This window comes from Burkholderia sp. YHN3-13 (genome assembly GCF_055810675.1).
The window spans coordinates 1-109,556 of record NZ_JBVVNQ010000019.1; the positions used below are offsets into that span (position 1 = coordinate 1).

General features: G+C 68.0%; 106 protein-coding genes, 1 tRNA gene, 1 other RNA gene and 1 riboswitch (1 of these 109 running past the window's edge). Of the genes, 52 read left to right on the plus strand and 56 right to left on the minus strand.

All coding sequences use genetic code 11. The features are described 5' to 3' along the window. Nucleotides 1-224 precede the first annotated feature (224 nt). The 7 genes from AC0KUR_RS30535 to AC0KUR_RS30565 form a co-directional block, all read right to left on the minus strand. Nucleotides 225-593: a hypothetical protein gene (locus AC0KUR_RS30535; RefSeq protein WP_473376812.1), complete on the minus strand. Its 369-nt coding sequence runs from the start codon at nucleotides 591-593 to the stop codon at nucleotides 225-227. Nucleotides 594-860: 267 nt separating this feature from the next. After that, nucleotides 861-1,724, minus strand: coding sequence for a hypothetical protein (locus tag AC0KUR_RS30540; RefSeq protein ID WP_473376813.1), 864 nt, complete (start codon nucleotides 1,722-1,724; stop codon nucleotides 861-863). Nucleotides 1,725-1,745: 21 nt separating this feature from the next. Beyond that, nucleotides 1,746-3,206 carry an RES family NAD+ phosphorylase gene (locus AC0KUR_RS30545; RefSeq protein WP_473376814.1) on the minus strand — a complete coding sequence of 487 codons (1,461 nt, stop codon included), beginning with the start codon at nucleotides 3,204-3,206 and terminating at the stop codon, nucleotides 1,746-1,748. Between the two features lie 57 nt (nucleotides 3,207-3,263). Continuing rightward, the gene (locus AC0KUR_RS30550; protein ID WP_473376815.1) at nucleotides 3,264-3,446 is read right to left on the minus strand and encodes a hypothetical protein; all 183 of its coding nucleotides are present in this window, start codon (nucleotides 3,444-3,446) and stop codon (nucleotides 3,264-3,266) included. Nucleotides 3,447-3,469: 23 nt separating this feature from the next. After that, nucleotides 3,470-3,910 carry a nucleic acid-binding protein gene (locus AC0KUR_RS30555; RefSeq protein ID WP_256868945.1) on the minus strand — a complete coding sequence of 147 codons (441 nt, stop codon included), beginning with the start codon at nucleotides 3,908-3,910 and terminating at the stop codon, nucleotides 3,470-3,472. Between the two features lie 46 nt (nucleotides 3,911-3,956). After that, the gene (locus AC0KUR_RS30560; RefSeq protein WP_256868944.1) at nucleotides 3,957-4,709 is read right to left on the minus strand and encodes a hypothetical protein; all 753 of its coding nucleotides are present in this window, start codon (nucleotides 4,707-4,709) and stop codon (nucleotides 3,957-3,959) included. 254 nt (nucleotides 4,710-4,963) lie between these two features. Continuing rightward, nucleotides 4,964-6,334, minus strand: a complete 1,371-nt coding sequence (locus AC0KUR_RS30565; protein WP_473376816.1) for a right-handed parallel beta-helix repeat-containing protein — start codon at nucleotides 6,332-6,334, stop codon at nucleotides 4,964-4,966. A gap of 250 nt (nucleotides 6,335-6,584) precedes the next feature. Between AC0KUR_RS30565 and AC0KUR_RS30570 the strand changes: the two genes are divergently transcribed. Continuing rightward, on the plus strand, nucleotides 6,585-6,923 hold the full coding sequence (locus tag AC0KUR_RS30570) for a hypothetical protein (protein WP_175027593.1): 339 nt from the start codon (nucleotides 6,585-6,587) through the stop codon (nucleotides 6,921-6,923). 42 nt (nucleotides 6,924-6,965) lie between these two features. Here AC0KUR_RS30570 and AC0KUR_RS30575 read toward each other — a convergent pair whose 3' ends face one another. After that, the gene (locus AC0KUR_RS30575; RefSeq protein ID WP_049032606.1) at nucleotides 6,966-7,706 is read right to left on the minus strand and encodes an SDR family NAD(P)-dependent oxidoreductase; all 741 of its coding nucleotides are present in this window, start codon (nucleotides 7,704-7,706) and stop codon (nucleotides 6,966-6,968) included. Nucleotides 7,707-7,821: 115 nt separating this feature from the next. Between AC0KUR_RS30575 and AC0KUR_RS30580 the strand changes: the two genes are divergently transcribed. After that, nucleotides 7,822-8,445 (plus strand): TetR/AcrR family transcriptional regulator, encoded by a 624-nt coding sequence (locus AC0KUR_RS30580; RefSeq protein ID WP_473376817.1) that lies wholly within the window; start codon nucleotides 7,822-7,824, stop codon nucleotides 8,443-8,445. 40 nt (nucleotides 8,446-8,485) lie between these two features. Here the strand turns inward: AC0KUR_RS30580 and eco are convergent, their stop codons facing one another. Continuing rightward, nucleotides 8,486-8,986 carry a serine protease inhibitor ecotin gene (eco, locus tag AC0KUR_RS30585; RefSeq protein WP_034190702.1) on the minus strand — a complete coding sequence of 167 codons (501 nt, stop codon included), beginning with the start codon at nucleotides 8,984-8,986 and terminating at the stop codon, nucleotides 8,486-8,488. A gap of 143 nt (nucleotides 8,987-9,129) precedes the next feature. Between eco and AC0KUR_RS30590 the strand changes: the two genes are divergently transcribed. Then, on the plus strand, nucleotides 9,130-9,444 hold the full coding sequence (locus tag AC0KUR_RS30590; protein ID WP_034190701.1) for a hypothetical protein: 315 nt from the start codon (nucleotides 9,130-9,132) through the stop codon (nucleotides 9,442-9,444). Between the two features lie 196 nt (nucleotides 9,445-9,640). Here AC0KUR_RS30590 and AC0KUR_RS30595 read toward each other — a convergent pair whose 3' ends face one another. Continuing rightward, a complete protein-coding gene (locus AC0KUR_RS30595) occupies nucleotides 9,641-10,042 on the minus strand; it encodes a hypothetical protein (protein ID WP_473376818.1) in 402 nt (133 codons plus the stop codon). Between the two features lie 117 nt (nucleotides 10,043-10,159). Between AC0KUR_RS30595 and AC0KUR_RS30600 the strand changes: the two genes are divergently transcribed. Both AC0KUR_RS30600 and AC0KUR_RS30605 read left to right on the plus strand, forming a co-directional pair. Then, the gene (locus AC0KUR_RS30600) at nucleotides 10,160-10,540 is read left to right on the plus strand and encodes a DUF5594 family protein (protein WP_473376819.1); all 381 of its coding nucleotides are present in this window, start codon (nucleotides 10,160-10,162) and stop codon (nucleotides 10,538-10,540) included. A gap of 182 nt (nucleotides 10,541-10,722) precedes the next feature. Then, nucleotides 10,723-12,090, plus strand: a complete 1,368-nt coding sequence (locus AC0KUR_RS30605; protein ID WP_034190698.1) for an MFS transporter — start codon at nucleotides 10,723-10,725, stop codon at nucleotides 12,088-12,090. 19 nt (nucleotides 12,091-12,109) lie between these two features. Here the strand turns inward: AC0KUR_RS30605 and AC0KUR_RS30610 are convergent, their stop codons facing one another. The 3 genes from AC0KUR_RS30610 to AC0KUR_RS30620 form a co-directional block, all read right to left on the minus strand. After that, nucleotides 12,110-12,700: an AAA family ATPase gene (locus AC0KUR_RS30610; RefSeq protein ID WP_034190827.1), complete on the minus strand. Its 591-nt coding sequence runs from the start codon at nucleotides 12,698-12,700 to the stop codon at nucleotides 12,110-12,112. Continuing rightward, on the minus strand, nucleotides 12,693-14,114 hold the full coding sequence (gene otsA / locus AC0KUR_RS30615; RefSeq protein ID WP_034190697.1) for an alpha,alpha-trehalose-phosphate synthase (UDP-forming): 1,422 nt from the start codon (nucleotides 14,112-14,114) through the stop codon (nucleotides 12,693-12,695). Before otsA ends, AC0KUR_RS30610 begins: the two co-directional genes overlap by 8 nt. 137 nt (nucleotides 14,115-14,251) lie before the next feature. Then, nucleotides 14,252-14,449 (minus strand): hypothetical protein, encoded by a 198-nt coding sequence (locus AC0KUR_RS30620; RefSeq protein ID WP_080287933.1) that lies wholly within the window; start codon nucleotides 14,447-14,449, stop codon nucleotides 14,252-14,254. Between the two features lie 286 nt (nucleotides 14,450-14,735). Here AC0KUR_RS30620 and AC0KUR_RS30625 point away from each other — a divergent pair, with 286 nt between their 5' ends. Beyond that, entirely contained in the window at nucleotides 14,736-15,287 is a 552-nt protein-coding gene (locus AC0KUR_RS30625) for a hypothetical protein (protein WP_034190696.1), read from the plus strand. After that, nucleotides 15,284-15,778, plus strand: coding sequence for a hypothetical protein (locus AC0KUR_RS30630; RefSeq protein ID WP_069705592.1), 495 nt, complete (start codon nucleotides 15,284-15,286; stop codon nucleotides 15,776-15,778). Before AC0KUR_RS30625 ends, AC0KUR_RS30630 begins: the two co-directional genes overlap by 4 nt. 66 nt (nucleotides 15,779-15,844) lie before the next feature. Here the strand turns inward: AC0KUR_RS30630 and AC0KUR_RS30635 are convergent, their stop codons facing one another. Both AC0KUR_RS30635 and AC0KUR_RS30640 read right to left on the minus strand, forming a co-directional pair. Further along, nucleotides 15,845-17,182: an ABC transporter ATP-binding protein gene (locus AC0KUR_RS30635; RefSeq protein ID WP_069245685.1), complete on the minus strand. Its 1,338-nt coding sequence runs from the start codon at nucleotides 17,180-17,182 to the stop codon at nucleotides 15,845-15,847. A 22-nt stretch (nucleotides 17,183-17,204) separates the two neighbouring features. Then, nucleotides 17,205-18,962 (minus strand): ABC transporter permease, encoded by a 1,758-nt coding sequence (locus AC0KUR_RS30640; RefSeq protein WP_034186229.1) that lies wholly within the window; start codon nucleotides 18,960-18,962, stop codon nucleotides 17,205-17,207. 448 nt (nucleotides 18,963-19,410) lie between these two features. Here AC0KUR_RS30640 and AC0KUR_RS30645 point away from each other — a divergent pair, with 448 nt between their 5' ends. Next, nucleotides 19,411-19,677 carry a double-stranded DNA-specific endonuclease gene (locus tag AC0KUR_RS30645; RefSeq protein ID WP_027786765.1) on the plus strand — a complete coding sequence of 89 codons (267 nt, stop codon included), beginning with the start codon at nucleotides 19,411-19,413 and terminating at the stop codon, nucleotides 19,675-19,677. A gap of 42 nt (nucleotides 19,678-19,719) precedes the next feature. On the opposite strand, the gene AC0KUR_RS30650 is transcribed toward AC0KUR_RS30645, so the two are convergent. Then, nucleotides 19,720-21,036, minus strand: a complete 1,317-nt coding sequence (locus tag AC0KUR_RS30650) for an ATP-binding protein (RefSeq protein WP_049033472.1) — start codon at nucleotides 21,034-21,036, stop codon at nucleotides 19,720-19,722. Beyond that, nucleotides 21,020-21,745, minus strand: coding sequence for a response regulator (locus AC0KUR_RS30655; RefSeq protein WP_006493394.1), 726 nt, complete (start codon nucleotides 21,743-21,745; stop codon nucleotides 21,020-21,022). The genes AC0KUR_RS30650 and AC0KUR_RS30655 overlap by 17 nt, the downstream gene beginning before the upstream one ends. Before the next feature lie 224 nt (nucleotides 21,746-21,969). Here AC0KUR_RS30655 and AC0KUR_RS30660 point away from each other — a divergent pair, with 224 nt between their 5' ends. Continuing rightward, nucleotides 21,970-22,521, plus strand: coding sequence for a Spy/CpxP family protein refolding chaperone (locus tag AC0KUR_RS30660; protein ID WP_034186231.1), 552 nt, complete (start codon nucleotides 21,970-21,972; stop codon nucleotides 22,519-22,521). A gap of 70 nt (nucleotides 22,522-22,591) precedes the next feature. Here AC0KUR_RS30660 and AC0KUR_RS30665 read toward each other — a convergent pair whose 3' ends face one another. Then, a complete protein-coding gene (locus AC0KUR_RS30665) occupies nucleotides 22,592-23,290 on the minus strand; it encodes a pirin family protein (protein WP_034186232.1) in 699 nt (232 codons plus the stop codon). 362 nt (nucleotides 23,291-23,652) lie between these two features. Here AC0KUR_RS30665 and AC0KUR_RS30670 point away from each other — a divergent pair, with 362 nt between their 5' ends. From AC0KUR_RS30670 to AC0KUR_RS30685, 4 genes are all read left to right on the plus strand, one after another. Then, the gene (locus AC0KUR_RS30670; protein WP_034186329.1) at nucleotides 23,653-24,435 is read left to right on the plus strand and encodes an ABC transporter substrate-binding protein; all 783 of its coding nucleotides are present in this window, start codon (nucleotides 23,653-23,655) and stop codon (nucleotides 24,433-24,435) included. 217 nt (nucleotides 24,436-24,652) lie between these two features. Continuing rightward, on the plus strand, nucleotides 24,653-25,342 hold the full coding sequence (locus AC0KUR_RS30675) for an ABC transporter permease (protein WP_034186233.1): 690 nt from the start codon (nucleotides 24,653-24,655) through the stop codon (nucleotides 25,340-25,342). Next, nucleotides 25,339-26,052, plus strand: coding sequence for an ABC transporter permease (locus AC0KUR_RS30680; protein ID WP_034186234.1), 714 nt, complete (start codon nucleotides 25,339-25,341; stop codon nucleotides 26,050-26,052). Before AC0KUR_RS30675 ends, AC0KUR_RS30680 begins: the two co-directional genes overlap by 4 nt. Nucleotides 26,053-26,070: 18 nt before the next feature. Continuing rightward, on the plus strand, nucleotides 26,071-26,850 hold the full coding sequence (locus AC0KUR_RS30685) for an ABC transporter ATP-binding protein (protein WP_034186235.1): 780 nt from the start codon (nucleotides 26,071-26,073) through the stop codon (nucleotides 26,848-26,850). Nucleotides 26,851-26,904: 54 nt separating this feature from the next. Here the strand turns inward: AC0KUR_RS30685 and AC0KUR_RS30690 are convergent, their stop codons facing one another. Next, nucleotides 26,905-27,402 carry a GNAT family N-acetyltransferase gene (locus AC0KUR_RS30690; protein ID WP_226228041.1) on the minus strand — a complete coding sequence of 166 codons (498 nt, stop codon included), beginning with the start codon at nucleotides 27,400-27,402 and terminating at the stop codon, nucleotides 26,905-26,907. A 133-nt stretch (nucleotides 27,403-27,535) separates the two neighbouring features. Between AC0KUR_RS30690 and AC0KUR_RS30695 the strand changes: the two genes are divergently transcribed. Both AC0KUR_RS30695 and AC0KUR_RS30700 read left to right on the plus strand, forming a co-directional pair. Continuing rightward, nucleotides 27,536-28,462, plus strand: a complete 927-nt coding sequence (locus AC0KUR_RS30695) for a LysR family transcriptional regulator (RefSeq protein WP_049032450.1) — start codon at nucleotides 27,536-27,538, stop codon at nucleotides 28,460-28,462. 544 nt (nucleotides 28,463-29,006) lie between these two features. Continuing rightward, nucleotides 29,007-30,086 (plus strand): porin, encoded by a 1,080-nt coding sequence (locus AC0KUR_RS30700; protein WP_049032448.1) that lies wholly within the window; start codon nucleotides 29,007-29,009, stop codon nucleotides 30,084-30,086. A gap of 170 nt (nucleotides 30,087-30,256) precedes the next feature. Here the strand turns inward: AC0KUR_RS30700 and AC0KUR_RS30705 are convergent, their stop codons facing one another. Both AC0KUR_RS30705 and AC0KUR_RS30710 read right to left on the minus strand, forming a co-directional pair. Then, complete coding sequence (locus tag AC0KUR_RS30705) at nucleotides 30,257-30,595, minus strand: P-II family nitrogen regulator (RefSeq protein ID WP_006398637.1); 339 nt, start codon at nucleotides 30,593-30,595, stop codon at nucleotides 30,257-30,259. A gap of 83 nt (nucleotides 30,596-30,678) precedes the next feature. Beyond that, a complete protein-coding gene (locus tag AC0KUR_RS30710; protein WP_473376820.1) occupies nucleotides 30,679-32,409 on the minus strand; it encodes an NAD+ synthase in 1,731 nt (576 codons plus the stop codon). 100 nt (nucleotides 32,410-32,509) lie between these two features. Here AC0KUR_RS30710 and AC0KUR_RS30715 point away from each other — a divergent pair, with 100 nt between their 5' ends. After that, on the plus strand, nucleotides 32,510-33,688 hold the full coding sequence (locus tag AC0KUR_RS30715) for a GNAT family N-acetyltransferase (RefSeq protein ID WP_049030133.1): 1,179 nt from the start codon (nucleotides 32,510-32,512) through the stop codon (nucleotides 33,686-33,688). Nucleotides 33,689-33,759: 71 nt separating this feature from the next. On the opposite strand, the gene AC0KUR_RS30720 is transcribed toward AC0KUR_RS30715, so the two are convergent. Then, nucleotides 33,760-36,018, minus strand: coding sequence for a glycoside hydrolase family 3 C-terminal domain-containing protein (locus AC0KUR_RS30720; protein ID WP_473376821.1), 2,259 nt, complete (start codon nucleotides 36,016-36,018; stop codon nucleotides 33,760-33,762). Nucleotides 36,019-36,169: 151 nt separating this feature from the next. Between AC0KUR_RS30720 and AC0KUR_RS30725 the strand changes: the two genes are divergently transcribed. Both AC0KUR_RS30725 and AC0KUR_RS30730 read left to right on the plus strand, forming a co-directional pair. Next, nucleotides 36,170-37,204, plus strand: a complete 1,035-nt coding sequence (locus tag AC0KUR_RS30725) for a helix-turn-helix transcriptional regulator (RefSeq protein ID WP_473376822.1) — start codon at nucleotides 36,170-36,172, stop codon at nucleotides 37,202-37,204. A 49-nt stretch (nucleotides 37,205-37,253) separates the two neighbouring features. Beyond that, nucleotides 37,254-38,045 (plus strand): GIY-YIG nuclease family protein, encoded by a 792-nt coding sequence (locus AC0KUR_RS30730; protein WP_200088276.1) that lies wholly within the window; start codon nucleotides 37,254-37,256, stop codon nucleotides 38,043-38,045. 54 nt (nucleotides 38,046-38,099) lie between these two features. Here AC0KUR_RS30730 and ppa read toward each other — a convergent pair whose 3' ends face one another. Beyond that, nucleotides 38,100-38,627: an inorganic diphosphatase gene (gene ppa / locus AC0KUR_RS30735; RefSeq protein WP_011352863.1), complete on the minus strand. Its 528-nt coding sequence runs from the start codon at nucleotides 38,625-38,627 to the stop codon at nucleotides 38,100-38,102. 225 nt (nucleotides 38,628-38,852) lie between these two features. Here ppa and AC0KUR_RS30740 point away from each other — a divergent pair, with 225 nt between their 5' ends. The 5 genes from AC0KUR_RS30740 to AC0KUR_RS30760 all read left to right on the plus strand — a co-directional run bounded on the left by AC0KUR_RS30740 (nucleotide 38,853) and on the right by AC0KUR_RS30760 (nucleotide 44,399). Then, nucleotides 38,853-40,292 carry an aldehyde dehydrogenase family protein gene (locus AC0KUR_RS30740; protein WP_473376823.1) on the plus strand — a complete coding sequence of 480 codons (1,440 nt, stop codon included), beginning with the start codon at nucleotides 38,853-38,855 and terminating at the stop codon, nucleotides 40,290-40,292. 68 nt (nucleotides 40,293-40,360) lie between these two features. Continuing rightward, nucleotides 40,361-41,119, plus strand: a complete 759-nt coding sequence (locus AC0KUR_RS30745) for an SDR family oxidoreductase (protein WP_124609532.1) — start codon at nucleotides 40,361-40,363, stop codon at nucleotides 41,117-41,119. 98 nt (nucleotides 41,120-41,217) lie between these two features. Further along, entirely contained in the window at nucleotides 41,218-42,522 is a 1,305-nt protein-coding gene (locus tag AC0KUR_RS30750) for an MFS transporter (RefSeq protein ID WP_034186243.1), read from the plus strand. A 243-nt stretch (nucleotides 42,523-42,765) separates the two neighbouring features. After that, a complete protein-coding gene (locus AC0KUR_RS30755) occupies nucleotides 42,766-43,176 on the plus strand; it encodes a helix-turn-helix domain-containing protein (protein ID WP_473376824.1) in 411 nt (136 codons plus the stop codon). Further along, nucleotides 43,173-44,399 (plus strand): alpha/beta fold hydrolase, encoded by a 1,227-nt coding sequence (locus AC0KUR_RS30760; protein WP_473376825.1) that lies wholly within the window; start codon nucleotides 43,173-43,175, stop codon nucleotides 44,397-44,399. The genes AC0KUR_RS30755 and AC0KUR_RS30760 overlap by 4 nt, the downstream gene beginning before the upstream one ends. 65 nt (nucleotides 44,400-44,464) lie before the next feature. Here the strand turns inward: AC0KUR_RS30760 and AC0KUR_RS30765 are convergent, their stop codons facing one another. From AC0KUR_RS30765 to hemC, 3 genes are read right to left on the minus strand one after another with little or no spacing between them, the layout of a single operon-like run. Beyond that, on the minus strand, nucleotides 44,465-45,652 hold the full coding sequence (locus AC0KUR_RS30765) for a heme biosynthesis protein HemY (protein ID WP_034186245.1): 1,188 nt from the start codon (nucleotides 45,650-45,652) through the stop codon (nucleotides 44,465-44,467). 2 nt (nucleotides 45,653-45,654) lie between these two features. Then, nucleotides 45,655-47,625, minus strand: a complete 1,971-nt coding sequence (hemDX, locus tag AC0KUR_RS30770; protein WP_034186246.1) for a fused uroporphyrinogen-III synthase HemD/membrane protein HemX — start codon at nucleotides 47,623-47,625, stop codon at nucleotides 45,655-45,657. Then, a complete protein-coding gene (gene hemC / locus AC0KUR_RS30775; protein WP_175027686.1) occupies nucleotides 47,625-48,626 on the minus strand; it encodes a hydroxymethylbilane synthase in 1,002 nt (333 codons plus the stop codon). Before hemC ends, hemDX begins: the two co-directional genes overlap by 1 nt. 208 nt (nucleotides 48,627-48,834) lie before the next feature. Here hemC and ppc point away from each other — a divergent pair, with 208 nt between their 5' ends. Beyond that, nucleotides 48,835-51,849, plus strand: coding sequence for a phosphoenolpyruvate carboxylase (gene ppc / locus AC0KUR_RS30780; protein ID WP_034186248.1), 3,015 nt, complete (start codon nucleotides 48,835-48,837; stop codon nucleotides 51,847-51,849). A 103-nt stretch (nucleotides 51,850-51,952) separates the two neighbouring features. Here ppc and AC0KUR_RS30785 read toward each other — a convergent pair whose 3' ends face one another. Then, nucleotides 51,953-52,705: a class I SAM-dependent methyltransferase gene (locus AC0KUR_RS30785; RefSeq protein ID WP_034186249.1), complete on the minus strand. Its 753-nt coding sequence runs from the start codon at nucleotides 52,703-52,705 to the stop codon at nucleotides 51,953-51,955. 218 nt (nucleotides 52,706-52,923) lie between these two features. Here AC0KUR_RS30785 and AC0KUR_RS30790 point away from each other — a divergent pair, with 218 nt between their 5' ends. The 3 genes from AC0KUR_RS30790 (at nucleotide 52,924) to AC0KUR_RS30800 (ending at nucleotide 56,026) form a co-directional block, all read left to right on the plus strand. After that, nucleotides 52,924-53,733, plus strand: coding sequence for a helix-turn-helix transcriptional regulator (locus tag AC0KUR_RS30790; protein WP_473376826.1), 810 nt, complete (start codon nucleotides 52,924-52,926; stop codon nucleotides 53,731-53,733). Nucleotides 53,734-53,836: 103 nt separating this feature from the next. Beyond that, a complete protein-coding gene (argH, locus tag AC0KUR_RS30795; RefSeq protein ID WP_059560384.1) occupies nucleotides 53,837-55,246 on the plus strand; it encodes an argininosuccinate lyase in 1,410 nt (469 codons plus the stop codon). A 96-nt stretch (nucleotides 55,247-55,342) separates the two neighbouring features. Then, the gene (locus AC0KUR_RS30800) at nucleotides 55,343-56,026 is read left to right on the plus strand and encodes an HAD family hydrolase (RefSeq protein WP_049034415.1); all 684 of its coding nucleotides are present in this window, start codon (nucleotides 55,343-55,345) and stop codon (nucleotides 56,024-56,026) included. 87 nt (nucleotides 56,027-56,113) lie between these two features. Here the strand turns inward: AC0KUR_RS30800 and AC0KUR_RS30805 are convergent, their stop codons facing one another. The 5 genes from AC0KUR_RS30805 to apbC all read right to left on the minus strand — a co-directional run bounded on the left by AC0KUR_RS30805 (nucleotide 56,114) and on the right by apbC (nucleotide 61,747). Further along, a complete protein-coding gene (locus tag AC0KUR_RS30805) occupies nucleotides 56,114-56,944 on the minus strand; it encodes a lysozyme inhibitor LprI family protein (RefSeq protein WP_473376827.1) in 831 nt (276 codons plus the stop codon). Continuing rightward, the gene (locus AC0KUR_RS30810) at nucleotides 56,944-59,223 is read right to left on the minus strand and encodes an arginine/lysine/ornithine decarboxylase (protein ID WP_034186253.1); all 2,280 of its coding nucleotides are present in this window, start codon (nucleotides 59,221-59,223) and stop codon (nucleotides 56,944-56,946) included. The genes AC0KUR_RS30805 and AC0KUR_RS30810 overlap by 1 nt, the downstream gene beginning before the upstream one ends. A gap of 81 nt (nucleotides 59,224-59,304) precedes the next feature. Beyond that, nucleotides 59,305-59,874, minus strand: coding sequence for a dCTP deaminase (gene dcd / locus AC0KUR_RS30815; RefSeq protein ID WP_006398615.1), 570 nt, complete (start codon nucleotides 59,872-59,874; stop codon nucleotides 59,305-59,307). Between the two features lie 111 nt (nucleotides 59,875-59,985). Then, the gene (gene sodC / locus AC0KUR_RS30820; protein WP_034186254.1) at nucleotides 59,986-60,522 is read right to left on the minus strand and encodes a superoxide dismutase [Cu-Zn]; all 537 of its coding nucleotides are present in this window, start codon (nucleotides 60,520-60,522) and stop codon (nucleotides 59,986-59,988) included. Nucleotides 60,523-60,655: 133 nt separating this feature from the next. Then, nucleotides 60,656-61,747 (minus strand): iron-sulfur cluster carrier protein ApbC, encoded by a 1,092-nt coding sequence (gene apbC / locus AC0KUR_RS30825; RefSeq protein WP_034186255.1) that lies wholly within the window; start codon nucleotides 61,745-61,747, stop codon nucleotides 60,656-60,658. 351 nt (nucleotides 61,748-62,098) lie between these two features. Here apbC and AC0KUR_RS30830 point away from each other — a divergent pair, with 351 nt between their 5' ends. Both AC0KUR_RS30830 and metG read left to right on the plus strand, forming a co-directional pair. Continuing rightward, nucleotides 62,099-62,743: a YiaD family glycine zipper/OmpA-like lipoprotein gene (locus tag AC0KUR_RS30830; RefSeq protein ID WP_034186256.1), complete on the plus strand. Its 645-nt coding sequence runs from the start codon at nucleotides 62,099-62,101 to the stop codon at nucleotides 62,741-62,743. Nucleotides 62,744-63,119: 376 nt separating this feature from the next. Then, the gene (gene metG, locus AC0KUR_RS30835; RefSeq protein ID WP_034186257.1) at nucleotides 63,120-65,276 is read left to right on the plus strand and encodes a methionine--tRNA ligase; all 2,157 of its coding nucleotides are present in this window, start codon (nucleotides 63,120-63,122) and stop codon (nucleotides 65,274-65,276) included. A 60-nt stretch (nucleotides 65,277-65,336) separates the two neighbouring features. Here the strand turns inward: metG and AC0KUR_RS30840 are convergent, their stop codons facing one another. Together AC0KUR_RS30840 and AC0KUR_RS30845 are read right to left on the minus strand one after the other, a co-directional pair. Beyond that, nucleotides 65,337-69,410, minus strand: a complete 4,074-nt coding sequence (locus AC0KUR_RS30840; protein ID WP_473376828.1) for a translocation/assembly module TamB domain-containing protein — start codon at nucleotides 69,408-69,410, stop codon at nucleotides 65,337-65,339. A 28-nt stretch (nucleotides 69,411-69,438) separates the two neighbouring features. Then, nucleotides 69,439-71,253, minus strand: coding sequence for an autotransporter assembly complex protein TamA (locus tag AC0KUR_RS30845; protein ID WP_059560374.1), 1,815 nt, complete (start codon nucleotides 71,251-71,253; stop codon nucleotides 69,439-69,441). 248 nt (nucleotides 71,254-71,501) lie between these two features. Between AC0KUR_RS30845 and AC0KUR_RS30850 the strand changes: the two genes are divergently transcribed. The 4 genes from AC0KUR_RS30850 (at nucleotide 71,502) to panD (ending at nucleotide 74,098) form a co-directional block, all read left to right on the plus strand. Beyond that, the gene (locus AC0KUR_RS30850) at nucleotides 71,502-71,690 is read left to right on the plus strand and encodes a DUF3460 family protein (RefSeq protein ID WP_006478107.1); all 189 of its coding nucleotides are present in this window, start codon (nucleotides 71,502-71,504) and stop codon (nucleotides 71,688-71,690) included. Nucleotides 71,691-71,694: 4 nt separating this feature from the next. After that, nucleotides 71,695-72,567, plus strand: a complete 873-nt coding sequence (locus AC0KUR_RS30855; RefSeq protein WP_034186260.1) for a segregation and condensation protein A — start codon at nucleotides 71,695-71,697, stop codon at nucleotides 72,565-72,567. Nucleotides 72,568-72,827: 260 nt separating this feature from the next. Next, complete coding sequence (gene panC / locus AC0KUR_RS30860) at nucleotides 72,828-73,667, plus strand: pantoate--beta-alanine ligase (RefSeq protein ID WP_034186335.1); 840 nt, start codon at nucleotides 72,828-72,830, stop codon at nucleotides 73,665-73,667. A gap of 44 nt (nucleotides 73,668-73,711) precedes the next feature. Further along, nucleotides 73,712-74,098, plus strand: a complete 387-nt coding sequence (gene panD / locus AC0KUR_RS30865; RefSeq protein WP_031398432.1) for an aspartate 1-decarboxylase — start codon at nucleotides 73,712-73,714, stop codon at nucleotides 74,096-74,098. Nucleotides 74,099-74,190: 92 nt separating this feature from the next. Here the strand turns inward: panD and AC0KUR_RS30870 are convergent, their stop codons facing one another. The 4 genes from AC0KUR_RS30870 to AC0KUR_RS30885 form a co-directional block, all read right to left on the minus strand. Beyond that, nucleotides 74,191-74,859 (minus strand): ParA family protein, encoded by a 669-nt coding sequence (locus tag AC0KUR_RS30870; RefSeq protein ID WP_049028496.1) that lies wholly within the window; start codon nucleotides 74,857-74,859, stop codon nucleotides 74,191-74,193. A 137-nt stretch (nucleotides 74,860-74,996) separates the two neighbouring features. Beyond that, nucleotides 74,997-75,410, minus strand: a complete 414-nt coding sequence (locus tag AC0KUR_RS30875) for a DoxX family protein (RefSeq protein WP_049028495.1) — start codon at nucleotides 75,408-75,410, stop codon at nucleotides 74,997-74,999. A 150-nt stretch (nucleotides 75,411-75,560) separates the two neighbouring features. After that, entirely contained in the window at nucleotides 75,561-75,698 is a 138-nt protein-coding gene (locus AC0KUR_RS30880; RefSeq protein WP_167361873.1) for a hypothetical protein, read from the minus strand. A gap of 82 nt (nucleotides 75,699-75,780) precedes the next feature. Then, nucleotides 75,781-77,283 carry a cobyric acid synthase gene (locus AC0KUR_RS30885; protein WP_124670964.1) on the minus strand — a complete coding sequence of 501 codons (1,503 nt, stop codon included), beginning with the start codon at nucleotides 77,281-77,283 and terminating at the stop codon, nucleotides 75,781-75,783. Nucleotides 77,284-77,357: 74 nt separating this feature from the next. Here AC0KUR_RS30885 and cobU point away from each other — a divergent pair, with 74 nt between their 5' ends. Genes cobU through AC0KUR_RS30905 form a run of 4 tightly spaced genes read left to right on the plus strand, consistent with a single transcriptional unit; the run spans nucleotide 77,358 to nucleotide 80,776 of the window. Next, nucleotides 77,358-77,912 (plus strand): bifunctional adenosylcobinamide kinase/adenosylcobinamide-phosphate guanylyltransferase, encoded by a 555-nt coding sequence (gene cobU / locus AC0KUR_RS30890; RefSeq protein ID WP_034186263.1) that lies wholly within the window; start codon nucleotides 77,358-77,360, stop codon nucleotides 77,910-77,912. Then, complete coding sequence (cbiB, locus tag AC0KUR_RS30895; protein ID WP_473376829.1) at nucleotides 77,906-78,850, plus strand: adenosylcobinamide-phosphate synthase CbiB; 945 nt, start codon at nucleotides 77,906-77,908, stop codon at nucleotides 78,848-78,850. Before cobU ends, cbiB begins: the two co-directional genes overlap by 7 nt. Further along, nucleotides 78,843-79,862, plus strand: a complete 1,020-nt coding sequence (gene cobD / locus AC0KUR_RS30900; protein ID WP_473376830.1) for a threonine-phosphate decarboxylase CobD — start codon at nucleotides 78,843-78,845, stop codon at nucleotides 79,860-79,862. Before cbiB ends, cobD begins: the two co-directional genes overlap by 8 nt. Then, nucleotides 79,859-80,776 carry a cobalamin-binding protein gene (locus AC0KUR_RS30905; protein WP_175027676.1) on the plus strand — a complete coding sequence of 306 codons (918 nt, stop codon included), beginning with the start codon at nucleotides 79,859-79,861 and terminating at the stop codon, nucleotides 80,774-80,776. Before cobD ends, AC0KUR_RS30905 begins: the two co-directional genes overlap by 4 nt. A 27-nt stretch (nucleotides 80,777-80,803) precedes the next feature. On the opposite strand, the gene cobC is transcribed toward AC0KUR_RS30905, so the two are convergent. From cobC to AC0KUR_RS30930, 5 genes are all read right to left on the minus strand, one after another. Beyond that, nucleotides 80,804-81,388: an alpha-ribazole phosphatase gene (cobC, locus tag AC0KUR_RS30910; protein WP_069705613.1), complete on the minus strand. Its 585-nt coding sequence runs from the start codon at nucleotides 81,386-81,388 to the stop codon at nucleotides 80,804-80,806. Continuing rightward, the gene (locus AC0KUR_RS30915; RefSeq protein ID WP_034186268.1) at nucleotides 81,373-82,149 is read right to left on the minus strand and encodes an adenosylcobinamide-GDP ribazoletransferase; all 777 of its coding nucleotides are present in this window, start codon (nucleotides 82,147-82,149) and stop codon (nucleotides 81,373-81,375) included. The genes cobC and AC0KUR_RS30915 overlap by 16 nt, the downstream gene beginning before the upstream one ends. Next, nucleotides 82,139-83,194 carry a nicotinate-nucleotide--dimethylbenzimidazole phosphoribosyltransferase gene (cobT, locus tag AC0KUR_RS30920; RefSeq protein ID WP_473376831.1) on the minus strand — a complete coding sequence of 352 codons (1,056 nt, stop codon included), beginning with the start codon at nucleotides 83,192-83,194 and terminating at the stop codon, nucleotides 82,139-82,141. The genes AC0KUR_RS30915 and cobT overlap by 11 nt, the downstream gene beginning before the upstream one ends. A 61-nt stretch (nucleotides 83,195-83,255) precedes the next feature. Continuing rightward, on the minus strand, nucleotides 83,256-84,071 hold the full coding sequence (locus AC0KUR_RS30925; RefSeq protein WP_069705615.1) for an ABC transporter ATP-binding protein: 816 nt from the start codon (nucleotides 84,069-84,071) through the stop codon (nucleotides 83,256-83,258). Further along, a complete protein-coding gene (locus AC0KUR_RS30930) occupies nucleotides 84,068-85,066 on the minus strand; it encodes a FecCD family ABC transporter permease (protein WP_473376832.1) in 999 nt (332 codons plus the stop codon). Before AC0KUR_RS30930 ends, AC0KUR_RS30925 begins: the two co-directional genes overlap by 4 nt. 159 nt (nucleotides 85,067-85,225) lie before the next feature. Beyond that, a riboswitch (cobalamin riboswitch) is annotated at nucleotides 85,226-85,477 on the minus strand. 154 nt (nucleotides 85,478-85,631) lie between these two features. On the opposite strand from AC0KUR_RS30930, the gene AC0KUR_RS30935 reads away from it, so the two are divergent. The 5 genes from AC0KUR_RS30935 (at nucleotide 85,632) to AC0KUR_RS30955 (ending at nucleotide 88,010) form a co-directional block, all read left to right on the plus strand. Then, nucleotides 85,632-85,982, plus strand: a complete 351-nt coding sequence (locus AC0KUR_RS30935; protein WP_034186271.1) for an ATPase — start codon at nucleotides 85,632-85,634, stop codon at nucleotides 85,980-85,982. Next, nucleotides 85,979-86,293: a cell division protein ZapA gene (locus AC0KUR_RS30940; protein ID WP_011352906.1), complete on the plus strand. Its 315-nt coding sequence runs from the start codon at nucleotides 85,979-85,981 to the stop codon at nucleotides 86,291-86,293. The genes AC0KUR_RS30935 and AC0KUR_RS30940 overlap by 4 nt, the downstream gene beginning before the upstream one ends. Before the next feature lie 81 nt (nucleotides 86,294-86,374). Then, nucleotides 86,375-86,556: non-coding RNA, 6S RNA (ssrS, locus tag AC0KUR_RS30945), on the plus strand. A 70-nt stretch (nucleotides 86,557-86,626) separates the two neighbouring features. After that, nucleotides 86,627-87,088 carry an EVE domain-containing protein gene (locus tag AC0KUR_RS30950; protein WP_034178770.1) on the plus strand — a complete coding sequence of 154 codons (462 nt, stop codon included), beginning with the start codon at nucleotides 86,627-86,629 and terminating at the stop codon, nucleotides 87,086-87,088. Between the two features lie 181 nt (nucleotides 87,089-87,269). Further along, nucleotides 87,270-88,010 carry an SIMPL domain-containing protein gene (locus AC0KUR_RS30955; RefSeq protein WP_034186272.1) on the plus strand — a complete coding sequence of 247 codons (741 nt, stop codon included), beginning with the start codon at nucleotides 87,270-87,272 and terminating at the stop codon, nucleotides 88,008-88,010. A gap of 106 nt (nucleotides 88,011-88,116) precedes the next feature. Here the strand turns inward: AC0KUR_RS30955 and lgt are convergent, their stop codons facing one another. Beyond that, nucleotides 88,117-89,007: a prolipoprotein diacylglyceryl transferase gene (lgt, locus tag AC0KUR_RS30960; protein WP_034186273.1), complete on the minus strand. Its 891-nt coding sequence runs from the start codon at nucleotides 89,005-89,007 to the stop codon at nucleotides 88,117-88,119. A 98-nt stretch (nucleotides 89,008-89,105) separates the two neighbouring features. Beyond that, the gene (locus tag AC0KUR_RS30965) at nucleotides 89,106-90,020 is read right to left on the minus strand and encodes a LysR family transcriptional regulator (protein WP_034186274.1); all 915 of its coding nucleotides are present in this window, start codon (nucleotides 90,018-90,020) and stop codon (nucleotides 89,106-89,108) included. A 134-nt stretch (nucleotides 90,021-90,154) separates the two neighbouring features. On the opposite strand from AC0KUR_RS30965, the gene ilvD reads away from it, so the two are divergent. Both ilvD and AC0KUR_RS30975 read left to right on the plus strand, forming a co-directional pair. Continuing rightward, complete coding sequence (gene ilvD / locus AC0KUR_RS30970) at nucleotides 90,155-91,828, plus strand: dihydroxy-acid dehydratase (protein WP_473376833.1); 1,674 nt, start codon at nucleotides 90,155-90,157, stop codon at nucleotides 91,826-91,828. 126 nt (nucleotides 91,829-91,954) lie between these two features. Then, nucleotides 91,955-92,281, plus strand: a complete 327-nt coding sequence (locus AC0KUR_RS30975) for a c-type cytochrome (RefSeq protein WP_034186276.1) — start codon at nucleotides 91,955-91,957, stop codon at nucleotides 92,279-92,281. 139 nt (nucleotides 92,282-92,420) lie between these two features. Here the strand turns inward: AC0KUR_RS30975 and AC0KUR_RS30980 are convergent, their stop codons facing one another. Genes AC0KUR_RS30980 through AC0KUR_RS30990 form a run of 3 tightly spaced genes read right to left on the minus strand, consistent with a single transcriptional unit; the run spans nucleotide 92,421 to nucleotide 95,116 of the window. Beyond that, the gene (locus AC0KUR_RS30980) at nucleotides 92,421-93,128 is read right to left on the minus strand and encodes a DUF2486 family protein (RefSeq protein WP_034186277.1); all 708 of its coding nucleotides are present in this window, start codon (nucleotides 93,126-93,128) and stop codon (nucleotides 92,421-92,423) included. 25 nt (nucleotides 93,129-93,153) lie between these two features. Next, nucleotides 93,154-93,570 carry a DNA polymerase III subunit chi gene (locus AC0KUR_RS30985; protein ID WP_021160787.1) on the minus strand — a complete coding sequence of 139 codons (417 nt, stop codon included), beginning with the start codon at nucleotides 93,568-93,570 and terminating at the stop codon, nucleotides 93,154-93,156. A 34-nt stretch (nucleotides 93,571-93,604) separates the two neighbouring features. Then, nucleotides 93,605-95,116 (minus strand): leucyl aminopeptidase, encoded by a 1,512-nt coding sequence (locus AC0KUR_RS30990; RefSeq protein ID WP_034186278.1) that lies wholly within the window; start codon nucleotides 95,114-95,116, stop codon nucleotides 93,605-93,607. Nucleotides 95,117-95,238: 122 nt separating this feature from the next. On the opposite strand from AC0KUR_RS30990, the gene lptF reads away from it, so the two are divergent. From lptF to AC0KUR_RS31005, 3 genes are read left to right on the plus strand one after another with little or no spacing between them, the layout of a single operon-like run. Then, nucleotides 95,239-96,330 carry an LPS export ABC transporter permease LptF gene (gene lptF / locus AC0KUR_RS30995; RefSeq protein WP_034186279.1) on the plus strand — a complete coding sequence of 364 codons (1,092 nt, stop codon included), beginning with the start codon at nucleotides 95,239-95,241 and terminating at the stop codon, nucleotides 96,328-96,330. Between the two features lie 3 nt (nucleotides 96,331-96,333). Beyond that, nucleotides 96,334-97,482 (plus strand): LPS export ABC transporter permease LptG, encoded by a 1,149-nt coding sequence (lptG, locus tag AC0KUR_RS31000; RefSeq protein WP_034186280.1) that lies wholly within the window; start codon nucleotides 96,334-96,336, stop codon nucleotides 97,480-97,482. A 27-nt stretch (nucleotides 97,483-97,509) separates the two neighbouring features. Then, entirely contained in the window at nucleotides 97,510-97,893 is a 384-nt protein-coding gene (locus AC0KUR_RS31005; RefSeq protein WP_059560410.1) for a sirohydrochlorin chelatase, read from the plus strand. A 122-nt stretch (nucleotides 97,894-98,015) separates the two neighbouring features. Here AC0KUR_RS31005 and cobA read toward each other — a convergent pair whose 3' ends face one another. The 6 genes from cobA to AC0KUR_RS31035 all read right to left on the minus strand — a co-directional run bounded on the left by cobA (nucleotide 98,016) and on the right by AC0KUR_RS31035 (nucleotide 104,225). Next, nucleotides 98,016-98,765: a uroporphyrinogen-III C-methyltransferase gene (gene cobA / locus AC0KUR_RS31010; RefSeq protein WP_473376834.1), complete on the minus strand. Its 750-nt coding sequence runs from the start codon at nucleotides 98,763-98,765 to the stop codon at nucleotides 98,016-98,018. An 86-nt stretch (nucleotides 98,766-98,851) separates the two neighbouring features. Further along, on the minus strand, nucleotides 98,852-100,168 hold the full coding sequence (locus tag AC0KUR_RS31015; RefSeq protein ID WP_473376835.1) for a sulfate adenylyltransferase subunit 1: 1,317 nt from the start codon (nucleotides 100,166-100,168) through the stop codon (nucleotides 98,852-98,854). Nucleotides 100,169-100,190: 22 nt separating this feature from the next. Next, complete coding sequence (cysD, locus tag AC0KUR_RS31020; protein ID WP_034186283.1) at nucleotides 100,191-101,153, minus strand: sulfate adenylyltransferase subunit CysD; 963 nt, start codon at nucleotides 101,151-101,153, stop codon at nucleotides 100,191-100,193. Between the two features lie 75 nt (nucleotides 101,154-101,228). Further along, on the minus strand, nucleotides 101,229-101,972 hold the full coding sequence (locus tag AC0KUR_RS31025; protein ID WP_034186284.1) for a phosphoadenylyl-sulfate reductase: 744 nt from the start codon (nucleotides 101,970-101,972) through the stop codon (nucleotides 101,229-101,231). Next, nucleotides 101,969-102,520, minus strand: a complete 552-nt coding sequence (locus AC0KUR_RS31030; protein WP_175027670.1) for a DUF934 domain-containing protein — start codon at nucleotides 102,518-102,520, stop codon at nucleotides 101,969-101,971. The genes AC0KUR_RS31025 and AC0KUR_RS31030 overlap by 4 nt, the downstream gene beginning before the upstream one ends. A 25-nt stretch (nucleotides 102,521-102,545) precedes the next feature. Further along, complete coding sequence (locus AC0KUR_RS31035) at nucleotides 102,546-104,225, minus strand: nitrite/sulfite reductase (RefSeq protein ID WP_473376836.1); 1,680 nt, start codon at nucleotides 104,223-104,225, stop codon at nucleotides 102,546-102,548. 214 nt (nucleotides 104,226-104,439) lie between these two features. On the opposite strand from AC0KUR_RS31035, the gene AC0KUR_RS31040 reads away from it, so the two are divergent. The 4 genes from AC0KUR_RS31040 (at nucleotide 104,440) to AC0KUR_RS31055 (ending at nucleotide 107,100) form a co-directional block, all read left to right on the plus strand. Then, entirely contained in the window at nucleotides 104,440-105,381 is a 942-nt protein-coding gene (locus tag AC0KUR_RS31040; protein WP_034186287.1) for a CysB family HTH-type transcriptional regulator, read from the plus strand. 64 nt (nucleotides 105,382-105,445) lie between these two features. Beyond that, complete coding sequence (locus tag AC0KUR_RS31045) at nucleotides 105,446-106,603, plus strand: ABC transporter substrate-binding protein (protein WP_473376837.1); 1,158 nt, start codon at nucleotides 105,446-105,448, stop codon at nucleotides 106,601-106,603. Between the two features lie 93 nt (nucleotides 106,604-106,696). Beyond that, nucleotides 106,697-106,781: transfer RNA gene (locus AC0KUR_RS31050), tRNA-Leu, on the plus strand. A gap of 151 nt (nucleotides 106,782-106,932) precedes the next feature. Then, nucleotides 106,933-107,100, plus strand: coding sequence for a hypothetical protein (locus tag AC0KUR_RS31055; protein WP_167361874.1), 168 nt, complete (start codon nucleotides 106,933-106,935; stop codon nucleotides 107,098-107,100). A gap of 28 nt (nucleotides 107,101-107,128) precedes the next feature. Here AC0KUR_RS31055 and AC0KUR_RS31060 read toward each other — a convergent pair whose 3' ends face one another. Continuing rightward, nucleotides 107,129-108,031, minus strand: a complete 903-nt coding sequence (locus AC0KUR_RS31060; protein ID WP_049036359.1) for a LysR family transcriptional regulator — start codon at nucleotides 108,029-108,031, stop codon at nucleotides 107,129-107,131. Nucleotides 108,032-108,151: 120 nt separating this feature from the next. Here AC0KUR_RS31060 and AC0KUR_RS31065 point away from each other — a divergent pair, with 120 nt between their 5' ends. Then, nucleotides 108,152-108,889 carry an SDR family oxidoreductase gene (locus tag AC0KUR_RS31065; protein ID WP_175027668.1) on the plus strand — a complete coding sequence of 246 codons (738 nt, stop codon included), beginning with the start codon at nucleotides 108,152-108,154 and terminating at the stop codon, nucleotides 108,887-108,889. 101 nt (nucleotides 108,890-108,990) lie between these two features. On the opposite strand, the gene AC0KUR_RS31070 is transcribed toward AC0KUR_RS31065, so the two are convergent. Then, nucleotides 108,991-109,556: the 3' portion of an alpha/beta fold hydrolase gene (locus AC0KUR_RS31070; RefSeq protein ID WP_473376838.1), read on the minus strand. 325 nt of this gene lie beyond the right edge of the window; the window shows 566 of its 891 coding nt (coding positions 326-891); its start codon lies off the right edge, out of view — the gene reads right to left on this strand; its stop codon occupies nucleotides 108,991-108,993.

The window sequence follows — 109,556 nt, forward strand, 5'->3', positions numbered from 1 at the left end:
CCTCCGCATCCTGATCGTGATCACCTTCGCTATAATCCATTGACCGCGCAACACCACCTTCCAAACTGATCACGTTCGCCGAAACGGCTGATCACCATCACCGAAATCCGCAGTTACGCACCGTCACCTCGGCTGACGGCTTGCGAGTCGCCTTCCGGTTCTTTCGGAAATCGGCAAGGTTGAAGACCTGTGCACCGCCGGCGACCTTGGATGCATCCGTGATGTTAGCCATGGTTCACTGCCTGCCCTGCCTTGAATTGCGCGTATGAATCTGCAGTCTCTCGCATACGGTTCTCGAGTTCGACCAGATATTTCGCAATCACCTCGGCCGCGTTCAGTAGGCCCAGATGAGCAGACAACCCGAGCGGCTCAGCGTCCGACATTTCGGGTTCGGAGAGGCTGTTGTGAACGAGGCGGGAGATCGTCTGCAGTGCATCAGCGGCGCGCGCAACATCGCCGAGGTCTGAGAGCGAGATGAAGCCGCATTGGGCACGATCGGCACCGGCATACAGATCGCGCATCAGCGCGCCGCGGTATGCAGCGTCGGTGAAATCGGGCTTCGGAGAGGATACGGCAGAAGGTTTAGTCGGCATGATGGTCCTTGAGTGTTGGACCCGCCTTCCGTCGCCAAACGGGGTGGGCGGGCGAATGACAGGGTTGGCGAACCGGCACTCAAGGCATCCGGCATACCCTCGCGGGTATCCCCACCATCGCCCACCCATAGACTGGATGTGCGCGAAGTGTACAGACGAAAAAATACCGCCATGTGGCGGTCGTCATCCGCCTTGAGTGTCAGGTCGCCAAACCCGGCCGCTGTTGTCTCAGCAGCGACTTTAGAATAGTCACGTGTCTCGGAAGCGTCAAGCGGATTTTTCCCCCAACCGCAGTCGTCCCTGCTCCCCGGGCTGCGGCAAACGTCGCGAGCTAGGATCCAACTCGTCGGCCGTCGCTAGTGCCCACTTGCGCCACGACGCATAATCTTCGGCTGGCTGCTCGCCACCTGCATATCTATGATCGAGCGACTGCACGTATCGACGAATCAGGTCGGCGTCGTTCCAATCGCGCACCTCTTTCAGCAGATCGTCGATCCGTCGCTTTTCCACCTTCCGCTCAGTTTCCCGCGCTGCGGCCTCTTCCCGAATCAGCCGAATTGCTTCGTCGCGCCGTCGCTCTCGCCTGAGACGTTCAAGCGATTCAACATGACGAGCCTCGATCGCGGCCACAATGTCCGAGAGCCGGTCGAGAACATTGGAATCCTGATGGTCTTTGAACCGCCTCGCTTGGTCCGAGTACTCGTCGATGATGAGTTCTAGAAGACCGGAGCCGACGATTCCATGCCCCAGGAATCGATCTCTATCCACATCCGCCAGTTTCGTCGTGTCTGTACGAAATCCACGTTCGACGAGACGTACTCTAACTGTCGCCTCGTCACGCAGCAGGTCGATGTGATTGCAGCAATATCCCATCCGGGTCGTAAATCCGCGCGACGCCGCAGCGACGCAAACCGCATCTAGAATCTGCAGCCCTCTTCTCAGCGTCGATTTGCTACATCGCAGAACCTCGGAGTCGTAGGCTCGACGCTCAGCATCGCCGGGGCGAGGTGGGAAATACTCTTCCCATGCGATCCATCGATTCGCAGTTCGCTTGGCATCATGCATCTGAGCGATTCGGGCGACGATCGGATCAGTCAGCCCATGGGCGAAGTCCTTCTGCCGCGTCGACACGCACACCTCAATACAATTGACCTAGAACTCATCCGCCCTACGTTCATGTCGATGACGATGGACTGGATGGGACGTGGTATTCACCGCAACAGAATGAACGTAATGAACCGTGACTGTACGGACGTCGATTGCTAAGGTTGCCTTACGCAGATCCCGTCGACTCGACTGGTCCCACGCAAATTCGAAACTAGTATCGAGAAGATCATCACCCGGCGTATCTCGCTTGGCTTCCACTCGTCTCGGAATTTCTTCAAACACCGAGTAATCCTCCTCCCATCCCTCATCAGTTTCATGCGCAATAGAAGCTCTTACTTCCGCACCTTCCGGCAAGGTATAGCTCTGCACCTGCGCCGCATGATGAAATAAGACAACGTTACGTCCACTGTCTGATTGAACCGACGGGAACACAATTCCATCGAAACGTGGAGTGTTCTCCATTGCCAAAAAATCCGCCACGGCCTGTGTCGGAAGATAGTCGATCGATTCGTCACCAGGCATTACGGGACGCGACATCCGATCACCAAGTGTTCGTAAGAACGCAGCCCGTTCGACGCGTCTCAGATAGGTAGAATCAAAGATGCTCCCTGCCACATGGGCTTCGTTTAGTGCAGTAAGGTCAAGCAGGCGTAGTGGCCGAATTATCGAGAACTGTGCTACCACCACCCTACTTCCAACAGGCGCACGAACCTCCGCCAACGCAACCCCTGCATCGGTTGCTCCGTAGAAGACTGATACGCCTTGAGCGTTCATTCGGCCCGCTCTTGCATGTTTTGACGGCGGAGAGCCGAGATGAATATCTGGGAAACGAAGCGCATCCGGTAGTTCGCTGACACCCTGAAATACCCTTGCGCGATATAGCTGCTCCAGTGCTGTGCCTGGTCCGACGTCGATGACCAATTTGCGGCCATCCCGCGTCTTGAATTGATCTATGTAGCCAAAGACTTGTTCCAGGTGAACGGCAGCAGCCTGATTGAAGAACCGCGCTTCAGTCTTGAGTGAATTTTCGAAATTTGACCACTCTTCATCCCATTCTCGAGTGCTCGGAGCCTTCTCTTCATAGTACGCGCTAGATGCGAATTCACATTCCTCGCCCATTGCAGCCGAATCGAAATCTGCGTGGCGTTCTTGGAGAATCGCTTGGACGTCCTCTGCTGCGGCACTAGGAATTGACGCAGCATCTTCTATGGCATCAACAACAGGAGATCCATCGCGCTCCCATTCATAGAGCGACTCTTTATCGGACATCACCGTCCACTGCATCGATGTCGGCTGGTCAGATGTGCGTATGTAGTGCTCTTCGAACGCCATCTCGACCCACTCCGCAAGGTCGCCGATCGTCACTGTCGCTGACAACTCATCACAGTAGTCGCATACGGCCTGCACACCGACAGAAAACATTTCCTTCGATAGATATTCATCCCCCACACAGTTGATGCAGATGACCTTAGCGGCCAGTTCGTTCTGGTTGTCGGTATTGTCCATGCTCGCAACAAGCGAAAAAAAGCCCGCGCGTGGCGGGCTTCGGTATCGAAGGCGTGCCTACTGCAGTTTGTCGCCGCTGTCGAGCTTCGACTTATCCAAGGTAAACGGCTTGCTGCCATGCGCTTTGCGCTTCTTCACCTTGGAGCCGGTCTTCGCGGGTGCTGCAGCCGGTGCAGAAGCCTGAGCGAACGCGACCGAAACAAACATCGATGCAACGGGAGCAACTGCGAGTTTCTTCACGTCATTTTCCAATGGCAAGTTGTTCATTCAATACTGGGATCCTGAAGATCCAATGTGTTCTGCTTCGGCTTCAGCGGAACCTCGCTAGTTTTCACTGCCACAACGTTCAATCGCTGTGCTTCAGCGATCAAACCTGTATCTTCGGTATAAATGGCCGTCGCCTTCACTACCCTCGCAATCGCAAGAATCTGGCGGTCAATCTTTACCTTCTGCCACTGTGATTTGGACGCGCCCTTCTTTCCGCCCTTCGCACGCGTTGCGCTGTCGATCGCAGCCAGTTCTGTTGCCGCCACCTCGTCAAACGGCAAGATTCGAATAGCGCTTCGCTTCTTCAGCACATCGATTACCCCTGACGTGGCAATCCCTGTTCCGCATAAGAACTCTGCCCACGCAGGCGCCGGCACGCCGATGATCATTTTAGCTGCCACCGCGTCCTGGATTACGCCCGTGATGCGTTCAAACATCTCGTCGTTCTCATCCCCGGTGCACAACGAAATCAACACGTTTGCATCAAAGACTATCATCCACGCCCCGCATCTTTTTCCACGCGTCTATGGGGTCTTCCGTGCTGGCCCATCCGTTGTTGCGAACGGCCCGCAACTCGGCCAACACGTCGTCAAGGGGAACATCGTCGACAACATCAAACGATTGGATCACCAACGCCTCTAGCGTCCAGTCGCCGTTGGGCGATCGGTTCCATTTGCCGTTGCCAGACAAGCGCAGCGTTTCCGCCATGAAGTGCTTCGAGAGATCCTTGGCTTGAGCAATGCCGCGAATCTCGCAGTTGACGATCTTTCCTTCCGCATCTCGCACTGAAACCGGAATGGTGTCATCGCGGCCGCCGATTCTGATCACGACTCCGTCAACGCTCGTCGGTTGATAAATGGTGATCGGATCGACAACGGGCAACTTCCGGCCGGGAAACTCCAGGATCTTTGCCTTTCCGCTGCTTCGCGTAATGGTGCCCACCGCGTTGTCACTGCGGAGCATCTTGTCGATCGCTCGGAACGCCTTGTGCGCTTCCGGCTCTGGATCACCAGTGCGAACGCTCTGAATCCGCTGATAGACCTTCGGGAACGCAGGTTCCTCAACAGTCACTTGGACAATGGCGCTCCCGTGCCGCAGTTTTTCGAAGTGCACGGAATCATCGCTGCCATAAAGCTGCGAAAGTTGCGCGAGATACTGCGCCAGGCGTGCCATGGGCAGCGTCTCAGGCGTAAAGCTATCTATGCGAAAGTTGAGTCGTTCCTTGGCGTCCATCATTCGTGTCAAACCGCTAGCGGCGGTGCCGCAGCATATGCTAGGGATATTAGCAGCCACGCTGTTACGCTGCACACATCGAGGGTCAGATTTCGGGTTGCCGCACCAATTTCGATGCCGGCTAGCGTCGTCCCCATGGGGGACTTTTTGGGGGCATAAAAACCAAAAATTACCACTAATTCCTTGTTCGGCATACCGACATGAATTCTGTCGGGGGACCAACATTCCACCCGCCAACCTCACCCTGCCCAGCCCCCTCACATCAACCCCGTCCTCACCTGCGGCATCAAACTCGCATCCGCCCCCGTCACGGAAAACGCCCCTTTCGCCGCCGACACCCCCGCCGGCTGCGCCAGCAAGCTGCCATCGCCCAACCGATTCGCATCGACGACCATCTGGCTCGCCGCACACCCGCTCGCCAGCAGCGACACGGGCGAACCGGCGATCGACGAGAACGTGTTCCCCGTCACGCTGAACGAGCACACGTTCCCATACGCCCGGAAACCCGCATAACCGGAGCCGGACACGCTGTTGCCCGTCACCGCGACATTCGTCACCGTGCCCGTCGACGTGTCCAGTTCGAGCGCCGCCTGCTGCGTCGGCTGCAGCCCGTTGTTCGCGTTCGAGTTCTGGATGTTGGTCACGACGTTGCCGCTAATCATCACGTTCGACGCACCGAACGAGTTCCAGCTGTCCTCCTGCGCCACCAGGATGCCCGCCGCCTTCTGCACGCCGTCGACCGTGTTGTTCGAGATCGTCACGGCCTGGCCGCCGACCACCGCCATGCCGCGCCCCCACACGTTGCCGGACACCGCGTTATGGTCGATCAGCACATTGCTGCTGACGCGGCCGTCCCCCCGATAGCTGACGACCGCGATCATGTCGTCGCCGGTGGCCGTCACCGTATTGTTCTGCACGAGCACGTTGATCGATCCGTTGGTCGTATGGATCCCGTCCGCCAGTGTGGCGCTCACCGTGTTGCCGACAATCGCGACGTCGCTGCCGCCGAACACGAAGATCCCGGCGCTGGCGCCACCCTGGATCGTCACGCGCAGCACCTGGACGCCCGCACCGATCACGTCGACCTTGGTTGAGGCCGGCGTCGTGAGCCGCGTCGTGCCGGTACCGACCAGCGTCACGCCCACGAGCGTCGAACCGGTACCGCTCATCACGATCGTCTGGTCCGCGGGATTCGTGGCGGCCAGCGTCGCGCCGTATCCGGAAATCACCGCCTGCGGCACGCTGACCGTGAGCGAATGCCCGACGACGTAACGCCCCGGCGAGATGACGAGGCGCTGGCCGGCCTTCAGGCTGTCGAATGCCTTTTGCAGCGCGTCGGCCTGATCGCCGCCGTTGGCTGCCGGATAGACGGTCACATCCGCGACGAGCCCGGAATTGGCACCCTGCGTGGGCGCGCGCGCCGCGCCGGGCGTCGTGCCGGCCGCGGTGGACGCGGGCACCGGGCTGGCGGGATTCGCCGACGACGGCGAGCCGCCGGACGCCGCGCTGGCAGGCTCGGCAGGCGATGCCGGCGGAACGGGTGTGCCCGCAACGGTCTGCGCGGGCGGCGCCGCACTGTCGCCGCCACCGCCGCACGCGGCAACGACAAGGCAAAGCGCGGCGAGCATCGCGCAATCGACTATATGCATAGGATTTCTGACGGACCGGAGGTGGCGTCATCCTAAGGATGCGTCGCGCCTTTGTAAATGAGGCCTTCGTCCGCCCCGGCGCACTGTATGTCCGACGCACGAACCGTTGGCGCGCCTCTCCGATTCATCGCCGTGTCATGCGACATGTGATCGCACTTTGTCCGTGCACCACGGTGAGGCACCACGCATTGCGTAGAATCCCGAACCTTCGCTCGCACCGGACCCGATCATGATTCGAACCATCGCGGCACTGGCCGCCCTTTCGGCGCTGACCTGCACGGCGAACGCCACCGACACCGATATCGGCACGGCTCGCGCCACGCCGCGCTATGTCAGCCCGGGCATCGCCAACGTCACGACGGCGGCAGCACCACTTCGGGACAGCACATCGCCCGACGCACGCTGCCGCGAACTGGCCGCGCGCATCGACGCGGTCACGCACGCCCCCGACCGCGGCCACAAGGTCGTGCGCCGCGTCGGCCCGGACGGCAAGCCGCGCAACGAACTGCACGCCTACGACAAACGGGCCGACCTCGAAACCGAGCATCAACGGCTCGGCTGCCGATAACGAACGTCGCGCCGCCCGGCCGGATCCCGCCGGGCGCGGCCCTTACGCGTTCGCACCGCCGTCGATCGTCAGGCCCGTGCCGTTGATCGACCGCCCTTCCGGCCCGACGACGAAGGCCACGAGCGCGGCGACGTCATCGGCCTTGCCGTACTGCGGAATCGCCATGCGCGAACGCTGGGCACTGGCGTGTTCGCCGTCGGCCGGATTCATGTCGGTATCCGTCGAACCCGGATGCACGATATTGACCGTGATGCCGCGCGAGCCGAGGTCGCGTGCGAGCCCCTGCGTCCAGCCGATCAGCGCGGCCTTGCTCGCCGCATAGAGACTCATTCCCGCATCGGGCACGCGCGTCGCGAGGCAACTGCCGGTCGACACGATGCGCCCGCCCTCCCCGAGATGGCGCGCCGCCGCCTGCGACGCGACGATCACCGCGCGCACGTTCACGTTCAGCGTCGCGTCGATGTCGTCGAGCGTGAGGTCGTCCAGCGCGCCGGCCCGGAAAATCCCCGCGTTGTTGACGAGGATGTCGAGGCCGCCGAGCGCCTCCGCGGCACGGTCGACCGCGTCGCGCACGGCAACCGGATCGGCGCTGTCGGCCTGGATCGCGACGGCGCGGCGGCCCTGCGCCTCGATGCCCGCGACGACGGCCTGCGCCCGCTCGGCCGATTTCTCGTACGTGATCGCGACGTCCGCGCCCTCGTCCGCCAGCCGTTTCGCGATTGCCGCGCCGATGCCGCGGCTGCCGCCGGTGATGAGTGCACGCTTGCCCTGAAGTCGGTTCATGTCGGTTCCTTTCCTTATTTATGTAACGACCGACACAGAATGTAGCGAGTTGCGTCGCACAGTCAATTGATTTATTTTATCGATCGATACAGAAATCGACGCAGGGATGGACGCAATGGCTGAACGGGGCCGACCGAGAAGCTTCGACAAGGAAGCGGCGCTGGATCGCGCGATGGAGGTGTTCTGGCGCCTCGGCTACGAAGGTGCGTCGATGACGGACCTGACGGCCGCGATGGGCATCGCGTCGCCGAGCCTGTATGCGGCGTTCGGCAGCAAGGAAGCGTTGTTCCGGCAGGCGCTCGAGCACTACGTCGCGACGGAGGGACGGGAAATCTGGGGTGGCGTCGAACGGGCGGACAGCGCACACGACGCCGTGCGGAACTACCTGATGGATACGGCGCGCGTGTTCACGCGGCGCTCGAAGCCTCCCGGCTGCCTGATCGTGCTGTCGGCGCTGCATCCGGCCGAACGCTCCGACACGGTCCGGCAAACGCTGATCGGGATGCGCGAGGGCACGGTCGAGGCGCTGCGGGATCGTCTCCGGCACGGCGTCGCGACCGGCGAGATCTCGGCGCACGCGAACCTCGATGCAATCGCCCGTTACTACGTGACGGTTCAACAGGGCATGTCGATCCAGGCGTGCGACGGCGCGAGCCGCCGCGACCTGGAGGCCATCGCGCAGGCCGCGCTGGGCGCATGGCCCGCGCTCGTCGGTGCGGGCAGCACGGGCGGCGCATAGCGTCAGGACACTGCCGCACGCAACCGCGCCGGCGGGTGACTTACTGCTTCGTGGCCTGCTGCACGTCCTTCGACGCATGCCACACGCGATAGCGCACCTCGAAGCCGTCCGGCACGTAGACGACGAGCGGCAGGCGGCTGTTGTAGCGCAGCAGCTGTCCGTCGCCGCGCACCTGCACGAACCGTTGCTGCGGCGCCTGGCCCGGGCATGCCATCAGCGTCGATGCCGGCCCCTTCACGTCGGTGAGCTGGTAGTACGTGTAGCCCCAGCCCTTCACGTCCTCGGCGGTCAGCTCGCCGCCGAACCATTGCTGGTTGCAGTCGGTCTGCAGCGTCTTGCCGATCATCAGTTCGACGCGCGCATCGCCTTCGTTCTCGAGCGCGGGCAGCCCGATCACGACGCGCTGCTGGCCGGCCGCCGCCTGCGGAAACATCTTGATCGACTCGGCCGGCACGGCGGGCGCCGATGCGGGGCTCGCCACGCACGCGGCGGCAGTCGTTACGCAGATAGCGGCCAGGGCGGCCCGGATCGCGAATTTCATCGATGTGCTCCTGAAAAACAAAAGAGCCCCGGATCCTAACACTTTCGCATCAAGACCTTACTGAGCTGTAATTTGCGGACACAATTGCAAACAGCTGCCGGTTCCCGTGCGCGGTACTTATACGGCAACCAACGGAGAACATCATGCTGAAGCTCATTGCTGCCGCCGGCGTCGCGACCTTGCTGGCCGGCTGCGTCGTCGCCCCGGACGCCGGATACGGCTACGGACAGCCCTATTATTCCGATCCCGGCTACGCGTACGCGCCGTCGCCCGTGTACGGCACGGTCAACATCTGGGGCGGTGGCGGCGGGCGCGACTGGGATCGCGGCCGGCGCGACTACCACCGCTGGGACGGCGATCGCGGCAACCGCGGCAACGGCTGGGGACGCGGCGGACGCCGCGGCGACTGGAACGACGGCGGCGGGCGCGGTGACGGCGGTGGCGGCCATCGTCACTGACGCGCAATTGCAACCGTTTGTATCCGCGCACGGCCCGCCGGTGGCCGGTCGCGCGTCACGCAGGCAAACGGACGGTCGCACAAAAGCACAGGCCCTCGCATGAAGCGAGGGCCTTTTGTCGTCCGGTCCCGCGAATGAACCCCGGCGGGTGCCGGCCTGCCGGCGCCCTGCCCGTTCACGCGTCGCGTGCGCCCGCTTACCAGCCGGCCGGCTGCGCGTAGCCGCCCCGCACCGGCGCACCGCACACATACGCGCGCTGGTAACGGTCGTAGCAATAGTTCGTGCCGTCGTCCTGGTACTGCGCCTGCTGATAGGTCGGATACGCCGGCTGCTGGTATGCCGGCGCCTGATAGTACGTCGGCGGCTGATAGGCCGGTGCCTGGTACACGGGCGCCTGATACGCGACGGGCGGATTCATCGCGGACGTCACGATCGCGCCCAGCACCGCGCCGCCGATCAATGCGCCGATGACGGCGCCGCCGTCGCGGCCATGCGCGGACGCCGGGCCCGCGATGGCGAGCGAACCGGCGAGGACACACACTGCGGCAATCTTTTTCATGATGGACTCCCACGCGAAGTGGTACTGGATGCGATGCATTGTGGCGGCACGCTGCCGTAATAGATGCAGCAAGTGGTAACGCGCGATTACCGGCATCGGGCCCACCGGAACGCCGCGCCGCCGTGCTACGATTTTCGGCACACAGGAGACGCCTTCATGCAGCCCGAAACCGCCCGCCGTTTCGATACCGAATTCGCGCCGCGCATCGCGCAGGCAATCGCCGCCTTCTTCGCCGAGCACGTACTGACCGACGTCGTCCCGTACGGCGGCCACGGGCATCCGACGCGCGTGCAGATCCGCAGCACGCCGCACGAGCATGTGAGCGGCTTCGAGCATCCGCTGAATCTCGAGCTGACCTGGGACACCGACGAAATCGAGCGGCTGATGGAGCCGGACGGCCCGCAGCGCTTCGAGCACTACCTGGCCGCGCTGCCGAGAAAGCTGGGCGCGTGGCAAGGCGCGCGCGACATCGATCTCGCGTCGCGCACGCAAGCCGATCCGCTCGTGCGGCTCGGCGGCCTCGACTTCGAAGGCTGAGTGCCCGCGCCGGCCCGCGGCCAAGCATGCCGGCGTCGCGTCATGCGGCCCGGTGATACACTCGACCGGCCCCGTTCCGGTGCCGCCGCACCGAGCGGGCCGTTCATCGCCGCCACCCTCGCGCATGGTTGCGCACGCAACCGGCAACCGGGTGCGCGGACAACCAAGCTCTCGCTCCCGTCATGAACGCCGATACCGGCCTGCCGCTTCCGCAACGCTACTGGGCGATCGTCTGCGTCGCCCTGGGCATCACGCTCGCCGTGCTCGACGGCGCCATCGCGAACGTCGCGCTGCCGACGATCGCGCGCGACCTCCACGCGTCCGACGCCGCATCGATCTGGATCGTCAACGCGTATCAGCTCGCGGTCACGATCACGCTGCTGCCGCTCGCGTCGCTCGGCGAGCGCATCGGCTATCGCCGCATCTACATCGCCGGGCTCGCGCTGTTCACCGCGGCCTCGCTCGGCTGCGCGCTGGCCGGCTCGCTGCCGATGCTGGCCGTGATGCGCGTGATCCAGGGGTTCGGCGCGGCCGGCATCATGAGCGTCAATGCGGCGCTCGTGCGGATGATCTACCCGTCGTCGATGCTCGGGCGCGGGCTGTCGATCAATGCGATGGTCGTCGCGCTGTCGTCGGCGATCGGGCCGACGGTCGCCTCCGCGATCCTGTCGTTCGCATCGTGGCCGTGGCTGTTCGCGGTCAACGTGCCGATCGGCATCGCCGCGGTCCTCGGCAGCCTGCGCGCGCTGCCGGCCAACCCGCTGCACGACGCGCCTTACGATTTCCCGAGCGCGCTGATGAACGCGTGCGTGTTCGGCCTGCTGATCACGGCCGTCGACGGGCTCGGCCACGGCGAACGCCATGCGTACGTCGCGGCCGAGCTGGCGGTGGCGTTCGTCGTCGGCTACTTCTTCGTGAAGCGCCAGCTGTCGCAGCCGGCGCCGCTGCTGCCCGTCGACCTGATGCGCATCCCGATGTTCGCGCTGTCGATCTACACGTCGATGGCATCGTTCACGTCGCAGATGCTTGCCTTCGTCGCGCTGCCGTTCTGGCTGCAGAACTCGCTCGGCTTCTCGCAGGTCGAGACGGGCCTGTACATGACGCCGTGGCCGCTCGTGATCGTGTTCGCCGCGCCGCTAGCGGGCGTGCTGTCGGACCGCTATTCGGCCGGCATCCTCGGCGGGATCGGGCTCGCGTTGTTCGCGGCCGGGCTGCTGTCGCTCGCGACGATCGGCGCGCATCCGGGCACCGTCGACATCGTGTGGCGGATGGCGCTGTGCGGCGCGGGCTTCGGGCTGTTCCAGTCGCCGAACAACCGCGCGATGCTGTCGTCCGCGCCACGCGAGCGCAGCGGCGGCGCGGGCGGCATGCTGAGCACCGCGCGCCTGACTGGCCAGACGCTCGGCGCCGCGCTGGTCGCGCTGATTTTCGGGCTGTCGCCCGATCGCGGGCCGACGATCGCGCTCTATGTCGCCACGGCATTCGCGGCGGTGGCGGCCGTCGTGAGCATGCTGCGCATCACGTCGCCAAGGCCGGACACGGCGACCTGAGACTACCGCGCGACGGGCGTCACGCGCCGTCGAGCGCGTCCATCACGAAGCGCACGCGCGCCTTGACGCCGACGCGCGGCAACTCGATCAGCCGGTAGCCGTACGACGTGTAGCACTCGACCATCGCGTCGTAGGTCCGCTCGGCTTCCGCGAAATCCTGCCGGCGCTCGGTGTCCTGCGCATAGATGTCGGGCCACGGCGGCGCGATGAACACGCGCCGGTGGTAGCGAAAACGGCGGGCCGCCGCTTCCGCGTGCGCGGGGACCGGCAGGCCCGTCAGCCGCAGGTAGCCGACCACGTCCGGCACGCCGCGATCGAAGAACACGGGCCCGCGCGCCTGCCGCGCGAGGTGGTACGAACGCATCTCCCAGCTCAGCATCAGCTCGGCGAACGCCGCCGGGTCGCGCCACGGCAGCGCGAGGCCGTCGATCGCCATCTGGTCGCGGATCACGCCGCGCCCGGCTTCCTGCGAGCGCGCAAAGCCGGCGCGCTCCAGCGCATCGAGCAGCGTGCTCTTGCCCGAACCCGGGCCGCCCGTCACGACGAAGAAACGGCCGGCGGCGTCCGTCTCTTCGTCCTCGGCACCCGCGCCCGGGGCGAACTCACGCATGCGCGACGCGCCGGCCCGCACGCCGCGTGACCGACGCGGCCGCCGCGACGCTGCGCAAGTCGGCGACGAACGTGTCGCGCCAGACCGACAGGTCGTTTTCACGGAGCCGCGCGAGGTTTTCCTCGTGACGCGCCTGCCGTTCCGCGAGCGGCATCGACAGCGCACGTTCGAGCGCTTCCGCCATCTGCGACAGGTCGTACGGATTGACGAGCAGCGCACCGGTCAGCTCGGCCGCCGCACCGGCAAACTCCGACAGCACCAGCACGCCGGGATCGGCCGGATCCTGGGCTGCGACGTACTCCTTCGCGACGAGGTTCATCCCGTCGCGCAGCGGCGTCACGTAGCCGACCTGCGACATCCGGAAAAACGCCATCAACAGGTTGCGTTCGTACTTGCGGTTCAGGTACTGGATCGGCGTCCAGTCGAGTTGCGAGAAGCGGCCGTTGATGCGGCCGGCTTCGCCTTCGAGCGTTTCGCGAATGTCCTGGTAGGTCTGCACGTCCGAACGCGTCGGCGGCGCGATCTGCAACAGCGACACGCGCCCCTGCCAGCCCGGCGCGTTCGCGAGCATCCGCTCGAACGACTGGAAACGTTCCACGAGCCCCTTCGAGTAGTCGAGACGGTCGACGCTCATCACGAGCTTGCGGCCGTCGAGCGCCTCGCGCAGCATCTTCACCGGCTTGCGCGTGCCGTACTGGACGGCCGCCTGCGCGATCGCGTCGGGATGCACGCCGATCGGATAGGCGGCGACCTTCACGACACGGCCGTGCGCATGCAGCATCCCGTCGTCGCTGGCCGCGCCGATTCCGCGCCGTTCGATGTAGTCGGTGAACGCCTGCTTGTCGGCGTCGGTCTGGAAGCCCGCGACGTCGTACGCGCACATGAACTTCACGAGTTCCTCGTGCGGCGGCACGAGGCGCAGCATGTCGGGCGACGGAAACGGGATGTGCAGGAAGAAGCCGATCGGGTTCTTCACGCCGAGCTCGCGCAGGTAATGCGCGAACGGCAGCAGATGGTAGTCGTGCACCCAGATCAGGTCGTCGGGCCGCAGCAGCGCGGCGAGCTGCTTCGCGAGCATCGCGTTCACGCGCAGATAACCGGCGTACTCCTGACGATCGAAGCGCGCGAGATCGCCGCGGTAGTGGAACACCGGCCACAGCGTCGCGTTCGAGAAACCGCGGTAGTACTGGTCGTAGTCGCGCCGGGTCAGGCCGACCGTCGCGTACGTGACGTTGCCGTCCCGCTGGATCGCGGGTTCGGCGTCGGGCGCGCCGACGATCTCGCCGTTCCAGCCGAACCAGACGCCCCCGCTTTCCTTCAGCGCGTCCATCACGCCGACGGCCAGGCCGCCCGCGCTCGGGCGCGTGTCCTCGCCGGCGGCGACACGGTTCGATACCACGATCAATCTGCTCATGCGGTTTCCCTCCTCGATTCGATAAGCTCGCGCGCGGCGCGCGCCGAAGCGGGCGCGGCGGCCCGAAGGCGACCGCGCGGCGATTCAGTTCCGAGAAATGCAATGAAATACGGCGGTGTAATGCAACGCCGACGACATCAAGCGTCCTGCTCCTGACCGAGGTCGCGTTGATAGTCGAGCCCTTCCGGGCGAGCGCCGCCCTGGTTGTGATCGCCGTCGGACGGCGTCTCGTCGGGCGCGCCGGCGGGCGGCGCCGGTGGCGCGTCGGTCCGCGGACGCGGGCGGTCTGCTCCCGCGTCGGGCGGCCGGTGTGACAACCGTTTTGAACGGCGCATGGCTGGGTGTCTCATGTGCGGCGCGGCTCGAGGCCGTCGGAGAAACATTCCATAGCAAAACAGTCTAGGTCGGTTCGCGGCACGCCAAGGTAACAATTACCTTCAATTTGTAACGTTTCGACCCCTCGCCAATCATCTATCCGACAATAGCGCCGCGCGTGCGCGCGGCATGCCGGCCGGCGATTTGTCAAAGCTTTGCAATTTTCCTATGACAATTGCGAAACAATGATGCGGCATCAGGGCGTGCATGCGCCGCCGCTCACCCAGACAGGACTTGCACTCAGGGATGAACATTCGCTTCGAATCGCCGCGTCGGGCCATGCCGGCGCGCATCGTGCTGGCCGTCATCGCCACGGCCGCACTGCTGTCAGGCTGCAACTCGCTGTACAGCGAAGGCGCGACGGCCGGCGCCGGTATCGCGGGCGCCGCGATCGCGTCCAAGGTCACGAACAACGCCGCCGTCGCGACGGGTATCGGCCTCGGCGCCGTGGCCGGCGCGCGGGCCGGGGTCCAGTACTCGCAGCGCGTCGCCCACCGTTACACCCAGGAACAGATCGCGAAGGCGGCCGGCCCGCTCGATGTGGGCGGCGTCGCGCCGTGGTCGACGCACCATTCGTTCCCGATCGAGGACGACGAACAGGGCCGCGTGACGGTCAGCCGGATGATCAGCGTCGGCCCGCTCGACTGCAAGGAAATCGTGTTCGCGGTCGACACGCCGGCGAAGGCCGACAAGGCCGCGCAATCGGCGTTCTACGTCGCCACCATCTGCCGCGACGGCCCCGCATGGAAATGGGCGTCCGCCGAGCCGGCGACCGAGCGCTGGGGCGCGCTGCAATGAGCGTCGCCCTCCGTCTCGCGGCGATCGGCGTGCTGTGCGCGGCAACCGCCGCGCTGTCCGGCTGCGGCTCGGTCGGCGCGGCAAGCGGCGCACTCGCCGGTGCGGCGACGGGCCTCGTCACCGCGAATCCGGCGGTCGGCGTCGGCGTCGGGATCGCCGTGCAGGCCGCGACCGACGAGGCCGTCAACCGCACGATGAAGCAACTCCATCAGAACCAGCAGGACGCGATCGCGAAGACGGCCGGCGGCCTGGCCGTCGGCGAAGTGAAGCCGTGGAAGGTGAAGAACACGCTGCCGCTGGAAAACGGCGAAGGCGAAGTGCGCGTCACGCGCGCGTACGCGTCGGCGCTCGCGATCTGCAAGGAATTCGCGTTCTCGGTGAAGGACGGCGACAAGGCCGACTGGTATTTCGCGAATGCATGCCAGCAAGGCACGCACTGGAAGTGGGCGTCGGCGGAGCCGGCGGTCGACCGGTGGGGGAACCTGCAGTAACGGACGATGCGCGCCGCGTCACGCGCGGCGCCTGCGAATGCCGGGCCGACGGCCCGGCATCGTCGATCAGGACTCGACGTCCTCGAGACTGAAGATCTCGGTCTGGTCGTTGTACGAGAAGATCTCGCCGTAACGGCCCCAGTCGATCACCGCGTCGAGCGTTTCCTCGGCCGCGCCGTCCGACAGCGAATCCTCCAGCTCCTGCTCGAAGCGCACGCGCGGCGCGCGATGGCCCGGGCGCTCGTTCAGCACCTTCTTGATCCGGGCCGCCAGCGGCACGTGCTTCAGCAGGTGATCGGCAAACATCAGCTTGCGCTCCTGCGTGCCGAATTCCGCGAACACGCGCCCCGGCGGCGTCAGGAACACATCGCCTTCGCGCACGTCCGCGAAACCGAGGTACTGCAGCACTTCGGCGATCGGGAACAGGTCGTCGACTTCCAGATGCAGCGTACGCGCGATTTCCGGCATGTCCGCGCGGCCGTGGTACGGCGCCATCGCGAGCGTCTCGATCAGGCCGGCCATCAGGTTGGTCGACACCTGCGGCAGCCAGCTGCCGAGTTCGAGTCCCTTCTTCGTCGCCTCGCCGGTCTGGCGCGCCGTCATCTTCGCGTAGATGTCGTCGACGAGCTTGCGGAACGCCGGGTCGAGCCGGTTGCGCGGATGCTTGAACGGCACCTTGATCTCGGCGATCACGCGGCCCGGGTTCGACGACAGCACGAGGATCCGGTCGCACATGAACACGGCTTCCTCGATGTTGTGCGTGACGATCAGCACCGACTTGATCGGCATGCGGCCCTGCGTCCACAGATCGAGCAGGTCGGTACGCAGCGTTTCGGCCGTCAGCACGTCGAGCGCCGAGAACGGCTCGTCCATCAGCAGGATCGTCGGGTCGACCACGAGCGCGCGCGCAAAACCGACGCGCTGGCGCATGCCGCCCGACAGCTCGCGCGGGTACGCGTTCTCGAAGCCGTCCAGACCGATCAGGTCGATCGCGGCCAGCGCGCGCTCGCGCCGCTCGCGCGCGCCGACGCCGAGCGCCTCGAGGCCGGCTTCCACGTTCTGCAGCACGGTGAGCCACGGGAACAGCGCGAAGGTCTGGAACACCATCGCGACGCCTTCGGCCGGGCCGGTCAGCGGCTTGCCGAGGTAGGTCACCTCGCCGCCGGTCGGTTCGATCAGGCCGGCGATGATGCGCAGCAGCGTCGACTTGCCCGAGCCGGAACGGCCGAGCAGCCCGACGATCTCGCCTTCGCGCAGCGACAGGTTCGCATCGTCGAGCACGAGCAGTTCGCCCTGCGTCTTGTTGAAGCCGCGGCAAACGTGATCGACGCGCAGGATTTCCTCACCGAGGCGCGGCGGCTGGGACGTCTGGACGGGGGCGTTTACAGCATTCGGATTGTGCATCGCGTTTCGCTCTCAATCGATCTCAGTCGAGCCGCAGCTTCGCTTCGGCGAAAGCATACAGCGGCCGCCACAGCAGGCGGTTGAACAAGGTGACGAACAGGGACATCACGGCGATGCCCAGGATGATCTTCGGGAAATCGCCGGCGGCCGTGGTCTGCGCGATGTACGCGCCGAGGCCGTGCGCCTCGATCTTGGTGTTGCCCCACTGCACGGCTTCCGACACGATGCTCGCGTTCCATGCGCCGCCCGACGCGGTGATCGCGCCGGTCACGTAGTACGGGAAGATGCCGGGCAGGATCGCCTGCCGCCACCACTGCCAGCCGCGGATGCGGAAATTCGTCGCCGCTTCGCGATAGTCGTTCGGGTAGGACGTGGCACCGGCGATCACGTTGAACAGGATATACCACTGCGTGCCGAGCACGATCAGCGGCGACAGCCAGATGTCCGCGTTCAGGTGGAAGCGCGCGATCACGATCACGAACACCGGGAACAGCAGGTTGGCCGGGAACGCGGCGAGGAACTGCGCGAGCGGCTGCAGCTTCTCGGCCAGCTTCGGGCGCAGCCCGATCCATACGCCGATCGGCACCCAGATCACCGACGCGATCGAGATCAGCACGACCACGCGCAGCAGCGTGATGAGCCCGAGCGTGATCACGTGGCCGACCTCGGCCATCGTCACGCCGGTCGCGACGAAGCTCACGACGCGCCACACGATGTAGGCCGTGCCGACCAGCACGAGGATCGCCCACGCGATGTCGACGGTGCGCGACGCCTTCTTCTCGACGCGCGGCAGCGAAAACCGCATCGCGCCCGACAGCGGCAGGCGCAGCGGAATCCGTGCGGCCTTCGCGAAGAACCAGCCGGCCGGCACGAGCAGCTGATGAATCAGGCGCGTGCGGCGCACGAGGTCGAGCAGCCAGGATTGCGGCGCATCGCCCGACGCGGTGTTCTCCATCCGGAACTTGTCGGCCCACGCGATGAGCGGCCGGAACAGGAACTGGTCGTACGCGAGGATCACGACCGTCATCGTGAGGATCACCCAGCCGATCGCGCCGAAGTTCTTGTCCGAGATCGCCTGCGCGAGATACGCGCCGATGCCCGGCAGCGTGATCGTCTGGTTGCCGACCGTGATCGCCTCCGACGCGACGACGAAGAACCAGCCGCCCGACATCGACATCATCATGTTCCAGATCAGGCCCGGCATCGAGAACGGCACTTCGAGCTTCCAGAAGCGCTGCCACGACGTCAGGTGGAAACCGCGCGACACTTCGTCCAGATCGCGCGGCACCGTGCGCAGCGACTGGTAGAAGCTGAACGTCATGTTCCACGCCTGGCTCGTGAAGATCGCGAAGATCGCCGCGAGCTCGGCGCCGAGCACGCGGCTCGGGAACAGCGCGAGGAAGAACGTGACGGTAAACGAGATGAAGCCGAGCACCGGCACCGACTGCAGGATGTCGAGGATCGGGATCAGCACCATGCCCGCGCGACGGCTCTTGGCCGCGAGCGTGCCGTAGACGAGCGTGAACGCGAGCGACGCGACCATCGCCGCGAGCATCCGTAGCGTGGTGCGCAACGCGTATTCGGGCAGGTTCGACGGGTCGAGCGAGATCTTCTGCGTCTGCAGCGTGCCGATCGGCGCCATCGTTTCGTGGAAACCGACGACCGCCATCGCGATCAGGCAGATGATCAGCGGAAACGCGATGAAGTCCCAACGGTTCGGCAGAACGCGCCACGCGGACGCGTTGGCGGTCCGGTTCGGATTGAAGAATCCGACATTCATCAGGCGCCCTCCCCGGTAAGGCCGAACGAAGCCGGCAGTCGATGTTGATTCATGGCAAAGCGCACGGGCGCGGTAATTCTCGATTGACTGACGATCTCGCGCACGCGCGATGCGCCGTGCGTGCACGCTGCGCCCGCGCTCCCGGGGGCGAGTCGGCCCGCGACGGCACGACACTACACCAACCTGTATTTCAGGTTCAACCGTCCGGGGTCGGTGCACCGATCGTGCCCGACGCGCGGGCGGACGGCCGGTGCGCGGTACGGAGCAGCCCGGCCTGAGTCCTTCGGCCGGCAGCAGGCCCGAATTATGCCGTGATCCGGCCCGGCCGGGAACCCGCCAGCCCCACACGGGCGCAAACCGTGTCGGACATCAGGGGCCGAATACGGTGAAGCGGGTATGATCGGGGCTAGCCCCCTTGGGGATCGACCGACGAGCGGGAGGAAAGGGAATGGCAGGAAACTTGGTGATCGTCTGCCGCGATCAGGATGCCGACGCGTTCTACGAACTGATGCAGGAGTACGGGTCGTTCCAGACGCGGCTGTCGTCGACCGCATGGTACCTGAATATGAACGTCGTGCCGGAATCGCTGCAGGAGGAAATCCTGGAGCGCCTCGGCCGGTATACGACCGTCTACATCTTCGAGGCCACCAGCGTGACCTACAACACGATCGACAGCAACGCGGCCGAGACGCTCGGCACGCTGTTCGGCGAATGACGCCGCGCGGCGCCCGCCCGGCCGGGCAGGCGCCGCAGCCGCCTACGCGGCCTGTGCGTGGGGTTCGTCCTTCGGCACGGCCTCGAACGGGAACGTCATCGCGACGCGCAGACCGCCCTCGGGGCGGTTGCCGATGTCGCACGCCCCGCCCAGCCTGAGCACCAGCCGCTCGACGATCGCAAGCCCGAGCCCGCTGTGGCCGTTCCCGCCGCGCGCGGGGTCGAGCCGCACGAACGGCCGCGTCGCGGCCGCCAGATCGCGCGGCGCAATCCCGCCACCGCTGTCGCTGACCGACAACACATAGCCGGCCGGCGTGCGCGCCGTTTCGACAAGCACCGGCGGTGCGCCATACGCATGCGCGTTGTCCAGCAGGTTCGACAGGATCCGGTCGAGCGTGGCCGTCGGCAGCCGGAAACCCGGATCGGCATCGAGCCGGGTCTGGACCGTCGGCGCATTCGGCGCGACCGCGCGATAGCTGCGCGCGATCCGCTCGCATGCCTGGTCGACCGGCACCGGTTCGCTGCGGTCGGACCCGCCGTGCGCGAACACCAGGAACTGGTCGACGATGTGCGACATCGAGTCGACATCGCGCACGACGCCGTCGCGCAACCGCGCGTCGTCCATCATTTCCGCCCGCAGGCGCATTCGCGCCAGCGGCGTGCGCAGGTCGTGCGCGACGCCCGCCAGCATCACCGCGCGATCGTTCTCGGCCTGCGACACCTGCTCCACCATCTGGTTGAAGCCGTGCGTGAGCTGGCGCAGCTCGCGCGGGCCGCGCTCGCGCAGCGGCGGCACCGGCTGCCCGCGGCCGAAACGCCCGACCGCGCGCGCGAGCGAGCGCAGCGGCTGCTGCAGCTGCCAGGCCGCGAACAGCGCGGCGATCACGCCGGCCGAGAAGATCGTGCCGAGCCACAGCAGCATCCGGTCGAGCGAGCGCGGCGGCCGCAGCGGCTGCACGGGCACCACGATCCAGTTGCGATCGGCCGGCTCCTTCACCCACAGCACGGGCGGATGGCCCGGCGTGCCGATCTCGACCTGCGTGCCGGGCGGCATGCGCTCGCTCACGTCGTCGCGGAACCGCTTGAGCGGCGGCGGCAACGCCGAATCGCCGCCCTTCGGGACGTCGGCGCTGTCCGGCGGCACCAGCCGCACACGCGACGGCAGCGGCTGGTCGGGCGTGCGCTCGACGTGCTGGCGCACGGCGTCGACAAGGAACGCGGCTTCCTCGACCGCATAACGCGTCTGCATCTGGTTGCGCTCGAGCCGCATCGCGAAGAACCACGCGAAGTGCGACAGGAGCAGGACACCGATGACGAGCAGCGCCAGCCGCCCGAACAGTGAATCAATGGGTTTGCGCATGAGCCTCGCCGTCGGGCACGAACACGTAGCCGCGCCCGCGCACCGTCTGGATGAAGCGCGGCGTCGACGGATCCGTTTCGAGGATGCGGCGCAGGCGCCACACCTGGACGTCGATGCCGCGGTCGGTACCGTCGTACTCGGGCCCGTGCAGCAGCTCGAGCAGCCGCTCGCGCGTGAGCGTGCGCAGCGCATGGTTCACGAAGATCTTCAGCAGCGCGAATTCGCTGCTCGACAGCGTGGCCGGCTTGCCGTCGACCGACAGCGTGCGCGCCTGGAAGTCGAGCAGGAAACGGCCGAACGCGAACGGCTCGCGCTGTTCGGGCGCTGCCGCCGACGGCGTCGCGCGGCGGCGGCGCAGCACCGCCTGCACGCGCGCGAGCAGCTCGCGCGGGTTGAACGGCTTGCCGAGGTAGTCGTCCGCGCCGAGTTCGAGCCCGACGATGCGATCGACGTCGTCCGCCCGCGCGGTGAGCATGATCACGGGGATGTCGTCGCCGGCCGCGCGCAACTGGCGCAGCGCGGTCAGGCCGTCCACGCCCGGCATCATCAGGTCCAGCACGATCAGGTCGGGCCGCTCGCGCTCGAGGCGCTTCTCGAGCGTCGCCGCGTCGTGCAGCACGGACACTTCCATCCCCTGGCGCACGAGATAGTCGCGCAGCAGGTCTCGGAGTTCTTGGTCGTCGTCGACGATGAGGATCTGGGTAGTCATGGCTCGAAGTTTACCGCGCGAGGGCGGAGTCGAAGAACGAAACAAAGGGACGAAAGGGTTACTGCGGGTTACCGCGCAAGGGAACTGTAATGCACGGTAACCGGGCCGCCGCCCCACGTAACACCGGCCGGAGCCTGCATCGCTAACCTGCGTCTTACCGGATGCGGTACCCGGCTTTTCCGGCACCGCATCGCCGGACCCTTTGGATACAAGGAGTTTCTGAAATGTATAAGAAGACTTCCCGCGTGGCCATCGCGGCCGCCGCCGTGCTCGCTCTCGCCTTCGGCACCGCGCATGCCGCGCAGCCCAACGACATGCCGCCTCCGGGCGGCCCCGGCATGCACCAGATGCACGGCGGGCACGAAGGCGGCCCGTTCGGCGCGATCATGAAACTGCACGACCAGCTGAAGCTCAACGCGTCGCAGGAACAGCAATGGCAGGCGGCCGTCAACACGATGAAGCAGAACCATGACGCGATGCGCAAGAACCACGAGCAGGTGCGCGAGCAGTTCAAGGCACAGCAGAACCAGCCCATCCTCGACCTGAGCGCGATGCATTCGGCACGCCAGCAGGCCGAAGCGCAGAACGCGCAACTGCGCGAGCAGACGTCGGCTGCGTGGCTCACGTTCTACAACGGGCTGAACGACCAGCAGAAGACGACGGTCAGCACGGCGCTCAAGCAGCAGTACGCGAAGATGGAACAGCGCCACGAGAAGATGAAGGAGCGCTGGGAGCAGCATCGCGCCGCCAAGGGCGCATCGGCGCCGGCGCAGTAAGCCGGCGGGCCGCTTCCCGAAGCGGCGCCGAAGGGGACGCGGGCACCGGCCCGCGTCCCCTTTTTTCGTTTCAGGCGACGTCGAACAGCAGTACTTCGGCCGCCCGGCCGCGCGCGAACGCCACCGCGTCCACGCCGCCGATCCGCGCGCCGTCGCCGGCGGCCAGCGCGCGGCCGTTGACCTCGATGTCGCCGCGCGCCACGTGCACGTAGGTGCTGCGCCCCGCGCGGACCTCGAAGGTCACCCCCTCGTCGCCGTCGATCAGCCCCGCGAAGATGCGGGCATCCGCCCCCATCGACAGCGCGCCGTCGCCGCCGCCGGGCGCCGCGACGAGCCGCAGCCGGCCGCGTTTCTCGGCGGCGGCGAAATGCCGCTCCTCATAACCGGGCCGCCCGCCCCGCTCGGCCGGCTGCAGCCAGATCTGCAGCAGATGCAGCGGACGGTCGCGCGACGCGTTGGTTTCGCTGTGCACGAGCCCCGTCCCGGCACTCACCCGCTGGACGCCGCCGGCGCGGACGATCGCGCCGCAGCCGAGGCTGTCGCGGTGCGCGAGCGTGCCGTCCAGCACGTAGGTCACGATCTCCACGTCGCGACGCGGCTGCATCCCGAACCCGCGCGTCGGCGCGATCAGGTCCTCGCTCAGCACGTGCAGCGCGCCGACCGGCGGATGCGCGTTCGCGGCGCGGCCGGCCGACGAAAAGCTGTGACTCGATTCGAGCCAGCCTTGGCGCGTGTGGCAACGGTCTTCGGCGCGGCGGATCTGGAACATGGCGCGGGCACTCCGGGGGCAGATACTTGTTCGGGTTTACCGCCACTGTAGGGGGACACCGAACGCGCCACAATCCGCCGCCAATGCACAGCATTGTTGCGCTCGCGCAACCAATCGCCAAAATATTCGTTGTCAATACCACGATTGCCGCAACAGCCGATTCGAGGAATCGATCGATCGCGCCGGATTGCCGTTTTCGGGGAATCGCGTTCGGGTAAAATACCGCCCTTTTGGCGTTCGCCGTTCCGGCGGCGCCATCGCCAGAGCGCCGTCCGGCGAATTTTGGCCGTCTAGAATACGCCGCGGCGCCCGGTCCCGCCGGCCGCGAGCGCCCCCGGAAAGTCAGCAACAGAAGGATGGAAATGAAGAAGGCCGCCCTGTGCGCCGCCCTCGCCCTCGTGGCGGGCAGCGCCTTCGCGAAGGAGTGGAAGACCGTGCGGATCGGCGTCGATGCCAGCTACCCGCCGTTCGAGTCGACCGCGCCGAGCGGCGAGATCGTCGGTTTCGACGTCGATCTCACCAAGGAAATCTGCAAACGGATCAACGTGAAATGCGTGTGGGTGGCGCAGGATCTCGACGGGATCATCCCGGCGCTGAAGGCGAAGAAGTACGACGTCATCGTGTCGTCGCTGACCGTCACGGACAAGCGCCGCGAGCAGATCGACTTCTCCGACAAGGTGTATGACGCGCCGGCCCGGATGATCGCGAAGACCGGCTCGCCGCTGCTGCCGACGGTCGCGTCGCTGAAGGGCAAGCGTGTCGGCGTCGAGCAGGGTTCGACGCAGGAAACCTACGCGAAGACGTACTGGGAACCGCAGGGCGTGACGATCGTTCCTTACCAGAACCAGGACCAGGTCTACACCGATCTCGGCTCGGGCCGCCTCGACGCGACGCTGCAGGACGAGCTGCAGGCCGACTACGGCTTCCTGCGCACGCCGCGCGGCAAGGGCTTCGCGTTCGCCGGGCCGGAAGTGAAGGATCCGAAGACGATCGGCGACGGCACCGCGATCGGCCTGCGCAAGGACGATACGGACCTGAAGCTCAAGATCAACCGGGCGCTGGCCGACATGCACAAGGACGGCACGTACGACCGGCTGTCGCACAAGTACTTCTCGTTCAGCGTCTATTCGGCGCCGGCCCGCTAAGCGCCGACAAGAAGAAGCAACGGATGCGGGGGCGGCCCCGTGTCCACGCAGTAAAGGCAGTCAACCACGCGCCGCCCGCCCCCTTGCCCGCCGCTCGCGCGACGGGCTCGCCCGGCACCGTTGCCGGGGCGGACGGTCATGATACGCACGGGGCGTTCCGCGCAGCTTGGCGGGCGCGTCTTTCGCGGCGCACCGCGTGCGCCGTCAAGGACCACATATGTTTCTACAAGGTTACGGCCCGCTGATCCTCGCTGGCACCTGGCAAACCGTCAAACTGGCGGTGCTTTCGCTCGCGCTGTCGTTCCTGCTGGGGCTGCTCGGCGCAGGCGCGAAGCTGTCGCGCAACCGCGTGACGAACGGCATCGGCACCGTCTACACGACGCTGATCCGCGGCGTACCCGACCTCGTGCTGATGCTGCTGCTGTTCTACAGCCTGCAGATCTGGCTGAACATGGCGACCGACGCGCTCGGCTGGGACCAGATCGACATCGACCCGTTCCTCGCTGGCGTGCTCGTGCTCGGCTTCATCTACGGCGCGTACTTCACCGAGACCTTCCGCGGTGCGTTCCTGTCGGTGCCGCGCGGCCAGCTCGAGGCCGGCAGCGCATACGGGATGACGAACTGGCAGGTGTTCACGCGGATCATGTTCCCGCAGATGATGCGCTTCGCGCTGCCGGGCATCGGCAACAACTGGCAGGTGCTCGTGAAGTCGACCGCGCTGGTGTCGATCATCGGCCTCGCCGACGTCGTGAAGGCCTCGCAGGACGCCGGCAAGGGCACGCTGCGGTTCTTCTTCTTCACGCTGATCGCGGGCGCGGTCTACCTCGCCATCACGACGATCTCGAACTTCGTGCTGATGTGGCTCGAAAAGCGCTACTCGACCGGTGTCCGCAAGGCTGACCTATGATCGAACTCATCCAAGAATACTGGCGCAACTATCTCTACACCGACGGCTATCGCATCACCGGTGTCGCGATCACGCTGTGGCTGCTCGTCGTGTCGATCGGCCTCGGCTTCTGCCTGTCGATACCGCTCGCCGTGGCGCGCGTGTCGAAGAAGAAGTGGCTGTCGAGCGCCGTGTGGCTGTACACGTACGTGTTCCGCGGCACGCCGCTCTACGTGCAGCTGCTGCTCTGCTACACGGGCCTCTACAGCCTGCAGGCCGTGCGCGGCACGCCGGTGCTCGATGCATTCTTCCGCGACGGGATGCACTGCACGCTGCTCGCGTTCACGCTGAACACCTGCGCATACACCACCGAGATCTTCGCAGGCGCGATCAAGGCGACGTCGTATGGCGAGATCGAAGCCGCGCGCGCGTACGGGATGTCCCCGTTCACGATGTATCGCCGCGTGATCCTGCCGTCGGCGCTGCGCCGCGCGCTGCCGCTGTACAGCAACGAAGTGATCCTGATGCTGCATGCGACCACCGTCGCGTTCACCGCGACCGTGCCGGACATCCTCAAGATCGCGCGCGACGTCAACTCGGCGACCTACATGTCGTTCCATGCGTTCGGCATTGCCGCCCTGCTCTACCTCGCGATCTCGTTCACGCTCGTGTGGCTGTTCCGCCAGGCCGAGCGTCGCTGGCTCGCGTATCTGCGCCCGCAAGGCAAGTAAGTTTTCGCAGGACTATTGATGAACTCCCAGACTCAGAAGCTTTTCGTCGACGATCTGCACAAGCGCTACGGCGACAACGAAGTGCTCAAGGGCGTGTCGCTGAGGGCGAACTCGGGCGACGTGATCAGCGTGATCGGCTCGTCCGGCTCCGGCAAGAGCACGATGCTGCGCTGTATCAACTTCCTCGAGCAGCCGAATGCGGGCCGCATCTTCGTCGACGGCGAGGAAGTGCGCACCGCGCTCGACAAGACGGGCGCGCTGCGCGCGGCCGATACGAAACAGCTGCAGCGCGTGCGCACCAAGCTGTCGATGGTGTTCCAGCACTTCAATCTCTGGTCGCACATGAACGTGATCGAGAACGTGATGGAGGCGCCCGTGAACGTGCTCGGCATCCCGAAGAAGGAAGCCGAGGACCGCGCGCGCGAGTATCTCGAGAAAGTCGGCCTCGCGCCGCGCGTCGAGAAGCAGTACCCGTCGCATTTGTCCGGCGGCCAGCAGCAGCGCGTCGCGATCGCACGTGCGCTCGCGATGCATCCGGACGTGATGCTGTTCGACGAGCCGACGTCGGCGCTCGACCCGGAGCTGGTGGGCGAAGTGCTGAAGGTGATGCAGAAGCTGGCCGAGGAAGGCCGCACGATGATCGTCGTCACGCACGAGATGGGCTTCGCGCGCAACGTGTCGAATCACGTGATGTTCCTGCACCAGGGCCGCGTCGAGGAAGAAGGCGTGCCGGCCGAGGTGTTTGCCAATCCGAAGAGCGAACGCCTGCGCGGGTTCCTGTCGGGCAGCCTCAAGTAACACGCACGAAACGCACGACGGTCGAACGGGCGCCCCGCGGCGCCCGTTTTGCGTTTACGCGGCGCTCACCGGCGCGCCGTCGGCGAACGCGCGCAGCGCGTCGCCCGCCAGCCGGTATCGCACCCATTCGCTCTGCGGCGCCGCGCCGACGCTCTCGTAGAAGCGGATCGCCGGCTCGTTCCAGTCGAGCACGCTCCATTCGAACCGCCCGCAGCCCGACTCGACCGCGATCCGTGCAAGCGTCTTCAGCAGCCGCAGCCCGGCGCCCGCCCCGCGAAAACGCGGCGACACGTACAGATCCTCCAGATACAGGCCCTGCCGCGCGAGCCACGTCGAATACGAGAAGAAATACACGGCGAAGCCGGCCGGCTCGCCGTCGACCTCGCAGATCAGCGCGCGCGCGGGCGACCCATCGCCGAACAGGCTGCGTTCGAGGGACGCGGGCGTCGCGATCACTTCGTGCTCCGCCTTCTCGTAGACGGCCAGCTCGGTGATGAAGCGCAGGATCAACGGCACGTCGGCGACGCTGGCGCAACGGATATCGATTTGCACGGGTTGAGCCCTCCTCCGGCCCGGTTCTGAAACAGAAAGCAGCGCCGCGCACGCGCGCTGGCGCCGATCGAACCGTCATGCTACGTTCGCGCAACGACTGCAGGAAGTGCAGTTTCTTCATCCAGACCTGAACATGATGCATCCCGACCTGCGCCGTCTCGACCTGAACCTGCTGCTCGTGTTCGACGCGCTGTACCGCCACCGGTCGGTCGCGGCGGCCGCGCACGAGCTCGCGTTGAGCCCATCCGCGTTGAGCCACGCGCTCGCGCGGCTGCGCGACGCGATCGGCGATGCGCTGTTCGTGCGCCTCGGCAACGAGATGCAGCCGACCGTGCGCGCCGACGACATCGCCACGTGGGCCGGCGACGCGCTCGACACGATGTCGAAGGGTCTCGCCCGCGCACGCCGCTTCGATCCCGCGCAAAGCGACCGCACGTTCGTGTTCGCCGCGACCGACTACACGGCCTTCGCGGTGCTGCCGGCGTTCCTCGCGCGGATCCAGCACGTCGCGCCGCACCTGCGGATCCGCGTCGTGCATTCCGACCGGAAGATCTCCGTCGACGAGCTTGCGGCCGGCCGCATCGACTTCGCGCTCGGCTATCACGAGGAATCGGCGGCCGATGCGCCGGGCATCGAGGATTTCGACTGGTTCTCCGACGACTACGTCGTGATCGCCAGCGCCGCGCATCCGGCGATCCGCCGGCGGCTGACGCTCGACCGGTACCTGGCCGCCCGCCACGTGGTCGTCACGCCGTGGAACGAATCGCGCGGCGTCGTCGATTACGTGCTCGACCGGCTCGGCCTCGCGCGGCACGTCGCCGTGCAATTGCCGACCGTGCTGGCCGCGCCGTTCGTGATCGCGGAATCCGAATTGCTGATGACCGTGCCGAATCGCGCCGCGCAGGCGCTGCGGCACGCGGCGCCGATCCGCATCTTTCCCGCGCCGTTCGAGATCCCGCGCTACACGGTGAAGGTCTACTCGCACGCGAAGCATGCGCGCACCGATGCGCACCGCTGGATTCGCGCGCAGTTGCTCGACGCGCGGCCGGGCCCGCGCTAGGTTCCGCACGCCTTGTGCGACGGGCGTTTCAGGCGCCGGCCTGCGTTCGCCGAAACCACCCGAATCATTACGAAATACTTACCAATTTCGCGACTTTCGCGCTTACGCCCGCGCATTCTCAACGTCAATAGTGGCAATCCTTGACCCCTATCCAAAAAATTCGTGTCTCCCTTGCGGGACAAGGGTTTTCCGTTAATCGCCAACCCTCGGCGCACCTGTTGCCCACCGTGTTGCATGGCAATTTGGCGACAGCGGTTAGTCAAACAACGATTTCCATCGCCACAAAATTGTATTTTTGCTAAATTAGTAACCAAAGTAGCAAAACGAAGTTCGTGAAATGTAGTTTAGCTTCACGACACTACAAGGAGACCCCGCAGGCCGACCCGGCTGCGCGGGACCGCTCAACGGTTTTCCGTCCGCTTGCCCGCGTGCCGCGCTTACCGGCCCTGCACGAGGTCTCCCTGGTTATCCCGCTTTTGCCCGGCGCTCGCGCTCCGGGCATCTCGTGCAGTCTGGGTTGACTTTTTGACAGGGTATGGAGGAGATGATGAAGAAAGCTTTGGTCGCGGCCGCGCTGATGGCTGCTGGGGTGGTGACGGCGCACGCGCAGAGCAGCGTCACGCTGTATGGCCGCCTGGATGCGGGCATCGAGTACCTGAACGGCCTGCAAAACGGCCACCAAGTGCGCGCGGAAAGCGGCGACTGGGGCACGAGCCTGTGGGGCTTGAAGGGTAGCGAGGACATCGGTGGCGGCAACAAGGTCCTGTTCCACCTCGAAGGCGCGTTCAACACGATGACGGGCGGCTTCAGCGGCTCGATCTGGGATCGTTTCGCGACCGTCGGTATCTCGAACGACCGCTACGGTACGCTGCTGCTGGGTCGCGAGCTCGCGATCGCCAACGGCGTGTGGGACTTCGACCCGTTCGGCCAGTCGGCCTGGTCGACGGCCTCGCTGGTGCGCGGCCGCAACTGGAACAAGACCAGCAACAACGTGTCGTACCAGTCGCCGTCGCTTTACGGCCTCGACTTCTACGGCCAGTTCTCGTTCTCGAACTCGACCAGCTTCAACGGCAACACGACGGCCGGCCAACCGGGCCGTGCAATGGGCGGTCAGGTCACCTACACGAACTCGCTGTTCCAGTTGCGCGGCATCTACGACGAAACGCGCGACAGCAACGGCCGCTTCTCCGACGTGTTCAACTACTCGCGTGAATACTTCGCGGGCGTGAACGTGTTCCTCGGCCAGTTCAAGGTGCAGGCGGCCTACCAGGCATCGCGCGCGGACGGCAGCGGCGGCCCGGCAGTGAACGCCGGCGTGACGGGTACCCAGCAGGTCTGGGGCGGCGTGACGTGGCAGGCAACGCCGGCAGCGGCGCTGATCGCAGCCGTGTATCACGTGAACGCGAACCACGGCGGCGGCAACGCGAACATCTACACGGTCGGCGGCTCGTACAACATCTCGAAGCGCACGCTGTTCGACCTGCAGGTCGCAACCGTGCGCAACAGCAAGAACGCGAACTTCGGCCTGAACGCGAACGGTGCAGGCACGGCCGTGTCGACGGGCAACCCGAATCCGGGCGGCAGCCAGACCGGCGTCTACGCCGGTATCCAGCACCTGTTCTGATCAGGCGCCGTCAAAGAACGATTCGACAACACTTTCCACGCTGCTGCGAGAGGCGCGTATCGGTGCGGTACCCAACCGGGTATCCGCACCGTTTTTTCTTGGGCGGGCCGGCTTGGCGCCTGCTCCCGCAAACCACGGGCTTGCGCAGGCCCGGCGACGCACGACGGCGTTCAGACGGCCGCTTCGTTCTCTTCGCCGGTGCGGATGCGGATCACGCGCTCGACGTCCGACACGAAGATCTTGCCGTCGCCGATCTTGCCGGTCCGCGCCGCGCCGATCACCGCGTCGATCACCTGGTCGACCTGCGCTTCCGCGACGACCACCTCGATCTTCATCTTCGGCAGGAAGTCGACGACGTATTCGGCGCCGCGATACAGCTCGGTATGGCCCTTCTGGCGGCCGAAACCCTTCACTTCCGTCACGGTCAGGCCCGTGAGACCCACTTCGGCGAGCGCTTCGCGGACTTCGTCCAGCTTGAACGGCTTGATGATGGCGGTGATGCGTTTCATGGTGGTTGTCCCCCAATGCTCGTTTGGATGAAAAATCGCGTTCCCGATTGTAAGCCTGCGGGCCGCCTCCGGCCCAGCACGGCTCACTCGAGACGTTCGGTGAACCGCGACGTGATCGGGTAGCGCCAGTCGCGCCCGAACGCGCGATGCGTGACGCGGATGCCGATCGGCGCCTGGCGGCGCTTGTATTCGTTGATCTTGATGAGCCGCGTCACGCGTTCGACGTCGGCCTGCGCATAACCGGCCGCGACGATCTCCGCGAGCGGCCGGTCTTCTTCCATGTACATCCGCATGATCGCGTCGAGCACGTCGTACGGCGGCAGGCTGTCCTGGTCGGTCTGGTTATCGCGCAGTTCGGCCGACGGCGCGCGCGTGAGGATCCGCTCGGGAATCACGTCGCGCAGCCCGTAGTCGGCCGTGGCGTTGCGATAGCGGCAGAGCCGGTAGACCAGCGTCTTCGCGATGTCCTTGATCACCGCGAAACCGCCGGCCATGTCGCCGTACAGCGTGCAGTAGCCGACCGCCATCTCGCTCTTGTTGCCGGTCGTCAGCACGATCGAGCCGAACTTGTTCGACAGCGCCATCAGCAGCGTGCCGCGGATGCGCGCCTGGATGTTCTCCTCCGTCGCGTCTTCCGCGCGGCCCGCGAACTCGCCGGCGAGCGCCGCGCGGAATGCGTCGAACATCGGCTCGATCGCGATCTCGTCGTAGCGCACGCCGACGCGCCGCGCCATCTCCGCCGCGTCGGTGGTCGAGATGTCGGCCGTGAAGCGCGACGGCATCATCACCGCGCGCACGCGCCCGGGCCCGAGCGCATCGCACGCGACGGCCAGCACCAGCGCCGAATCGACGCCGCCCGACAGCCCGATCAGCACGCCGGGAAAACCGTTCTTGCCGATGTAGTCGCGCACGCCGGTCACGAGCGCGCGGTACACCTGCGCATCCGTCGACAGCTCGGGCGCGATCGTGCCGGGCAACGGCCGCGCGCCGTCGAATTCGACGATCGCATGGCCTTCGTCGAACTGCGGCATCTTCGCGACGAGCGCGCCCTGCGCGTCGAGCACGAACGAGCCGCCGTCGAACACGAGCTCGTCCTGGCCGCCGACGAGGTTCACGTACACCATCGGCAGCCCGGTCTCGCGGATCCGCGCGCGCAGGATGTCGATGCGCACCGCTTCCTTGTTCATGTGGTACGGCGAGCCGTTCGGAATCAGCAGCACCTGTGCGCCGGCCGCCTTCGCGATCTGCGCGGCCGACGCATGCCACGCGTCCTCGCAGATGATCACGCCGTATTTCACGCCGTTCAGCTCGAACACGAGCGGCTCGGCGTCCGTCGCGAAGTAGCGCTTCTCGTCGAACACCTCGGCGTTCGGCAGATCCTGCTTGCGGTAGGTGCCGACGATTGCCCCGCCGACGATCAGCGATACCGCGTTGAAGGTATCGGTGGGCGGCACGCCGCGCTCGATCGGGCGGTTTGCATTACCATCGACGGCTGGCGCGTGCGGATCGACGCCCGCACCGCTGCCCGGACCCCTGCCCGGACCGCGCAACGGATGGCCGACCAGCACCGCGAGCCCGTCGAACGCCTTCAGCGCGTCGGCCAGGGCAGCGAGCGCAGATGCCGCCGCCGCGTAGAACGCGGGCCGCAGCAGCAGGTCTTCCGGCGGATAGCCGGACAGCGCGAGTTCGGGCGCGACCATCAGCTGCGCACCATCGTTGTGCGCGGCGCGTGCGGCCGCGACGATCCGCGCGACGTTGCCGGCGAAATCGCCGACGGTGACGTTGATCTGGGCAAGAGCGAGTCGGGTCTTCATGGCGGGATCGGGCGGCGCGCCCGGAACGGCTGACGAAATCGAACCGGACGCGGGCCGCGGCGGCACGCATCCGGCAACATCCAACGGTACGGATTCACGCTTGAAACACGCACGCATCGATTATCGCACGGGCATCCTGTCGTCCCCCGCCGAGGTGCCGGCCGACGAATGGAACGCGCTGCTCGCCCGCGACGCGCAGCCGACGCCGTTCCTGCGCCACGAATTTCTCGACGCACTGCACGTCGCGCGCTGCGCGGTCGACGAGACCGGCTGGTCGCCGCACTTCGTCACGCTGACCGACGAGCGCACCGGCCGCCTCGCGGCCGCCGCGCCCGTCTACGCGAAGCAGCATTCTTACGGCGAATACGTGTTCGACTGGGCGTGGGCCGACGCCTATCAGCGCAACGACCTGCCCTACTACCCGAAGCTGCTGTGCGCGGTGCCGTTCACGCCCGTGCAGGGCACGCGCCTGCTCGCGGCCGACGACGACGCACGCCGCCGGCTCGCGGCCACGCTGCTCGCGTTCGCCGAGCAGAGCGACGTGTCGTCGCTGCACGTGCTGTTCCCGACCGGCGACGAGGCGCGGCTGCTCGAATCGATGGGGATGATGCTGCGCGAAGGCGTGCAGTTCCACTGGCTCAACGACGGCTACCGTCACTTCGACGACTTCCTCGGCACGCTCGAGCAGAAGAAGCGCAAGAACATCCGCGCGGAGCGACGCAAGGTGCACGACGCGGGCGTGACGTTCCGGCGGCTGACCGGCGACCGGATCACCGACGCCGACTGGCGCTTCTTCTCGCGCTGCTACCGGCAGACCTACCGCGAACACTTTTCGAGCCCGTACCTGAACCTCGATTTCTTCCGCACGATCGGCGCGACGATGCCCGAGAACCTGCTGCTCGTGATCGCGGAAGCCGACGGCCGGCCGATCGCGAGCGCGCTCGCCGTGTACCGGCGCGGCGAGCACGGCGGCGGCACGCTGTACGGCCGCTACTGGGGGGCGATCGAACACGTCCCCTGCCTGCATTTCGAAACGGCCTACTACCAGTTGCTCGAATTCTGCATCGAGGCCGGGCTCGACACGTTCGAAGGCGGCGCGCAAGGCGAGCACAAGCTCGCACGCGGCTTCCTGCCGACCGTCACGCACTCCGCGCACTGGCTCGCGCACCCGGCGTTTTCCGATGCGGTCGCGCGCTTCCTCGAACGCGAGACCGAACATATCCACGCGTACGTCGACGAGTTGCGCGAACACGATCCGTTCCGGCGCGGCACCGAATAGCACCGGCAGGCACGTCGTCATGCGGCGAGGCCACGACCGGCCTCGCCGCATGACGCACGGCCGCCTCCGGCTCAGTGCGCGGCGAGCGTCACCGTCTGCGACAGCGCCTGCGGGTCGCGCGACGACGCGGCGGCCGACAGCACGTAGCTCCCCGCGCCGATCCGCCACGCATGCGCATTCGCATCCCATACCGCGAAGCGCTGCGCCGGCACCGCGACGCTGACCGTGCGTGCCTCGCCCGGCTGCAGCGCGACCTTGGTCCAGCCGACGAGCCGCTTCGGCGGCTCGCCGAGCGAAGCGGGCAGCGCCGCGTAGATCTGCACCGTCTGCGCACCGGCACGCGCGCCCGTATTCGTCACCGTCACGCCGACCTTCACGTTGCCCGCCGCGTCGGCCTGCGCCGACATCCCCGACATCGCGTACGTCGTGTACGACAGCCCGTAGCCGAACGGGAACAGCGGCTCGATCGCCTTCGCGTCGAACCAGCGATAGCCGTACGCGAGGCCTTCCGCATAGACGGTCTGCGTGCGCGACGGATCGATCGCCGGCTGCGGCAGGTCGGCTTCCTGCTTCGGGAACGTCAGCGGCAACCGGCCCGACGGATTCGCGTCGCCGAACAGCAGGTCGGCGATCGCCTGGCCGCCCTGCGCGCCCGGATACCAGGCATCGAGCACGCCGTGCACGTTCGCGAGCCACGGCATCAGCACCGGGCTGCCGTTCTCGAGCACGACGACCACGCGCTTCGCCTTCGCGGCGACGGCCGCGATCAGCGCGTTCTGGTCGTATTGCTGGTTGTACGGATCGGCCTTCGCATCCGGCAGCGACAGGCTCGCGAGGTCGAGCCCTTCCGTTTGCCACTGCGTCGCGAACACGATGGCGACATCGGCCTGCGCGGCCGCGGCCGCCGCGGCATTCGCATCGGTCCCGTCGAGATAGCTGACCGAGGCGTTCGGCGCCTTCGCGCGGATCGCCGCGAGCGGCGCGGACTTGTACCAGGTCGCGCAGCCGCCGAACAGCGTGCCGGCCGGTTGCTCGCAGGTCGTCACCGCGTTGCCGTCGATCGCCGGTACCGCGCCCGAGCCGCCGCCCGACAGCACGCCGGCATCCGCATGCCCGCCGATCACGACGACCGACTTGAGCGCGCCGGCCGCGAGCGGCAGCACGGGCTGCGCATCGCCGGGCACGGCCGCGTTCTTCAGCAGCACCGCCGCTTGCCGCGCGATCGCCAGCGCATCGGCGTTGCCGGCGGCCTCGTCGATCGCACCGCCCGGCTTCGGCGGCGCATCCATCACGCCGATGCGGATCAGCGTGCGCAACTTGCGCTGCACCATGTCGTTCAGGCGCGCGGCCGACACGCTGCCGGCCTGCAGCGCCGCGCGCAGCTTCGAGTTGAAGTAGGAGCCGAGCGGCGCGTTGCCGTCGTCGGCCGCGCCCGGCTGCTCCTCGTCGAGCCCGGCCTGCACGGCCGCGACGGTCGAGTGCGTCGCGCCCCAGTCGGACTGCACGACGCCCTTGAAGCCCCATTCGTTCTTCAGCACCGTCGTCAGCAGATACGGGTTCTCGCAGGCATACACGCCGTTCAGCTTGTTGTACGAGCACATCACGTTGCCCGGCTGACCGTCCTTCACACCGATCTCGAACGCGAGCAGCTCGGCCTCGCGCATGGTCCGCTCGTCGACGACCGAATCGATCGTCATCCGGTTGGTTTCCTGGTCGTTGAACGCGAAATGCTTGATCGTCGCGATCACCTTCTGCGCCTGCGTCGCCTGCGTGCGCGCGGCGCTCAGCGTGCCCGCGAGCACCGGATCCTCGCCCATGTATTCGAACGTGCGGCCGTTGCGCGGCTCGCGCGCGAGGTTCACGCCGCCGCCGAGCCCTTCCGCGAAACCGAGCGCGCGCAGTTCCAGCGCGATGCGCGTGCCGTAAGTGCCCGCCAGCGCCGGATCCCAGGTCGCCGCGAGCGCGACCGGCGCCGGCAGCGCGGTCACGCGCGCGTTCTTCACGTTCACGCCGCCCGCCGAATCGGCGCTGCTGAGCGCCGGAATGCCGAGCCGCGGCACGCCGGGGATGTAGCTGGCGCCGTTCAGCGCGTCGGCCGGGAACGGGCCGCCCAGGTCGAGCGCGGGCATGCCCGTGCCGTGCACGAGCTGCAGCTTCTCGTCGGTCGTCAGTTGCGCGACGAGCGCGGCCGCGCGCCGGTCGGCCGCCGCATCGGGGTCGGCCGGCGCGCTCGGGCCCGCCTGGATGTCGTCGCCGCCGCACGACGCGAGCAGCACCGTGAGCGCACACGCGGACGCAATCGTCGAACACCGGAACAGCGAAGTTTTCATTGATCCTCCAGAATCGTTCTGTTGTACTTGTCGCCACACTCCAGCGTCCGAGTCTAAAAAGTGACCGGTCACCACGCTTGACCGGCAGGAGCATGCGTTGACCTCTCGCAGCGGGGACAAACCCGAACGGCATGACGACAGGGAGACAGACATGGAGTTGCAACAGAAATCGGTATCCGTACGGATCTACCGCTGGCTGTGCGAGGACGCGCGCGCGAACGGCATCGATCCCGCGCCGCTTTACGACACGCTCGGCATCGGGCCGGCCGAGCTCACCGACGACGCGCGCCGCATCGCGGGCGACCGGCATGTGGCTGCGATGCAGCTGACGAGCGGCTGGCCGCTGTCGTGGCGTCGCCCGCCGCCGCAAGTCGTGCCGTGGCTCGTGCAGTTTCCCGAACTCGCGGGCATCACGTGCAACGCGGCGACGCTGCGCGACGCGCTGCACGGCTACCTGCACTATCGCGAGCTGATCGGCAACGTCGACTGGGTGTTCGCGCACGAGCATCGCGATGCGATCGCGCTCGAGTACGTGAACGAAGGCGACGGCCGGCACGCGGGCAGCGCATTCACCAACCTCGCGATCCTCGCGGCACTCGCGCGCCTGTACGATCCGCACGCACGCATCGCCGACGCCGAATTCGCCGGCCGCGCGTTCGCGCCCGCCGCCGCGCTGCGCGACATGCTCGGCGCGCCGATGTCGTTCGACGCCGCGCACAATCGCATCGTGCTGCGCTCCGCGCACCTCGACACGCCGTTCGAGCGCTACAACGCGCCGCTCGCCGGCATCCAGCGTCATGCGGCCGACGCCGCGCGCGAGCGCGTGCGGGCACGCTCGACGTTCGGCTCGTCGGTCGAGCAGTGCGTGCGCGACTGGCTGCGCACGTCCGACGAAGTCGACGTGCCGACCGACACGCTGATGCAGCACGTATGCACGCGCTTCGCGATGTCGCGCTGGACGCTGCGCCGGCGGCTGCATCGCGAAGCCGTCGGGTTCCATGCGCTCGTCGCGCAGGCGCGACTCGGCGAAGCACGCGACCTGCTGCTGAACACGCAGTTGCCGATCGGCGAGATCGGCGTGCGCGTCGGCTTCCGTTCGACGAGCGCATTCACGCGCTTCTTCACGCGCGAACTCGGCGCGGCGCCGAGCCGCTTTCGCGACGGACACGGCGACCGGTGGCGTTGACGCGCGTTTTTTCTGAGACACTGGCGGCTTCGCACTCCGCCGCCCTGCCATGTCCTGGTTTCTGTATCTGATCGAATGCGCCGACGACAGCGTCTATACGGGCATCACGACCGACGTTGCCGCGCGCTTCGACGAACACGCGTCCGGCAAGGGCGCGCGCTACACGCGCTCGCGCAAGCCGCGTGCGGTGCTCGCGTCGTTTCCGCTGCCCGACCGATCGAGCGCGTCGCGGGCGGAATACTGGGTGAAGCGGCTTACGCCCGTGCAGAAGCGGGAGCTGGCGGCCGGGTTGCGGACGCTCGAATCGGTGTTGCCCGTCGTGGCGACGCTCGATGAAAGCGCGGACGCGGCCGGCTCACCGGTGCGCACGCGCGGGCGCAAGCAGGCGAAGGCGGAGAACGCCGACAACCTGGCGGACACGGCCGCGGCGCAACCGGCTGCAGCGGAAAACGTGAAGGCCGGGAAAGTCGGCAAACCGGCAAAGGCGGCAACGCGCAAACCAGCGGCGACGAAAGCCAAAAAGGCCGCGCCGGAAGCGAAACGTGCACAAGCCGACGGCGCCACAGCCGTAAAAAAGACCGCGTCGCGCGGCATGTCGGTAAAGAAGACCAAGCCGCCCGCATCCGCTTCATCGAAACCGAAGGCCCCGGCCGCCGTCGGCCAGCCCGCGGCGAACACGCGCAAGAACGCCGCTTCCGAGCCGGCCCGTCGCCGGCCATCGGCCGCGACAACCATCGAAGCGGCCCCGCCCCGCGCAACACGTGCGAAGACCGCGCCGGCCGCGGCGCCGTCCGCACGCCGGAAACCCGCGCGCCCAAAACAAAACCGCGCGGCCTCCTAAGGAGACACGCGCGGTCCGCGTTCCGTACGAACCGGCCGTCGGCCGGCACGCCGCTTACTTCTTGTAGTTCGCGGCGCCGTCGGTGATTTCCTTGTGCGCGGCTTCGATGCCGGCCCAGCCTTCGACCTTCACCCACTTGCCCTTCTCGAGCGCCTTGTATTGCTCGAAGAAGTGCTTGATCTGGTCCTTCAGGTACTCGGGCACGTCGTCGATCGACTTCAGGTTCGCCGTCATCGGGCAGACCTTGTCGTGCGGCACGGCGACCAGCTTCGCGTCGACGCCCGACTCGTCGGTCATCTGCAGCATGCCGAGCACGCGCGAGCGCACGATCGAGCCTGCCAGCAGCGGGAACGGCGTGATCACCAGCACGTCGACCGGATCGCCGTCGCCCGACAGCGTCTGCGGGATGTAGCCGTAGTTCACCGGATAGCGCATGCCCGTGCCGATGAAGCGGTCGACGACGAGAAGGCCCAGTTCCTTGTCCGCCTCGTACTTCACCGGGTCGCTTTGCGCGGGAATCTCGATGATCACGTTGAAATCTTGCGGCAGGTCCTTGCCGGCCGGAACATGATTGAAGCTCATGAGCACTCTCTGTAGGTCGATGGGAATTCGGGACAGGGCGCAGCGGCCGATGCACCGGCGCGGGCGCCCCCCAAGGGAATGCGCCATTATAGCCAATCGACCGGTGGCGTCCGGATGACGATCGGCGCGATAATCGTTCCGGATGGTCGGCCGTCGCACTGCCGGCCGCGTGGCACGGCATCGGCGTCGGCGCTGAAGCGCCAACCCGGGTACACGGGAGCAGGCATGGAAGAGGCGAAGCACTTCATCGCGGGCGAATGGACGTTGCCCGCGCAACTGGAAACCATCGCGGTCGTCGATCCCTCCGATGGCCAGCCGTTCGCGGTCATCGCGCGCGGCACGGCGCCCGATGTCGAGCGCGCGGTCGCCGCGGCCCGCGACGCGTTCGCGGGCCCGTGGGGCGCCGCGAGCGCCGCCGAACGCGGCCGCGTGCTGATGCGGCTGTCGGCGCGCGTGACCGATTCGATCGAGGAACTCGCCGCGATCGAGGCGCGCGATACCGGCAAGCCGCTGAAGCAGGCACGCGCCGACGCGGCCGCGCTCGCGCGCTACTTCGAGTTCTACGCGGGCGCCTCCGACAAGCTGCACGGCGAAACCCTCCCCTACCAGGCCGGCTACACGGTGCTGACGGTGCGCGAGCCGCACGGCGTCACGGGCCACATCGTGCCGTGGAACTACCCGATGCAGATTGTCGGGCGCAGCGTCGGCGCGGCGCTCGCGGCCGGCAACGCGTGCGTCGTCAAGCCGGCCGAGGACGCGTGCCTGTCCGTGCTGCGCGTCGCCGAGCTCGCCGCCGAAGCCGGTCTGCCGGCCGGTGCGCTCAACATCGTCACCGGCTACGGCCACGAAGCCGGTGCCGCGCTCGCGCGCCATCCGGGCATCGACCACATCTCGTTTACGGGTTCGCCGGCCACCGGCAAGCTGGTCACGCAGATGGCGGCCGAGAACCACGTGCCCGTCACGCTCGAACTCGGCGGCAAGTCGCCGCAGATCGTGTTCGCCGATGCCGATCTCGAGGCGGCGCTGCCCGTGCTCGTGTCCGCGATCGTGCAGAACGGCGGGCAGACCTGCTCGGCCGGCAGCCGCGTGCTGATCGAGCGCGCGGTGTACGAGCCGCTCGTCGAGCGCCTCGCCACCGCGTTCAACGGGCTGCGCGTCGGCCCGAGCCGCGCCGATCTCGACTGCGGCCCGCTGATCAACGCGAAGCAGCAGCAGCGCGTGTGGGATTTCCTGTCCGACGCGCAGCACGACGGCATTCCGATGGCCGCGCACGGGCAGGTCGTCGCCGATGCGCCCGAAAGCGGCTTCTACCAGGCCCCGGCGCTGTTGCGCGACGTACCGCCGTCGCACCGCCTCGCGCAGGAGGAAGTGTTCGGCCCCGTGCTCGCCGCGATGCGTTTCGTCGACGAGGACGAAGCCGTCGCGCTCGCGAACGGCACGCCATACGGCCTCGTCGCGGGCATCTGGACGCGCGACGGCGCGCGCCAGATGCGGCTTGCGCGCCGCCTGCGCGCGGGCCAGGTGTTCATCAACAACTACGGCGCGGGCGGCGGCGTCGAGCTGCCGTTCGGCGGCGTCGGCCACTCGGGCCACGGCCGTGAAAAAGGCTTCGAGGCGCTGTACGGCTTCACCGCGCTGAAGACGATCGCGATCCGCCACGGCTGAACGCGCCGGCGGCGGCCGGTCGCGACATGACGCACGACGATTCTGATAACCAGCACAGGAGACACACCATGCGGTTGAGCGGCAAGACGGCCATCGTCACGGGCGGCGGCTCGGGCTTTGGCGAAGGCATCGCGAAGACGTATGCGCGCGAAGGCGCGAACGTCGTCGTCAACGACCTGAACGGCACGGCGGCCGAGCGCGTCGCGAGCGAGATCGCGCTCGCGGGCGGCAAGGCGATCGCGGTCGCCGGCGACGTGTCGAGGCAGGACGACTGGCATGCGCTGCTGCAGGCCGCGCTCGACGATTTCCACGCGGTGCAGATCGTCGTGAACAACGCGGGCACCACGCACCGCAACAAGCCCGTGCTCGACGTGACGGAAGCCGAGTTCGATCGCGTGTACGCGGTCAACATGAAGAGCCTGTTCTGGTGCGTGCAGACCTTCGTGCCGTACTTCCGCGCCCAGGGCGGCGGCGTGTTCGTCAACGTCGCGTCGACGGCCGGCGTGCGGCCGCGCCCGGGCCTCGTCTGGTACAACAGCACGAAGGGCGCGATGATCACCGCGAGCAAGTCGCTCGCGGCCGAGCTCGGCGCCGACCGCATCCGCGTGAACTGCATCAATCCCGTGCTCGGCGAGACGGCGCTGATGACCGAGTTCATGGGCTGCGAGGACACGCCGGAAAACCGCCGCCGCTTTCTCGCGACGATCCCGCTCGGCCGCTTCTCGACGCCGCAGGACATCGCGAACGCGGCGCTCTACCTTGCATCCGACGAGGCCGAGTTCATCACCGGCGTGTGCCTCGAAGTCGACGGCGGGCGCTGCATCTAGTCGTAACGGGCGGCACGACAATCACGCCATTGCTTCGCACGAAACCGGATCGGGCGCCGCTGCGCCCGCTCCGGCCAACTACAAGGACTGGAGACAACATGGCAACATCGACGCAGTCGCTGCCGGGCTCGTCCGGCGCATTCGAGGAAGCAACCTACCGCAAGGTCTCATGGCGGCTCGTGCCGCTCCTGCTGCTGTGCTACGTGGTCGCGTATCTCGACCGCGTGAACGTCGGCTTCGCGAAACTGCAGATGGCGAGCGACCTGAACCTGAGCGACACCGTGTACGGGCTCGGCGCCGGGATCTTCTTCTTCGGCTATTTCCTGTTCGAAGTGCCGAGCAACATCATCCTGCACAAGGTCGGCGCGCGGGTGTGGATCGCGCGCATCATGGCGACCTGGGGCGTGATCTCGATCCTGACGATGTTCGTCACGACGCCCGCGATGTTCTACGTGATGCGCTTCCTGCTCGGCGTCGCCGAAGCGGGCTTCTTCCCCGGCGTGATCCTCTACCTCACGTACTGGTATCCCGCGCACCGGCGCGGCCGGATGACGACGTTCTTCATGACGGCCGTCGCCCTGTCCGGCGTGATCGGCGGGCCGATCTCGGGCTTCATCCTGAAGGCGTTCGACGGCGTGAGCGGCTGGCACGGCTGGCAATGGCTGTTCCTGCTCGAAGGCATCCCGTCGGTGCTCGCCGGCGTGCTCGTGTTCTTCACGCTCGACGAGCGGATCGCGAAGGCGACGTGGCTGACCGACGAGGAAAAGGCGCTGCTCGCCCGCAACGTCGACGCGGAGGAAGCGACCAAGGAGGACCTGTCGCTCGGCGCGGTGATGTCGAGCCCGCGCGTATGGCTGATGGCGCTGATCTATTTCTCGTTCGTGATGGGGCTCTACGGCGTCGGCTTCTGGCTGCCGACGATCATCAAGGCGACGGGCGTGACCGACACGATCATGATCGGCCTGCTGTCGGCGATTCCGTATGCGGCCGCGGTGGTCGCGATGATCCTGATCGCGCGCAGCGCGGACAAGCGCCGCGAACGCCGCTGGCACCTCGCGATTCCGGCGGCGATCGGCGCGCTCGGGCTCGTGCTGTCGGTGATCTGGGCGCACCAGACCGCGCTCGCGATGTTCGGCCTCACGCTCGCGACGATCGGCATCCTGACGACGCTGCCGCTGTTCTGGAGCCTGCCGACCGCCTTCCTCGGCGGCACGGCCGCCGCGGCCGGCATCGCGATGATCAATTCGATCGGCAACCTCGCTGGCTTCCTGAGCCCCTACCTGATGGGCTGGCTCAAGCAGGCGACGAGCGCCAACGATGCGGGCATGTACATGCTCGCCGGGTTCCTCGTGCTCGGCGGGCTGCTCGCGCTGTCGGTGCCGAAGCGGCTGGTCGACAAGTAATGCGCGGCGCGTAACCGCACACCGGGCACACGGAGCGCGCCGGCCGACCGACTGCCTCCACCGAAACGCCCCGGCGACCGGCATCCGTCCGGTCGCCGGGGCGTTTTTGCTTTCGGACCGGCGCCACGCGGATCGACCGGACGCCACGCCAGACGGACGATGGCACCTTATCCACCAAATTATTCCCTTATGCTCCTATATATATGGAACAATAAAGAACATTAAGGGAATCATTTGCCGATCATGTTCCACACCGTCGAAGACACTGCCGCACGCCTGCGCGTCCATCCGAAGACCGTCCTGCGGTTCATTCGCGACGGCAAGCTGCGCGCGACGCGGGTCGGCCGTGCGTACCGCATCCTCGACACCGACCTCGCCGCGTTCGCGCCGGCGGCGCCGGCCGCCGCTCCGCGCGCGGTGCGCGTCACCAGCATCGTCGACATCCCCGACGCGTCGCAATCGCTGCACCAGTACCTGTCGCGGTCGCTGCACGCGATGGCGTCGGGCCGCACGTCGTACGTCGATCCCGTGCGGATCGACGTCACGTTCGACCCCGCCTCGAGCCTGGTCAAGGTCGTCGTCGCCGCGACGCCGGCCGACACGGCGGCGCTGATGTTGTCGCTCGACATGCTGCTGCAGAAAAGCGGGACATGAGCGCGATCTTCCGGTCGCCCCGCCACGCACGCGCGATTCGCGCCGCCTACGCGGCCGCGCTGTTGCACTGGCCGGCCGGCCATCGGCGCATCACGGTGCAAACGCGCCACGGCGCGACGCACGTGATCGCCTGCGGCCCCGAACACGCGCCGCCGGTCGTGCTGATCCATGGCGCGCAGACGACGGCGGCCAGCTGGCAGCACTACGCGGCCGCATGGTCGACGCACTTCCGGCTCTACGCGATCGACGTGATCGGCGAAGCGGGGCCGAGCGCGCCGTCGCGCCCGCCGCTGGCAAGCGACGCGTACGCGCAATGGCTCGACGACGTGCTGGACGGCCTGCAGGTGTCGCGCACCGCGTTCGTCGGCATCTCGCTCGGCGCGCGCACGGCGCTCGACTTCGCGTTGCGCCGGCCCGCGCGCGTGACGCGGCTCGTGCTGCTCTGCCCGTCCGGCATCGGCCGGCAAAAGCCGTTTCTGTGGTGGGCACTCCCGCTGCTGCTGCTCGGCGAGGTCGGGCGCGCCTGCGTGCGACGGCGCGTGCTCGGCCGCCTGCCGCCCGCGTCGACGCCGGCCGAACGTGACGCGCTCGCACTGATGCGCGCCGTCGATCGCGGGTTTCGCCCGCGCCTCGAACCGATCCCGGTATTCGACGACGCGACGCTGCGCACGCTGTCCGCGCCCGTCCTGGCGATCGTCGGCGGTCGCGACGCGCTGCTCGATTCACGCGACACGCACGATCGCCTGACGCGTCTCGTGCCGCACGCGCAGGTCCTGATGCTTCCCGAGCAGCGTCACTTCATCCGCGGGCAGCGCGACAACGTGCTCGCGTTTCTCATCTCGACGAAACCGATCGACATGCACCACCGAATCGTTCAGGCAGCCGGCAGCCGCGTGCTGGTCCGCGATCCTTGTGCCGGCCTCGTGCGGCGGGAAAGCGATGCGCTCGACCTCGTCGCGCTTGCGCACGAGCACGAAGCCGACTGGATCGCGATCGCCGCGGACGCGCTGCACGACGACTTCTACCGGCTCGACAGCGGGCTGGCCGGCACCGTGCTGCAGAAGCTCGTCAACTACGGCGTCCGGCTCGGCGTGGTCGGCGACATCGACCGCCGGCTCGCGCGCAGCGAAGCGCTGCGCGCGCTCGTTCGCGAGTCCAATCGCGGGAAGTCGGTCTGGTTCGTCGCGAGCGAGGCGGACCTGCTGCGCAGGCTCGGCGCATGACGGACAAAAAAAAGCCCCGAAGGCCGCCTGGCGTTCGGGGCGTCTTGCGCGGCCCAGCCGCCGCGTCAGACCACGGTGATCGCGAGCGCGCTTTCGCGATAGTGCTTCGCCGCCTTGTCGGTTTCGCCGAGCTGCTCGAACAGGCGCGCGAGCGCGCGATGTGCCCGCACCTTCAGCGCGTCGTTGTCGGCCAGCTTCAACGCCGATTCGAGGAACGACTGCGCCTTGCCCCACAGCTGCTGCTGCTGGCAGAGGCGGCCGAGCGCGAACAGCAGGTCGGCATCGTCCGGGTGATCCTTCTTCCACCCTTCCGCCTTCTGGATCAGCGGCAGCGCATCGGCGCCGGCCGTATCCGGGTAACGGCGCAACAGGCGTGCATCCCAGTTGTGCGCGAGCGCGTCCTCGACGATGCGGCGCGCTTCGTTGCGACGCTCGAGCGGCACGAGCAGGTCGGCCGCGAGATCGGCCAGACGCGGCGACTGGCGCTCGACCGGCGACAGCGACTGCCACACTTCGAGCAGCGCGTCCGGGTCGTGCCGGCGTTCGCGCAGCAGGTTTTCCGCCGCCTGCTGGCGCAACCGCACGGCCGCGGCCGGATGCAGCGCCTCGCGCTTCTCGAGCGCCTTGGCGAGCTTCAGCACCTCGGCCCAGTTCTTCAACTGCTGCTGCGCACGCAGCGCGACCTGCTGCGCATGGATGCGCTTGCCGCCGGCCTGCATGTCGGCGAGCGCGGCGAGCGCGCCGTCGGCATCGCGCGCATCCGCGCGCATGTCGGCCGCGGCGAGCAGCCGTGCGTCCTGCCATTCCGGCGCATCGACTTTCGACAGCCAGTCGTCGCGGCGCGTGTACTCGTGCATCCGGTGCGCGGCCGTGGCGCCGACGAGACTCGCGGCGCCCAGGTTCGCGTCGACCGACAGCGCTTCACGCGCGGCCTTCTCCGCGCGCGAGAAGCGGCCCGCGTACAGGTTCGAAATCGCATCGCGCAGCGACGCCTGCGCCTTCTCGTTGCGCGAACGCGCACGATACGCGGCGACCCGCTGCGGCATGCGCCAGATGTTCCGCACGATGCGCAGCAGCGCGTACACGACGATGAACAGCACGACGATGGCGATCACGAACAGGTTCAGCGACACGTCGACCCGGTACGGCGGATAGACGAGCAGCACCTGCCCCGCGTCGAAACGGCCGACGGTGGCGAGCGCCGCGGCGATCGCGAACAGGACCGCGAGCCAGACGATTCCTCGAAGCGTCATCGTTACCCCCGGCTCTTGAACTGCTGAACGGCGTTCAGGCTGGTGTTCAGGTTCGGCACCGCGACCGTCAGCGATGCACCGTCAACCTGCTTGAGCAGATCCTCGACGGTCTGCGTGTCCTTCGATGCCTGATCGAAATACTTCCCGAGCGACGCCTGCGCGGCGTGCAGGTCGGCCTTCATCGCGCTGTCGTTGCGCGCGAGCAGCGACAGCCGCGCGGTGAGCAGGCGCAGCTTCACGTTCTCGCGCACGAAGTAGCCCTGGTCGGGCGACGCGAGCATCGCGTCCGCGTTGTCGATCCGGCGCACCTGCACGAGGCCCTTGAGCTGCTGGCCCAGGCCGGCCGAGAAGTCGTGCCACCACACCTTCCAGCGCGGCTCGCCGGCTACCGCCGACGAAGCGGCTTCAACCGGCGCGGCCTTCGGCGCCGCATGCGGCACGATCGCCTCGCCGGACAGCGGCAGCGCGTCAATCTTCGCGATCGCGTCGTCGAGCTTGATCGCGAGGCCCGTGAGATCGGCCGCCGGCGCGGCCTTCAGTTTTTCGATGTCCAGCGCGAGCGCCTTGCGCACCGTGACGGCCTGCGCGCTCTGCGACGTCGCGAGACGCGCGTCGGCGTTCTGCAGCGCGATCAGCGCGAGCTGCGTGTTGCCGGTCAGCTGCAGCTGCTGGCTCGCGCTCGACAGCATCTGGTCGACTTCCTCGAGCATCCACGCATCGCGGTTGCGCGACAGGTCCTGGTATTGCTGCTGCAGCGCCTGCTGCGCGCTCTGCGCGTCCGCGAGCTTGCCGTCGAGCTGCGCGAGCTGCGTGTCGACCTGGTGCGTGCTGGCGAGCGCCTGCTCGGTCTTCATGCGCGTTTCGGCCGTCTGCGCGTCGAGCGCCTTCTGGCGCGCGACGAACGTGCCGTCGAGCCGGTCGATCTTGCGGTTCAGCGCATAGCCGCCGACACCGGCCGCGCAGCCGAGCACGACGACGACGAACCACAGCACCGCGCTGCCGCCGCGGCGCGCGTGCGGCTCGGGCGCGAGATAAGGGGGGCTGGACGGCGGTGCGGATGCAGCGGCCGGCTGGGAAGCGACGCTTTTGGAATCGTTGGTATCTGTCATGCGTTTAGTCACCGGTACGGCTGTCGCCGGTTGGACGGCCTCGTCGGCCATCGTTCGAAACGCGCGGACGATGCGCTCATCGCCCGCGCCGGTCAGCGTAATCCTATCAAAACCCAATGCGCGCGCGGTCTGCTCGATCCGCGGGTGCGGCGTGACGAGCGGCGCATGCTTCAGCGCGTCGATCTCCACATCGTTCAGGTGCGCGCGGGCCAGCTCGTGCAGGTTGCGCACGCCTTCCGAACTGGTGACGAGCCACGCATGCGGCTGGCCGTCGAGCAGCGCGTGCACGCGCTCCCATGCGCCGACGCGCGGCTCCGGCACGACGCGCCGGTAGGCGGCGACGAGCGTGACGTCCGCACCGGCCTCGCGCAGCCGGTCGGCGAGCCATTCGCGCCCGCCGTCACCGCGCACGATCAGCACGCGCTGGCCCGCCAGCGCCTGCGCGCCGCCGAACGCGGCCTCGATGCACGCGAACAGGCTTTCCGAATCGTAATGGGGGACGCCGCCGTCGGCCGGCGCCTGCGGCGCGATCACGCGGTGCGCGGGCGCCGCGATGCCGTGACGCTCGAGCGCCGCGACGCTGCCCGGCCCGACCACGCCGACCGGCAGCGCATTCGGCCAGATCGCGCCGTACTGCGCGAGCGCGCGGTCGATCGCGTTCGGCGACACGAAAATCACCAGCGCGTAATCGGCGAGCGCCGCGAACGCGGCATCGAGCGGCGCCGGGTCGTCGACCGGCGCGATGTCGATCAGCGGAAATTCGAGCACGTCGCAGCCGGCCTCGGCGAGTTGCGACGCAAGCGCGTCGGACTGGCCGTCCGGACGTGTCAGGACCGCGGTGAACGCGCGCGCGCCGCCCGCCATCAGGCGTCGCCCTTGCCGGCCTGCGAGGCCGCGAGCAGCGCCTGGACGATGTCGAGCGCGCCTTGCGCCTCGAGTTCGTCGGACACCGCACGGCCGAGCGCGAGCGCATCGGCGACCGTCATCACGGCGCCGCGCTCCTCGGCCGTCAGCACGCGCTTGCCGTCGGTCGTCGACACGCGGCCCGTCAGGTACAGCTCGCCCGCGCGCCACACCGCATGCGCGGCGAGCGGCACCTCGCAGCTGCCGCCGAGCGCGCGCGACACCATCCGTTCGGCCTCGACCGCGAGCGCCGTGCGCGGGTCGTGCAGCGGCGCGAGCCACGCGGCGACGTCGTCGCGGCGCGCGGCGATCTCGATGCCGAGCGCGCCCTGGCCGGCTGCGGGCGGGCTGGCTTCGACGTCGATCAGCGTGCGGATGCGCGCGTCGAGGCCGAGGCGTTTCAGGCCGGCGGCCGCGAGGATGATCGCCGCGTAGTCGCCGCGGTCGAGCTTCGCGAGGCGCGTGTCGAGGTTGCCGCGCAGCGGCAGGACTTCCAGGTGCGGATAGCGCGACCGCAGCATCGCTTCGCGGCGCAGGCTCGACGTGCCGACGACCGCGCCAGCGGGCAGCGCGTCGAGCGACGCGTAGTCGTTCGACACGAAGGCATCGCGCGGGTCTTCGCGCGCCATGATCGCGGCAAGCGAGAAGCCGTCGGGCAATGCCATCGGCACGTCCTTCAGCGAATGCACGGCGAGATCGGCGCGGCCGTCGGCCAGCGCGCTCTCCAGTTCCTTCACGAACAGGCCCTTGCCGCCGACCTTCGACAGCGTGCGATCGAGAATCTGATCGCCGCGGGTCGTCATCCCGAGGATTTTCACGTCACAAGCTGGATATAATTTGCGCAGCGCATCACGCACATGTTCGGCTTGCCACATCGCCAGGCGGCTCTCGCGCGAAGCAATCGTCAACGTCGCGGGCGGCTGTGCCTGTCGCGGCCCGGCCGCGGGGGTCTCGGAATTCATTGCTGGAACATCGAAGGACGGGATTGAAGATCGAACAATGGTAGCACGCACGCCCCGGCCCGCCCGGGCCCGGAGCCCGCGCCCGGCCTGCCCCCGTGCGGGTCGCGGCGCCGATGTGCGGATGTGCCGCACGTAGCTGGTTGCTTGACCGCAGTTCCCGCAGTTTCCGCAGTTCCTTTTGACTCGAGCTTTCCCAAGGAAACCCATCGTGAAGTCTTCCGGATCGGCGCGCACGGCGCGCCGCAATGCTGCCCTGTCCTCCTCCGACGCCTCGACGGACACCGTCGCCACCGCCGCGAACGGCCGTGCGAAAACGGCAACGAAACCGAAAGACCCGATACGTCAGACAAAACGCGTGACGAAAGCCGCCGGCGCCGCCGCCCGCACGGCCGCCGCGCCGAAGGCCGGCACGCGCACGCGCGAGGACAAGGACCGTCCGCTGTTCGAAGACATCCGCTTCCTCGGCCGCCTGCTGGGCGACGTCGTGCGCGAGCAGGAAGGCGATACGGTATTCGACGTCGTCGAGACGATCCGCCAGACCGCGGTCAAGTTCCGCCGCGAGGACGACAACGAAGCCGCGCAGACGCTCGAGAAGAAACTGCGCAAGCTGACGCCGGAACAGACGGTGAGCGTCGTGCGCGCGTTCAGCTATTTCTCGCATCTCGCGAACATCGCGGAAGACCGCCACCACAATCGCCGCCGCCGCATCCATGCGCTGGCGGGCTCGGCGTCGCAACCGGGCACGGTCGCGTACGCGCTCGAACAGCTGAAGACGACCGGAAACGCGTCGAAGCGCCTGCTGCAGCGCTTCTTCGACGATGCGCTGATCGTGCCGGTGCTGACCGCGCACCCGACCGAAGTGCAGCGCAAGAGCATCCTCGACGCGCAGCACGACATCGCGCGCCTGCTCGCCGAGCGCGACCAGGAACTGACCGCGCGCGAGCGCCAGTACAACGAAGCGATGCTGCGCGCGCGCGTCACCGCGCTGTGGCAGACCCGCATGCTGCGCGACGCGCGCCTGACGGTCGGCGACGAGATCGAGAACGCGCTGTCCTACTACCGCGCGACGTTCCTCGACGAGCTGCCCGCGCTGTACGGCGACATCGAGGCCGCGCTCGCCGAGCACGGCCTGTCCGCGCGCGTGCCCGCGTTCTTCCAGATGGGCAGCTGGATCGGCGGCGACCGCGACGGCAATCCGAACGTGACCGCCGCGACGCTCGACGAGGCGATCAACCGCCAGGCCGCGGTGATCCTCGAGCACTACCTGGAACAGGTGCACAAGCTCGGCGCCGAGCTGTCGGTGTCGAACCTGCTGGTCGGCGCGAACGACGCGGTGAAGGCGCTCGCGGCCGCCTCGCCCGACCAGTCGCCGCACCGCGTCGACGAACCGTATCGCCGCGCGCTGATCGGCATCTACACGCGGCTTGCCGCGAGCGCGCGCGTGCGCGTCGGCGAAGGCACGGTGCCCGTGCGCAGCGCGGGCCGCGGCGCGCCGCCGGTGCGCGCGATCCCGTATGCGGATTCCGAGGCGTTCGTCGCCGACCTGAAGGTGCTGACCGCCTCGCTCGACGAACACCACGGCACGTCGCTCGCCGCGCCGCGCCTCGCGCCGCTCGTGCGCGCGGCCGAGGTATTCGGCTTCCATCTCGCGAGCATCGACCTGCGCCAGAGCTCCGACATCCACGAAGCGGTGGTCGCCGAACTGTTCGCGCGCGCGGGCGTCGAGGCGAACTACGCGGCGCTCGCCGAGGAAGACAAGCTGCGTGTGCTGCTCGCCGCGCTCGCCGACCCGCGCCCGCTGCGCTCGCCGTACTTCGAATACTCGGCGCTCGCGCAGAGCGAGCTCGGCGTGTTCGAGAAGGCGCGCGAAGTCCGCGCGCAATTCGGCGCGCGCGCGGTGCGCAACTACATCATCTCGCATACGGAAACCGTCAGCGACCTCGTCGAGGTCCTGCTGCTGCAGAAGGAGACGGGGCTGCTCGAGGGCGCGCTCGGCGTGCCGGGCGGCGACGCGAGGAACAGCCTGATGGTGATCCCGCTGTTCGAGACGATTCCCGACCTGCGCGACGCCGCGCGCATCATGCGCGAATACTTCGCACTGCCGGGCATCGACGCGCTGATCGCCCACCAGGGCGCCGAGCAGGAAGTGATGCTCGGCTACTCGGACAGCAACAAGGACGGCGGCTTCCTCACGTCGAACTGGGAGCTGTACCGCGCGGAACTCGCGCTCGTCGACCTGTTCCGCGCCCGCAAGATCACGCTGCGGCTGTTCCACGGCCGCGGCGGCACGGTCGGCCGCGGCGGCGGCCCGACCTACCAGGCGATCCTGTCGCAGCCGCCGGGCACCGTGAACGGCCAGATCCGCCTGACCGAACAGGGCGAGGTGATCGCGAGCAAGTTCGCGAACCCCGAGATCGGCCGGCGCAACCTGGAGACCGTCGTCGCCGCGACGCTCGAGGCGTCGCTGCTGCCGCAGTCGAACGCGCCCGCGCAGTTGCCCGCGTTCGAAGCCGCGATGCAGACGCTGTCCGATTCGGCGATGGCCGCGTACCGCGCGCTCGTCTATGAGACCCCGGGCTTCACCGACTACTTCTTCTCGTCGACGCCGATCACCGAGATCGCCGAGCTGAACATCGGCAGCCGCCCGGCATCGCGCAAGCTGCAGGATCCGAAGCAGCGCAGGATCGAGGATCTGCGCGCGATTCCGTGGGGCTTCTCGTGGGGCCAGTGCCGGCTGCTGCTGACGGGCTGGTACGGCTTCGGCAGCGCGGTGAGCGCGTATCTCGACGGCGCCGGGGACGACGCCGAACGCACGAAGCGCGTCACGCTGCTGAAGAAGATGAACAAGACCTGGCCGTTCTTCTCGAACCTGATGTCGAACATGGACATGGTGCTCGCGAAGACCGATCTCGCGGTCGCATCGCGCTATGCGCAGCTCGTGTCCGACCGCAAGCTGCGCAAGCACGTGTTCGAGCGGATCGTCGCGGAATGGGAGCGCACGTCGCAGGCGCTCGCGGAGATCACCGGGCAGGAAGGCCGCCTCGCGACCAACCCGCTGCTCGCGCGCTCGATCAAGAACCGCTTCCCGTATCTCGATCCGCTGAACCACCTGCAGGTCGAGTTGATCAAGCGTCACCGCGCGGGCGACACGAACGCGCGGCTGCGCCGCGGGATCCACCTGACGATCAACGGGATCGCGGCCGGCCTGCGCAACACCGGCTGATCCGCCCGCGGCGCGGGCGCGTTCCGCGCCGGCCTGGACGCGAAGGCCGCGATACGCACGAGCGCGTGTCGCGGCTTTTTTCATGGCGCGGCGCGCCGCGCGTTCAATGCGCGTCGATCAGCAGCGCGTCGTGCTCGAACGAACCGTCGGGCTGCACCGCGTAGTAGCCGCGCACCTCGTCGGGCGCGTGCGCCCACAGCGCGCGAATGCCGGTCACGCTGTCGGCCGGCGTGCGGATGCGCGCGACCCACGTGTCGAAATCGATCGGCAGCCGCCAGCGGCTGTGTACCTGCGCGTCAAAGCCGGCCTCGCGGAACATCGCGAGCCATTCGTCCGCCCGGTAGTCGCGCACGTGCGATGCGTCGCGCAGCACTTCCGCGGCCTGCAGGTACGTGTCGAGGAGCGGATGGTCGTTGCCGGCGATGTCGATCATCAGCACGCGGCCGCCCGGCTTCAGCACGCGGCGCACCTCGGCGAGCGCCGCGCGCAGGTCGTGCCAGTGGTGCGCGCTCATCCGGCTCACGACCCAGTCGAACGTCGCGGTATCGAACGGCAGCCGCTCGGCCGGCCCCTGCTGCGTGCGGATGTTCGCGAGCCCGCGCTCGCGCGCGGCCGCATCGACGGTCGCGAGCATCGGCGCGGCGAGATCGTAGGCGACCACGTCGCGCACGTGCGGCGCGACCGCGAAGCTCGCGTGGCCGGCGCCGCAGCCGAGATCGAGCACCGCGGCCTCGGGCGTCGCACTCACCGCGTCGGCGAGCGTCCGCAAGTCGGCACCCGTCGCATGAACCGTGCTCGTCAGATAGGCGGCGGCCGTCGTGCCGAATGCGTCGGCGACTTGGTCGTGGTGTTTCATCGTTCGCTCCTTTCTCTTGCGCAAGCGGCCGGCATGGATGCGCCAGCGCGCATTCCGGCCCCCTGCAACACGTTTGGTGGGACGCCCGCTGCCCTGCCAGCGTGCGACCCGCTACAATAGGCCCGCGTCTGTACCAGTACAAGTTAAGCAGTTATTCTGGTATTCAATCCACCTGCCTGAACGTTGCCGCGCCCCCGCTTCCCTTTTGCCGTTTCCGCATGAACCAGCCGTCCTCCGCCTCCGTCCCGCCGCTCGACGCCACGCCCGCCCGTGCGCTCGGCGAATTCATCCGTGCCCATCGCGAGCGGCTGTCGCCGCAGGCCGTCGGGCTGCCGCCCGGCCCGCGCCGCCGTACGCCGGGGTTGCGGCGCGAGGAAGTCGCGCAGCTGTGCGGCGTCAGCCCGACCTGGTACACGTGGATCGAGCAGGGCCGCCCGGTGTCCGCATCGGCCGACGCGCTCGCGCGGATCGCCGTCGCGCTGCAGCTGTCGAAGGCCGAGCGCGCCTACCTGTTCGAGCTGGCCGCGCAGCGCGATCCGGCCGAGCCCGACGTCGCGGGCGGCGACCTGCCGCCGACGCTCGCCGCGACCGTCGCGGCGATCGCGACGCCCGCGTACGTGCTCGACCGGCAATGGAACGCGCTCGCGTGGAACGCGCCGGCCGCCGCGCTCTTTTCCGGCTGGCTCGACGGCGAGCACGACCGCAACCTGCTGCGCTTCACGTTCATGTCGCCGGCCGCGCGCACGCTGATCGTCGACTGGGAAACCCGCGCCCGGCGGCTCGCGGCCGAATTCCGCGCCGATTCGATCCGCCACCTGGCCGACGCGCCGACGCGCGCGCTGATCGACGCGCTGACCGCCGACAGCGACGCGTTCGCGCAGTACTGGGCGTCGCAGGACGTGTTCGAACGCGAAGGCGGGCGGCGCGAATTCGACCATCCGGCCGACGGCCGCCTCGTGTACCAGCAGATCACGCTGAAGCCCGCGCACCGCGAGGACCTGAAGCTGGTCGTGCTCGTGCGCGACTGAGCGGGCCGGCCCGCGCGGGCCACGGCCGGCAGGCCCGCGAATGTTAGAATTGCGGGATTCCCTCGGCGGCGCACGCTGCCCAACTCCCCTTCGAAGAATCGCCATGACGTCCCAACTGCACAAAAAGGGCGAGGCCTGGTCGGCCCGCTTCTCGGAACCGATGTCGGAACTGGTCAAGCGCTACACGTCGTCGGTGTTTTTCGACAAGCGCCTCGCGCTCGTCGACATCGCCGGCTCGCTCGCGCACGCGAACATGCTCGCCGCGCAGAAGATCATCAGCGCCGACGACCTGGCCGCGATCGAACGCGGAATGGCACAGATCAAGGGCGAGATCGAGCGTGGCGAATTCGAATGGCAGCTCGACCTCGAAGACGTCCACCTGAACATCGAGGCGCGCCTGACCGCGCTGATCGGCGATGCCGGCAAGCGCCTGCACACGGGCCGCTCGCGCAACGACCAGGTCGCGACCGACATCCGCCTGTGGCTGCGCGGCGAGATCGACCGCATCGGCGGCCTGCTGAACGACCTGCGCGGCGCGCTGATCGACCTCGCGGAACAGAACGCCGACACGATCATGCCCGGCTTCACGCACCTGCAGGTCGCGCAACCCGTCACGTTCGGCCACCACCTGCTCGCGTACGTCGAGATGTTCACGCGCGACGCGGAACGCATGCGCGACTGCCGCACGCGCGTGAACCGCCTGCCGCTCGGCGCGGCCGCGCTCGCGGGCACGAGCTATCCGATCGATCGTCATGCGGTCGCGAAGACGCTCGGCTTCGACGGCATCTGCGCGAACTCGCTCGACGCGGTGTCCGATCGCGACTTCGCGATCGAATTCACGGCCGCCTCAGCGCTGGTGATGACGCACGTGTCGCGCTTCTCCGAAGAGCTCGTGCTGTGGATGAGCCCGCGCGTCGGCTTCATCGACATCGCCGACCGCTTCTGCACCGGCAGCTCGATCATGCCGCAGAAGAAGAACCCGGACGTGCCCGAGCTCGCACGCGGCAAGACGGGCCGCGTGAATGGCCACCTGATGGCGCTGCTGACGCTGATGAAGGGCCAGCCGCTCGCGTACAACAAGGACAACCAGGAAGACAAGGAACCGCTGTTCGACACGGTCGACACCGTTGCCGACACGCTGCGGATCTTCGCCGAGATGGTCGCGGGCATCACCGTGAAGCCGGACGCGATGCGCGCGGCCGCGCTGCAGGGCTTCTCGACCGCCACCGACCTCGCCGACTACCTCGTGAAGCGCGGCCTGCCGTTCCGCGACGCGCACGAAGCCGTCGCGCACGCGGTGAAGATCTGCGACGACCGCGGCATCGACCTCGCCGACCTGACGCTCGACGAGATGAAGCAGGAACTGCCGAACGTCGCGCACCTGATCGGCGACGACGTGTTCGGCTACCTGACGCTGGAAGGGTCGGTCGCGAGCCGCAACCACCCGGGCGGCACCGCGCCCGACCAGGTGCGTGCGGCCGTCAAGGCAGCCCGCGCCGCACTGGGCCGGTAACCGCCTGCCGTCATGGACGGACGCCTTCGGCGTCCGTTTTTCATTCGGGCGGCCGTCGCGCCGCCTATCGCCCGCCCTGCTTCCCGGATGCCGCCGATGACTTTTTCCGCCGCGCTCTTCGACATGGACGGCCTGCTCGTCGATTCCGAGCGGACCATCATGAACACGTGGATCGACGTGTCGAACGCGCACGGGGTCGTGCTGACCGTCGCCGACTACCTGCAGATCGTCGGCCGCTCGTTCGCCGAAGGCCAGGTCATCCTGGCGCGGCTGATCGGCCAGCCCGAGACGTTCGATGCCGTGCGCACCCGCGTGCGCGAACAACTCGCGGCGCCCGAGCCGCATCCGAAGTTTCCGCTGAAGCCCGGCGCGCTCGCGCTGCTCGATGCGCTCGCACAGGCCGGCATTCCATGCGCGGTCGCGTCGTCGTCCGCGGGCGACGTGATCCGCGCGCGGCTCGATGCGGTCGGCGTGCTGCCGTTCTTCCGCGCGATCGCGGGCGGCGACGAAGTCGCGCGCGGCAAGCCCGACCCGGCCGTCTACCGGCTCGCGGCCGAACGCCTCGGCGTGCCGGCGCACCGCTGCGTGGCATTCGAGGACAGCGACTTCGGCGCGCAGTCGGCCGCCGGCGCCGGCGCATCGGTCGTCACCGTGCCGGACCTGAAGGCGCCGACGCCCGAGATCGTCGCGCTGAGCCTGCACGTGCTCGCCTCGCTCGACGATGCGGTCGCGCTCGTGCCGTCGTGGTTCGGGCTGCAGGGCACGTCGCAACCTGCCTAGGCGCCACCGCGCGCCGCGCCATGCAAAACGGGCACCGGAGGGTGTCCGTTTCGTCGTGCCGCCGAACGACCGGCGTCGCGATGGTCCTTACTTGTTGCCGGCCGTCTCGGACAGCCGCTTCATCGTCGCGATGCGCGCACCGATCAGGTCGACGCGCCCTTCCTCGCCGACGAGCGGCGCCGTCGCGTCGCGGAACCCGACCCACGCGCGCTGCGCACGCACGAGCGTCGCGGCCGAGTGGGCCGGCATCTTGCGACGCAGCTTCTGGTAATAGCGGTTCAGGTCGAACAGCGCGTGCTCGCACGCGGCATCCTGTTCGCACGGCCGCACGCGGCGCACGGCCGGACCACGCGGCGCGTTTGCCGCCGGCTTCGCGTTCGGCGTGGCCGCGGCAGCCTGCGCCGCGTTCGTGCCGCCCTGCGCGCCGCTCGCGCCCGCGACCGGTACCGCGGCGGGCGGCGCATAACGATCGGCCGCGCCGCGCAGCGCCAGCGCGCGATCGCGCACCGGCTGCAACTGCAGGTCGGCGCTCGACATCGCATACGACGTGCCGCGCGTCGTGTCGTATACGGCCTTCAGCAAATGCACTTCGTCCTTGCGCCAGGTGAGCCAATAGCGCTGGCTGTCCTGCCAGCCGCGCTTCGCATCGGCCGGCGCGTCCTTCAACAGGCGCTGGTACGCGCCGTCCATCACGGCCTGCCACTGCTGCTGCGCTTCGCCCATGCACTGGATCTGGCCGGCCGGCGACGACCGGTCGCGCCGCGCGAGGCATTGCCGCATCGCGACGTCGATCGGATCGGCCGCCGCGACTTCCGCGTGCGCGACGCCCGACCCTGCCAGTCCCGCCGCGCCTGCCGCCCAGACGACGAGCGCGGCCAGCGCCGCGCGCATCGCCCGGATTCGTCCGTGCGTCGCCATCAGTCGCGCACGCAGTCGACGAAGTACTCGACGCGGCCGTTCACTTCTTCCGCGACGAGGCCGTGGATGTCGGTGTGGAAGCCCGGGAAACGCTCATTGAAGTCGCGCGCGAACCGCAGGTAGTTCACGATCGTCTTGTTGAAGCGCTCGCCCGGGATCAGCAGCGGAATGCCCGGCGGGTACGGCGTCAGCAGGATGCTCGTCACGCGGCCTTCGAGCTCGTCGAGCGGCACGCGGTCGATCTTGCGGTGCGCGAGCTTCGCGAACGCGTCTGACGGCTTCATTGCGGGCTCCATGTCCGACAGGTACATCTCCGTCGTCAGGCGGGCGATGTCGTTCGCGCGGTACACGTCGTGGATCTGCGTGCACAGGTCGCGCAGGCCGACGCGCTCGTAGCGCGGATGCTGCGCGACGAATTCCGGCAGCACGCGCCACAGCGGCTGGTTGTTGTCGTAGTCGTCCTTGAACTGCTGCAGCTCGGTCACCATCGAGTTCCAGCGGCCCTTCGTGATGCCGATCGTGAACATGATGAAGAACGAGTACAGGCCGGTCTTCTCGACGATGATCCCGTGCTCGGCCAGGTACTTCGTGACGATCGCGGCCGGAATGCCCGTCTCGCCGAACTCGCCGTCGACGTCCAGCCCCGGCGTGATGATCGTCGCCTTGATCGGGTCGAGCATGTTGAAGCCTTCCGCGAGCGGGCCGAAGCCGTGCCAGTGGTCGTTCGGCTTCAGCATCCAGTCGTCGCGCGAACCGATGCCCTCCTCGGACAGGTTGTCCGGGCCCCACACGCTGAAGAACCAGTCGTCGCCGTATTCGGCGTCGACCTTGCGCATCGCGCGGCGGAAGTCGATCGCCTCGGCGATCGATTCCTCGACGAGCGCGGTGCCGCCCGGCGGCTCCATCATCGCGGCCGCGACGTCGCACGACGCGATGATCGCGTACTGCGGGCTCGTCGACGTGTGCATCAGGTACGCCTCGTTGAAGCGGTGCTTGTCGAAGGTGCGGTTCTCGGAGTCCTGCACGACGATCTGCGACGCCTGCGAGATGCCCGCGAGCAGCTTGTGCGTCGAGTGCGTCGCGAACACGAGCGCGCCCGTGCGCGGACGGCCGTCGCCGATCGCGTGCATGTCGCGGTAGAAATCGTGGAACGTCGCGTGCGGCAGCCACGCTTCGTCGAAGTGCAGCGTGTCGAGCAGGTCGCCGAGCAGATCCTTGATCATCTCGACGTTGTAGACGACGCCGTCGTACGTGCTCTGCGTGATCGTCAGGATCCGCGGCTTCATGTCCGGGTTCTCGCGCAGCGCCTCGCGCGCGAACGGGTTCGCCTCGATCTTCTTGCGGATGTTCTCCGGCTTGAATTCGTCGCGCGGGATCGGCCCGATGATGCCGAAGTGGTTGCGCGTCGGCGTGAGGAACACGGGGATCGCGCCCGTCATCGTGATCGCGTGCAGGATCGACTTGTGGCAGTTGCGGTCGACCAGCACGATGTCGCCCGGCGCAACCGTCGCGTGCCAGACGATCTTGTTCGACGTCGACGTGCCGTTGGTCACGAAGAACAGGTGGTCGGCGCTGAAGATGCGCGCCGCATTGCGCTCGGACGCCGCGACCGGGCCCGTGTGGTCGAGCAACTGGCCGAGTTCGTCCACCGCGTTGCAGACGTCCGCGCGCAGCATGTTCTCGCCGAAGAACTGGTGGAACATCTGGCCGAGCGGGTTCTTCAGGAACGCGACGCCGCCCGAGTGGCCCGGGCAGTGCCACGAGTACGAGCCTTCGTCCGCGTACTTGACGAGTTCCTTGAAGAACGGCGGCGCGAGCGAGTCGAGATAGACCTTCGCCTCGCGGATGATGTGGCGCGCGACGAACTCCGGCGTGTCCTCGAACATGTGGATGAAGCCGTGCAGCTCGCGCAGGATGTCGTTCGGCAGATGGCGCGACGTGCGCGTCTCGCCGTACAGGAAGATCGGGATGTCCGCGTTGCGGCGGCGCACTTCGGTGACGAACGCGCGCAGCTCGATGATCGCGGTCGCGAGTTCGGGCAGCTCGCCGTCCTGGCCGGTCTCGCCGAGCATGAGTTCGTCGTCGTCGATCGACAGGATGAAGCACGACGCGCGGCTCGACTGCTGCGCGAACGACGTCAGATCGCCATAGCTCGTGAGGCCGAGGACTTCGACGCCCTCCTTCTCGATCGCTTCGGCCAACGCCCGGATGCCGGAGCCCGAGATGTTCTCGGAGCGGAAATCTTCGTCGATGATGACGACGGGAAAACGAAACTTCATGGGCGATTCTCCAAAAAGAACGACCGCGGCGCGTCACGCGCAGCGGTCACCCGGAAACTGGTGAGACGTTATGCAACCAGATCAGGTTTTCGGCAGCGTGACACCGCGCTGCCCCTGATACTTGCCGCCGCGATCGGCGTACGACACGTCGCACACTTCGTCGCTCTCGAAGAAGAGCACCTGCGCAACGCCTTCGTTCGCGTAGATCTTCGCGGGCAGCGGCGTGGTGTTCGAGAATTCCAGCGTGACGTAGCCTTCCCACTCGGGTTCGAACGGCGTCACGTTGACGATGATCCCGCAGCGCGCATAGGTCGACTTGCCGAGGCAGACCGTCAGCACGGTGCGCGGGATGCGGAAATATTCGACGGTGCGGGCCAGCGCGAACGAGTTCGGCGGGATGATGCACACGTCGCCCTTGAAATCGACGAACGAGCCTTCGTCGAAGTTCTTCGGATCGACGATCGTCGAGTTGATGTTCGTGAAGATCTTGAATTCGTCTGCGCAGCGGATGTCGTAGCCGTAGCTCGACGTGCCGTAGCTGACGATCCGGCGGCCGTCCTCGGACGCGCGAACCTGATCGGGCACGAACGGCTCGATCATCTTGTGCTCTTCGGCCATGCGCCGAATCCACTTGTCGGACTTGATGCTCATAGGGGGCGCCAGGAAACGCTGCGTGACAGTCAGGAAGGGCCGCGCGCGCAAGGCGGCGGCCGGGAAAGGCGCATATTTTACGCGATCATCGGCGCACGCACGCGGCGGCCGTCAACGGATCACGCCGCAGGCCAGCGCGGGCCCCGCGCCATGCTGCGGAAACGCGGGATCGCTCGGGTCGCGGTGCACCAGCGCCGCGCGGTTCATCGCCGAGCGCACGCCATCGAGGGCCAGATCGGGCGCGACGATGAAGCCGGCCGCGACGCCGTTCGCGTCCGCATGGATGTTGCCGAGATCGCCGGCGACGCGGGCGCCCGCGCGCAGGCGATCGGCGGCCGGCGCGAACACCTGGCCGGCGCTCGAGCCGTCGCCCGCGTTGCAGTCGCCGCGTTCGTGCACCTGCAGCGCATGATCGCTGTTCGGCGGCAGGCCGGCCAGGTTGTAGGTGACCTGGACGCCGTCCGGGCGCTCGACGAACGTCACCGCGCCGCGCGCCTGCGCGCCGACCGTCGGCTGCAGTTGTGCGTCGGCCCGTTTTTCGTACGACGAGGAAAAGGAGGTACAGCCGGCCAGCAGGCCCAGCGCGGCGGCGGCCAGCAGCGCGCGCTGCGCGCGGCCGGCGCGCACGCCGTGATGTCGTTGTTTCATTCGATCCTCATGCCGGCTGGCGGCCGTTTGATACGACGGCCGCGCCGGGCGGGTAAAGGGACCCGGGAAAAGTCGCCATGATACCGCGCCTCGCGGCGCCGTAAACAGCGTAAGGCCCCGCCCCGCAAGGGTTTTACGTATTTTGAACAACGATCGACGGGAACTTCGACGTCATGTCGCGCGATCGCTCGGCAATCGCCAGCGCGACGCCGCGCGCGATATCGCGGTAGCGGCGCGCCAGCGCGCCGTCCGGATCGGCCGCCACCGTCGGCGTGCCGCTGTCGGCGCGCTCGCGGATCGCGATGTCGAGCGGCAGGCTGCCGAGCACGTTCACGTCGTAGTCCTTCGCCATCCGCTCCGCGCCGCCGGCGCCGAAGATGTGCTCTTCGTGGCCGCAGTTCGAGCAGATGTGGATGCTCATGTTCTCGACGATGCCGAGGATCGGAATCCCGACCTTCTCGAACATCTTCAGCCCCTTCTTCGCGTCGAGCAGCGCGATGTCCTGCGGCGTCGTGACGATCACCGCGCCGGTGACGGGCACGCGCTGCGCGAGCGTGAGCTGGATGTCGCCGGTGCCGGGCGGCATGTCGACGATCAGGTAGTCGAGTTCGCGCCAGTTGGTCTGGCGCAGCAGCTGTTCGAGCGCGGAGGTCGCCATCGGGCCGCGCCACACCATCGGGTTGTCTTCCTCGATCAGGAAGCCGATCGAGTTCGCCTGCAGCCCGTGGCCGACGAGCGGGTTCATCGACTGGTTGTCCGGCGACTCGGGGCGCTGGCCGTGGATACCGAGCATCGTCGGCAGCGACGGACCGTAGATGTCGGCATCGAGGATCCCGACCGACGCGCCTTCCGCCGCGAGCGCGAGCGCGAGGTTCACGGCCGTCGTGCTCTTGCCGACGCCGCCCTTGCCCGACGCGACCGCGACGATGTTCTTCACGTTCGGCAACAGCTTCACGCCGCGCTGCACCGTGTGCGCGACGATCTCCTGCGACACGGCGACGCGCGCGTCGCGCACGCCCGGCACGGCCTGCAGCGCCGCGGCGACGCGTGCGCGCACGTCGTCGTGCTGGCTGCGCGCGGGGTAACCGAGCACCACGTCGAGCGTCACGACATCGCCGTCGATCGCGACGTTGCGCACGCCCTTGTTCGCCGCATACGGGCGGCCGGTATTGGGGTCGACGACTGCCGCCAGTGCGGCGTCGACTTGTGCCCGGTCAATGCTCATCGAAACTCCGTGAAAACGTTTTTCTCGCGCGCAAACGTCAAAAAATATCAAATTACGCTGCGAAAATCGGGAAAAGTGAAAGAATCTGTTGCATGCCATTGCGCGAACGCGCAACCCGGCGCACTCTTCGCGTGCGGCACGCTATAGGGCCAAATCGGCCACTCACCGCCTATATTGTAGAGGCTGACGCGTCGCGCTGTCCGAACAGCCACGCTGGCGGACAGGGCATGCGGCCGCCTCGGCGGCTGCCGCGAGCGCAGGCCTGCCCTCCTTTTTCGGGCGGCCCGCGCAGGGAGCCGTAACTGTTGTTGTCGTCGTTGTCGACTCGTTCAACCAAGAGAGGAATCCAAGATGAACATGAAAATCGCGACCCGCTTGTCCGTCTTCGCATTGGCCGGCGCACTGCTGGCAGGCTGCGCCACGCAGCAAGGCAACAACACGGCCGTCGGTACCGGCACGGGTGCGGCGCTGGGCGCGGGCATCGGCGCGCTGGCGGGCGGCGGCAAGGGCGCGGCGATCGGCGCAGGCGTCGGCGCGCTGGTCGGCGGCGTGACGGGCTACAACTGGCAGGCGATCAAGAACAAGCTCGCACCGTCGGCAGCGAAGACGGGCACGCAGGTCACCGAGCAGCCGGACGGCTCGCTGAAGCTGAACGTGCCGAGCGCGGTCACGTTCGCGACGAACCAGTACGCGATCACGCCGGCCTTCACGCCGCTGCTGAACGACCTGGCCACGACGCTGAACCAGAACCCGCAAGTGACGGCCTCGATCGTCGGCTACACCGACAGCACGGGTTCGGCCCAGCTGAACCAGACGCTGTCGCAGAACCGCGCGCAAAGCGTCGTGAACGCGCTCGCGCAGCGCGGCGTGAACGCCGGCCGCCTGTCGGCGCAAGGCATGGGCGCATCGAACCCGATCGCGGACAACGCGACCGAAGCCGGCCGCGCACAGAACCGCCGCGTCGAAATCTACCTGCGCGCAGCGCAGGCGCAGTAAGCACGCGACAAGGAGAAGGCGCGGGCAGACCGCCCGCGCAGCCCCGCCGGACAAGCCTTCCGGCGGACCCGGTAACAAATCGAAAAAATTTTCGAACTTCTGTCGCAGGCCGTGGTCAGTATTTACGGTACGCGGCTGGTGTTGCCGGCGCGTCACCATTCTCCTCTTGTCGTTGTTGCTCCGGGGCCGTATCCGCCCCGGTTTTTTTTGCCCGCAGAATTCGTGCTGCACTGCAGCACAACACCACCGGGCACGCCGCTTGCGCTGCTCCACCGCCTCCGGCGCGCGGTCCGCGGCGCCCGCCCGCCGCGCCGATGCGCGCCCCTGCTAGAATCGCACTTTCCCGTCGTTTTTCCGCTGTTCCTCTACAGACCCTATGTCCGCATCCGACCTCACTTCCGTGCAGGCTGCGGCGCCGCAAGGCAGCCGCCAGATCCTCGTCACGTCCGCACTGCCCTATGCCAACGGGCAGATCCACATCGGCCACCTGGTCGAGTACATCCAGACCGACATCTGGGTGCGGACGCTGCGAATGCATGGCCATGAGGTCTACTACATCGGCGCCGACGACACGCACGGCACGCCCATCATGCTGCGCGCGGAGAAGGAAGGCCTGACCCCGAAGCAGCTGATCGAGCGCGTGTGGACCGAACACAAGCGCGACTTCGACAGCTTCGGCGTGTCGTTCGACAACTTCTACTCGACCGATTCGGACGAGAACCGCGTGCTGAGCGAGAAGATCTATCTGGCGCTGCAGGAAGCCGGCCTGATCGCCGAGCGCGAGATCGAGCAGGCGTACGACCCGGTCAAGGAAATGTTCCTGCCGGACCGCTTCATCAAGGGCGAATGCCCGAAGTGCCACGCGAAGGATCAGTACGGCGACAGCTGCGAAGTGTGCGGTTCGACCTACCTGCCCACCGAACTGCTGAACCCGTATTCGGTCGTATCGGGCGCGACGCCGGTGCGCAAGACGTCGAAGCACTACTTCTTCCGCCTGTCCGACCCGCGCTGCGAGTCGTTCCTGCGCGAATGGGTGAGCGGCCTCGCGCAACCCGAAGCGACCAACAAGATGCGCGAATGGCTCGGCGACGCCGGCGAGTCCAAGCTCGCCGACTGGGACATCTCGCGCGACGCGCCGTATTTCGGCTTCGAGATCCCGGGCGCGCCCGGCAAGTATTTCTACGTGTGGCTCGACGCGCCGGTCGGTTACTACGCGAGCTTCAAGAACCTGTGCGATCGCAACGGCGTCGACTTCGACGCATGGATTCGTCCGGGCTCGAAGGCCGAGCAGTACCACTTCATCGGCAAGGACATCCTGTACTTCCACACGCTGTTCTGGCCGGCCATGCTCGAGTTCTCGGGCCACCGCACGCCGACCAACGTGTTCGCGCACGGCTTCCTGACGGTCGACGGCGCGAAGATGTCGAAGTCGCGCGGCACGTTCATCACCGCGCAGAGCTACATCGACACGGGCCTGAACCCCGAATGGCTGCGCTACTACTTCGCCGCGAAGCTGAACGCGACGATGGAAGACATCGACCTGAACCTCGACGACTTCCAGGCGCGCGTGAACAGCGACCTCGTCGGCAAGTACGTGAACATCGCGAGCCGCGCGGCCGGCTTCCTGATCAAGCGTTTCGACGGCCGCGTGCAGGACAGCGCGATGAACCACCCGCTCGTCGCGAAGCTGCGCGACGCGATTCCGCAGATCGCCGCGCACTACGAAGCACGCGAATACGGCCGCGCGCTGCGCCACACGATGGAGCTCGCGGACGAAGTGAACGCGTACGTCGACGGCGCGAAGCCGTGGGATCTCGCGAAGGATCCGGCCAACGCGGTCGCGCTGCATGAAACCTGCAGCGTGAGCCTCGAGTCGTTCCGTCTGCTGTCGCTCGCGCTGAAGCCGGTGATGCCGCGCGTCGCCGAAGCCGTCGAGGCATTCTTCGGCATCGCGCCGCTCGCGTGGGCCGATGCCGCGAAGCCGCTGTCGTCGGCGCAGCCGATCAAGGCGTACCAGCACCTGATGACGCGCGTCGACGCGAAGCAGATCGAGGCGCTGCTCGCCGCGAACCGCGATTCGCTGCAGGCCGAGGCCACCGGCGCGGCCGCCGCGGGCGCCAACGCCGCGAAGGACGCGAAGAACAATGCCAAGGCGAACGCGAAGCAGGCGGCCGTGAACGGCGCCGACGACGCACCGATCTCGATCGACGATTTCGCGAAGATCGACCTGCGCATCGCGAAGATCGTCGCGTGCCAGGCGGTCGAAGGCTCGGACAAGCTGCTGCAGCTCACGCTCGACGTCGGCGAGGAAAAGACCCGCAACGTGTTCTCGGGCATCAAGTCCGCCTACCAGCCCGAGCAGCTCGTCGGCAAGCTGACGGTGATGGTCGCGAACCTCGCGCCGCGCAAGATGAAGTTCGGCCTGTCCGAAGGGATGGTGCTCGCCGCGTCGGCCACCGACGAGAAGGCGGAGCCGGGCCTCTACATCCTCGAGCCGCACAGCGGCGCGAAGCCCGGCATGCGCGTGAAGTAAGCCGCACGCGCCGCCGCTTGCGCAAGAGAAAAACCCCGCACGCATCGTGCGGGGTTTTTTTCATGGCTGCTCGGAACGCCGCGTGCGCGCGGCGTCGCTGCCGAACCACCGGTCGAAACGACGCGTGTAGTTCAGGTCGACGCCCTGGAACGTGCCGCCGTACGCGGACACCGACCAGAAGCGCGTCAGGTTGATCGTCGCCTTGAACGCGTTGCTCGCCGACTGCAGCCCCTGCTCGAAGCCGAGCACGAACCGCTCGTTGATCGCCTTCGACACCAGCACGACCTGCGGATCGGTCAGGCCGACTTCGCTGCGGCCGACCGAGACCTCGTCGAGGCCGAAGGTCTGCGCGACGCGCTTGCCGGTCACGCTGCCGAGCAGCCCGAGCGCCGCCGTCATCGCACCCTGCTGGCCGACGTTGTTGCCCTGGTCGGTACCGTGCCCGAACAGCAGCCACGACAGCTTTTCGTTGTCCGTGACGTTCGGCTCCGACACGAGCTTGACCGTCAGCAACTGGATCGTGCCCGTCACCTGCACGCCGGCCTCGACCTCCTGGTTGCGCCGCATCGCGAGGATGTTGACGCCCGGGTTCGACACCGGGCCGTTGAACGTGAAGAAGCCGTTCTCGATCGCGAGCTTGCGGCCGAACGACGTGTACGTCGAGCCTTCGGTCACGCGCACGTTGCCGACCGCGCGCAACGGCACGCCCGGCGCGCTCATCACGGTGATCGTGCCGCGCAGCCCGAGATCGGCGCCGTGGCCCTTGAAGCGGAAGTTGTTGCCGAGGCCGATGTCGATGTTCGCGCGCGGCGCCAGCGACGGCGCCGGCTTGTCCCCGGCCGGCTTCGGCTTCGCGGCCGCGGTGCCGGTGGGCGTCTCGCCGCGCACCGTGCCGTCCGGCTGCACGATCACGACGTCGTCGGACAGGTGTGGCGCCGATTCCTCGGGCAGGTCGAACAGCGCGCGGTCGACCACGAACTTGCCGTCGATCGACAGCGCGCCGCGCGGCCCGTCGTTCGCGACGGTCGCCTTGCCCGACAGCGACAGCTTGCGGTCCGGCGCCGCGAACAGTTCGAGCTTGTCCGCGACGATGCTCGCGGTCAGGTCGGGCGCCTCGCCGTCGAGGCGCACGCGGCCGAGCGCGCGCAGCGTGCCGTCGCCGCCGTGGAACTCGACCTGCTGGAATTCGACGAGGTTGTCCGACAGCTTCACGCGCACGATGCCGTCCTTCAGCTGCACGCCCTGGTCGATCAGCGTCGCGGACAAATCGTCGCCCGTCAGCATCCCCGACAGGTTCGGCTTCGCGGGCGTGCCGGCGACCGTCAGCTTCAGCGCCGCGCGCCCGCCCAGCAGATAGCTCGGCCCGAACAGGTTGCCGGTCGTCTTCAGCGCCGGAATGTCGGCGTCGATGCGGCCCGACAGCGGGCCGTCGTTGACGACCCCGAACACGCCGTCGCGCAGCGCGAACGGCACCGTGACGTTCGCATCGAGCGTGCCGATCCGGCTCGCCTTCGCGAGCGCCGTCACGTTGAGCCGGTTGCCGGGTGTGAAGCTCGCGCGCGCGGACAGGTCGGTGAGCCCGAGCGACGCGATGCCGCGCCCGCTCTCGATCGTCACGTCGCCGCCGCGGCGCTTCACCTGCACGTGGCCCGTCGCGTTCGTGCCGAGCGAGAAATCCCAGTCGGCATCGAGCACGACGTCGGTCCGCACCGGCGGCCGCTGGCCGGTCAGTTCCTGGCGAACCTCGAGGAACCGCGCGACCGACACGCCGCTCACCGAACCGGCCGAGCGCATCTGGCCGTGATCGAACACGAACGACTTCAGGTCGATCGCCGCGCCTTCGAGCGTGAGCCGCGTCGCGCCGAGCGTCACGCGGCCGGCGCCGGCCGACACCGTCAGCGGCGCCTGCAGCGCGACGGCCGGCGTACCGCGATTGGCCAGACGCGTGACGGTACCGTCCCAGCGCATCCCGTCGCGATTCTCGACCACGCCGCCATTCGCCGCGAGCGTCAGGTCGATCACGCGGCCGTCGGCCATCCCGAGCGCCGACGCGTCGAGCGTATGTTTCGCGCGCGTGCCGTCGAGGTTCGCGCGCAGCGATTTCAGCTTGAACGACCCGAGCGCGATGTCGGTCGCGTCGGCCGTGAACACGAGTGCGCCGTGCGCGCCGTCGCGGATGTCCGCGCGGCCTTGCGCGGCGCCGATCCGGTTCGAACCGACGACGACGCGCTCGGCCTTGTAGGTGGCCGTCACGTTCGGATGCGCGAAGCTGCCCGTCAGGTCGCCCTGCGCCTGCACGAGCCCTTCGATGCCGAAGCCGAGCCGGTCGAGCTGCGGCGCGTCGACGACGAAGCGCAGCCGGTCGCCGGGCGCGCCGAAGCTGCCGCGCAGGTCGACGTGGTTGCCCGCGATCGACAGGTTCGCGTTGCTCGGCAGGATCCGCGAACCGGCGAGCTGCACGACGCCGGCGCCGGTCAGCGGCACGCCGTCGTACAGGCTGTCGCCGAGCTTGAAGGTCGCCTTCGTCGAGACCTGCGGCGCGAACGCGCCCGACGCCGTCAGCGTGCCCGACACGCGCGTCTCGCCGTGCTTGGTCGGCGCCTTGGCCGCCTTGGCGGGCGCCTTGCCGCCGCCGGCCTGCGGGGCGCTCATCGCGGCGAGCAGCAGCGGATCGAACGCCGTCAGCGTCGCCTTCGCGTCGTAGCTCGAATGCGCGTCGTGGCGGAACACGCCCGTCAGGTCGATACGCCCCTTGCCGGCCGTCACGCGCGCATCGGTCAGCACGGTCTGCTGCGGCGTCAGCGCGACTTTCGCGCGCGCGCCGAGCGCGAGCTTCGGGTCGTTCAGGTTGAAGTCGACGGTCGTCGCGTCGCCCGCGAGCGTCACGCCGAGCGGGCCGCCGAGACGCATCGGCCGCAGCTCGGCGACGAACGCGTTCAGGTCGAGGTTCGCGACCTTCAGGTCGAAGCGGCCCTTGCCGCCCTTCAGCGTGCCGTTGCCCGTCACGCTGCCGTCGCGGATCAGTTTCAGCGCGAGATCGTCGATCCGCTGCGCGTGCGCGTCGAGATGCACGTTCGCATGCGCATCGATCACCGGCAGCAGATGGTCGCCGAGCGTGCCCGGTTTCGCGTTGACGATCGACACGGGGCCCGTCACCGCGAACCCCTTCACGGGCGCCGCGCCGGCCGGCGCGGTCACCGGCGCGAGTGCCGCGCGTACCGCGAGATCGGCCGCCGGTGCGCCGGGCGAAAGCGCCTGCGGGTTCACGTGATCGAATGCGAGCGATGCGCGCGTGAGCGGCACGTCGCCGAACGGCGCCGCTTCGACGTGCGCACGCCCGTTCAGCTTCATCCCGCTCGCGTCGACGTCGGCGACGAGCGCTTCGAGCGAGCCCGACACGCGGGCCCGCGCGTCGACCGGCTCGTCCGACAGCTTGCCGGCGTAGGTCGCCTCGCCGCTCAGCGCGAACGGCTTCATGCCGTCGAGCTTCGCGCGCGCGGTCAGCGCGCCGTACGGCGTATCGACGCCGTCGAGCACGAGTTCGTGGTGGCGCCCGTCGCTGCGGCCGCTCAGCGCGAGGTGATCGAGCTGCGTCGTCGAGCCGCCGTCGTGGATCGCGAGGTGATCGACGCGCAGGTCGTCGATCCGCAACTGCAGCGGCAGGCTCAGGTCCTGCGGCGTCGTGCCCGGCGTCGACGGCCCCGGCGCGATCCGCACGTCGATCGTGCCGGCGCGCAGATAGGCGATCGACAGCCGCCACGGCGCACGCGTGAGCGCCCAGCGGCCGTCGAGCCGGTCGATCCGAACCTCGGTGCCCGACCCGTCGGGGCTCGTCCACGCGAAGCCGCGCAGCCGCACGCCGGTCGCGAGCGAGCCGCCTTCCAGCGTCCCCGCAAGCCGGGTGCCGAGCACGTGCCCGGCCACCTGCCACGCGAGCCGCGTGCCGCGCTCGGTCGTCACCGCGCCCAGCACGAGCCCCAGCGCCAGCACGACGAGCAGCACGACCGTCGCGAACGTCCATGCGGCGATGCGCACCACCCGGCCGCGGCGCGGCGCGCGCGGCGGCGTGTCGGGCGCGCCGTCGGGCGAGTCCGGATCGTGAGGCGGCGGCGTGTCGTTCGGGTCCTTCGTCATGCGGTTCGTCGTCGATGTAGCGGTACGGTCAGAAAGCGATGCCGAGCGTCAGGTACGGGCGCACGCTATGGTTGCGCAGCCCGTACGCGACGTCGACGTTGATCGGGCCGACGGGGCTGCGCCAGCGCGCGCCGACGCCGACACCCGGGTAGAACACGCGCTCGCCCCACGCATCGGTCGCGGTGCCGATGTCGAAGAAGGTCGCGGCGCCCCAGTCGCGGTTGAACCAGTGCTGGTATTCGGCGGTGCCCGTCATCAGGTACTTGGTGGGCAGCACGGAGCCGCCCACGCTGTTGCCGATGCTCTGGTAACCGTAGCCGCGCACCGAGTTCGAGCCGCCCGCGCGGAACAGCAGCGACGCCGGCACGCCGGTCGAGCTGCCGCTCGTGAACACGCCGCCGAGCTCCGCGCGGAACACGAACAGGTCACGCTTGCCGACCGGCAGGTACTGCTGCCCGCGCGCGTAGCCGCGGATGAAGCTCTGGTCGGTCAGCACGCCCTTCACCGCGAAGCCGGCCTCCGCGTGGATCAGGTTCCCCGAACGCGGGAACAGCGGATCGTCGACGTTGCGGCGCGTCCACGCCCATTGCGGCACCAGCGCGCGGCTCGTGGTCGGCCCCGCGCTGTTCTGGTCGAGCCGGTCCTGGTAGAACATCAGCGAATACGAATAGTCGATGAACTGGCCGGTGCGCGTGCGCTGCGCGCCGACCCGCGCACTGTAGATGCGCGTGTCCGACACGTTGGTATTCGTATAGGACGCGAGCACGCTGTTGGTCCAGCCCTTCTCGCCCGGCGGCATCGACAGCTGGACCTGCCCGTACTGCTGGATCTGGTCGAGCCGGCCCGACACCGTCAGCGGCCACGCGGCGCCGAACGTGTCGAGATACGTGTAGGAGCCCTGCACGTGCGGCCCGGTATCGGTGGCGAAGCCGACGCCGCCGCGGATGTTGTTGTACGGGAACTCGCTGACCTTCACGTGCACGGGCGTGCGCTCGGGCTTCGACGTATCGTCGCCGACGTCGATCGCGACGCTCGCGTAGTACGGCGTGTTCTGCAACTGCCGCTGCAGTTCGGTGATCCGTCGCACGTCGTAGATCTCGCCTTCCGACAGCGGATTGACGTTCGTGACGATCTTCTCCGGATAGCGGCGCACGCCGTCCACGTCGACCTTGCCGATCGTGAACGTCGGGCCGCTGTCGAACGTGACCGCGAGCGTCGCGCGCTGCGTGCGCGGATCGATGCGTGCCTCGGACGACGCGATCTTCGCGCCGAGATAACGGCGCGACTGCAGCTGCCTGAGCGCCGCGTCCTTCGCGCCGTCCCAGTCGGACTGCGTGAACGGGTCGCCCGGCTTCAGCGAGAACGCGAAACGGGTCGCGGCCTCCTGCTTCGGATCCTCGGTGTCGACGGGCCCCTTGAACGTCAGGTCGACCGTCGACACGACGGTCTGCTTCCCCGGATCGACCGCGATGCGCACGTCGCGCTTGCCGTCGCGCGTGCGCACGTCGGTCCGCACGACCGGCGAGAAATAGCCGGCCGTCGCGGTCAGGTCGCGCACCTGCTGCGGCGTGGCGGTCACGAGGAAGTCGAACTGGTCGTCGCTGATGTCGTCGCGCTTCGCGAAGCGCGCGATATCGAGATGCGACTTGAGGAGCTTGCGGATCGAGCGCGGCGCGTCGATGTCGACGTCGTACTTCGCGTGGGCCGGCAGCGCGAAGCACGCGGCGAGGCACCCGGCGAGGGCCGCCCGCGCGATGCCGGCCGCGGCGCCGGCGCGACCGCGCGCCACGCGCGGGCCCGCGTGATGCACCGTAGGTGCTTGCTGGTTCGACTGCCCCGCCAAATATGACCTCGCCGTCCTGGATTGTTACGGTTTCGTGGAAAACCCTGTATTTGACCACAGGGCGCGGGCGCCAAAGCCAAACGATTGTGAAAGAGTGCAGGGTCCGGCACGACCGCCGAACCCCGCACGCCGGCGGCCGACCCGCGGATTCGACGCGCGATTGGCGCCGGCTGTTCCCCGCGATGCGGTAAAATCCCGTCATCGCGAATCCGGCGCATCGTGCGCCGCCCGAAACGGAAGATCCAGCCATGCCGTACCAGTCCGACGTCACGCAATTCCTGAACCAGCTCAAGCAGCAGAAGCCGACGCTCGAAGAAGAGCAGCGCAAGGGCCGTTCCCTGCTGTGGGACAAGCAGCCGATCGATCTCGAAGAGCGCGCCGAGCAGCAGGAATCGCGCGTGAAGCAAACGTCGTACGTCTACTACCAGAACTTCTGACGACGTGAGCGCCGCCGACGAGGCCAGCGCCGCCCGGCAGGACGACGCGATCGCCGCGCCCGCGGGCGCCGATTCGACGCCCGACACGGTCGACGGTGTCGCGGCGTTCGCTCGCCTGTACGGCGAGCCGCTCTTCAAGCTGCCGCAGGATCTGTACATCCCGCCCGATGCGCTCGAGATCTTCCTCGAGACGTTCGAGGGCCCGCTCGACCTGCTGCTGTACCTGATCCGCAAGCAGAACTTCAACGTGCTCGACATCCCGATGGCGCAGGTCACCGCGCAGTATCTGGGTTATGTCGACCAGATCCGCACGTCGAACCTCGAGCTGGCGGCCGAGTACCTGCTGATGGCCGCGATGCTGATCGAGATCAAGTCGCGGATGCTGCTGCCGGTCAAGAAGGCCGACACCGGCGAGGAAGCGGAAGATCCGCGCGCCGAACTCGTGCGCCGCCTGCTCGAATACGAGCAGATGAAGCTTGCCGCGCAGCGGCTCGACCAGTTGCCGCAGCTCGGCCGGGACTTCCTGCGCGCCGAGGTCTACATCGAGCAGAGCATCACGCCGCGCTTCCCCGACGTGAACTCGGACGACCTGCGCGCCGCATGGGCCGACGTGCTCAAGCGCGCGAAGCTCGTCCAGCACCACAAGATCTCCCGCGAGGAGTTGTCGGTGCGCGAGCACATGAGCCTGATCCTGCGCCGGCTGCAGAACGCGCGCTTCATGGAGTTCGCCGACCTGTTCGACACGTCGCGCGGCGTGCCGGTCGTCGTCGTGAACTTCATCGCGATGCTCGAACTCGCACGCGAATCGCTCGTCGAGATCACGCAGCCCGAACCGTTCGCGCCGATCTACGTGCGCCTCGCGTACCTGCCCGCGTAACACCCGCCCCCGCCGCTTACCGTTCCCCGGCGCCTCGCCACGCTCGCCGCCGCGCCGCGGCGGCTGGCCGTCGGGCGGGTTTCCGCCACGCCCGGATAAAAAGTGAACGATCGTTCTTTTATCGGTGCGTCCGGCGGCCAAATCCTCTACAATCCGCCGACGCCGATGCGCCGCCCGCGCGCCGGCGTGCTCCGCTTCGACCCCGACGCCGCTGCCGCGGCGCCAACGCGCGCATGCGCGAGGAAACCCGCTACCCGATCATGAAAGTCATCAGCTCGATCCAGGAACTGCGCGACCAGCTGCGCGGACAGAACCGCACGGCGTTCGTGCCGACGATGGGCAACCTGCACGAAGGGCACCTGTCGCTGATGCGTCTCGCGCGCCAGCACGGCGACCCGGTCGTGGCGAGCATCTTCGTCAACCGGCTGCAGTTCGGCCCGAACGAGGATTTCGACAAGTACCCGCGCACGCTGCAGGACGATATCGAGAAGCTCCAGAAGGAAAACGTCTACGTGCTGTTCGCGCCGACCGAGCGCGACATGTACCCGGAACCGCAGGAATACCGCGTGATGCCGCCGGACGATCTCGGCGGCATCCTCGAAGGCGAGTTCCGGCCCGGCTTCTTCACCGGTGTATGCACGGTCGTGTCGAAGCTGATGGCCTGCGTGCAGCCGCGCGTCGCCGTGTTCGGCAAGAAGGACTACCAGCAGCTGATGATCGTGCGCCGCATGTGCCAGCAGCTCGCGCTGCCGGTCGACATCATCGCCGCCGAAACCGTGCGCGACGAGGACGGCCTCGCGCTGTCGTCGCGCAACCGCTACCTGTCGACCGACGAGCGCAAGGAAGCGCCGGAGCTCGCGAAGACGCTGCAGCGCATGCGCGAAAGCGTGCTCGGCGGCGAGCGCGATCTCGGCAAGCTCGAGCAACAGGCGCGCACGCACCTGGCCGAGCGCGGCTGGGCGCCCGACTACCTGTCGATCCGTCGCCGCGCGAACCTGATCGCGCCGAGCGCCGCCGAACTCGAGGCCGGCGAGCCGCTCGTCGTGCTCGCGGCCGCGAAGCTCGGCGCGACGCGCCTCATCGACAACCTGGAAATCTGACGGGCGGCCCGCCCGCGCCTCTCATATCGCATCACGGAGACACCATGCAGCGCCACATGCTCAAATCGAAGATCCACCGTGCGGCGGTCACGCACTGCGAACTGCACTACGAAGGTTCGTGCGCGATCGACGAAGACCTGCTCGAAGCCTCGAACATCGTCGAAAACGAACGGATCGACATCTGGAACATCAACAACGGCGAGCGCTTCTCGACGTATGCGATCAAGGGCGAGCGCGGCAGCGGGATGATCTCGCTGAACGGCTCGGCCGCGCGCCGCGCGCAGCTCGGCGACCTCGTGATCATTGCAGCGTTCGCGATGGTCGACGAAGCCGAACTGCAGGCCGGCTGGAAGCCGAAGCTCGTGTTCATCGACGACGGCAACAAGATCAAGGGCCACCGCGATCACGTGCCGACGCAGAACTGGACGTAACCCGGCTGCCGCCCACGGACAAAGGGCCGGATCCCGCACTGCACGGGATCCGGCCCTTTTCGTTTCGTCGTGCGTGCGCGGCGGCTGCGCGCTCAGGAGGCCTTGGCGATCTTCTCGGCCTTTTCCGCCTTCGGCGGCCGGCGCTCGGCCCATTCGACGATCGGCCGCCACTGTTCGAGATCCTTCTCGACGCGGCTCTTCGCGACGTCCCACAGCGTCAGGCCGTGCGCGGCGATCTGCACGTAGTTCTGCGTGTCGCGCACGTAGCCGAGCACCGGCAGGCCGAGCCCTTCGACGAAGCGGTGCAGCTGGTCGGACGAGCGCGTGCGCGCGTCGACCCGCATCCCGACGATCCCGACCTCGACGCTGCCCTTGCGCACGGCCTTCTCGCCGGCCAGGCGCTCCAGAAACTGCTGGGTCGCGAGAATATCGAACATCGACGGCTGCAGCGGCACGATCACCTTGTCGGCCAGTTGCAGCGCGAGGTTGAGGCGGGTGCCGTGCAGGCCCGCCGGCGTGTCGATCACCGCATATTCGAGGCCGCGCGGCGGCTTCGACGGCGCGTCCGGGTCGAGATCCCACGCCTCGATCGGCGGCAGGCCGGCCGGCCGCAGGTCGAGCCACGCATGCGCGGACTGCTGCCGGTCCAGGTCGGCGAGCGCGACCCATGCGCCCTGCGCCGCGAAATAACCGGCAAGATTGGTGGACAGCGTGCTCTTGCCCACGCCGCCCTTCGGATTCGCCACCACGATCACCGTCATGAATTCCCCCGAAGAAGCCACGCGGCGCCGGCCGCATGGCTGGCGCCGCTCGATTGCGGATACAGGGAGCGATGATATCGGCAAACGGGGTGTCACCGGAACGGGTTGCGCCGATCCGCACACCACTTTCGTCCGACTTACGCGCGCCGGACCGCGGCCTCCGGCGCGCCGATCGCGAACGCGCCGCCGCCCAGCAGCGCCTGCACGGCCAGCGTGACGGCCCAGAACGCCGGATATTCCCAGCCGCCGTGCGGCGACGCGAAGCTCCAGCCGTTCGGCAGATGGGCGGCGGTCGCGCCGAGCATGAACGGCAGCAACACGAGCGCGGCGACGCGCACGCGCACGCCCGCGAGCAGCGCGAGGCCGCCCGCCAGCTCGACGAACGTCGTCAGGTAGGCGAGCCAGCCCGGCAGGCCGATCGACGCGAAAAACTGCGCGGTGCCGGGCAGCGTGAAGACGAACACCTTCTGCGCGACGTGCGCGAGGTACAGCACACCGAGCGTGACTCGCAACAGTGTCGCGGCGAAATCGTTCAGGCGATTGGCGTTCATGGCGGATTCCTTCATGAGTGGATGAGAATGGATCGCACTCTATTCGAATCATTTCGACCGATAAACACGCCAATTCGCTTTAACTATCTCCAAACAGGAGCGAATCGGATTAAAAAAAAGGGCATGACCGATCATGCCCGTTGCGATACGTCAGTAGCCGCGCTTGCCTTGAGTCGCGTCGCCCGAGCCGGACGGGCCGCCGGGCGCCGGCGAATCGCATGCGTGCGCCACCGCCGACACGCCCAGCAGCGCCGCGAGCAGCACGCTCCACCACCATCGAGCCTTCATCGTCGCACACCTCCGGGCGGACCTCCGCCCTCCTCTGTTGTACGCGATCGGGCGGAAAAAGCGAGAGCCGGCCGCCCGCGCGTCAACGAAATTCGGCGTACAGCGCGTCGAGATCGAGATGGTCGGCGAACGTGTCGGCCAGCCGCTCGAGCGATGCCTCGCGCAGCGCCGGATAGTCGATGCGCGCCGCGCCGTCGAGCCCGGCCCAGGCGAGCAGCGCCGCGCAGGCGTCGGGCGCGTCGAACAGCCCGTGCACGTAGGTCGCGAGGATCTGGCCGTCCGCGGACACCGCCCCGTCCGGCCGCGCGCCGTCCTGCGTGCCGCCGGCTGCCAGCGTCAGCGCGGGCGCCGCGAGCGCGGGCCCGCGCGTGTCACCCATGTGGATCTCGTAGCCGCGCACGGCGCCGCCGCCCGGCAGCGCGAGGTGCCCCGTCACGTTCTTCAGCGTCTTGTCGGGCCGCAGCGTCGTGTCGAAATCGAGCAGCGCGAGCCCCGGCACGCTGCCGGGCGCGCCTTCGAGGCCGAGCGGATCGTCGAGCGTGCGCCCGAGCATCTGCATCCCGCCGCAGATGCCGATCACCTTGCCGCCGTAGCGCAGGTGGCGACGGATCACCGCCTCCCAGCCCGCGTCGCGCAACCATGCGAGATCGCGCTGCACGCTCTTCGAACCGGGCAGGATCAGCAGGTCGGCGTCCGGCACGGGGCCGCTCTTCCAGTACGTGAATTCCACCTGCGGGTGCGCCCGCAACGGATCGAAATCGGTGTGGTTGCTGATGCGCGGCAGCGCGGGCACCACGACGCGCAGCACGCCGGCATCGCCGCGCGCGGCGGCGCTGCGCGCCTGCGCGGGCAGCATGTCCTCGGCGTCGAGCAACAGCCCGTGCAGGTACGGCAGCACGCCGAACACGGGCTTGCCCGTCTGCGCGCGCAGCCAGTCGAGCCCCGGCTCGAGCAGCCGGATGTCGCCGCGGAAGCGATTGATCACGAAACCGCGCACGCGTGCGCGTTCGCTGTCCGACAGGCACGCGAGCGTGCCGACCAGATGCGCGAACACGCCGCCACGGTCGATGTCGGCGACCAGCACGACGGGACAGTCGACGCGTTCGGCGAAGCCCATGTTCGCGATGTCGCCTTCGCGCAGGTTGATCTCGGCCGGGCTGCCGGCGCCTTCGACGATCACCGTGTCGTAACCGGCGCGCAGGCGTGCATAGGACTCGAGCACCGCATCGAACGCGACCGGCTTGTAGTCGTGATACGCGCGCGCGTCGAGGTTCATGCGCGCCTTGCCGTGAATGATCACCTGCGCACCGCGGTCGCTCGTCGGCTTCAGCAGCACGGGGTTGAAATCCGTATGCGGCGCGACGCCCGCAGCCAGCGCCTGCAGCGCCTGCGCGCGACCGATCTCGCCGCCGTCGGCCGTCACCGCGCTATTGAGCGCCATGTTCTGCGGCTTGAACGGCGCCACGCGTGCGCCGGCGCGGCGCGCGAGGCGGCACAGACCCGCGACGAGCGTACTCTTGCCCGCATCGGACGTCGTGCCCTGGATCATCAGCGTGCCGCGCGGCCGCGGCTCGGGTGCATTCATCGTGTCAAGGTCGTCGCTAAGCAAAGGCCGCATTATCGCCCGCGACGGGTCGCGCGCGCCGTTACAATCACGCGATGATTCCGCACGACCTCACCTTCGTCCTCGGCGGCGCGCGCTCGGGCAAGAGCGCCCATGCCGAGCGGCTCGCCGCCGACAGCGGCCGCCCCGTCACCTACATCGCGACCGCGATCGCCGCCGATGCCGAATTCGCGCAGCGCATCGCGCATCACCGCGCGCGCCGGCCGGCCGACTGGGGCTTCGCCGATGCCCCCGTCGATCTCGCGGGCACCCTCGCGCGGCTCGACGATCCGCACGCGTGCCTGCTCGTCGACTGCCTGACGCTGTGGCTCACGAACCTGCTGTGCCCGGCCGACGGCGCACCGCTCGACGATGCGCAGTACGCGGCCCAGGCCGACCGTCTCGAGCACGCATTGCGCGGCGCACGCGCGAAGGTGATCGTCGTCAGCAACGAGATCGGGCTCGGCGTCGTGCCGCTCGGGTCGGTCACGCGCCGCTACGTCGACGAACTCGGGCGCCTGAACCAGCGCGTTGCCGCGCTCGCGACGCGCGTGACGCTGCTCGTCGCCGGGTTGCCGCTCGACCTGAAGGCCGGAGCATCGTCATGCTGATGCTGTCGCTGCCCGTCGTCGCGATGCTCGCGGTCGCGGCCGCGATCGTCGACCGCGCACTCGGCGAGCCGGCCGGCTGGCATCCGCTCGTCGCGTTCGGCCGCCTCGCCGCACGCCTCGAAAGCGCGCTGAACACGGGCCGGCGCGGCCGCATGGTCGGCGTCGCCGCGTGGATCGCGGCCGTCGTGCCGCCGGTGGCCGTCGCGGCATGGCTCGTCACCGTGCTGCCGTGGCCGTTCGCGGCCGCGCTGCACGTCGCGCTGTTGTGGTTCGCGCTCGGCGCGAAGAGCCTCGCCGACCATGTCGCGCCGATCGCCGCCGCGCTGCTGCGGCACGACCTCGCCGCCGCCCGCACGCTGACCGCCCGCATCGTGTCGCGCGACACGAGCGACGCGGACGAAGGCGCGCTGTCGCGCGCGGCCGTCGAATCGGCGCTCGAGAACGGCAACGACGCGATCTTCGGCGCGCTCTTCTGGTTCGTCGTCGCGGGCGGTCCCGGCGCGCTGCTGTTCCGGCTCGCGAACACGCTCGACGCGATGTGGGGCTACCGCACGCCGCGCTTCCTGACCTTCGGCTGGGCCGCCGCGCGTCTCGACGACGCGCTGAACTGGCTGCCCGCCCGCCTCACGGCCGCGAGCTACGCACTGCTCGGCGACACGGCCGCCGCATGGCACTGCTGGCGCACGCAGGCGCGTCACTGGGACAGCCCGAACGCGGGCCCCGTGATGGCAGCGGGCGCCGGCAGCCTGAACGTGCAGCTCGGCGGTCCGGCCGTCTATCACGGCGAGATCGAGGATCGCCCGGCGCTCGGCACGGGCGCCTCGGCCACCGCCCTTCACATCGTCGCCGCGCTGTCGCTCGTCACGCGCACGCTTGCCCTGTGGCTCGCGCTGCTGGTCGCGAGCGGCGCACTCGCCATGGCCGCCCATCATGTCTGATACCCCCATCGCGCACGGCGGCAACCTGCATGAAGCCGCCCGCCGCCACGGCATTCCGTACGACGCCTGGCTCGACCTGTCGACCGGCATCAATCCGGTCGGCTATCCGGTGCCGCCGGTTCCGGCCGACGCATGGCGGCGGCTGCCCGACGACGGCGACGGCCTCGCGGCTTGCGCCGCGCGGTACTACCGCGCGCCCGATCCCGCACACGTGCTGCCGGTCGCCGGCAGCCAGGCCGCGATCCGCGCGTTGCCCGCGTTGCTGCCGGCCGGCGACGCCGGTGTCGCGGCGCTCGCGTACGGCGAATACGCGCCCGCCTTCGCGCGGCACGGCCATCGCGTCGTGCCGCTCGACATCGGCACCGATACGCTGCCGGCAACGCTGCGCCACGTCATGGTCGGGAATCCGAACAATCCGACCGCCGAATTCGTGCCGGCGGAGCGCCTGCTCGGCTGGCATGCGCAACTGGCGGCACGCGGCGGCACGCTGATCGTCGACGAGGCGTTCGCCGATACGGGTGCGTCGCAATCGCTCGCGCCGCAGGTCGATCGCCCGGGGCTCGTCGTGCTGCGCTCGGTCGGCAAGTTCTACGGGCTCGCCGGCATCCGCGCGGGCTTCGTGCTCGCGTGCCCGGAACGGATCGCCGCGCTGCGCGACATGCTAGGCGCGTGGACGGTCGGCGGTCCTGCACGTCATGCCGTGACCGCGGCGTTCGACGATCGCGCGTGGCAGGCTGCCGCCCGCGAACGGCTCGCGGCCGACGGCGAACGACTGGCCGCGCTGCTGCGCGCACACGGCTTCGCGGTTCGTGCAACGCCGCTCTTCAGCTGGACCGACGACCCGCGCGCCGCGGCACTGCACGCGGCGCTCGCGGCGCATGGCATCTGGACGCGGCACTTCCCGGCACCGTCGAGCCTACGCGTCGGCCTGCCGGGCAGCGAAGCCGAATGGCGGCGCCTCGGCGACGCGCTCGCGCACTGCGTGCCGCTGCTGCAACAGGCCTCCGCATGAGTCCGCGCAAATGTCGCCGATGGGCGCCGGTCGCGATGCTGGCCGCGCTTGCGCACGCGCCGCTCGTCCGAGCCGATGTCTCCACACGCGACGATGCCGGCAACACCGTGACGCTGCCGGCCGCCGCGCAACGCGTGATCAGCCTCGCGCCGCACGCGACCGAACTCGTCTACGCGGCCGGCGGCGGGGCGAAGCTCGTCGGCACCGTCACGTACAGCGACTATCCGCCCGCCGCGCAGGCGGTGCCGCGCGTCGGCGACAACAAGGCGCTCGACCTCGAACGGATCGCCGCGCTCAAACCCGACCTGATCGTCGTCTGGCGGCACGGCAACGCCGAGCGGCAGACCGACGCGCTGCGTGCGCTGCATATCCCGCTGTTCTTCAGTGAACCGAAGCATCTCGACGACGTGTCGTCGTCGCTGCGCAGGCTCGGCACGCTGCTCGGCACGCAGCCGGCGGCCGATGTCGCCGCGGCCGCCTATACGCGCGACATCGCGGCACTGCGCACACGCTACGCGGCGCGCGCGCCCGTCACGATGTTCTTCCAGGTCTGGGACCGGCCGCTGACGACGCTCAACGGCACACACCTGATCAACGAGGTGATCGAGCTATGCGGCGGCCGCAACGTGTTCGCATCGCTCAAGCCGCTCGCACCGACCGTCACCGACGAGGCCGTGCTCGCGGCCAATCCGGAAGCGATCGTGACGACGAGCGCCGGCGCGACCCGTTCGAACGAACCGCTGCCGAGCCTGGCGCGCTGGCGCGCGTGGCCCGCGCTGACGGCCGTGACGCGCAACAACCTGTTCGCGATCGACGGCGATCTGCTGACGCGGCCGTCGCCGCGGATCGCACAGGGCGCGGCCGCGCTGTGCGAGGATCTCGATGCCGCGCGTGCGCGGCGGCCGGCGCGCTGAGTCACGCGCCGCCGGCGCATTGCGCGCCTATGCGCTCCAGTGCATGACTTCCCATGCTCGCGCGCCGTGGTCCGCCCGCAGCCAGACACCTCCGCCCGTCGGCACCGGCCGCGACAGCAGCGTCTCGAGGGGGACCCGCAATACGTGAGACGCGAACGCGCGGATCACGCCCGCATGCGTGACGACCCATTGCGGTTCGTCGAACCGCGCAAGCGCATCGGCCCGCCGTGCCACCCGTTCGACGAGCCGCGCGACACTTTCGCCGCCGTGCGCACACGCATGCATCAGGTCGGCCGCCCATGCATCGAGCGCCGCGCGATCGATATCGTCCCAGCGCTGCATTTCCCATGCGCCGAAATCCATCTCCTGCCAGTCGGCATCGCACCGCAGCGGCACGTCGAACACCTGCGCGAGCCGCTCGGCAACCGATACGCAGCGCGTCAACGGGCTCGTCCAGACCTGTCGGGGCAACGGCGCGCCGAGCGCCGACAGATGCGCACGCACGGCCCGCGCGCCGGCGTCGGCAGGCGCGGCGAGCGGCACGTCGCTGCGCCCGTAGCAGATGCCCGGCTCGATATCGACGGCCGGATGACGGATCAGGACGACGTCCATCCGAGCACCACGAGATAGATCGCCAGTTCGCACAGTTGCTGCGCGAAGCCGAGACAGTCGCCCGTATAACCGCCGATCCGCTTCACGAAATAGCGGGCTGCCCATGCGCGCACGAGCACGAGCGCCGCGCACACGGCAACGCCCATGCGCCAGTCGGGCCAGAACAGCCAGGGCAATCCGAATACCGCCGCGACGCACGCCGCGCGACCGCCCATCCGCTGCGCGACCGGCTTCGCCTTGCCTTCGGGCCGCACGTAGTCGAGCGTCATCAGCAGGCTCACGGCCGCCGCGCGGCTCGCCGCATGCGCGGCGATCATCGTCCATGCGGCGCGCAGCGGCAGCATCGACGCAAGCGCCTGCCATTTCAGGCCGAGCGTGATCACGAGCGCGACCGCGCCGAACGTGCCGATCCGCGAGTCGTGCATGATGCGCAGCACGTCGTCGCGCGTATAGCCGCCGCCGAACGCATCGCAACTGTCGGCGAGGCCGTCCTCGTGGAACGCGCCGGTCGCAAGCAGGGTTGCCGCCATCGACAGCCCGACCGCGATCGACGGGGGCAGCACCCGCAGCGCGGCGAGATAGACGAGCGCGCCCCACGCGCCGACGCACGCGCCGACGAGCGGGAAATAACGCGCGGCCTGGTCGAGATCGCCGGCCGCGTAGCCGATCGAACGCGGCACCGGCACGCGCGTGAAATAGCCGAGCGCGACGAAGAAGTAGCGCAGTTCGGCCCGCACGCCGCGCACGCGATCAGGCGTCACGATTGTCGACGCCGGCCGACTCGAAGCTCGCCATCTCGCTGAGGAACGCCGCCGCCGCGCGCACGAGCGGCAGCGCGAGCGCCGCCCCCGTGCCTTCGCCGAGCCGCAGGTCGAGCGCGAGCAGCGGCTTCGCGCCGAAATGCTCGAGCATGCGCCGGTGGCCGGCCTCGTTCGACGTATGCGAGAACACGCAGTAGTCGCGCACGCCGGGCACGATGCGTTCGGCGACGAGCAGCGCGGCCGTCGCGATGAAGCCGTCGACGAGAATCGTCATACGCTCGCTCGCGGCCGCGAGATACGCGCCCGTCATCATCGCGATCTCGAAACCGCCGAACGTCGCGAGCACGTCGAGCGGCGCGATCGCATGCGAATGCTTGACGAGCGCACGGCCGAGCACCGCGCGCTTGTGCGCGAGCCCCTGGTCGTCGAGGCCCGTGCCGCGTCCGACGCATGCGTCGACCGGCACGTCGAGGAGGCGGCTCATCAGGCACGCGGCCGACGACGTGTTCGCGATCCCCATCTCGCCGAAGCCGATCACGTTCGTGCCGAGCGATGCATGCAGGCGCACGCGCGCCGCGCCGGCGGAGAGCGCCGTCATCGCCTCGTCGCGCGACATCGCCGGCTCCGCCGCGAAGTTGCGCGTGCCGCGCGCGACCGGCAGCGACACCAGCCGGTCCGACAGCGGCAACGGCGACGCGACGCCCGCATCGACGATCTCGAGCGCGCTCTGCGCGACGCCCGAGAACGCGTTGATCGCCGCGCCGCCGGCCAGGAAATTCGCGACCATCTGCGCGGTCACCGCCTGCGGATAAGGGCTGACACCCTCGGCGGCGATCCCGTGATCGCCGGCGAACACGATCGTCACGGGGCGCTGCACGACCGGTCGCTCGGTATGCTGGATCAGGCCGATCTGCAGCGCGAGCGCCTCGAGCTGGCCGAGGCTGCCCGGCGGCTTGGTCTTGTGGTCGATCACATGCTGCAGGCGCGTGCGCAGCGCGTCGTCGAGCGGCGCGATCGCGGGCGGGAAGGGGGTCGAAGTCGTCATCGGGAAGCCGTGTCGTTGGCGCGGCACGCGCCGCGCATCGGAGGAATCGGAAAAGGAAAGGTCATGGTCGCGCAGGCCATGCCGGCAGCAACGCATCGCGGCCGTTCTCGCGGATCAGCACGAGCGGATAGCCGAACGCGTCGCTCGCGCGTTCGGGCGTCAGCACGTCGTGCACGGGGCCGGCCGACGCGCGGCCGCGGCCGTCGAGCAGCAACGCGTGCGTCGCGAAACGCCGCGCGAGATTCAGGTCGTGGCACGAAAACAGCACCGTGCGCGGGCCCCGGTCGAGCCATGCGCCCAGCGCGGTCAGGCAGTCGATCTGGTGATGCAGGTCGAGATGCGCGAGCGGTTCGTCGAGCAGCATCAGCGGCGCATCCTGGCACAGCGTCGCGGCCAGCGCGACCCGCTGCCGCTCGCCGCCCGACAGCGACAATACATCGCGCGACGCGAGTGCGGTCAGATCGAACGTCGCGAGTGCGTCGTACGCGGCCGCGCGATCGCCGTCGCGCTCCCAGCCCCAGCCGCCGAGATACGGATAGCGGTGAAGCAGCACCGTGTCGAGCACCGTCGCGCTGAACGCGTCGTGCAGCTGCTGCGGCATCAGCGCGCGACGCTGCGCGAGGGGCCCGGGCGGCCACGCGACCAGCGGCCGGCCGTCGATCTCGACCTGTCCGCCGGCCGGCGGCTGCAACCCCGCGAGCGTCGCGAGCAGCGTCGTCTTGCCGGCGCCGTTCGGCCCCGCGACGCACCAGATCTCGCCGGGCCGAAACGCCTGCGTGAACCCGTCGAGCAACGTGCGCGCGCCGGCCTTCAGCGTCAGGTCGACGGCCATGCAGCGCAGCTCGCCGCCGCCCGCGTGCAGTGCGGCATCCGTCATCGCATCGGCCTCCTCAACAACATCCACAGGAACACCGGCACGCCGATCAACGCGGTCATCACGCCGACCGGCAACTGCGCGGGCGCGATCGCGGTGCGCGCGAGCAGGTCGGCCGCCATCACGCCGCCGCCGCCCGCGAGCATCGCGGCCGGCAGCAGCATCCGCTGGTCGTTGCCGAACGCGAGCCGCAGCGCATGCGGCACGACGAGGCCGACGAAGCCGATCGTGCCGGCCGTCGTCACCGCGGCCGCGGCCGCCAGCGACGCGACGAGATAGATCCGCACGCGCAGGCGCGCGACGGGCACGCCGAGCGCCTGCGCGGTCGCGTCGCCGCGCAGCAGCACGTTCAGTTGCGGCGCGGCCGGCAGCGCGACGCATGCGGCCAGCAACAGCGCCCCCCATGCGAACCAGGGCGCCGTCACGCCGTTCAGGTCGCCCGTGAGCCAGAAGATGATGCCGCGCAGCCGCGCATCGGGAGCGAGCGACAGCAACAGCGTGACGAGCGCGCCCCACCCGGCCGCGATCACGACGCCGGTGAGCAGCAGGCGCGGCGACGCGTCGCGCGAATCGCCGCGCCACAACGCGCGGCGCGCGAGACCGAGCACGAGCGCGACCGAGACGAGCGAACCGGCGAATGCCGACGCGTCGACGAGCCACCATGCGCCGCCGGCAATCATCGCGACGAGCGCGAAGCCGGCCGCGCCGCCGGACACGCCGAGCACGTACGGTTCCGCAAGCGGGTTGCGCAGCAACACCTGTAACAGCGCGCCGGCCAGCGCGAGCAGCGCGCCGCACGCGAAGCCGGCGAGCGCGCGCGGCAGACGCAGCGTGCGGACGATCTCGGCGAACAGCGCGTCGCCGCCATGCGGGACGAACGACGCGAGCGCCTGCCACGGCGACATCGGCACGCTGCCGATCGACAGCGACGCGACGAACAGCAGCGCGACCACGGCGGCCAGCGCGGCCCAGATCGCGGCGGCGCGCGCGGCGCTCATGCCGTGCACGGCCGCGCGCATGATGCGCGGCGCATCCGCTCGAGGTGGCCGGCCGGACGTGACGGGGACGCCGCGCGGACGATTGGGGTCAGCATCGAAGAACATTCCGTGAAGCGTTGCGCGCCCCGCCTCCCCGCAGGCCGCGCGTCATGAAACCCGTGCGGGCTTCCCGTCTCGGCCGGTATCCGGGCTGGCGGCGGTCCGGCTCGCCTTCCCGCGCGTTTCACGCGCAGTGGCCCGCGCCCGCGTGCGACACCTGCACGCAAAACGCGCCCGAGCCGGCCTGCGTCGACGGACGCGGCCGCTTACCGTTGCGGGGGCAGCGCAGGTTGGCACGCTCCCGGAGCGCACGCCCTGCTTCCCGTTTAACCGCGCGTGCCACGCGCGAGCACCGAGGCGGCGCCAGTTTAGGAGCCGGTCGCGCGAGCGTCAAGGAAGCATCCGGACACGCACGGGAAGCACCGATTCGCGGCAAGAAGCCGGGGTGTTACGACTGGAAACGTTACAGATGTCGGATTGCGCGTTATTCCGCGCTAAAATGCTGGGTCTTTAGAGGACGCAGCAAATGCTCAACGAACTCGAAACCTTATCTCAAAATATTGGCCGTCTGATTTCGCTGAACAAGCGCTATCACGCGGAACGGCTCGCGCTCGAGGAGCAGGTCGCGCAATTGCGCGCGGAAGCGGACACGGTCCGCGCGGAACTCGCGGCACTGCGCGACGAACGCAATGCGCTCGCGGCCGAGCGCGACACGCTGTCGGCAAAGATCGACGACGCCCAGGTGAAACTGAACGCGATTCTCGAAAAGCTGCCGCGCTCGAAAAGCGCGGAGCAAGCCGACAACCAGCTCGACCTGCTGGATGCGCAGGCACGCCCGGATGGCGATGACGCGGCCAGCCACGGAGAACATGCATGAGCACCAAGCAGATCGAAGTCTCGATTCTCGGTCAGGCCTATCGGCTCGCCTGTTCGGCCGAGACCGAAGCGGCACTGCTCGAGGCCGTCGCGCGCGTCGACGCCGAAATGTCGAAAATCCGCTCGAACAGTTCGGTACGCGGCACCGATCGCATTGCGGTGATGGCGGCGCTGTCGCTCGCATCGGAATTGCTGCGGCTGCAAACGAGCGTGCGGCACGGTGAAGCATTTCCGGCGGAGGAAATCCGTCGTACAATGCACCAGATGAACGAACAGCTCGGCGCGGTGCTCGCACAGCACGAGACGCAGTAACGTTTCAAACGATGCGTCGATTCCCCTTGATCTCGGCGGTCAACGGTGGTCAAATTGGCGCATCGAATCACAGTTCAGTCAGCTTCCCTGCCTGGTTCGCCAAGGTCATATATTCCTTGAACCAATGCCATGTGCACGGTTGCGGAAATTTGTAGCACGGGCGCGCGCGTCACTCTGTCTGATGTACCCGAAGTGCTGCTAACTGCGACCAATTCTGAACCCCAGGTTCAGGATGCCGGCCTAGCGGCCAAGGCGGGGGCCTATCCAACGGCATCGGGCGAGTCCCGGTGCCGTTTTCTTTTGTAGCAGCCCTTTCTGCGTCGATCACGATCCATGCAATACTGGCTGATGAAGTCCGAACCGGACGAAGCAAGCATCGACGATCTCGCCAACGCTCCGCAGCGCTCGCTGCCGTGGACCGGCGTGCGCAATTATCAGGCGCGCAATTTCATGCGCGACACGATGAAGATCGGCGACGGCGTGCTGTTCTATCACTCGAGCTGCCCCGAGCCGGGCATCGCGGGCCTCGCCGAAGTGTCGTCGACACCCTACCCCGATCCCACGCAGTTCGATCCGAAAAGCCCCTACTACGACCCGAAATCGACGCAGGAAGCGCCGCGCTGGCTGCTCGTCGACGTGCGCTACGTGAAGAAGTCGCCGCTCGTGCCGCTTGCCGCACTGCGCGAACACGACGAACTCGCCGACATGCGCGTGCTGGCCCGGGGCAACCGGTTGTCGATCACACCCGTGACGCGCGCCGAATGGCGCTTCATCACCGAAAAGCTGATGAAGTAGGCGCGCGCCAAAGGTCAAATCTGGTCAGCACGCGCGGCCGGCACGGAACTCGCGGCACTTTTGCGCAGCCTAAGCAACCGCTGTCGGCCGATCGGGCCGGCCGTCGTTCATTTCGTCGCGCGGTACGCCCGCGTCGTGCACGCGTGATCCGCGTGCGCGCCCTCGCACAAGGAGTCCAACAATGACCAAGAAATCCGCTCTCGCGCTGTCGCTCGCCCTCGCCGCCGCCGTTCCCGTCGCGCTGACGCTCGCGTCGCCGGCCGCGCACGCGCAAACCGCCAACCCGCATTTCCCCGAGCCGGCAGGCGTGCTGTCGCTGTCGTCGCAAGCCAGCGCCGACGTTCCGCAGGACATCATCCACATCACGCTGTTCTACGAGCAGCAGGCCAAGGATCCGGGCAGCCTGACGGCGCAGCTGAACCAGCGCGCCGACGCGGCGCTGTCGCAGGCAAAGGGCGTGTCGGGCGTCACCGCGCACACGGGTGCATTCTCCGTGTATCCGAGCACCGATCGCGACGGCAAGATTTCCGCGTGGCGCGGCCGTACCGAGGTGGCGCTCGAATCGCGCGATTTCGCCGCGGCGTCGAAGCTCGCGGGCCAGTTGTCGAACCTGATGCAGGTCGCGAACGTCGAGTTCTCGCTGTCGCCTGAAGCGCAGCGCACGGCCGAGCAGAAGCTCACGACCGAGGCGATCAAGTCGTTCCGCGCACGCGCGGACGAAGCCGCGAAGGCATTCGGCTACAGCAGCTACACGATTCGCGACGTGAACGTCGGCAGCGGCCGCAACGTGCAGCCGTACCCGCGCATGATGGCGATGGCCGCGGCGCCGATGGACAGCGCGAAGATGAGCGCGCCGATCGCGGTCGAAGGCGGCAAGGCGACCGTGTCGGTTACCGTCAACGGCTCGGTGCAGATGAAGTAACGCGCCACGCGTTGTCGGAAACGAAAAACGCCGGCCCGAGGGCCGGCGTTTTTTATGCGCCTGCAGATTACCGATGCGCGACGGTTGCGCGCGCATCGATTTCACATTACGCGGCGGCGTTCGCCGCACGGCGGCGATACGCCCAGGCCATCAGCGCGACGCCCGCGAGGATCATCGGCAGCGACAGCCACTGCCCCATCGACAGACCCAGTGCAAGCAGGCCGAGGAAGTCGTCGGGCTCGCGCGCGAACTCGACCGTGAAACGGGCGAGGCCGTAGCCGATCAGGAACAGCGCGGACACGGCGCCCATCGGCCGCGGCTTGCGCGCGAAGAAGAACAACGCGAAGAACAGCGCGATGCCTTCGAGCGCGATTTCATAGAGCTGCGAAGGATGGCGCGGCAGCATCTGGTATTGCATGAACACGTCGGCGAGATGCCACTGCTCGACGAGCGCCGGATGCTTCGGCAGCCAGGCCGCGTCGTCGCGCATCGCGCCCGGGAACAGCATCGCCCACGGTGCGGCGGGGTCGGTCACGCGGCCCCACAGCTCGCCGTTGATGAAGTTGCCGAGGCGCCCGGCCGCGAGCCCCGTCGGCACCATCGGCGCGACGAAGTCGGTGACCTGCAGCCACGGGCGCTTGCGCTGCCACGCGAACAGCATCATCGCGAGCGTGACGCCGAGGAAGCCGCCGTGAAACGACATGCCGCCCTCCCACACCTTGAACACGTCGAGCGGATGCGAGAAATAGAAATCGGCCTTGTAGAACAACACATAACCGAGCCGGCCGCCGAGCACGGTGCCGAGCACGCCGTAGAACATCATGTCGTCGATGTCCTTCGCGGTCCAGCCCTGCGCGGCGACATGCGGCAGCTTCAGGCGGATCCGGCCGACGACGATCGCCGCGATGAAGCCGACGAGATACATGAGGCCATACCAGCGCACGGCCAGCGGCCCGAGATGGATCGCAACGGGGTCGAAATTCGGGTGAATGATCATGGGTTAGCGAAGAAGTTTTCGAATGCGGTACGGCAGTCGCGCTGCGCAGCACTACGCGGCACCGCGCATTGGACGGCACCGGCGCGCCATCGTTCACGTCACGCGGCGGGGCCGTGCGCGCGCACGACGTCGATGAAGCCGGCCAGCACGGGACTCACGTCGCCCGTGCGCCACACGAGGCCGGTCTCGACGACCGGCGCGTGCCCGGCAAGCGGCCGGTAGACCACACCGGTGCGCCGCAGGTTACGCAGCGATTGCGGCACCAGTGCGACGCCCATGCCGGCCGACACGAGGCTGACGATCGTCTGCATCTGGATCGCCTCCTGGCCGATGCGCGGGGTTTCCCCCGCCGCGCCGTAGCAGCCCGTAATGATGTCATAAAAGCCGGGCGCCAAACGGCGCGGAAAGATCACGAGCGGCAGCGCGGCCACTTCGGCGAGGTGCACGGGCACGTCTTCGGCCGCATCGGATGCCGCGGCGGGCATCGCGACCACCAGCGGCTCGCGCACCACGGGCAGGTACGACAGGCCGGCTGCGTGGCGCGGCGGCACCGGTGGAATGACGAGCCCCGCGTCGATGCGCCCGGCGACGAGTTCATCGATCTGCACGTCGCTCGTCGCCTCCGCGAGCTGCAGACGCACCTGCGGATAGCGTGCGCCGAACGCGCGCAGCAGCGACGGCAGCAGCCCGTAATCCGCGGTCGACACGAACGCGAGCGACAGCGAGCCGGCCTCGCCGCGCGCGAGCCGCCGCGCGAGCGGCGGCAGCGCATCGGCCGATGCCAGCAGCCGACGCACGTCGGGCAACAGCGCCGCGCCGACCGCCGTCAGCGCCACCGAACGCTTGGTGCGCACGAACAACGCGACGCCCAGCGCGTCCTCGAGCGCGCGGATCGCCTGCGACAGCGGCGGCTGCGTCATCGACAGGCGCTCGGCCGCGCGGCCGAAATGGCGTTCGTCGGCCACGGTCGCAAAATAACGCCACTGGCGCAAGTCGGGTGTCGGATCGGCCATGCTTGACTCATTCGCAAAAAGACTTAATAGGCGACAAATAATATATTGGACATCCCAATCCGGAAACTCCATTCTTGATTGACCCAAACCGGCGCGCCCTCACGAGCGACGCCCACACAACGATGGAGCCCCCCATGTCGTACAACCGTCGCTCGAAGCACATCACGCAAGGCGTGGCCCGTTCGCCGAACCGCTCGATGTATTACGCACTCGGCTACCAGAAGGACGATTTCGACAAGCCGATGATCGGCATCGCGAACGGCCATTCGACGATCACGCCATGCAATTCCGGCTTGCAGCGCCTGTCGGACGCGGCCGTCGACGCCGTGAAGGCGTCCGGCGCGAATCCGCAGATCTTCGGCACGCCGACGATTTCGGACGGCATGTCGATGGGCACCGAGGGGATGAAGTACTCGCTCGTGTCGCGCGAGGTGATCGCCGACTGCATCGAGACCTGCGTGCAGGGCCAATGGATGGACGGCGTGGTGGTGGTCGGCGGCTGCGACAAGAACATGCCGGGCGGCATGATCGCGCTCGCGCGCCTGAACGTGCCGGGCATCTACGTGTACGGCGGCACGATCCGCCCGGGCAACTGGAAGGGCCGCGACCTGACGATCGTGTCGTCGTTCGAGGCCGTCGGCGAATTCACCGCGGGCCGGATGTCGCAGGAGGACTTCGAAGGGGTCGAGAAGAACGCGTGCCCGACGTCGGGCTCGTGCGGCGGCATGTACACCGCGAACACGATGAGTTCGTCGTTCGAGGCGCTCGGCATGTCGCTGCTGTATTCGTCGACGATGGCGAACCCCGACCAGGAGAAGGTCGATTCGGCCGCCGAATCGGCGCGGGTGCTCGTCGAGGCCGTGAAGCGCGACCTGAAGCCGCGCGACATCATCACGAAGGAAGCGATCGAGAACGCCGTGTCGGTGATCATGGCCACGGGCGGCTCGACCAATGCGGTGCTGCACTATCTCGCGATCGCGCACGCGGCCGAGGTCGACTGGACGATCGACGATTTCGAGCGCATCCGCAAGCGCGTGCCCGTGATCTGCGACCTGAAGCCGTCAGGGAAGTATGTGGCGACCGACCTGCACCGCGCCGGCGGGATTCCGCAGGTGCTGAAGATCCTGCTCGACGCGGGGCTGCTGCACGGCGACTGCATGACGATCACCGGCCGCACGATCGCCGACGAACTGAAGGACGTGCCGAGCGTGCCGCGCGCCGACCAGGACGTGATCTTCCCGATCGACCGCGCGCTGTACCAGGAAGGCCACCTGGCGATCCTGAAGGGCAATCTCGCGGAAGACGGCGCGGTCGCGAAGATCACCGGCCTGAAGAACCCGGTGATCACCGGCCCGGCCCGCGTGTTCGACGACGAACAGAGCGCGATGGATGCGATCCTCGGCGACCGGATCCGCGCGGGCGACATCCTCGTGCTGCGCTATCTCGGCCCGCAGGGCGGCCCCGGCATGCCGGAAATGCTCGCGCCGACCTCCGCGATCATCGGCAAGGGGCTCGGCGAATCGGTCGGCTTCATCACGGACGGCCGCTTCTCGGGCGGCACCTGGGGGATGGTGGTCGGCCACGTCGCGCCGGAGGCGTTCGTCGGCGGCACGATCGCGCTCGTGCAGGAAGGCGACTCGATCACGATCGACGCGCACCGGCTGCTGCTGCAGCTGAATGTGGACGACGCGGAGCTCGCACGCCGCCGCGCCGCGTGGCGCCAGCCGGCGCCCCGCTATACGCGCGGCGTGCTCGCGAAATTCGCGGCGCTCGCCCGGCCGGCGAACCAGGGGGCCGTTACGGGGTGACGTGAGCGCGTCGCGGCATGCGGCCCCCACAGGCACGGCCGCCGGGGAACGCGCAAAACGCGCCTTCCCTTTGCTTCTATAATGCGCGGACCATGAAGCCGGCTGTCCCCGCCGGCGGAGAACCGCATGAAACAGACGATATTGCGCGCGCTGCTCGTGACGCTGCTGGCCGGCGGCGCGGCCGCCGCGCGTGCCGACCAGGCCGACGGGCTCGCGCTGGCGCAGCGCAAGAACTGCATGGCCTGCCACGCGGTGAGCAAGCCGCTGATGGGCCCGTCGTTCCACGATATCGCCGGCAAGTACGCGGCACGCGGCGACGCCGTCGACTACCTGGCCCAATCGATCGTGAAAGGCAGCGTCGGCGTATGGGGCAGCGTGCCGATGCCCGCCAATACGCAACTGACGAATACCGAAGCCCATACGCTCGCGCAATGGGTGCTGTCGGTGCGCTGATCCGGATGCCCCGGACACCGGTCGCCGTTGTGCCGCGCGTTGCCGTCAGGCGGCCCTGCACCGGCCGGTGCCTTGACGGCCACCTTACCGGCACTTGCCGGGACCGCGCCCTCTTTCCCGCCGCGGAGCGACCGCGCGTTCAGCCGGAATGGCCGGCGCGGCGGCGTGCGATCTCTTCATCGACCGCGTCGCGGACCCAGTCCATGACCTCGGTCTCCAGCGCGAGCGCCACCTCGCGCGTGACCTGCCCGACGAGCCAGGCCGAATGCTCATGCAGCGCGTCGCGACAGCGTTCCTCGATCGCGTCGCGACCCGCTCCGGTCAGATAGTTCGTCAGCCGATTGCGCAGGCGCTCGGCGATGTGCTGCGCATCCTCCGGCGTCAGCCCTGCTGCCGCGGCGGCATCCGGCATCGCCGTTTCAGGCGCCGGTCCGGCCGCTTCGTGCGCCATCGCGGCGAGCGCGTGCCGCGGCACGGTGTCGTCGGCCAGCGACGACCGCAGCGGTGCATTCATCGCCGCCGTGTCTTCGGCGACCACATGCTCCGTGGCGCCGGTTTCGGCCGGCGCATCGGTTTCGCCCATCGCGGCCGCCTCGGCCGTTGCCACGTCGCCCGGCAACGCGATCGCCGGCACGTGCGGCGTCGGCACCGGCTCGACCACGACGGCTTCGGGGTCGGCCCCGGTTTTCATGGCATCGCCCGGTGCGATCACGTCGGTGAGCACCGGAATCGCCGTGCGCTCGTGCGGCTGCGGCGCGCCGGGCGCGGACGCGCGCGCCGGCACCGGCTTGCCCGGCACCAGCACGTCGGTCAGCGTCGGGATCGAGGATGAATCGGCTTGTGTCACGGCAACACTCCGTCGACGGTTGCGGCTAGCTGCCTTGCTTGTAGTTGTTCAGCGCGTATCCGCGGTCGCGGTAGAACCGGTAGCGGTCGCGGCCCGCGGCCAGCTCGTCCGGCGCATTGCCGACCACTTCGAGCAGACGCTCGAAGCGGGCGAACTGCGCGGGCACGGCCGCGCCGAGGTTCAGCAGCACGTGGTGATGCGGCGCGCGGTCGAGATCGGCCGCCAGCACGATCGGCGTGCCGGCTGCGTGCTCGCTGTCGACGCCGCAATGCGGGATGAAATCGAGCGGCGAGAACGTCCAGAGCCGCTCGTCGAGCGCGCGCAGGCGCGCGGGCTCGGCGAGCACGACGACCGGCTGCCCGGCCTGGTAGGCCTTGCGCAGCAGCCGGCACGCGTACGCGAGCGAATCGCCGACGTTCGAGTGGAAATCGATCCGCGTCATTGCCCGCGTACCCGCATCGTCGTCTGCACCGCCATCACTGGCCGGCGCGGTCGATCAGGAACTGCGCGAGCAACGGCACCGGACGGCCCGTCGCCCCCTTCGCCGCGCCGCCCTTCCACGCGGTGCCCGCGATGTCGAGGTGGGCCCACGGGTAGCTGTCGGTGAAGCGCGACAGGAAACACGCGGCCGTCACCGCGCCGGCCGGACGCCCGCCGATGTTCGCGAGATCCGCGAAGTTCGACTTCAGCTGGTCCTGGTACTCGTCGTCGAGCGGCATGCGCCACGCCGGATCGTTCGCCTCGCGCGACGCGTCGAGCAGTTCGCCCGCGAGCGCGTCGTCGGTCGAGAACAGGCCGCTGTTGTGGCCGCCCAGCGCGATCACGCACGCGCCCGTCAGCGTCGCGACGTCGATCACCGCCGCCGGCTTGAAGCGCTCGGCATACGTGAGCGCATCGCACAGGATCAGGCGGCCTTCGGCGTCGGTATTCAGCACTTCGATCGTCAGGCCCTTCATGCTGGTGACGATGTCGCCCGGCTTCGTCGCGTTGCCGCCCGGCATGTTCTCGCAGGTCGGCACGATCGCGACGACGTTGATCTTCAGCCCCATCTCGGCGACCGCGCGCATCGTGCCGAGCACGGAGCCGGCGCCGCACATGTCGTACTTCATCTCGTCCATGCCCTCGCCCGGCTTCAGCGAGATGCCGCCCGTGTCGAACGTGATGCCCTTGCCGACCAGCACGACCGGCGCGGCCTTCGCGGCGGCGCCCTGGTAGTGCAGCACGATGAACTGGGGCGGCTCGACCGACGCACGCGCGACCGACAGGAACGAGCCCATCTTCAGCGCCTGGATCTGCTTGAGCCCGAGGACTTCGGCCTTCAGGCCCCAATCCTTCGCGATCTTCTTCGCGGTGTTGCCGAGGTAGGTCGGCGTGCAGACGTTGCCGGGCAGGTTGCCGAGGTCGCGGGTCAGATCCATCCCGTTCGCGAGCGCGACGGCCTGCTTGACCGCGACCTTCGCGGCCTTCTCGTCGGCCGGGTCGACGCTGAACACGACGCGCTTGAGCGTGTGCGACGCCGGTTCCGGCTTGCTCTTCATCTGCGTGAAGCGGTAGGTCTCGTTGCGCAGCGCGAGAATCGCCGCACGCACGCCCCAGTCGGAGCTGCGCTCGTCGACCGGCAGTTGCGCGAGCGAGAACGTGACCTGGACGACCTTGGTCGCCAGCAGCGCGCGCCACGCGGCCGTCACCGCGTCGTTATAGGCTTTCTGATTGAAAGCATCCTGTTTGCCGAGGCCGACGAGCAGCACGCGCGACGCGCCGATGCCCGACACTTCGTGCAGGAACAGCGTCTTGCCGCGCTTGCCGTCCATGTCGCCGGCCTTCACCATGCGCGAAATCAGCCCCTTGGTGGCCGTGTCGATGTCGAGCGCCGCGCCCGAAAGCGTCTGCGCCTCGAAGATGCCGAGCACGATGCAGTCGGACTTCCCGGTCAGGAACCCCTTGGCCTCGCCTTTGCTCCAATCACAGCCTTTTATGCTAAAGTCCATCGCGCTTGTCCTCGGATAAAATCTGGGCTAAGGATGAAAGCCGCAATTATCCGCTATTTTTCCCGTGGCGGCGCGAGCGCTCCACCACGCGTGCGCCGCCTCCCGCCCTCTTCTCATCAAGAATGATCTTCGAACGCTCCCTCCAGCGCGAGCTTGCGTATACGGCTGGCGCCGTGTTCATGGTGCTGCTCACGATCATGCTCACGACGATGATGATCCGCATCGTCGGCTACGCCGCGTCCGGTGAAATCGATCCGCGGGACGTGCTCGTGCTGATCGGCCTGACCGTGATCGGCTATCTCGCCGTGATGCTCGTCGTCACGCTGTTCGTGTCGATCCTGTTCGTGCTGACCCGGTGGTACCGGGACTCCGAAATGGTGGTGTGGCTCGCGTCGGGCGTGAGCCTCACGCGCCTCATCAAGCCGATCGGCGTGTTCGCCACGCCGATCGTCCTGCTGATCGCCTTCTTCGCGTTCGTCGGCTGGCCGTGGTCGAACCAGCAGAGCAAGATGATCAAGGCACGCTTCCAGCAGCGCGACGAGATCTCGCTGCTCGCGCCGGGCCAGTTCCGCGAGTCGGCCGCGAACCACCGCGTGTTCTTCATCGAGAAGATGACGCCCGACCAGAGCAAGGTGCAGAACGTGTTCGTCACGTCGACCGAGAACGGCAAGGTCAACGTGGTCGTGTCGCAGACGGGTCATACGGAGACGCGCGACGGCAGCCGTTTCGTCGTCCTGGAAGACGGCCGCCGCTACGACGGCACGCCCGGCCAGCCGAACTTCAAGATCATGGAGTTCGAGCGCTACGGCGTGAAGATCACCAGCACCCCGGTCACCAACGTGCCGACCACCAACAGCACGCCGACGCCCGACCTGCTGCGCAACCCGACGCGCGACAACCTCGCGGAATTCGCGTGGCGCGCGGGGCTGCCGCTGATCGCGATCAACCTGATGGTGCTCGGCATTCCGCTGTCGTACCAGAACCCGCGACGCAGCCGCACGATCAACCTCGTGATGGCCGTGCTGATCTACCTTACTTACTCGAACCTGCTGAACGTCGTGCAGGCGCAGATCGAGCAGGGCAAGATGTCGTTCGGCGTGGGCCTCGTCGGCCTGCACCTGGTCGTCGCGGCGATCGTCGCGTTCATCTTCTGGTTGCGCGTGCGCAATCGTCCGTTATTGACACGCGCGCTGTTCGGCCGCTCGGGAGCATGATCGATGCGGCTCTATGAAAAGTACTTCGCGCGACAGATCTACGTCACGTTCATCTTCATCCTGTTCGCGTTCTCGGGCCTGTTCTTCTTCTTCGACCTGATCAGCGAACTGAACTCGGTCGGGCACGGGAACTACAAGTTCGGCTACGCGGTGCTGCGCGTCGCGCTGCAGACGCCGTCGCGCTTCTACGAGATCATCCCGGTCGCCGCGCTGATCAGCGCGATCTACGTGTTCGCGCAGATGGCCGCGAACTCGGAATTCACGATCTTCCGCGTGTCGGGCCTCGCGACCAACCAGGCGCTGCGCTCGCTGCTGAAAATCGGCGTGCCGCTCGTGATCGTCACCTACCTGATCGGCGAATTCGTCGGCCCGTACGCCGACCAGCTGTCCGAACGCGTGCGGCTGCAGGCGCTCGGCGCATCGGTATCGTCGAACTTCCAGTCGGGCGTGTGGGTGAAGGACACGCTCGCGGCCCGCGAAAACGGCGAGCAGGTCACGCGCTTCGTCAACGTCGGCAGCCTGTCGCCCGACTCGACGATCAGCAACGTGCGCATCTACGAATTCGACTCGAAGTTCCAGCTGCAGAACGTCCGTATCGCGCAGACGGGCCGCTACGAGCCGCCCGGCCACTGGCTGCTGAAGGGCGTCACCGAGACGGAGCTCACGCCGATCAAGCCGGTCAGCGGCCAGCCGGCCGACGCGCTGAACCCCGTGTACCGGTCGCAGCAGGTGTCGCTGCCCGAATACCGGCTGCGCTCGGACCTGACGCCGCAGATCCTGTCGGTGCTGCTCGTGTCGCCGGAGCGCATGTCGCTCATCAACCTGTTCCGCTACATCCAGCACTTGCGCGAGAATCAGCAGGACACCCAGCGCTACGACATCGCGCTGTGGCGCAAGCTGCTGTATCCGTTCGCGGTGTTCGTGATGCTCGTGCTGTCGCTGCCGTTCGCGTACCTGCACACGCGCGCGGGTGTGGTCGGCGTGAAGGTGTTCGGCGGCATCATGCTCGGCATGAGCTTCCAGCTGCTCAACACGCTGTTCTCGCACATCGGCACGCTGAACACGTGGCCCGCGCCGCTCACCGCGGCGACCCCGGGCCTGATCTATCTCGCGCTCGGCCTGTTCGCGCTCAAGTGGGTCGACCGGCACTGAGTGCCGCATGACGACGGAGGCATCGACATGAGTTCGCACGGCATCGTCCTGTTCGGCCACGGCGCCCGCGATCCGCGCTGGGCCGAGCCGTTCGAGCGGCTCGCCGCGCGGCTGCGCGGCGCAGGCTCCGCTGCCCCGCGCGTGTCGCTCGCGTTCCTCGAGCTGATGACGCCGTCGCTCGCCGACGCCGTTGCCGCGCAAGTCGCCGCCGGCTGCACGCGCATCACCGTGGTGCCCGTGTTCTTCGGCCAGGGCGGCCATGTCCGCCGCGACCTGCCGCAGCTCGTCGATGCCTGCCGCACCGCGCATCCGGCGGTCGAGATCCGCTGCGCGACGGCCGTCGGCGAAGACGACGGCGTGCTCGACGCGATCGCACGCTACTGTCTCGGCCAGCTCGGCGACGACGCCTGAGCGAATCCGCCGCCCCAAACAAAAAAGCGCCGGCTTCGAGAGCCGGCGCTTTTTTTACGCCCGCGAACCGGCGGCAATCCGGCAGCAATCGCTACCTCGCTTGGCCGCGCCGCGCGCTCGACTCAAGCGGCACTGCGCAACGCGTCGCCGTCTTTTGCGAGCCGCACGCGCTCGGCGAATGCATCGCCGATCATCAGCAGGCTCGGTTCGGCGGGATCGAGCCACGCCTGCGCGTCGCCCGCCGCCATCTGCGCGAGCGTCAGCGTCAGCGAGCGCTCGCGCACGGTGCTGCACGCCTCGACGATCGCGACGGGTGTCGCCGGCGCCCGGCCGGCGTCGATCAGCTCCTGCGCGATGCCGGGCGCGCTGTCGCGGCCCATGTAGTAGACGATCGAATCGGCGCGCGCGGCTTCGCGAATCTCGTCGCTGCCCGGCGCGCGACTGTGCGTCGCGAACGCGACGCTGCGCGACACACCGCGCAACGTCAGCGATCGCTTCAGCGTCGCGGCGCCGGCCAGCGCCGCGGTGATGCCCGGCACGACCTCGTAGTCGATGCCGACCGCCTCGAGCGCACGCATTTCCTCTTCGGCGCGGCCGAACAGCATCGGATCGCCGCCCTTCAACCGCACGACGCACGCGTGTTCGCGCGCCGCATCGACGATCTGCTTGTTGATGAAATGCTGCGCGGTCGAGCGCTGCCCGCAGCGCTTGCCGACCGCGATCTTTCGCGCGTTCGGCGCGTAGTCGAGCATCGCCGGCTCGACGAGCGCGTCGTGCAGCACGACGTCGGCTTGCTCGAGCAGCCGCATGCCGCGCACCGTGATGAGGTCGGCCGCGCCCGGCCCTGCTCCGATCAGATACACCTTGCCCATGTTTGTCGCTTCGCTTCGTCCTTGCGGACGTTTGCGGGCGGCCCGCGCCGCCGTGCGGCGGCGCGGTTCGCCGCGCAGATTGACGATTACGCCGAGAACGCCCGGATCATGCCGGCGGCGACCGTGTGGTGCGTCGCCTCGTCGATCAGCACGAACGCGCCGGTGCCCGGGTGCGCATCGTACGTGTCGCAGACGATCGGCTTCTGCAGCGTCAGCGCGACGCGGCCGATGTCGTTCATCTTCAGGTCCTGACGGTCGGTCGCGTGCGACAGCGTATGCACGTCGAGCACCTGCTTGACCGAGCCGATCTTCGCGAACACCGTGCTCGTGGTCTGCTTCAGCAGGTACTTGCGCTGCGGCGACAGCGGCGCTTCGTCGAACCAGCACAGGTCGGCCTCGAGCTTCTTCGCCGGCTCGACCGGCTCGGCGGTCGTGACGAACATGTCGCCGCGCGACACGTCGACATCCTCCTCGAGGCGGATCGTCACCGTCTGGCCCGCGAACGCGTGCGCGACCGACTCGGTGCCGCCCGGCACCGGCGCGACGATCTCGGCGATCGTTGCCGTGCGGTTCGACGGCAGCACGACGATCTCGTCGCCCACCTTCACTTCGCCCGACTCGATCCGGCCCATGTAGCCGCGGAAGTCGTCGGCCGAGCTGCCGTCCTGGCGCGCGACCCACTGCACCGGGAAGCGCAGCGCGTCATGCGCCTGCGTCTCGACCGGCAGCGACTCGAGCACGTCGAGGAGCGGCTCGCCCGCGTACCACGGCATGCGCTCGCTCGCGCCGACGATGTTGTCGCCCTTCAGCGCCGACACCGGCACGAAGCGCACGTCGGTCAGGCCGAGCTGCTTCGCGAGCGCGACGTACGCATCGCGGATCTCGTTGAAGCGCGCCTCGCTGTGGTCGACGAGGTCCATCTTGTTGATCGCGACGATCACGTGCTGCAGCCCCAGCAGCTTGACGATCGCGCTGTGGCGCTTGGTCTGCGGCAACAGTTCCGCGACGCCGTTCTCGATCGTCACGCGCGTCGCGTCGATCAGGATGATCGCCGCGTGCGCGGTCGACGCGCCGGTCACCATGTTGCGCGTGTACTGCTCGTGGCCCGGCGTGTCGGCGATGATGAACTTGCGCTTCGCGGTCGCGAAATAGCGGTACGCGACGTCGATCGTGATGCCCTGCTCGCGCTCGGCTTCCAGCCCGTCGGTCAGCAGCGCGAGGTCGAGCTCGTCGCCGACGGTGCGCTTGTTCTTCGCACGCGACAGCGCGGACAGCTGGTCGGACAGCACGGCCTTGCTGTCGTACAGCAGGCGGCCGATCAGCGTGCTCTTGCCGTCGTCGACGCTGCCTGCGGTGATGAAGCGCAGCACGCCGAGGTCTTCGGTGTTCTCGATGATGCTCATGATGTGAATGTCCTCGTGTGCTTCAGAAATAACCTTGCTTCTTGCGCTGTTCCATCGCGGCTTCGGAGGCCTGGTCGTCCATCCGGGTCGCGCCGCGCTCGGTGATCTCGGTCACCGCCGTCTCGGCGATGATCTTCTCGACGTCGTCCGCATCGCTCTCGACCGGGCACGTGCAGCTGATGTCGCCGACCGTGCGGAAGCGCACCTGCGCGAACTCGCTCGACTCGCCTTCACGCATCGGCGTGAGCGGCGTGACGGGCACGAGCAGCCCGTTGCGGCGCACGATCTCGCGCTGGTGCGCGTAGTAGATCGACGGCAGTTCGAGGTTCTCGCGCGCGATGTACTGCCACACGTCGAGCTCGGTCCAGTTCGAGATCGGGAACACGCGCAGGTGCTCGCCCTTGTGCAGGCGGGCGTTGTACAGGCTCCACAGTTCCGGGCGCTGAGCCTTCGGATCCCACTGGCCGAATTCGTCGCGGAACGAGAAGATGCGTTCCTTCGCACGCGCCTTCTCTTCGTCGCGGCGCGCGCCGCCGATCAGCGCGGTGTAGCCGTGCGCCTCGATCGTCTCGAGCAGCGTGACGGCCTGCGCGGCGTTGCGCGAATCGGTCTCGCGGCGCAGCACGACCGTGCCGCGCTTGATCGAATCCTCGACGTGCCCGACGACCAGCTCGGCGCCCAGTTCCTGCGCGCGGCGGTCGCGGAAGTCGATCACTTCCTCGTAGTTGTGGCCCGTGTCGATGTGCACGAGCGGGAACGGCAGCGTCGTCTTGCGGTTCGCGCCGAGGCCGAACGCTTTCAGGGCCAGATGCAGCACGACGACCGAATCCTTGCCGCCCGAGAACAGCAGCGCCGGCTTGCTGCACTCGGCAACCAGCTCGCGCAGGATGTGGATCGACTCGGCTTCGAGCCAGTCGAGGTGGCCCATGCGGCTGTCCGCGCCGGAGGCCGGGGCAAAGGCGGATTGCTCGAGCGTCGTGCTCATGATTTCAGTCCTTCTCTTCTGGGTTCGTGCCGCCCGCTGTCGCGGGCGGCGCAATAGTCAGTTTCTTGTAGGCGTTCAGTGCGCGGCGCCAGCATCGGCCGCCGCGGGAATCGGCGTGATCGAGATGTGCAGGCCGCATTCCTTCGTATCGCGCGATTCCCACCACCAGCGGCCCGCCCGGCTGTCCTCGCCGGGACGGATCGCCCGCGTGCACGGCTCGCAGCCGATGCTCGGGTAGCCGCGAGCATGCAGCGGGTTGACCGGCACGTCAAACGCGTCGAGGTACGCCCATACGTCGGCTTCCGTCCAGTCGGCCAGCGGGTTGTACTTCGCGATCCCGCGCGCTTCGTCCTGTTCTTCCTCGTGCAGCTCGGCCCGCGTGACCGACTGCTCGCGGCGCTGGCCGGTGACCCACGCGCCGACGTCGGCCAGCGCGCGGTTCAGCGGCTCGACCTTGCGGATGTGGCAGCACGACTTGCGCAGCTCGACGCTCTCGTAGAACGCGTTCAGGCCGTGCTCCGCGACATATTGGTCGACCGCGTCCTGCCGCGGGTGGAACTGCTCGATCTCGTAGCCGTAGCGCTCGCGCACGCGGTCGATCATGCCGAGCGTTTCCGCGTGCAGGCGGCCCGTATTCAGCGAGAAGATGCCGATCGACACGCCCTTCGACAGGATCGCGTGCGTGAGCAGCATGTCTTCCGCCGCAAGGCTGCTCGCGAACTTCACCTTGTCGTGACGGGCGCCGATCCGCGCGAGCAGCGCGTCGAGGCGCTCGACCTTCGCGGCGAGTTCCGGCGTCAGCGCGGTGGCGGTGCTCATGCGCTCACCTTCGCGTCGGGCGTCGCTACGTCGGCCGCGCGGCGGCGGAACAGCGGCGCCGGCTCGTCGAACGCGCCCTGGTAACGCTGCGTGAATTCCGCGAACGCGTTCAGCGCGTCGTGGATGTCCTTGTCGGCGCGCACCGCGAATGCGTCGAAGCCGCAACGCGACAGGTACAGCAGCTGGTCGCGCAGCACGTCGCCAATCGCGCGCAGCTCGCCCGTCCAGCCGTGACGCTCGCGCAACAGGCGCGCGATGCTGTAACCGCGGCCGTCCGCGAAGCGCGGAAAATCGACGGCGATCAGCGAAATCGCGCCGAAATCGGCCGCGAGATCGGCCGGCTCGCTGTCCGGCGCGAGCCACACGCCGAGTTCGTCCTTCGTCTTCGCGGCGACGAGCGCCGCGCGCTCGGCCTGCCACAACGCGAACGGCACCAGCACCTTGCCGGCCGGCAATGCGTCGACCGCGGGCAGCGCACCGTCTTCCGCCGCGCGCACGACCTGCCATGCGTCGTCGATCACTGCGCGGTTCTTGATAATCGAAGCCATCTGCAAATTCCTTGTAGCCGGTGGGTTACGCGTTCACTGCCTGGCGCGCCGCATACACGCGCTCCTTGAACGGCGCGAGGCCGATGCGGTCGTACGTGTCGACGAAGCGCTCGCCGTCGATGCGCGCCTCGACAAACGTGTCGATCAGCTTCGCGATGACGCCCGGCACTTCTTCCGCCGAGAACGACGGCCCGATCACGCGGCCGAGGCGCGCGCCGTTCCGGCCCGTGCCCTGCTCGCCGCCGAGCGACACCTGGTACCACTCGGCGCCGTCCTTGTCGACGCCGAGGATACCGATGTTGCCGACGTGGTGGTGGCCGCACGAGTTCATGCAACCGGAAATGTTCAGCGACAGGTCGCCGAGGTCGTGCACATAGTCGAGATCGTCGAAACGCTGCTGGATCGCCAGCGCGATCGGGATCGACTTCGCGTTCGCGAGCGAGCAGAAATCGCCGCCCGGGCACGCGATGACGTCGGTCAGGAGGCCGATGTTCGGCGTCGCGAAACCGGCCGCCTTCGCCTTTTCCCACAACGCGAACAGGTCGCGCTTCTTCACGTTCGCGAGAATCAGGTTCTGCTCGTGCGACACGCGCAGCTCGCCGAACGAGTAGGCGTCGGCCCAGTCGGCCACCAGTTCCATCTGCGCGTCGGTCGCGTCTCCCGGCGCCACGCGGTGATCCTTCAGCGACAGCGTGACGGCCGCATAACCGGCCACCTTGTGCGGCGCGACGTTACGCTCGACCCAGCGCGCGAACGCCTTGTTCTCGAGCAGGTGCTGCTCGAACGATGCGTCGGTGTCGGCCAGCTTCTCGTAGACGGGCGGCGCGAAATACTGCGACACGCGGTCGAGCTCGGCCTGCGTGAGCGTCGACGGGCCGTCCTTCAGGTGCTGCCACTCTTCCTCGACCTGTTGCGCGAACTTCGCGGGCGACAGCGCCTTCACGAGGATCTTGATGCGCGCCTTGTACAGGTTGTCGCGCCGGCCGTAACGGTTGTATACGCGCAGCAAGGCTTCGCAGTAGGTCAGCAGGTGCTGCCACGGCAGATCTTCCTTGATCACCGCGCCGATGATCGGCGTACGGCCGAGACCGCCGCCCGCGAGGATGCTCGCGACCACCTCGCCCTGCGCGTTCTTCTTCAGGTACACGCCGAGGTCGTGGATCTGCACGGCCGCGCGGTCGTCCTTCGAGCCCGACACCGCGATCTTGAACTTGCGCGGCAGCCATGCGAATTCGGGATGGAACGTCGACCACTGGCGCAGGATCTCGGCCCACGGGCGCGGATCGATCTCCTCGTCCTGCGCGACGCCGGCGAACTGGTCGGCCGTGATGTTGCGGATGCAGTTGCCCGACGTCTGGATGCCGTGCATCTGCACCGACGCGAGCTTCGCGAGGATCTCGGGCGTGTCTTCCAGCTCGATCCAGTTGAACTGGATGTTCGAGCGGGTCGAGAAGTGACCGTAGCCGCGGTCGTGTTCGCGGGCGATGCGCGCCAGCATCCGGAGCTGGTCGCTGCGCAGGTTGCCGTACGGAATCGCGATGCGGTGCATGTACGCGTGACGCTGCATGTACAGGCCGTTCTGCAGGCGCAGCGGACGGAATTCTTCCTCGCTCAACTCGCCCGACAGCCGGCGGCGCACCTGATCGCGGTACTGCGCGACACGCTCGTCGACGATCGTCTGGTCGTATTGGTCGTACTGATACATTCGGGGACCCCAGGGTTTTCGTGGTGACCGCGCGACGTCCTAGCCACGTCGCGCCCGAATCTCCGTTCCGCCGTCATCGCCCCCATCCGCTACCGGGTGGATTGCTAATGACGAAAACAGATATCCATATTTGAAAAACTCGGGTGAATCGTAATAAACTCGCCTTATATTTCAAACGACTAAAAAATTCTGTTGATATGCGGAAGGGTTATAAATGAACCTGCACCAATTTCGCTTCGTGCGCGAGGCCGTCCGGCAGAATTTCAACCTCACCGAGGCCGCGAAGGCGCTCTACACGTCCCAACCGGGGGTATCCAAGGCGATCATCGAGCTCGAGGACGAGCTCGGCGTGGAGATCTTCACGCGGCACGGCAAGCGCGTGCGCTCGCTCACCGAGCCGGGCAGGATCATCCTCGCGTCGGTCGAGCGGATCCTCCAGGAGGTTGAAAGCCTTAAAAGGGTCGGGAAGGATTATGCCGCACAGGACCAGGGCAACCTGACCATCGCCGCGACCCACACGCAGGCCCGCTACTCGCTGCCGGCCGCGATCGCCGAATTCAAGAAACGCTTCCCGAAGGTGCACCTGTCGATCCTGCAAGGCAGCCCGACGCAGGTGGCCGAGATGGTGATCCACGACCAGGCCGATCTCGCGATCGCGACCGAGGCGATCTCCGACTACAAGGAGCTCGTGTCGCTGCCCTGCTTCCAGTGGCACCATGCGGCCGTCGTGCCGGCCGACCATCCGCTGCTCGAACGCAAGCCGCCGACGCTCGACGATCTCGCGCAGTACCCGCTGATCACCTATGACGACGCGTTCGCGGGCCGCAAGAAGATCAATCACGCGTTCGCGTTGCGCGGGCTGTCGCCGGACATCGTGCTGGAGGCGATCGACGCCGACGTGATCAAGACCTACGTCGAACTCGGCCTCGGCGTCGGCATCATGGCCGACATCGCGTTCAACCCGGAGCGCGACCGCAACCTGCGGCTGATTCCGGTTGGCCACCTGTTCGGCAGCAACGTGACGCGTGTCGCGCTCAAGCAGGGCGCCTACCTGCGCAGCTATGTGTATACGCTCGTCGAACTGCTGTCGCCGACCCTGAACCGCAAGCTGATCGAGCAGGCACTCAAGGGCGAATCCGAATCGTACGAGCTTTGACCGGCGTGTATAAACAGCGGGGCGCATATCGCGCCCCTTTTTGCTGCCCGACGGAGATTCCCGCATGACGCTTCCCGCCCTGTTGCGCCGCGCCGCCGGCGCCGCCCTCGTCCTGGCCTGCGCGGCCGCGCATGCCGACCTGAAGGTCGGCGTCGACCTGTCGTCGACCGGCCCGGCCGCCGCGATCGGCATCACCAGCAAGAACGCGATCCTGATGTGGCCGAAGACGATCGCCGGCCAGCCGGTGCAGGTGACGGTGCTCGACGACGCATCCGATCCGGGCGCCGCGGTGCGCAACATCCGCAAGCTGGTCGACGAGGATCACGTCGACGTCGTGGTCGGGCCGAACATCACGCCGGCCGCGCTCGCGGCGCTCGACGCGGTCGCGGCCGCGCAGACGCCGATGATCACGCTGGTCGGCTCCGGCGCGATCGTCGAGCCGCAGGAAGGCGCGCGCACTTGGGCGTTCAAGATGGCCCAAGGCGACCGGGCGATGGCCGACGTGATGACGCGCTACATGGCGAACCATGGCGTGAAGACGGTCGGCTTCATCGGCTTCGCGGACAGCTACGGCGACAGCTGGCTGAACGAGTTCACGCGCTTCGCCGATCTCCGCAAGATCCGCGTCGTCGCGACCGAGCGCTTCAACCGCACCGACGCGAGCGTCACCGGCCAGGCGCTGAAGCTGATCGCGGCGAAACCCGACGCGATCCTGATCGCGGGCTCGGGCACGCCGGCCGTGCTGCCGCAGCGCACGCTGATCGAGCGCGGCTACAAGGGCCCGATTTACCAGACGCACGGGATCGCGACGCCGGAATTCATCAAGCTCGGCGGCAAGGACGTCGACGGCACGCTGTTCCCGACCCAGCCGGTGGTCGTCGCGCGCACGCTGCCGGCCGACCATCCGGCCCGCAAGGCCGCGCTCGCGTTCGTCGACGCGTACGAGGCGAAGTACGGCGCCGGCACGGTCACGCAGTTCGCGGGCGACGCGGCGGGCGTCTACCCGCGCCTCACCGACGCGGTCGGCCGCGCGCTGAAGGCGGCGCAACCCGGCACGCCCGCGTTCCGCGCCGCGCTGCGGCACGAGCTCGAACGCGCGCACGAGCTCGTCGTGCCGAACGGCGTCGTCAACACGAGCGACAAGGATCACGTGGGGCTCGATCAGCGCGCGAGCGTGATGGGGATCGTGAAGCAAGGCCGGTTCGTCTACCTGAGCCAGTGACTGGCGCCCGGATGCCGGGGTGGCTTGCCCAGCATCCGGATTTCCGCCATAATCCGCGTTTCGCCGCGCACTCGCCTGCGCGGCCACGAACAAGCCCAGGTGGTGAAATTGGTAGACGCAGGGGACTCAAAATCCCCCGCCGCAAGGCGTGCCGGTTCGATTCCGGCCCTGGGCACCAGTCTTTCGCAGCGTCATGCGCTGCGCACTCGAAACCCGCGCAAGCTCGCCGCTTCGCGGGTTTTTTGTTTTTGTCCGCATGCGATGCGCGCCGCAACGCGCCCCCGCCCCCGGCAGTCCAAGCATCAGGGAACGCGGCACGGAGGCAAGCCATGTCCAAGCGTGTGATTTCACGCCCGACCCGCGTCGGCGTGCTCGTCGCCCTGCTGTCGATCATGCTGGGCGGATGCAACCTGCTTCGCGAACCGCCGGTGCCCGACTGGCCGGGGCCGCATGCGCCCTACCCGTTCCCGGACGATATTCCGCATCGCACCGAATGAACCGATGGCGTCCTGCCGCCCGACGTGCTCAGGCCATCAATTCGCGGACGAAATCGAGAAACACCCGCACTTTCGCGGCGACCAGGTTCGACGCATGGTGATACGCATAAAGCGGGAACGTCTCGTCCGCCCATTCCGGCAGCAACTGGACCAATCGCCCTTCGGCAAGGACGTCGCGCGCATAGAGTTCGAGCAGTTGCGCGATGCCGACGCCGCCCAGGCACGCGCCGAGCAGCCCGCCGGTATCGTTCACCGTCAGCCGGCCGGCGGCGTCGACCGGCACGACTTCCTTGCCTCGATGAAATTCCCATTCGTACGGTCGCCCCGTCACCGGATCGCGGATCAGCACGCACTGGTGACCGTCCGCGAGATCGCGAGGGTGCCGCGGTTCGCCATGCCGCGCGACGTATGCGGCCGACGCGCAGGTCAACACGCGCGTCTCGAGCAGCAGTCGCGCACGATATGACGACGGCTCCGGGATGCCGAAGCGCACTGCCACATCGAAGCCGTCGGCGACGAGGTCGCCCATTCGGTCCCGCGCGCTGATCTCGACCTCGAGGTCGGGAAAGCGGTCGAGGAATGCCGCCATCCGCGGCGCGAGCACGTAGTGGCCGAACGTGCCGTCCACGTTCACGCGCAGCCGCCCCTTCACGCGCGCCTTCGACTGGCCGGCGTCGAGCGCCGCCTCCTCGATGCCGGCCAGCAGCGGCGCGACCGCCTCGTAAAAGCGTCGCCCTTCGTCGGTCAACGTGATCGCGCGTGCCGTCCGGTTGAAGATCCGGATGCCGACCCGTTCTTCCAGCCGGGCGACCGCACGACTCACCGCCGGTTGCGTCAGCCCCATCGCCTCGCCCGCCCGCGCGAAGGTGCCGGCCTCGATCACCGCGGAGAGCACGCCGATACCGCTGAGCAGCCTGCTGTCGAATCTCATCAGACATACTTTTAGTCATTTATTGACTGATCATTATTCATTATTTTTATTGATCGAGGAAGCCTACAGTCAATCCTGTCGCCGGATCGAACGGCATTCCACCCTCATCAGGAGCAGGACATGAGCACATCGGAACAGGTCGCCCTCGTCACGGGTTCGTCGCGTGGCATCGGTGCTGAAATCGCCCGCGCACTCGCGCGAGACGGCTTCCGGGTCGTCGTCAACTATGCCGGCAGCGCCGGGCCGGCCCGCGAAGTGGTCGACGCGATCGTCGCCGACGGTGGCCAGGCCATCGCGGTGCAGGCGAACGTCGCCGACCCGGCGGCCGTGGCCGCACTGTTCGACGCCGCCCGCGAGGTATTCGGCGGCCTCGACGTGGTGGTCAATTCCGCGGGCGTGATGAAGCTGGCGGCGATCGCCGACTGCGACGACGCGCTCTTCGACGAAACGATGGCCATCAACGTGAAAGGCACGTTCAACGTATGCCGCGAAGCGGCAAGACGCGTGCGCGACGGTGGCTCCATCATCAACCTGTCGACCAGCGTGATCGGCATGCGCATGCCGACTTACGGCGTGTACGTCGCCAGCAAGGCGGCGGTCGAAAGCCTCACGCAGGTGCTCGCGCAGGAAATGCGCGGGCGCGGCATCCGTGTGAATGCCGTCGCGCCGGGGCCGGTGGCGACCGAACTGTTCCTGCAGGGCAAGAGCCCCGAACTGGTCGATCGGCTCGCGAAGCTGAACCCGCTCGAGCGGCTCGGCCAGCCTGACGACATCGCGCGCGTCGTCGCGTTCCTCGCCGGCCCGGAGGGCGCGTGGATCAACGGCCAGATCCTGCGCGCCAACGGCGGCATGTGCTGACGAACCGCTCGGAGCCGCCTCATCTTTCCGCCAGGAGATCGACCATGAAGCAAGTTGTCCTCGTCACCGGTGCGTCCAGCGGCTTCGGCCTGCTCAGCGCGTCAATCGCGCTCGCAGAACCGCAGGATCGCGTCCGCGACGGCCGCCGGCGCCTCGCGCTGCGGAAAGTGTCCGACCGAGTCCAGGATCTGCCGCTCGTAGCGGCCGGCGAAGAACCGTTCGCGCCCGGCTGAGCTGTCCGGATGGTTGCAGGTGTCCGCGCCGCCGTGCAACACGAGGGCCGGCAGCGACAGCACGGGCGCCGGGTTCAGCCGCGCATCGTCGTCGGCATAAGCCGGCGTGCCCGGCGCGAAGCCCCAGCGATGCCGGTACGAATGCAGCACGACGTCGATCCAGTCGGGACCGTCGAACGCGGCCGCCGCCGCCTCGAAATCGCCGTCGCGATACCAGCCGGCCGGCGACCACGTGTCCCACATCAGGCGGGCAAACGCGCGGCGATCGTCGCGCAGCGCCTGCTCGCCGCGCGGCGTCGCCATGAACCAGTGATACCAGTAGTTGCGCGCCTGCTGCAGCGACAGCGGCTGGCGTGGATCGTTGGTGCCGTACCCGACCGACAGCATCACCAGATGCGACGCGGCGCCGTCGCGCAGCCCGCACGCGTTCGCGA

Excerpts from the sequence above, each read along its gene's own strand:
- AC0KUR_RS30625 (WP_034190696.1), top strand. The coding sequence starts at position 14,736 with ATGAACATTCGCTTCGAATCGCCGCGTCGGGCCATGCCGGCGCGCATC.
- AC0KUR_RS30755 (WP_473376824.1), top strand. The coding sequence starts at position 42,766 with ATGTTCCACACCGTCGAAGACACTGCCGCACGCCTGCGCGTCCATCCG.
- AC0KUR_RS30645 (WP_027786765.1), top strand. The coding sequence starts at position 19,411 with ATGGCAGGAAACTTGGTGATCGTCTGCCGCGATCAGGATGCCGACGCG.
- AC0KUR_RS30840 (WP_473376828.1), bottom strand. The coding sequence starts at position 69,410 with ATGACGAAGGACCCGAACGACACGCCGCCGCCTCACGATCCGGACTCG.
- AC0KUR_RS30700 (WP_049032448.1), top strand. The coding sequence starts at position 29,007 with ATGATGAAGAAAGCTTTGGTCGCGGCCGCGCTGATGGCTGCTGGGGTG.
- AC0KUR_RS30565 (WP_473376816.1), bottom strand. The coding sequence starts at position 6,334 with ATGCTCGCCGCGCTTTGCCTTGTCGTTGCCGCGTGCGGCGGTGGCGGC.
- AC0KUR_RS30600 (WP_473376819.1), top strand. The coding sequence starts at position 10,160 with ATGCAGCCCGAAACCGCCCGCCGTTTCGATACCGAATTCGCGCCGCGC.
- AC0KUR_RS30750 (WP_034186243.1), top strand. The coding sequence starts at position 41,218 with ATGGCAACATCGACGCAGTCGCTGCCGGGCTCGTCCGGCGCATTCGAG.
- AC0KUR_RS31060 (WP_049036359.1), bottom strand. The coding sequence starts at position 108,031 with ATGAGATTCGACAGCAGGCTGCTCAGCGGTATCGGCGTGCTCTCCGCG.
- sodC (WP_034186254.1), bottom strand. The coding sequence starts at position 60,522 with ATGAAACAACGACATCACGGCGTGCGCGCCGGCCGCGCGCAGCGCGCG.
- AC0KUR_RS31055 (WP_167361874.1), top strand. The coding sequence starts at position 106,933 with ATGTCCAAGCGTGTGATTTCACGCCCGACCCGCGTCGGCGTGCTCGTC.
- AC0KUR_RS30810 (WP_034186253.1), bottom strand. The coding sequence starts at position 59,223 with ATGAAGTTTCGTTTTCCCGTCGTCATCATCGACGAAGATTTCCGCTCC.
- AC0KUR_RS30560 (WP_256868944.1), bottom strand. The coding sequence starts at position 4,709 with ATGATGGACGCCAAGGAACGACTCAACTTTCGCATAGATAGCTTTACG.
- lptF (WP_034186279.1), top strand. The coding sequence starts at position 95,239 with ATGATCTTCGAACGCTCCCTCCAGCGCGAGCTTGCGTATACGGCTGGC.
- AC0KUR_RS30830 (WP_034186256.1), top strand. The coding sequence starts at position 62,099 with ATGAACATGAAAATCGCGACCCGCTTGTCCGTCTTCGCATTGGCCGGC.
- otsA (WP_034190697.1), bottom strand. The coding sequence starts at position 14,114 with ATGAGCAGATTGATCGTGGTATCGAACCGTGTCGCCGCCGGCGAGGAC.
- AC0KUR_RS30630 (WP_069705592.1), top strand. The coding sequence starts at position 15,284 with ATGAGCGTCGCCCTCCGTCTCGCGGCGATCGGCGTGCTGTGCGCGGCA.
- AC0KUR_RS30850 (WP_006478107.1), top strand. The coding sequence starts at position 71,502 with ATGCCGTACCAGTCCGACGTCACGCAATTCCTGAACCAGCTCAAGCAG.
- AC0KUR_RS30705 (WP_006398637.1), bottom strand. The coding sequence starts at position 30,595 with ATGAAACGCATCACCGCCATCATCAAGCCGTTCAAGCTGGACGAAGTC.
- AC0KUR_RS30875 (WP_049028495.1), bottom strand. The coding sequence starts at position 75,410 with ATGAACGCCAATCGCCTGAACGATTTCGCCGCGACACTGTTGCGAGTC.
- AC0KUR_RS30950 (WP_034178770.1), top strand. The coding sequence starts at position 86,627 with ATGCAATACTGGCTGATGAAGTCCGAACCGGACGAAGCAAGCATCGAC.
- AC0KUR_RS30680 (WP_034186234.1), top strand. The coding sequence starts at position 25,339 with ATGATCGAACTCATCCAAGAATACTGGCGCAACTATCTCTACACCGAC.
- AC0KUR_RS30745 (WP_124609532.1), top strand. The coding sequence starts at position 40,361 with ATGCGGTTGAGCGGCAAGACGGCCATCGTCACGGGCGGCGGCTCGGGC.
- hemC (WP_175027686.1), bottom strand. The coding sequence starts at position 48,626 with ATGAATTCCGAGACCCCCGCGGCCGGGCCGCGACAGGCACAGCCGCCC.
- AC0KUR_RS30975 (WP_034186276.1), top strand. The coding sequence starts at position 91,955 with ATGAAACAGACGATATTGCGCGCGCTGCTCGTGACGCTGCTGGCCGGC.
- AC0KUR_RS30785 (WP_034186249.1), bottom strand. The coding sequence starts at position 52,705 with ATGAAACACCACGACCAAGTCGCCGACGCATTCGGCACGACGGCCGCC.
- cobA (WP_473376834.1), bottom strand. The coding sequence starts at position 98,765 with ATGGGCAAGGTGTATCTGATCGGAGCAGGGCCGGGCGCGGCCGACCTC.
- AC0KUR_RS30930 (WP_473376832.1), bottom strand. The coding sequence starts at position 85,066 with ATGAGCGCCGCGCGCGCCGCCGCGATCTGGGCCGCGCTGGCCGCCGTG.
- AC0KUR_RS31035 (WP_473376836.1), bottom strand. The coding sequence starts at position 104,225 with ATGTATCAGTACGACCAATACGACCAGACGATCGTCGACGAGCGTGTC.
- argH (WP_059560384.1), top strand. The coding sequence starts at position 53,837 with ATGACGTCCCAACTGCACAAAAAGGGCGAGGCCTGGTCGGCCCGCTTC.
- AC0KUR_RS30650 (WP_049033472.1), bottom strand. The coding sequence starts at position 21,036 with ATGCGCAAACCCATTGATTCACTGTTCGGGCGGCTGGCGCTGCTCGTC.
- AC0KUR_RS30555 (WP_256868945.1), bottom strand. The coding sequence starts at position 3,910 with ATGTTTGAACGCATCACGGGCGTAATCCAGGACGCGGTGGCAGCTAAA.
- AC0KUR_RS30725 (WP_473376822.1), top strand. The coding sequence starts at position 36,170 with ATGGAGTTGCAACAGAAATCGGTATCCGTACGGATCTACCGCTGGCTG.
- AC0KUR_RS31030 (WP_175027670.1), bottom strand. The coding sequence starts at position 102,520 with ATGGCTTCGATTATCAAGAACCGCGCAGTGATCGACGACGCATGGCAG.
- AC0KUR_RS30760 (WP_473376825.1), top strand. The coding sequence starts at position 43,173 with ATGAGCGCGATCTTCCGGTCGCCCCGCCACGCACGCGCGATTCGCGCC.
- AC0KUR_RS30665 (WP_034186232.1), bottom strand. The coding sequence starts at position 23,290 with ATGTTCCAGATCCGCCGCGCCGAAGACCGTTGCCACACGCGCCAAGGC.
- cobD (WP_473376830.1), top strand. The coding sequence starts at position 78,843 with ATGTCTGATACCCCCATCGCGCACGGCGGCAACCTGCATGAAGCCGCC.
- AC0KUR_RS30880 (WP_167361873.1), bottom strand. The coding sequence starts at position 75,698 with ATGAAGGCTCGATGGTGGTGGAGCGTGCTGCTCGCGGCGCTGCTGGGC.
- AC0KUR_RS31025 (WP_034186284.1), bottom strand. The coding sequence starts at position 101,972 with ATGAGCACCGCCACCGCGCTGACGCCGGAACTCGCCGCGAAGGTCGAG.
- AC0KUR_RS31005 (WP_059560410.1), top strand. The coding sequence starts at position 97,510 with ATGAGTTCGCACGGCATCGTCCTGTTCGGCCACGGCGCCCGCGATCCG.
- AC0KUR_RS30870 (WP_049028496.1), bottom strand. The coding sequence starts at position 74,859 with ATGACGGTGATCGTGGTGGCGAATCCGAAGGGCGGCGTGGGCAAGAGC.
- lgt (WP_034186273.1), bottom strand. The coding sequence starts at position 89,007 with ATGATCATTCACCCGAATTTCGACCCCGTTGCGATCCATCTCGGGCCG.
- ilvD (WP_473376833.1), top strand. The coding sequence starts at position 90,155 with ATGTCGTACAACCGTCGCTCGAAGCACATCACGCAAGGCGTGGCCCGT.
- AC0KUR_RS30940 (WP_011352906.1), top strand. The coding sequence starts at position 85,979 with ATGAGCACCAAGCAGATCGAAGTCTCGATTCTCGGTCAGGCCTATCGG.
- metG (WP_034186257.1), top strand. The coding sequence starts at position 63,120 with ATGTCCGCATCCGACCTCACTTCCGTGCAGGCTGCGGCGCCGCAAGGC.
- eco (WP_034190702.1), bottom strand. The coding sequence starts at position 8,986 with ATGAAATTCGCGATCCGGGCCGCCCTGGCCGCTATCTGCGTAACGACT.
- AC0KUR_RS30545 (WP_473376814.1), bottom strand. The coding sequence starts at position 3,206 with ATGGACAATACCGACAACCAGAACGAACTGGCCGCTAAGGTCATCTGC.
- AC0KUR_RS30805 (WP_473376827.1), bottom strand. The coding sequence starts at position 56,944 with ATGGCGACGCACGGACGAATCCGGGCGATGCGCGCGGCGCTGGCCGCG.
- AC0KUR_RS31040 (WP_034186287.1), top strand. The coding sequence starts at position 104,440 with ATGAACCTGCACCAATTTCGCTTCGTGCGCGAGGCCGTCCGGCAGAAT.
- AC0KUR_RS30675 (WP_034186233.1), top strand. The coding sequence starts at position 24,653 with ATGTTTCTACAAGGTTACGGCCCGCTGATCCTCGCTGGCACCTGGCAA.
- cobT (WP_473376831.1), bottom strand. The coding sequence starts at position 83,194 with ATGACGACTTCGACCCCCTTCCCGCCCGCGATCGCGCCGCTCGACGAC.
- AC0KUR_RS30740 (WP_473376823.1), top strand. The coding sequence starts at position 38,853 with ATGGAAGAGGCGAAGCACTTCATCGCGGGCGAATGGACGTTGCCCGCG.
- AC0KUR_RS30620 (WP_080287933.1), bottom strand. The coding sequence starts at position 14,449 with ATGCGCCGTTCAAAACGGTTGTCACACCGGCCGCCCGACGCGGGAGCA.
- ppa (WP_011352863.1), bottom strand. The coding sequence starts at position 38,627 with ATGAGCTTCAATCATGTTCCGGCCGGCAAGGACCTGCCGCAAGATTTC.
- AC0KUR_RS30610 (WP_034190827.1), bottom strand. The coding sequence starts at position 12,700 with ATGCGTGAGTTCGCCCCGGGCGCGGGTGCCGAGGACGAAGAGACGGAC.
- AC0KUR_RS30685 (WP_034186235.1), top strand. The coding sequence starts at position 26,071 with ATGAACTCCCAGACTCAGAAGCTTTTCGTCGACGATCTGCACAAGCGC.
- AC0KUR_RS30580 (WP_473376817.1), top strand. The coding sequence starts at position 7,822 with ATGGCTGAACGGGGCCGACCGAGAAGCTTCGACAAGGAAGCGGCGCTG.
- panD (WP_031398432.1), top strand. The coding sequence starts at position 73,712 with ATGCAGCGCCACATGCTCAAATCGAAGATCCACCGTGCGGCGGTCACG.
- AC0KUR_RS30800 (WP_049034415.1), top strand. The coding sequence starts at position 55,343 with ATGACTTTTTCCGCCGCGCTCTTCGACATGGACGGCCTGCTCGTCGAT.
- AC0KUR_RS30765 (WP_034186245.1), bottom strand. The coding sequence starts at position 45,652 with ATGACGCTTCGAGGAATCGTCTGGCTCGCGGTCCTGTTCGCGATCGCC.
- AC0KUR_RS30985 (WP_021160787.1), bottom strand. The coding sequence starts at position 93,570 with ATGACGCGGATCGATTTCCACTCGAACGTCGGCGATTCGCTCGCGTAC.
- AC0KUR_RS30595 (WP_473376818.1), bottom strand. The coding sequence starts at position 10,042 with ATGCATCGCATCCAGTACCACTTCGCGTGGGAGTCCATCATGAAAAAG.
- AC0KUR_RS31065 (WP_175027668.1), top strand. The coding sequence starts at position 108,152 with ATGAGCACATCGGAACAGGTCGCCCTCGTCACGGGTTCGTCGCGTGGC.
- hemDX (WP_034186246.1), bottom strand. The coding sequence starts at position 47,625 with ATGGCGGGCGGCGCGCGCGCGTTCACCGCGGTCCTGACACGTCCGGAC.
- cobC (WP_069705613.1), bottom strand. The coding sequence starts at position 81,388 with ATGGACGTCGTCCTGATCCGTCATCCGGCCGTCGATATCGAGCCGGGC.
- AC0KUR_RS30730 (WP_200088276.1), top strand. The coding sequence starts at position 37,254 with ATGTCCTGGTTTCTGTATCTGATCGAATGCGCCGACGACAGCGTCTAT.
- AC0KUR_RS30660 (WP_034186231.1), top strand. The coding sequence starts at position 21,970 with ATGTATAAGAAGACTTCCCGCGTGGCCATCGCGGCCGCCGCCGTGCTC.
- lptG (WP_034186280.1), top strand. The coding sequence starts at position 96,334 with ATGCGGCTCTATGAAAAGTACTTCGCGCGACAGATCTACGTCACGTTC.
- AC0KUR_RS30605 (WP_034190698.1), top strand. The coding sequence starts at position 10,723 with ATGAACGCCGATACCGGCCTGCCGCTTCCGCAACGCTACTGGGCGATC.
- AC0KUR_RS30590 (WP_034190701.1), top strand. The coding sequence starts at position 9,130 with ATGCTGAAGCTCATTGCTGCCGCCGGCGTCGCGACCTTGCTGGCCGGC.
- AC0KUR_RS30990 (WP_034186278.1), bottom strand. The coding sequence starts at position 95,116 with ATGGACTTTAGCATAAAAGGCTGTGATTGGAGCAAAGGCGAGGCCAAG.
- AC0KUR_RS30670 (WP_034186329.1), top strand. The coding sequence starts at position 23,653 with ATGAAGAAGGCCGCCCTGTGCGCCGCCCTCGCCCTCGTGGCGGGCAGC.
- AC0KUR_RS30695 (WP_049032450.1), top strand. The coding sequence starts at position 27,536 with ATGATGCATCCCGACCTGCGCCGTCTCGACCTGAACCTGCTGCTCGTG.
- AC0KUR_RS30955 (WP_034186272.1), top strand. The coding sequence starts at position 87,270 with ATGACCAAGAAATCCGCTCTCGCGCTGTCGCTCGCCCTCGCCGCCGCC.
- AC0KUR_RS30905 (WP_175027676.1), top strand. The coding sequence starts at position 79,859 with ATGAGTCCGCGCAAATGTCGCCGATGGGCGCCGGTCGCGATGCTGGCC.
- cobU (WP_034186263.1), top strand. The coding sequence starts at position 77,358 with ATGATTCCGCACGACCTCACCTTCGTCCTCGGCGGCGCGCGCTCGGGC.
- apbC (WP_034186255.1), bottom strand. The coding sequence starts at position 61,747 with ATGAGCATTGACCGGGCACAAGTCGACGCCGCACTGGCGGCAGTCGTC.
- AC0KUR_RS30535 (WP_473376812.1), bottom strand. The coding sequence starts at position 593 with ATGCCGACTAAACCTTCTGCCGTATCCTCTCCGAAGCCCGATTTCACC.
- AC0KUR_RS30570 (WP_175027593.1), top strand. The coding sequence starts at position 6,585 with ATGATTCGAACCATCGCGGCACTGGCCGCCCTTTCGGCGCTGACCTGC.
- AC0KUR_RS30635 (WP_069245685.1), bottom strand. The coding sequence starts at position 17,182 with ATGCACAATCCGAATGCTGTAAACGCCCCCGTCCAGACGTCCCAGCCG.
- dcd (WP_006398615.1), bottom strand. The coding sequence starts at position 59,874 with ATGAGCATCAAGTCCGACAAGTGGATTCGGCGCATGGCCGAAGAGCAC.
- panC (WP_034186335.1), top strand. The coding sequence starts at position 72,828 with ATGAAAGTCATCAGCTCGATCCAGGAACTGCGCGACCAGCTGCGCGGA.
- AC0KUR_RS30640 (WP_034186229.1), bottom strand. The coding sequence starts at position 18,962 with ATGAATGTCGGATTCTTCAATCCGAACCGGACCGCCAACGCGTCCGCG.
- AC0KUR_RS30575 (WP_049032606.1), bottom strand. The coding sequence starts at position 7,706 with ATGAACCGACTTCAGGGCAAGCGTGCACTCATCACCGGCGGCAGCCGC.
- cysD (WP_034186283.1), bottom strand. The coding sequence starts at position 101,153 with ATGAGCACGACGCTCGAGCAATCCGCCTTTGCCCCGGCCTCCGGCGCG.
- AC0KUR_RS30790 (WP_473376826.1), top strand. The coding sequence starts at position 52,924 with ATGAACCAGCCGTCCTCCGCCTCCGTCCCGCCGCTCGACGCCACGCCC.
- cbiB (WP_473376829.1), top strand. The coding sequence starts at position 77,906 with ATGCTGATGCTGTCGCTGCCCGTCGTCGCGATGCTCGCGGTCGCGGCC.
- AC0KUR_RS31015 (WP_473376835.1), bottom strand. The coding sequence starts at position 100,168 with ATGAGCATCATCGAGAACACCGAAGACCTCGGCGTGCTGCGCTTCATC.
- AC0KUR_RS30925 (WP_069705615.1), bottom strand. The coding sequence starts at position 84,071 with ATGACGGATGCCGCACTGCACGCGGGCGGCGGCGAGCTGCGCTGCATG.
- AC0KUR_RS30885 (WP_124670964.1), bottom strand. The coding sequence starts at position 77,283 with ATGAATGCACCCGAGCCGCGGCCGCGCGGCACGCTGATGATCCAGGGC.
- AC0KUR_RS31045 (WP_473376837.1), top strand. The coding sequence starts at position 105,446 with ATGACGCTTCCCGCCCTGTTGCGCCGCGCCGCCGGCGCCGCCCTCGTC.
- AC0KUR_RS30935 (WP_034186271.1), top strand. The coding sequence starts at position 85,632 with ATGCTCAACGAACTCGAAACCTTATCTCAAAATATTGGCCGTCTGATT.
- AC0KUR_RS30965 (WP_034186274.1), bottom strand. The coding sequence starts at position 90,020 with ATGGCCGATCCGACACCCGACTTGCGCCAGTGGCGTTATTTTGCGACC.
- AC0KUR_RS30720 (WP_473376821.1), bottom strand. The coding sequence starts at position 36,018 with ATGAAAACTTCGCTGTTCCGGTGTTCGACGATTGCGTCCGCGTGTGCG.
- AC0KUR_RS30710 (WP_473376820.1), bottom strand. The coding sequence starts at position 32,409 with ATGAAGACCCGACTCGCTCTTGCCCAGATCAACGTCACCGTCGGCGAT.
- AC0KUR_RS30655 (WP_006493394.1), bottom strand. The coding sequence starts at position 21,745 with ATGACTACCCAGATCCTCATCGTCGACGACGACCAAGAACTCCGAGAC.